General features: G+C 72.9%; 88 protein-coding genes and 2 riboswitches (1 of these 90 only partly in view). Of the genes, 32 read left to right on the top strand and 56 right to left on the bottom strand.

The features are described from left to right. Positions 1-675: 675 nt before the first annotated feature. The 5 genes from glmS to ACZ7LE_RS10775 all read right to left on the bottom strand — a co-directional run bounded on the left by glmS (position 676) and on the right by ACZ7LE_RS10775 (position 5601). Positions 676-2499, bottom strand: coding sequence for a glutamine--fructose-6-phosphate transaminase (isomerizing) (gene glmS / locus ACZ7LE_RS10795; protein ID WP_470403257.1), 1824 nt, complete (start codon positions 2497-2499; stop codon positions 676-678). 62 nt (positions 2500-2561) lie between these two features. Further along, positions 2562-2825 (bottom strand): hypothetical protein, encoded by a 264-nt coding sequence (locus ACZ7LE_RS10790; protein WP_470403256.1) that lies wholly within the window; start codon positions 2823-2825, stop codon positions 2562-2564. Between the two features lie 197 nt (positions 2826-3022). Next, complete coding sequence (gene tyrS, locus ACZ7LE_RS10785; protein WP_470403255.1) at positions 3023-4282, bottom strand: tyrosine--tRNA ligase; 1260 nt, start codon at positions 4280-4282, stop codon at positions 3023-3025. Positions 4283-4403: 121 nt separating this feature from the next. Next, entirely contained in the window at positions 4404-4811 is a 408-nt protein-coding gene (locus ACZ7LE_RS10780; protein WP_470403254.1) for a VOC family protein, read from the bottom strand. A gap of 88 nt (positions 4812-4899) precedes the next feature. Beyond that, positions 4900-5601 (bottom strand): helix-turn-helix transcriptional regulator, encoded by a 702-nt coding sequence (locus tag ACZ7LE_RS10775; protein ID WP_470403253.1) that lies wholly within the window; start codon positions 5599-5601, stop codon positions 4900-4902. 161 nt (positions 5602-5762) lie between these two features. Here ACZ7LE_RS10775 and ACZ7LE_RS10770 point away from each other — a divergent pair, with 161 nt between their 5' ends. The 7 genes from ACZ7LE_RS10770 to ACZ7LE_RS10740 are packed head-to-tail and all read left to right on the top strand — an operon-like array spanning position 5763 to position 13515. Further along, on the top strand, positions 5763-7022 hold the full coding sequence (locus tag ACZ7LE_RS10770; protein WP_470403252.1) for an ABC transporter substrate-binding protein: 1260 nt from the start codon (positions 5763-5765) through the stop codon (positions 7020-7022). Positions 7023-7041: 19 nt separating this feature from the next. Continuing rightward, positions 7042-7968 carry a carbohydrate ABC transporter permease gene (locus ACZ7LE_RS10765; protein ID WP_470403302.1) on the top strand — a complete coding sequence of 309 codons (927 nt, stop codon included), beginning with the start codon at positions 7042-7044 and terminating at the stop codon, positions 7966-7968. After that, positions 7968-8837: a carbohydrate ABC transporter permease gene (locus tag ACZ7LE_RS10760; RefSeq protein WP_470403251.1), complete on the top strand. Its 870-nt coding sequence runs from the start codon at positions 7968-7970 to the stop codon at positions 8835-8837. Before ACZ7LE_RS10765 ends, ACZ7LE_RS10760 begins: the two co-directional genes overlap by 1 nt. A gap of 4 nt (positions 8838-8841) precedes the next feature. Further along, on the top strand, positions 8842-10851 hold the full coding sequence (locus ACZ7LE_RS10755; RefSeq protein WP_470403250.1) for a DUF8034 domain-containing protein: 2010 nt from the start codon (positions 8842-8844) through the stop codon (positions 10849-10851). Further along, positions 10848-11678: an RraA family protein gene (locus ACZ7LE_RS10750; protein WP_470403249.1), complete on the top strand. Its 831-nt coding sequence runs from the start codon at positions 10848-10850 to the stop codon at positions 11676-11678. Before ACZ7LE_RS10755 ends, ACZ7LE_RS10750 begins: the two co-directional genes overlap by 4 nt. After that, complete coding sequence (locus ACZ7LE_RS10745) at positions 11648-12646, top strand: aldo/keto reductase (protein WP_470403248.1); 999 nt, start codon at positions 11648-11650, stop codon at positions 12644-12646. Before ACZ7LE_RS10750 ends, ACZ7LE_RS10745 begins: the two co-directional genes overlap by 31 nt. Then, entirely contained in the window at positions 12643-13515 is an 873-nt protein-coding gene (locus ACZ7LE_RS10740; protein WP_470403247.1) for an amidohydrolase family protein, read from the top strand. Before ACZ7LE_RS10745 ends, ACZ7LE_RS10740 begins: the two co-directional genes overlap by 4 nt. Here the strand turns inward: ACZ7LE_RS10740 and ACZ7LE_RS10735 are convergent. The 3 genes from ACZ7LE_RS10735 to ACZ7LE_RS10725 form a co-directional block, all read right to left on the bottom strand. Beyond that, positions 13497-15239 (bottom strand): PP2C family protein-serine/threonine phosphatase, encoded by a 1743-nt coding sequence (locus ACZ7LE_RS10735; protein ID WP_470403246.1) that lies wholly within the window; start codon positions 15237-15239, stop codon positions 13497-13499. The genes ACZ7LE_RS10740 and ACZ7LE_RS10735 overlap by 19 nt on opposite strands. 84 nt (positions 15240-15323) lie before the next feature. Next, the gene (locus ACZ7LE_RS10730) at positions 15324-16025 is read right to left on the bottom strand and encodes a GntR family transcriptional regulator (protein WP_470403245.1); all 702 of its coding nucleotides are present in this window, start codon (positions 16023-16025) and stop codon (positions 15324-15326) included. Next, a complete protein-coding gene (locus ACZ7LE_RS10725; protein ID WP_470403244.1) occupies positions 16022-16696 on the bottom strand; it encodes a GDSL-type esterase/lipase family protein in 675 nt (224 codons plus the stop codon). Before ACZ7LE_RS10725 ends, ACZ7LE_RS10730 begins: the two co-directional genes overlap by 4 nt. Before the next feature lie 175 nt (positions 16697-16871). Here ACZ7LE_RS10725 and ACZ7LE_RS10720 point away from each other — a divergent pair, with 175 nt between their 5' ends. Beyond that, positions 16872-20819 (top strand): Ig-like domain-containing protein, encoded by a 3948-nt coding sequence (locus tag ACZ7LE_RS10720; RefSeq protein ID WP_470403243.1) that lies wholly within the window; start codon positions 16872-16874, stop codon positions 20817-20819. Between the two features lie 80 nt (positions 20820-20899). On the opposite strand, the gene ACZ7LE_RS10715 is transcribed toward ACZ7LE_RS10720, so the two are convergent. Continuing rightward, positions 20900-21751, bottom strand: coding sequence for a fumarylacetoacetate hydrolase family protein (locus tag ACZ7LE_RS10715; protein WP_470403242.1), 852 nt, complete (start codon positions 21749-21751; stop codon positions 20900-20902). Between the two features lie 36 nt (positions 21752-21787). Beyond that, complete coding sequence (locus tag ACZ7LE_RS10710; RefSeq protein ID WP_470403241.1) at positions 21788-22594, bottom strand: SDR family NAD(P)-dependent oxidoreductase; 807 nt, start codon at positions 22592-22594, stop codon at positions 21788-21790. 137 nt (positions 22595-22731) lie between these two features. Between ACZ7LE_RS10710 and ACZ7LE_RS10705 the strand changes: the two genes are divergently transcribed. The 3 genes from ACZ7LE_RS10705 to ACZ7LE_RS10695 all read left to right on the top strand — a co-directional run bounded on the left by ACZ7LE_RS10705 (position 22732) and on the right by ACZ7LE_RS10695 (position 26482). Further along, positions 22732-24054, top strand: coding sequence for an alpha-L-fucosidase (locus ACZ7LE_RS10705; RefSeq protein WP_470403240.1), 1323 nt, complete (start codon positions 22732-22734; stop codon positions 24052-24054). 83 nt (positions 24055-24137) lie between these two features. Continuing rightward, on the top strand, positions 24138-25448 hold the full coding sequence (locus tag ACZ7LE_RS10700) for an MFS transporter (protein ID WP_470403239.1): 1311 nt from the start codon (positions 24138-24140) through the stop codon (positions 25446-25448). Positions 25449-25504: 56 nt separating this feature from the next. Then, positions 25505-26482 (top strand): ATP-grasp domain-containing protein, encoded by a 978-nt coding sequence (locus ACZ7LE_RS10695; protein WP_470403238.1) that lies wholly within the window; start codon positions 25505-25507, stop codon positions 26480-26482. Between the two features lie 915 nt (positions 26483-27397). Here the strand turns inward: ACZ7LE_RS10695 and ACZ7LE_RS10690 are convergent. The 14 genes from ACZ7LE_RS10690 to argC all read right to left on the bottom strand — a co-directional run bounded on the left by ACZ7LE_RS10690 (position 27398) and on the right by argC (position 40463). After that, the gene (locus ACZ7LE_RS10690) at positions 27398-28807 is read right to left on the bottom strand and encodes a permease prefix domain 1-containing protein (protein ID WP_470403237.1); all 1410 of its coding nucleotides are present in this window, start codon (positions 28805-28807) and stop codon (positions 27398-27400) included. Beyond that, positions 28807-29169 (bottom strand): PadR family transcriptional regulator, encoded by a 363-nt coding sequence (locus ACZ7LE_RS10685; protein WP_470403236.1) that lies wholly within the window; start codon positions 29167-29169, stop codon positions 28807-28809. The genes ACZ7LE_RS10690 and ACZ7LE_RS10685 overlap by 1 nt, the downstream gene beginning before the upstream one ends. Positions 29170-29231: 62 nt before the next feature. Then, on the bottom strand, positions 29232-29906 hold the full coding sequence (locus tag ACZ7LE_RS10680; RefSeq protein WP_470403235.1) for a DNA-3-methyladenine glycosylase: 675 nt from the start codon (positions 29904-29906) through the stop codon (positions 29232-29234). Positions 29907-29936: 30 nt separating this feature from the next. Next, complete coding sequence (locus tag ACZ7LE_RS10675; RefSeq protein WP_470403234.1) at positions 29937-30269, bottom strand: hypothetical protein; 333 nt, start codon at positions 30267-30269, stop codon at positions 29937-29939. After that, a complete protein-coding gene (locus ACZ7LE_RS10670) occupies positions 30266-30943 on the bottom strand; it encodes a hypothetical protein (RefSeq protein WP_470403233.1) in 678 nt (225 codons plus the stop codon). Before ACZ7LE_RS10670 ends, ACZ7LE_RS10675 begins: the two co-directional genes overlap by 4 nt. A 149-nt stretch (positions 30944-31092) precedes the next feature. Further along, a complete protein-coding gene (locus tag ACZ7LE_RS10665; protein WP_470403232.1) occupies positions 31093-31644 on the bottom strand; it encodes a uridine kinase family protein in 552 nt (183 codons plus the stop codon). A gap of 124 nt (positions 31645-31768) precedes the next feature. Then, complete coding sequence (gene argH, locus ACZ7LE_RS10660) at positions 31769-33247, bottom strand: argininosuccinate lyase (protein WP_470403231.1); 1479 nt, start codon at positions 33245-33247, stop codon at positions 31769-31771. Continuing rightward, entirely contained in the window at positions 33244-34491 is a 1248-nt protein-coding gene (locus tag ACZ7LE_RS10655; protein WP_470403230.1) for an argininosuccinate synthase, read from the bottom strand. The genes argH and ACZ7LE_RS10655 overlap by 4 nt, the downstream gene beginning before the upstream one ends. 52 nt (positions 34492-34543) lie before the next feature. Further along, positions 34544-35053 (bottom strand): arginine repressor, encoded by a 510-nt coding sequence (locus ACZ7LE_RS10650; RefSeq protein WP_470403229.1) that lies wholly within the window; start codon positions 35051-35053, stop codon positions 34544-34546. Further along, on the bottom strand, positions 35053-35982 hold the full coding sequence (gene argF / locus ACZ7LE_RS10645) for an ornithine carbamoyltransferase (RefSeq protein ID WP_470403228.1): 930 nt from the start codon (positions 35980-35982) through the stop codon (positions 35053-35055). The genes ACZ7LE_RS10650 and argF overlap by 1 nt, the downstream gene beginning before the upstream one ends. Then, positions 35979-37277, bottom strand: coding sequence for an acetylornithine transaminase (locus tag ACZ7LE_RS10640; RefSeq protein ID WP_470403227.1), 1299 nt, complete (start codon positions 37275-37277; stop codon positions 35979-35981). Before ACZ7LE_RS10640 ends, argF begins: the two co-directional genes overlap by 4 nt. After that, positions 37274-38191, bottom strand: coding sequence for an acetylglutamate kinase (gene argB, locus ACZ7LE_RS10635; protein WP_470403226.1), 918 nt, complete (start codon positions 38189-38191; stop codon positions 37274-37276). Before argB ends, ACZ7LE_RS10640 begins: the two co-directional genes overlap by 4 nt. Beyond that, positions 38188-39369, bottom strand: a complete 1182-nt coding sequence (gene argJ, locus ACZ7LE_RS10630; RefSeq protein ID WP_470403225.1) for a bifunctional glutamate N-acetyltransferase/amino-acid acetyltransferase ArgJ — start codon at positions 39367-39369, stop codon at positions 38188-38190. Before argJ ends, argB begins: the two co-directional genes overlap by 4 nt. Beyond that, positions 39366-40463 (bottom strand): N-acetyl-gamma-glutamyl-phosphate reductase, encoded by a 1098-nt coding sequence (gene argC, locus ACZ7LE_RS10625; protein WP_470403224.1) that lies wholly within the window; start codon positions 40461-40463, stop codon positions 39366-39368. Before argC ends, argJ begins: the two co-directional genes overlap by 4 nt. A gap of 102 nt (positions 40464-40565) precedes the next feature. Here argC and ACZ7LE_RS10620 point away from each other — a divergent pair, with 102 nt between their 5' ends. The 3 genes from ACZ7LE_RS10620 to ACZ7LE_RS10610 all read left to right on the top strand — a co-directional run bounded on the left by ACZ7LE_RS10620 (position 40566) and on the right by ACZ7LE_RS10610 (position 44457). Continuing rightward, on the top strand, positions 40566-41549 hold the full coding sequence (locus ACZ7LE_RS10620; protein WP_470403223.1) for a quinone oxidoreductase family protein: 984 nt from the start codon (positions 40566-40568) through the stop codon (positions 41547-41549). A 548-nt stretch (positions 41550-42097) separates the two neighbouring features. Then, positions 42098-43552 (top strand): family 43 glycosylhydrolase, encoded by a 1455-nt coding sequence (locus ACZ7LE_RS10615; protein WP_470403222.1) that lies wholly within the window; start codon positions 42098-42100, stop codon positions 43550-43552. Positions 43553-43698: 146 nt separating this feature from the next. Continuing rightward, positions 43699-44457: a methyltransferase domain-containing protein gene (locus ACZ7LE_RS10610; RefSeq protein ID WP_470403221.1), complete on the top strand. Its 759-nt coding sequence runs from the start codon at positions 43699-43701 to the stop codon at positions 44455-44457. Positions 44458-44496: 39 nt separating this feature from the next. On the opposite strand, the gene ACZ7LE_RS10605 is transcribed toward ACZ7LE_RS10610, so the two are convergent. Next, positions 44497-44928, bottom strand: a complete 432-nt coding sequence (locus ACZ7LE_RS10605; protein ID WP_470403220.1) for an SRPBCC family protein — start codon at positions 44926-44928, stop codon at positions 44497-44499. 106 nt (positions 44929-45034) lie between these two features. Continuing rightward, positions 45035-45787 (bottom strand): TenA family protein, encoded by a 753-nt coding sequence (locus ACZ7LE_RS10600; RefSeq protein WP_470403219.1) that lies wholly within the window; start codon positions 45785-45787, stop codon positions 45035-45037. Continuing rightward, a riboswitch (TPP riboswitch) is annotated at positions 45779-45871 on the bottom strand. (Overlaps the previous gene by 9 nt.) A gap of 64 nt (positions 45872-45935) precedes the next feature. Between ACZ7LE_RS10600 and ACZ7LE_RS10595 the strand changes: the two genes are divergently transcribed. Beyond that, positions 45936-46715, top strand: coding sequence for an LLM class F420-dependent oxidoreductase (locus ACZ7LE_RS10595; RefSeq protein WP_470403218.1), 780 nt, complete (start codon positions 45936-45938; stop codon positions 46713-46715). On the opposite strand, the gene ACZ7LE_RS10590 is transcribed toward ACZ7LE_RS10595, so the two are convergent. Beyond that, positions 46661-48487 carry a glycoside hydrolase family 15 protein gene (locus ACZ7LE_RS10590; protein WP_470403217.1) on the bottom strand — a complete coding sequence of 609 codons (1827 nt, stop codon included), beginning with the start codon at positions 48485-48487 and terminating at the stop codon, positions 46661-46663. The two genes, ACZ7LE_RS10595 and ACZ7LE_RS10590, sit on opposite strands and share 55 nt — an antisense overlap. A gap of 136 nt (positions 48488-48623) precedes the next feature. After that, on the bottom strand, positions 48624-49940 hold the full coding sequence (locus tag ACZ7LE_RS10585) for a hypothetical protein (RefSeq protein WP_470403216.1): 1317 nt from the start codon (positions 49938-49940) through the stop codon (positions 48624-48626). Positions 49941-50185: 245 nt separating this feature from the next. Between ACZ7LE_RS10585 and ACZ7LE_RS10580 the strand changes: the two genes are divergently transcribed. Further along, positions 50186-51427 (top strand): GDSL-type esterase/lipase family protein, encoded by a 1242-nt coding sequence (locus ACZ7LE_RS10580; protein ID WP_470403215.1) that lies wholly within the window; start codon positions 50186-50188, stop codon positions 51425-51427. A 206-nt stretch (positions 51428-51633) separates the two neighbouring features. Here the strand turns inward: ACZ7LE_RS10580 and ACZ7LE_RS10575 are convergent, their stop codons facing one another. The 10 genes from ACZ7LE_RS10575 to infC form a co-directional block, all read right to left on the bottom strand. Next, positions 51634-52551, bottom strand: a complete 918-nt coding sequence (locus tag ACZ7LE_RS10575; RefSeq protein WP_470403214.1) for an SDR family NAD(P)-dependent oxidoreductase — start codon at positions 52549-52551, stop codon at positions 51634-51636. Continuing rightward, positions 52544-55096, bottom strand: a complete 2553-nt coding sequence (gene pheT, locus ACZ7LE_RS10570) for a phenylalanine--tRNA ligase subunit beta (RefSeq protein ID WP_470403213.1) — start codon at positions 55094-55096, stop codon at positions 52544-52546. Before pheT ends, ACZ7LE_RS10575 begins: the two co-directional genes overlap by 8 nt. Position 55097: 1 nt before the next feature. After that, positions 55098-56165, bottom strand: coding sequence for a phenylalanine--tRNA ligase subunit alpha (gene pheS, locus ACZ7LE_RS10565; protein WP_470403212.1), 1068 nt, complete (start codon positions 56163-56165; stop codon positions 55098-55100). A 577-nt stretch (positions 56166-56742) separates the two neighbouring features. Beyond that, positions 56743-57339, bottom strand: coding sequence for an RNA 2',3'-cyclic phosphodiesterase (thpR, locus tag ACZ7LE_RS10560; RefSeq protein WP_470403211.1), 597 nt, complete (start codon positions 57337-57339; stop codon positions 56743-56745). Positions 57340-57383: 44 nt separating this feature from the next. Next, positions 57384-57830, bottom strand: a complete 447-nt coding sequence (locus tag ACZ7LE_RS10555) for a hypothetical protein (protein ID WP_470403210.1) — start codon at positions 57828-57830, stop codon at positions 57384-57386. Between the two features lie 79 nt (positions 57831-57909). Next, positions 57910-58530, bottom strand: coding sequence for a VanZ family protein (locus ACZ7LE_RS10550; protein ID WP_470403209.1), 621 nt, complete (start codon positions 58528-58530; stop codon positions 57910-57912). A gap of 44 nt (positions 58531-58574) precedes the next feature. Continuing rightward, positions 58575-59423: a TrmH family RNA methyltransferase gene (locus ACZ7LE_RS10545; RefSeq protein ID WP_470403208.1), complete on the bottom strand. Its 849-nt coding sequence runs from the start codon at positions 59421-59423 to the stop codon at positions 58575-58577. Between the two features lie 50 nt (positions 59424-59473). Continuing rightward, positions 59474-59857, bottom strand: coding sequence for a 50S ribosomal protein L20 (rplT, locus tag ACZ7LE_RS10540; RefSeq protein WP_285101606.1), 384 nt, complete (start codon positions 59855-59857; stop codon positions 59474-59476). Positions 59858-59926: 69 nt separating this feature from the next. After that, the gene (gene rpmI, locus ACZ7LE_RS10535; RefSeq protein ID WP_020016628.1) at positions 59927-60121 is read right to left on the bottom strand and encodes a 50S ribosomal protein L35; all 195 of its coding nucleotides are present in this window, start codon (positions 60119-60121) and stop codon (positions 59927-59929) included. Between the two features lie 103 nt (positions 60122-60224). Next, positions 60225-61262, bottom strand: coding sequence for a translation initiation factor IF-3 (infC, locus tag ACZ7LE_RS10530; RefSeq protein WP_470403301.1), 1038 nt, complete (start codon positions 61260-61262; stop codon positions 60225-60227). A gap of 288 nt (positions 61263-61550) precedes the next feature. Here infC and ACZ7LE_RS10525 point away from each other — a divergent pair, with 288 nt between their 5' ends. The 5 genes from ACZ7LE_RS10525 (at position 61551) to ACZ7LE_RS10505 (ending at position 66228) form a co-directional block, all read left to right on the top strand. After that, the gene (locus tag ACZ7LE_RS10525; RefSeq protein ID WP_470403207.1) at positions 61551-62012 is read left to right on the top strand and encodes a Fur family transcriptional regulator; all 462 of its coding nucleotides are present in this window, start codon (positions 61551-61553) and stop codon (positions 62010-62012) included. A gap of 74 nt (positions 62013-62086) precedes the next feature. Then, the gene (locus ACZ7LE_RS10520) at positions 62087-63535 is read left to right on the top strand and encodes a catalase (protein ID WP_470403206.1); all 1449 of its coding nucleotides are present in this window, start codon (positions 62087-62089) and stop codon (positions 63533-63535) included. A 212-nt stretch (positions 63536-63747) separates the two neighbouring features. Further along, positions 63748-64713, top strand: a complete 966-nt coding sequence (locus ACZ7LE_RS10515; RefSeq protein WP_470403205.1) for a glycosyl hydrolase family 18 protein — start codon at positions 63748-63750, stop codon at positions 64711-64713. 310 nt (positions 64714-65023) lie between these two features. Then, positions 65024-65668: an NAD(P)H-dependent oxidoreductase gene (locus ACZ7LE_RS10510; RefSeq protein ID WP_470403204.1), complete on the top strand. Its 645-nt coding sequence runs from the start codon at positions 65024-65026 to the stop codon at positions 65666-65668. Then, a complete protein-coding gene (locus ACZ7LE_RS10505) occupies positions 65665-66228 on the top strand; it encodes a flavin reductase family protein (protein ID WP_470403203.1) in 564 nt (187 codons plus the stop codon). The genes ACZ7LE_RS10510 and ACZ7LE_RS10505 overlap by 4 nt, the downstream gene beginning before the upstream one ends. Before the next feature lie 42 nt (positions 66229-66270). On the opposite strand, the gene ACZ7LE_RS10500 is transcribed toward ACZ7LE_RS10505, so the two are convergent. Continuing rightward, positions 66271-67290 carry an aldo/keto reductase gene (locus ACZ7LE_RS10500; protein ID WP_470403202.1) on the bottom strand — a complete coding sequence of 340 codons (1020 nt, stop codon included), beginning with the start codon at positions 67288-67290 and terminating at the stop codon, positions 66271-66273. Between the two features lie 142 nt (positions 67291-67432). Beyond that, positions 67433-68488, bottom strand: coding sequence for an NADPH-dependent oxidoreductase (locus ACZ7LE_RS10495; RefSeq protein ID WP_470403201.1), 1056 nt, complete (start codon positions 68486-68488; stop codon positions 67433-67435). Positions 68489-68742: 254 nt separating this feature from the next. Here ACZ7LE_RS10495 and ACZ7LE_RS10490 point away from each other — a divergent pair, with 254 nt between their 5' ends. From ACZ7LE_RS10490 to ACZ7LE_RS10455, 8 genes are all read left to right on the top strand, one after another. Next, the gene (locus tag ACZ7LE_RS10490; protein WP_470403200.1) at positions 68743-70377 is read left to right on the top strand and encodes an ABC transporter substrate-binding protein; all 1635 of its coding nucleotides are present in this window, start codon (positions 68743-68745) and stop codon (positions 70375-70377) included. 1 nt (position 70378) lies between these two features. Continuing rightward, positions 70379-71326 carry an ABC transporter permease gene (locus tag ACZ7LE_RS10485; protein WP_470403199.1) on the top strand — a complete coding sequence of 316 codons (948 nt, stop codon included), beginning with the start codon at positions 70379-70381 and terminating at the stop codon, positions 71324-71326. Next, complete coding sequence (locus tag ACZ7LE_RS10480) at positions 71326-72249, top strand: ABC transporter permease (RefSeq protein ID WP_470403198.1); 924 nt, start codon at positions 71326-71328, stop codon at positions 72247-72249. Before ACZ7LE_RS10485 ends, ACZ7LE_RS10480 begins: the two co-directional genes overlap by 1 nt. Then, complete coding sequence (locus ACZ7LE_RS10475; protein ID WP_470403197.1) at positions 72236-73915, top strand: dipeptide ABC transporter ATP-binding protein; 1680 nt, start codon at positions 72236-72238, stop codon at positions 73913-73915. The genes ACZ7LE_RS10480 and ACZ7LE_RS10475 overlap by 14 nt, the downstream gene beginning before the upstream one ends. Positions 73916-73999: 84 nt before the next feature. After that, entirely contained in the window at positions 74000-75493 is a 1494-nt protein-coding gene (locus tag ACZ7LE_RS10470) for an LLM class flavin-dependent oxidoreductase (protein ID WP_470403196.1), read from the top strand. After that, a complete protein-coding gene (locus ACZ7LE_RS10465) occupies positions 75490-76485 on the top strand; it encodes an aldo/keto reductase (RefSeq protein WP_470403195.1) in 996 nt (331 codons plus the stop codon). The genes ACZ7LE_RS10470 and ACZ7LE_RS10465 overlap by 4 nt, the downstream gene beginning before the upstream one ends. 280 nt (positions 76486-76765) lie before the next feature. Then, positions 76766-77932: an LLM class flavin-dependent oxidoreductase gene (locus ACZ7LE_RS10460; protein ID WP_470403194.1), complete on the top strand. Its 1167-nt coding sequence runs from the start codon at positions 76766-76768 to the stop codon at positions 77930-77932. Positions 77933-77942: 10 nt separating this feature from the next. Next, positions 77943-79325 carry an NtaA/DmoA family FMN-dependent monooxygenase gene (locus ACZ7LE_RS10455; RefSeq protein ID WP_470403193.1) on the top strand — a complete coding sequence of 461 codons (1383 nt, stop codon included), beginning with the start codon at positions 77943-77945 and terminating at the stop codon, positions 79323-79325. Between the two features lie 71 nt (positions 79326-79396). Here the strand turns inward: ACZ7LE_RS10455 and ACZ7LE_RS10450 are convergent, their stop codons facing one another. The 8 genes from ACZ7LE_RS10450 to ACZ7LE_RS10415 form a co-directional block, all read right to left on the bottom strand. Beyond that, positions 79397-79903, bottom strand: a complete 507-nt coding sequence (locus ACZ7LE_RS10450) for an RDD family protein (RefSeq protein ID WP_470403192.1) — start codon at positions 79901-79903, stop codon at positions 79397-79399. Positions 79904-79990: 87 nt separating this feature from the next. Beyond that, a complete protein-coding gene (locus ACZ7LE_RS10445) occupies positions 79991-81343 on the bottom strand; it encodes an LLM class flavin-dependent oxidoreductase (RefSeq protein WP_470403191.1) in 1353 nt (450 codons plus the stop codon). Further along, positions 81340-82731: an O-acetylhomoserine aminocarboxypropyltransferase/cysteine synthase family protein gene (locus ACZ7LE_RS10440; protein ID WP_470403190.1), complete on the bottom strand. Its 1392-nt coding sequence runs from the start codon at positions 82729-82731 to the stop codon at positions 81340-81342. The genes ACZ7LE_RS10445 and ACZ7LE_RS10440 overlap by 4 nt, the downstream gene beginning before the upstream one ends. Continuing rightward, positions 82728-83081, bottom strand: coding sequence for a rhodanese-like domain-containing protein (locus ACZ7LE_RS10435; protein ID WP_470403189.1), 354 nt, complete (start codon positions 83079-83081; stop codon positions 82728-82730). Before ACZ7LE_RS10435 ends, ACZ7LE_RS10440 begins: the two co-directional genes overlap by 4 nt. Positions 83082-83119: 38 nt before the next feature. Continuing rightward, a complete protein-coding gene (locus ACZ7LE_RS10430; protein WP_470403188.1) occupies positions 83120-84295 on the bottom strand; it encodes an LLM class flavin-dependent oxidoreductase in 1176 nt (391 codons plus the stop codon). A gap of 382 nt (positions 84296-84677) precedes the next feature. After that, positions 84678-84789, bottom strand: a riboswitch (SAM riboswitch). Between the two features lie 374 nt (positions 84790-85163). Continuing rightward, positions 85164-88403, bottom strand: coding sequence for a GH92 family glycosyl hydrolase (locus tag ACZ7LE_RS10425; protein ID WP_470403187.1), 3240 nt, complete (start codon positions 88401-88403; stop codon positions 85164-85166). Positions 88404-88509: 106 nt separating this feature from the next. Beyond that, positions 88510-89787, bottom strand: a complete 1278-nt coding sequence (locus ACZ7LE_RS10420) for an extracellular solute-binding protein (protein ID WP_470403186.1) — start codon at positions 89785-89787, stop codon at positions 88510-88512. Between the two features lie 136 nt (positions 89788-89923). After that, positions 89924-92983 (bottom strand): alpha-mannosidase, encoded by a 3060-nt coding sequence (locus ACZ7LE_RS10415; protein ID WP_470403185.1) that lies wholly within the window; start codon positions 92981-92983, stop codon positions 89924-89926. A gap of 152 nt (positions 92984-93135) precedes the next feature. Between ACZ7LE_RS10415 and ACZ7LE_RS10410 the strand changes: the two genes are divergently transcribed. From ACZ7LE_RS10410 to ACZ7LE_RS10400, 3 genes are read left to right on the top strand one after another with little or no spacing between them, the layout of a single operon-like run. Beyond that, the gene (locus ACZ7LE_RS10410; protein WP_470403184.1) at positions 93136-93513 is read left to right on the top strand and encodes a DUF1844 domain-containing protein; all 378 of its coding nucleotides are present in this window, start codon (positions 93136-93138) and stop codon (positions 93511-93513) included. Next, positions 93513-94064, top strand: coding sequence for a hypothetical protein (locus ACZ7LE_RS10405; protein ID WP_470403183.1), 552 nt, complete (start codon positions 93513-93515; stop codon positions 94062-94064). Before ACZ7LE_RS10410 ends, ACZ7LE_RS10405 begins: the two co-directional genes overlap by 1 nt. After that, positions 94061-94798 carry a S1C family serine protease gene (locus ACZ7LE_RS10400; RefSeq protein WP_470403182.1) on the top strand — a complete coding sequence of 246 codons (738 nt, stop codon included), beginning with the start codon at positions 94061-94063 and terminating at the stop codon, positions 94796-94798. Before ACZ7LE_RS10405 ends, ACZ7LE_RS10400 begins: the two co-directional genes overlap by 4 nt. 151 nt (positions 94799-94949) lie before the next feature. Here the strand turns inward: ACZ7LE_RS10400 and ACZ7LE_RS10395 are convergent, their stop codons facing one another. From ACZ7LE_RS10395 to ACZ7LE_RS10360, 8 genes are all read right to left on the bottom strand, one after another. Beyond that, positions 94950-95144, bottom strand: coding sequence for a hypothetical protein (locus tag ACZ7LE_RS10395; protein ID WP_470403181.1), 195 nt, complete (start codon positions 95142-95144; stop codon positions 94950-94952). Positions 95145-95603: 459 nt separating this feature from the next. Next, the gene (locus tag ACZ7LE_RS10390) at positions 95604-96332 is read right to left on the bottom strand and encodes an SseB family protein (protein WP_470403180.1); all 729 of its coding nucleotides are present in this window, start codon (positions 96330-96332) and stop codon (positions 95604-95606) included. Continuing rightward, positions 96329-97084: a bifunctional 1-(5-phosphoribosyl)-5-((5-phosphoribosylamino)methylideneamino)imidazole-4-carboxamide isomerase/phosphoribosylanthranilate isomerase PriA gene (gene priA / locus ACZ7LE_RS10385; protein ID WP_470403179.1), complete on the bottom strand. Its 756-nt coding sequence runs from the start codon at positions 97082-97084 to the stop codon at positions 96329-96331. Before priA ends, ACZ7LE_RS10390 begins: the two co-directional genes overlap by 4 nt. 90 nt (positions 97085-97174) lie before the next feature. After that, the gene (gene hisH / locus ACZ7LE_RS10380) at positions 97175-97819 is read right to left on the bottom strand and encodes an imidazole glycerol phosphate synthase subunit HisH (protein WP_470403178.1); all 645 of its coding nucleotides are present in this window, start codon (positions 97817-97819) and stop codon (positions 97175-97177) included. Positions 97820-97821: 2 nt separating this feature from the next. Beyond that, positions 97822-98424, bottom strand: coding sequence for a hypothetical protein (locus tag ACZ7LE_RS10375; RefSeq protein ID WP_470403177.1), 603 nt, complete (start codon positions 98422-98424; stop codon positions 97822-97824). Between the two features lie 5 nt (positions 98425-98429). After that, a complete protein-coding gene (gene hisB, locus ACZ7LE_RS10370) occupies positions 98430-99029 on the bottom strand; it encodes an imidazoleglycerol-phosphate dehydratase HisB (RefSeq protein WP_470403176.1) in 600 nt (199 codons plus the stop codon). Beyond that, positions 99026-100219, bottom strand: coding sequence for a histidinol-phosphate transaminase (locus tag ACZ7LE_RS10365; protein WP_470403300.1), 1194 nt, complete (start codon positions 100217-100219; stop codon positions 99026-99028). The genes hisB and ACZ7LE_RS10365 overlap by 4 nt, the downstream gene beginning before the upstream one ends. An 81-nt stretch (positions 100220-100300) precedes the next feature. Next, positions 100301-102338: the 3' portion of a RecQ family ATP-dependent DNA helicase gene (locus ACZ7LE_RS10360; RefSeq protein WP_470403175.1), read on the bottom strand. Its footprint extends 488 nt past the window's final position; the window shows 2038 of its 2526 coding nt (coding positions 489-2526); its start codon lies beyond the right edge, outside the window; it ends in the stop codon at positions 100301-100303.

The raw sequence follows: 102338 nt of genomic DNA, 5'->3' as shown, positions 1-102338 counted from the left end.
GCGGCACGACCCGAAACGCTGAGAGTCAAATAATTGGCATTGACTATCAAGCACACTGTTGAGTTCTCAAACAACCGACGCACACCGTCAGAGCCGCGATCTTCGTGACCGTTTCCCTGTCCGGGGCAGTTCCTTAAACTTACCAGGCCCTTTCGGACTTTTCCAAATCCCCGCCCGGCCCGAAGACCGGAGAGAATTCTTCAAGAACCCGAAGGAATCCTGATCCCATTTTTCGCCGACCAAACAAAGTCAGAAACTATGCTGATCTGCAGAGGAAGGGAACCATCCGTGGAGAGCGTGACCGCTGGTCTCGCTCCTCCGTTCGGAGGCAACCTCTGTAACTTACCCTACCACGCCCCCCAGCGCAAGCATCCTGTTCAGGATCCATGCATCGGGGTGCCTGTCCGGCAAGCCCACCCTCGTTCTAGAGCGCACTAAGCCCTCTGAAGTCTTGAGGTGGTTTCCGCCCCGGGACCGGCCAGTCACGCTCTCAGCGCTTCCTGTCCGTACCTCCCTGCCGGGCGAACAACCGGAACAGTACACAGCGATCGCGGCCCACGCAAAACGAGGGTGCGTGCGACCTGCGCGGCGGTGCGCGGGGCCGATCTCGCCGCCGTCACCAGCAGCGAGATCGGGCGGCGACGTCAGGCGGCGACATCGGCACCCGCGCGCCGGTCACTCCACGGTGACGGACTTCGCCAGGTTCCGCGGCTTGTCCACGTCGTGCCCCAGGGAGAGCGCCGCGTGATACGCCAGCAGCTGCAGCGGCACGGTCAGGAGCAGCGGGTCGAGCTCCCGCTCGTTGCGCGGCACGTCGATCCGCTCCGCCTTCAGCTCGCCCAGGTCCACGCCGGGGTGCGTGACGACCACCAGGGGGCCACCGCGCGCGTCGATCTCGTGCAGGGCGGCCACGTTCCGGTCGGTCAGCTCGTCGTCCGGCACGATCGCGACCGTCGGCACCTCGGGCGAGATGAGCGCCAGCGGGCCGTGCTTCAGCTCGGACATCTGGTACGCCTCGGCGTGCCGGTAGCTGATCTCCTTGAACTTCTGCGCGCCTTCCCGTGCCACCGGGTATCCCCGCACCCGGCCCACGAAGAACAGGCTCTCGGCCGCGGCCAGCGACTTGGCCGCCTGCGCGATCCGCTCCTCGCCGTCGAGCACCTGCTCGATCTGGGCCGGCAGGGCCTGCAGCCCGGCCACGAGCCGCCGTCCGTCCGCGACGGAGAGGTCGCGCACCCGGCCGAGCTGGAGGGCCAGGAGGGCGAAGCCCACGAACATCGTGGTGAGCGCCTTGGTGGAGGCGACCGCGATCTCGGGCCCCGCGTGCAGGTAGATCCCGCCGTCGCAAGCCCGGGCGATGGCGGAGCCGACCACGTTGACCAGGCCGATCACGCGGCCGCCCTTGCGCTTGATCTCCTCGACCGCCAGCAGCGTGTCGATCGTCTCGCCGGACTGGCTCACCGCCACGTAGAGGGTGTCGGGCTCGATGACGGGGTCGCGGTAGCGGAACTCGCTCGCGGCCTCGGCGTCGGCGGGGACGCGGGCCAGCTCCTCGACCAGCGACGCGCCCATCTGCCCCACGTAGTACGCCGAGCCACAGCCGAGGATCTTGACGCGGCGCACGGCGCGCAGCGCGCGGGCGTCCATCTCGAGCCCACCCAGGTGCGCGGTGGCGAACCGTTCGTCCAGCCGGCCGCGCAGGGCGCGCTCCACGCTGGCCGGCTGCTCCAGCATCTCCGTGTACATGCGCGGGCGGCCGTCGATCTGGCCGTGCTCGTAGGCGCTGGGGTCGACGTCGACCTCGCGCGCCGTGGTCTGGGTGCGCGTCAGGTCCCGGCGGAACGTGGTGAAGCCCGCCGCCGTGACGGTGGCCAGCTCGCCGTCGGCCAGGTGCGCCACCGTGGTGGTGTGGCGCACGAGCGCGGCGAGGTCCGAGGCCACGAACATCTCCTTCTCCCCCACGCCGACCAGCAGCGGGCTGCCGTTGCGCGCCACCACCACCCGGTCCGGGAAGTCCGCGTGCACGACGGCGAGGCCGTAGGTGCCCTCGACGGCGTCCAGCGCGTCGACGACCTTGCCCTCCAGCGTGTCCGCGGCGGACAGCGCGACGAGGTGGGCGAACACCTCCGTGTCGGTGTCGCTCGCGAGCTCCACGCCCTGGCCGGTGAGCCGGGCGCGCAGCGCGGCGGCGTTGTCGATGATGCCGTTGTGCACCACCGCGACCGTGCCGGTCGCGTCCGTGTGCGGGTGGGCGTTCACGTCGGTCGCGGGGCCGTGGGTCGCCCACCGGGTGTGGCCGATGCCCACGCGCCCGGACATCCGCCGGGGCAGCACCTCGGCCAGGTCGCGAACCCGGCCGGCGCGCTTGGTGACCTTGAGCTGCGAGCCGACGACGGCGACACCGGCCGAGTCGTACCCCCGGTGCTCCAGCCGGCCGAGGGCCTCGACGAGCAGGGGGGCGGCGTTCTGGCCGCCGATATAACCGACGATTCCACACATGATGGTGCTCCTTCAGGAAGGGACGGAGGGGGCGGGCGGTGCGGCCCACGGGAGGCGCCGGCTCAGCCGTAGATCATCCGGCGCAGCTGCCGCTCGCTGAGCCGGGGCGCGGCGACGACCCGCTGCTCCAGCTCGGCGGCGATGAGCGCGAAGATCTCGGGATTCTTCGCACCGTGGGTCTTGAGCTCGGTGTGCCGGCGCCGGACGACGTCCTCCACCGGTTCGGCGAAGTACGCGACGACGTCGCCCACGACGCGCGCCGCCTCGGCGGGCGTGAGCCCGGTGGTCGCCGCCACCTGGGCGACGAGATCAGGTGACGTCGTCATGCCGCCGAGCATCGCCCATCCCAGCGGTGAACGACAACTTCTTGCCCGAAATCGGGCAAGACCTGGCTCCGCGGCAGGGCAGTTGGGCGAAAAAGTGTCCGGGCAGACGAACGGCGGCCGCCCGCTGGTGTGCGGGCGGCCGCCGTCGAGCTCCGGCAGGGCCGGTGGCGAGGCCGGGTGGGCCGTCGGTCAGGAGGTCACTCCGAGGCGGCGACCGCCAGGGTCTTCTTGCCCCGGCGCAGCACCGCGTACCGCCCGTGGAGCAGGTCCTCGCCGGCGAGCGCGGCGTCGTCCGACGTCACCTTCACGTTGTTCACGTAGGCGCCGCCCTCGGCGATCGCACGGCGCGCGGCGCCCTTGGACGCCACGAGCCCCGAGCCCACCAGCAGGTCGGCGACCAGGTCGCCGGCCTTGGCCGTCACGCGCGGCAGCTCGGCCACCGCGCCCGCGAGCGTCCGGGCGTCGAGGTCGTCGAGCGAGCCGCGGCCGAACAGCGCCTGGCTCGCCGCGATGACCGCCTCCGTCGCCCCGGCGCCGTGGACCAGCGTGGTCACGTCGCCCGCGAGCGCCTTCTGGGCCTCGCGCGCGAACGGCCGCTCGGCCACCTCGCGCTCGAGCTCGGCGATCTCCTCACGGGAGCGGAACGTGAACACCCTGAGGTAGTTCACGACGTCGGCGTCGGCCTGGTTGAGCCAGAACTGGTAGAAGGCGTAGGGGCTCGTCATCTCCGGGTCGAGCCAGATGGAGCCGCCCTCGGACTTGCCGAACTTGGTCCCGTCCGCCTTGGTGATGAGCGGCGTCGTCAGCGCATGGGCGCTCACCCCCTCGGCCTTGCGGATCAGCTCGACGCCGGCCAGCAGGTTGCCCCACTGGTCGTTGCCGCCGAGCTGCAGGGTGATGCCGTGCCGCCGGTAGAGCTCGCGGTAGTCCATGCCCTGCAGCACCTGGTAGCTGAACTCGGTGAAGCTGATGCCCTCGTCCGAGGCGAGCCGCCGGGCCACGATGTCCTTGGACAGCATGGTGCCCATCCGGAAGTGCTTGCCGATGTCGCGCAGGAACTCGATCGCGGACATCGGGGCGGTCCAGTCGAGGTTGTTCACCATGCGCGCGGCGTTCTCGCCCTCGAAGGACAGGTGCGGCTCGATCTGGGCGCGGATGCGCTCCACCCAGCTCGCCACGATCTCGGGCGAGTTGAGCGTGCGCTCGCCGGAGTCGCGAGGGTCGCCGATGAGGCCCGTCGCGCCGCCGACCAGCAGGTAGGGCCGGTGGCCGGCGTCCTGCAGCCGGCGGGCCGTGAGGATCTGGACGAGGTTGCCGATGTGCAGCGACGGGGCCGTGGGGTCGAAGCCCACGTAATAGTCCACGGTGCCCTCCGACAGTGCAGAACGCAGCGCGGCCTCGTCGGTGGACTGTGCCACCAGGCCTCGCCATTGCAGCTCGTCGAGGATGTCGGTCACCGTGGGTGCTCCTTGCTGTCGTGGGACTGCTTCGTGGGGCGCGGCCCGGGCGGGCCCGCGCTCCGGGCTCGTCGTGGGCCCGCACGTCATAGTCTGCCCGACGGCGGCGCGGGGCTCGCCCTCATTCCACGCCGGCACGCGCCCGCGCCTCCGGGCTCACGGGTGTGAACAGGTTGACCAGGGTGCCGTCGGGGTCGCGGACGAGCAGCGAGCGGTTGCCCCACGGCAGGGTGGTCGGTGGGGTCACGGTCTCGACCGTGTCGCCGAGGCCGGCGAACAGGGCGTCGACGTCGTCGACGAGGAACTCCACGATCGCCGTGCGGTTGGCCGCAGGGGCCGCGGAGCCCGGGCCGAAGAGCTGGACGGTCCGGGTGCTGCCGACGGCCAGGTTGCCGCGGCCCGTGCGCAGCTCGGCGAACTCGGGCGACGGTCGGTCCGCGGTCACGCCGGTGACGCGTTCGTAGAACGCCGTCAGCCGCTCGACGTCGTCGGTGATCAGGCGCACGGAGGCGAGGGTCGTGGGGTTCATGGCGGGGGCCCTTCCGGTCCTGGCCGCGGTCGGTCCGCGGCTCAGGACCAGCGTGCTGCCGCTCCGCGACACCCCTGTGTCGGTGATTTCAGCCGAGCAGCGTCAGGGTGCGCAGGTCGCCGTCGGGCACCTGGACGTCCTCCGGCCGGACCACGCGGCGGGGTGCGCGCTCGCTGGTGGCCGTGACCACGTCGACGCGGTCGAGGCGGAAGGCACGGATCCCGTCGCGCAGCCGGCACCAGGCCAGCAGGTACCAGCCCGTGGACGACCCGACGAAGCCGAGCGGCTCGACGTCGCGCGTGGTCGGCGTCCCTGACTTGTCGGTGTAGCGCAGGCGCAGGACGCGGCGCGCGGAGATCGCGTCGGTGAGGACGGCGGGGACCGGCGGCACCTGCGGCGGAGCCCCGAGGAGGTGGACGCGGGCGGCGAGCTCGTGGGCGGCGATCGCGTCGTCGTCGCGCATGGCCGCGAGGATCTTGCGGAGCGCCGTCGAGCCCGCGCCCGCGAAGGGCGTGCCGGCCAACCCGCCCAGCGCGACGGCGACGGCGACCGCCTCGTCGGGACTGAAGTTCACCGGCGGCAGCGTCCTGGCGCGGTCGAGGCAGTAGCCCCCGGTGCGGCCCGGCTCGGCCCAGACAGGCACGCCGGTCTGCTGCAGCGCACTGATGTCGCGCTCGATGGTCCGCCGGCTGACCTCGAACCGATCCGCCAGCCACGCCCCGCTCCGCGGACGCGGGGCGACGGCCCGCAGCTCCTCCACGATCGCGTACAGACGGTCGGTCCGGTTCACCCCGCGAGCCTATGCGGCACGGGGGCCCGGACCCACCTTCTTCCCAATCCAACGATTATCGATTACTCTCCCCGAGACGTCACTCCACAGTCGTAGGCCGTACGCCGCAGGCCCACGCACAGCACCCCCTGGAACGCTGCGGCAACCCGAGAGGATCAACGATGATCAAGCACCGCACCCTGGCGAGCGTGGGCACGCTCACGGCGGCCGCCCTCACCCTCGCCGGCTGTGCCGGCGACGGCGGCGACGCCGGTGGTGGCACCACCGAGCTGAGTCTGCTCGTCAACGTCACCCCCAACCTCACCGAGGAGTTCTGGAACGAGCTCGTCGCGCCGTTCGAGGAGGCCAACCCCGGCATCGACGTCGTCGTGCAGAACCCGGGGGCCGAGGGCGTGGCCGCCGCTCTGCCCCGGCTGCTGACCGCGGGCGACGCGCCCGACGTCGTGCAGTCGATGCCGCCCACGGTCGACCTGGCCCCCGAGCTGGTCGACCTCTCCCAGTACGACTGGGCCACGGGCGGCCCTCTGGCCGACCAGTACTCGATCGACGGCAAGTACTACATGGCCGGCATCGGCTTCCAGCTGCAGAGCCTGTGGTTCTACAACAAGACCGCCTTCGAGGAGGCGGGCATCACCCAGGCGCCGGCCACGGTGGAGGAGCTCACCGCCGCGCTCGGCAAGCTCAAGGACGCCGGCTGGACCCCGATCCAGACGGGCGGCGACTGGATGACCAGCCACTCCCTGCAGGCGCTGGGCCTGCCGACGATCGTGGCGCAGGACCCGGACTGGTTCGCCGCGATGAGCGCGGGCGAGACCACGTTCGCCGAGACGTACGGGCAGACGGTCGAGACGTACGCCGGGTGGGTGGCCGAGGGCTACGTGCCCAAGGACGCGCTGGGCATCAAGTACCCCGACGCGGAGCAGGCGTTCCTGTCCGGCAAGAGCGCGATCTACCCCATGGGCAGCTGGTTCGCGGGCACCGAGGCCAAGGCCGAGAAGAAGGCCGAGATCGGCGTCTTCCGGGCCCCCGCCGTCGACGGCGTCGACGCACCGGCGATGGGCGCGAACATCGCGAGCCCGTACTCGATCCTCAAGTCCAGCGAGGACCAGGACGCCGCCGCCAAGCTCGTCGAGTTCCTCGTGACCGACCAGCAGGCGGTGGCCGACCAGCTCGAGGTGGACGGCAACTTCCGCGACGGCTACGAGTACGAGATGGACGCGCTGGGCCAGGAGCTGCAGCAGATCGTGGCCGACACGCCCGCCGAGTCGTACACCCCGACCGGCCAGGGCTACGGCGAGCGCACGCTGCCCACCGGCTACTCGGACGAGATCAACGCCCAGACCCAGGCCCTGATCGGCGGCACCCCGGCCGCCGACGTCGAGTCGGCCATGGACGACTGGTTCGCCTCCAGCATCGGCTGAGGCAGCACCGGTGACCCACATGGCAGACACGCTCGCCGTCGTGCCACGCCCCCGCCGCCGTTCGGCGGCGCGGGTGTGGCGCCACCGCCTCCCCGGGATCGTCATGGGCGGCCCCGCCGTCCTGGTGTTCCTGGCGATGTTCATCGTCCCGATGGTCCTCGCGTTCGTGCTGAGCCTGACCGACTGGAACGGCTACAGCCTGAACTTCACGTTCATCGGGCTCGACAACTACGCCGAGGCCTTCCGCAACCCGCGCACGGTGGACGCCGCGATCTTCACCGGCGTGGTCGCGTTCTTCGGCACCGTGCTGTGCAACGGCGTCGGGCTCACGATCGCGGCCCTCATCTCGGGCTCCGGCCGGGCGAACACGCTGATGCGCACCATCTTCTTCTACCCGTACATCATCAGCGCGCTGATCATCGGGTTCCTCTGGTCGGCCATGCTCGCGCCGGAAGGCGCCGTCAACGGCCTGCTCGGGCACCTCGGCGTGCCGCCGGTCCCGTTCCTCACGGAGGTGGCGTTCGCCAAGGCGAGCGTGATCCTGACGATCGTGTGGTCGCACTTCGGCTTCAACATGATCCTGTTCCTGGCCGGCATCAAGTCCGTGCCGACCGAGTACTACGAGGCCGCCACGGTGGACGGCGCCTCGAAGTGGCAGCAGTTCCGCAACGTGACGCTGCCGCTGATCGCCCCCGTGTTCACCGTGAACCTCGTGCTCACGCTCGTGGGGCTGCTCAAGGTCTACGACATCGTGCTGGCCCTGACCGACGGCGGTCCCGCCGGGTCCACCCAGACGATCGTCTACCAGGTGCTGCGGGACTCGTTCGCGCAGTCCGAGCTCGGGTTCGGCGCGGCGCAGTCCGTGATCCTGCTGCTCGTCACGGCCGTGCTGGGCCTCGCGGTGACGTTCGCCCGACGTGGCGCGGAGCAGAAGGTGGCCGACTGATGCGCAGATACCCGACCCCCCGGCGCCGGCTGCGCGCCCCCGGCGTGGGCAGCGTGCTCAAGTGGGCGCTGCTCGGCGCCGGCGCGCTCGTCATGCTCGTGCCGCTGTACATCATGGTGATCAACGCCTTCAAGCCGCAGGAGGCGATCATCGCCTCGCCCCTGGCGATCACCCCCGACACGTTCAGCCTGGAGTACCTCCGGGCGGCGCTGACGAGCGAGAAGTTCAACGTGGTGCGCGCCTACGGCGTCACGCTGCTGTTCGTCGCGCTGGTCAACGTGTTCGGCATCGCGCTGGCCGCGCCGGTCGCGTACGTCATCGCGCGCGGCCGGTCGAGGTGGCACCTGGGACTGCTGCTCCTGTTCGTCTCCGGGCTGTTCATCCCGGGCCAGGTGACGCTGATCCCCGTCGTCTTCGTGCTGCGGGTGCTGGGGCTGATCAACACGATCCCCGGCTTCATCCTGTTCGAGACGGCGGCCACGCTGCCGGTCACGATCTTCCTGTTCGCCGCCTACCTGCGCACCGTGCCGCGAGACATCGACGAGGCCGCCGCGCTGGACGGCGCGGGCAAGATCCGGGCGTTCTGGGCCTGCATCTTCCCGATCATGCGGCCCGTCGTGGCCACGATCGTGGTGCTCAACTCGATCAGCGTCTGGAACGACTTCGTGAGCCCGCAGATCATCCTCGGCCCCGGCTCCGGCATCTACACGGTGACCACCGGCGTGTACGCGGCCGTGGGCGAGTTCTCGACGGACTACACCACGGTCTTCCCCACGCTGCTGCTCGCGGTGACCCCCGCGATCCTCTTCTTCGTGCTCATGCAGCGGCACATCATCGGCGGCCTGGTCGCCGGGGCGACGAAGGGCTGAGGCGATGACCGACCCCACCGCACACCCGCGGATCCCCACCACCCCGATGTCCGAGATACCCGCCTGGGCGGTGCTCGAACGCCGCCTGTTCGATGCGACCGAGGAGGCGTGGCGCCTGTTCGAGTCGCGCTACTGCGGCCCCGACGGCCGCCTCCTGCACGTGGGCGGGTTCGAGCACCGCGACGGCGTCGACGACCTCTACGAGCCGTTCTTCAACTGGCCGGCCTTCTACGCCCTGGGCGGCAGCGACGACGTGCTCGACGCCGCCAAGCACCACTTCGAGGGCGTGACGGCGCAGCTCACCGAGGCGGGCATGCTCACCGGCGAGTACGAGAACGGGTACGACTGGTTCCACCAGGGCGAGTCGCTGCTGTTCTTCTACGGCCTGTGCGCCGCGGACCCGGGTGACGAGCGGTTCGCCGAGCGTGCCCGGCGGTTCGCGGGCCTGTACACCGACCCCGCCCGCGGCAACTACGACCCCGCGCGCAACATCGTCACCGCGCCGCACAACGGCGCGCTCGGCCCGCTGCCCGGGCTGGGCACCGAGTGGCTCACCTACCCGGCGTCGCTCGACTACATGGCGGCCTACGGCCTGCCGCTGCACGGGCTGCCGGGGATCACGCGGTGGTCCGACCTGGCGGATCCGGCCAACGCGCAGCTCATGGGCGACGAGCTGCAGCGGCGCGCGGCCGGCGACACGGCGGTGAACCTCGCGGCCACGTCCCTGGTGACCAACGCCTGGCTGTACGACGGCGACGCCGCGTCGGCCGCTTGGGTCACTCGGTACGTCGACGGCTGGCGCGGGCGCGCCGCCACCGCGGGCGGGCTCATGCCGGACAACGTGGCGCCGGACGGCGTCGTCGGCGGGCTGCACGACGGCGCCTGGTACGGCGGGCACTACGGCTGGACCTGGCCCCACGGCCTGCACTCGGTGGGCATGAGCACCCTGATCGGCGCGATCAACGCGTCGTTCGTCGCGGGCGCTGCTCCCGGCGGCGCCGGGGTGCGGGACGACGGCCCGCTGGACCTGGTGCGCACCATGCTCGACACGGTGCTGGAGCATGCGATCACCGCGCCCGTCACCGAGACGCCGTTCAGCCTGCGCGGGAGCTGGCTGGAACGCCTCGGCCCGCACGCCGCCGAGCCCGCGCTGCTCGTGCCCTACCGGTACGGCACCGAGGGCTGGTTCGACTTCGGCCCGTTGCAGCTCGACCTGCCCACGTGGCTGTGGTGGTGGACCCGTGACCCGCGCGACCGCGAGCGCCTGGACCGAGTGCTGGACGGCACGCCCGGTGCCCGGGAGGTGCGCCCCTTCCGGGACAAGGTCGAGGCGGGGCACGAGGGTCCGTGGCTCACGTTCCTCGACGGTGCGCTGCCCGACTACCCGGAGCGTGCCCTGTCGATGGCGCTCGGGCAGCTCGCCCGCCGGGTCGCGGTGATGGACGCCGAGCCCGTGGACCCGGACACCGTGCACCTGCACTTCTGGCAGCGCGCCAACCCCGTGGTCACGGAGGTGCTGGGGCAGCTCGTCACGGGTACGCCGCAGACGCTCTACAACGGGGGCCTGCCGTTCGCCGCCGTGAGCTACACGGACGCCGACCGGTCGCGGCCGGGCCTGCCGCCCGATGTCGCGGCCCTGGTCACGCGGCTGGACGGCGACCCCCAGGAAGGGCGCGTCGAGCTGACTCTGGTCAACTTGTCCCCCACCCGCACCCGGCGGGTGCGGGTGCGGCCGGGCCGGTTCGGGGAGCAGCGCCTGACCGGCGTCGTCGCCCACGGTGAGTCCGGCGGCGTCTACCCGGGGCCGTCGACGGCGTCGGCCGGGCGGGCGGGGACGCCGTCCTCGGTGCGCCTGCCCGCGGACGGCGGCGACGTGCTCGTCGAGCTGGCGCCCGCCCACCGCGCGGACCTGGTTCTGCTGACCGCCCCCGCCACGACGGCGCCGCGGCACGCGGGCGCCGCACCCGCCCGTCCCGAGTTCCACGCCCAGCCCCGAGAAGGAGCCTCCTCATGACCGAAGCCCTCACCCAGACCGGCTCCGACGGCCTGCCCACCGACCCCGCCGCGGGCCTCGTCCGCCCGGACCTCACGCTCCCCGTGCGGGGCGGGTCGTTCGAGCGGGCCGACGCCGGCACGCTGGCCCGGCTCGGCGAGGTGTCCTCGGCCACGGCCTGCGCCAAGCTGCACGGGCTGGGCATCCGCCGCTCGTTCGTGGAGGGGCCACGGCCCCTGTCGCCGGGGTACCAGGTGGTCGGCTCCGCCCTGACGCTGCAGTTCATGCCGCAGCGCGAGGATCTCGCCGCCGGCGACGAGCAGGAGTACGTGGAGCGGCACACCGCCCTGTGGCATGTCCTGGAGACCGTGCAGCCCGGCGACGTGCTGGTGGTCCAGGCGTTCGGCAGCCGGTTCTCCGGGTGCGTGGGCGACATCCTGGCCCGCTACTTCCAGCGCAAGGGGGGCGCCGGCATGGTCGTCGACGGCCGCATCCGCGACTCCGGGAAGATCCGCGACCTGGGCCTGCCGGTGTGGTCCACCGGCGTCACGCCGCACTACGCCTCGCAGTCGGAGCTGTTCCCCTGGGCGTTCGACGTGCCCGTCGCCGTGGGCGGCGTGCTCTGCATGCCCGGCGATCTCGTCGTCGCCGACGACGACGGCCCCGTCATCGTGCCGCGTGCCATGGCCGACCAGGTGATCGAGTCGGCGCGGGACCACGAGGAGTGGGAGGTGTTCAGCCGCGGCCGGCTCGACGAGGGCGCCCGGCTGAGCGACTACTACCCGCTGACCCCCGACACCCGAGGGGAGTTCGAGGCATGGCGTTCCGCGCAGCCCTCCGCCCGCTGAGCGCCGCCGGGCGCGAGCCCGGCCCCGAGGCGGCGGTCACGACCACGTTCGGCCTGGGCTGTGCGCCCATCGGCAACCTGTTCACGCCCGTGGCCGCGGACGCCGCCGAGGCGACCGTCGGCCGCGCCCTGGAGCGCGGCGTGCGGTTCTTCGACACCGCGCCGCACTACGGCGAGGGCGTCAGCGAGCTCCGCCTCGGCGCCGCCCTGTCAGGGGTCGACCGCGACACGGTGGTGATCGCCACCAAGGTGGGGCGCACGATCGTCGACGCCGACGGCGCGCCGGTCCCGACCGGCGGCACCGGGGTCAACACGGTCGGCGACCTCAGCCGCGACGGCGTGCTGCGCTCCCTGGAGGGCAGCCTCGCGCGGCTGGGCACCGACCGCGTGGACCTGCTCTACCTGCACGACCCGGCCGACGTCGACGCCGCCCTGCGTGGAGCCCTGCCGGCGCTGCTGGAGCTGCGCGACCAGAACGTGGTCCGGGCCGTGGGCGTCGGCATGGGGCACAACGCGCCGGTCGCTCGCCTGGTGCGCGAGGCCGCGGACGCGCTCGACGTCGTCATGCCCGCGGGGCGGGTCACGCTGCTGGACCGCACGGCCGAGGCCGACCTGCTCCCCGCCGCCCGCGAGCGGGGCGTGGGAGTGATCGCCGCGGGCGTGTACAACTCCGGGGTGCTCGCCGACCCCGTGGCCGCACCGTACTTCGACTACCACCCCGCGACGCCGGAGCAGGTGGACGGGGCGATGCGGATGGCGGCCGCGTGCGCCGCGGCCGGGCTGCCCCTGGCGGCGGTGGCCGCGCGGTACCCGCTGCGCGTGGCGGGCGTCGAGGCGGTCGTGGTCGGAGCGCGCACCCCGGCCGAGGTCGACGTCTTCGCCGACGCCGCAGCGGCCGACCTGCCCGAGGACCTGTGGGCCGCGCTCGACGCCACGCGGTCCCCGCGGTCCGCGCCGTCGCCGGCATGAGCGCGGGCCTCTCCTCGGGCGACGCGGTCCCGGACGGGCTCGTCGACGCCCACGTGCACCTCTGGGACACCGGGGCCATGCGGATCTCCTGGTTCGCCGAGCGCCTGGGCCTGCCCCGGCGCGTCGGCCCGGACGACCTGGCGCGCGCCACGGCGACGGCCCCGGTACCGGTGCGCGCCGCCGTCGCCGTCCAGGCCGCGGACACCGAGGGTGAGGCACGCTGGCTCGCCGCCCGGGCCGCCGCGCACGGCCCCCTGCCCGGGCCGGTCGTGCTCCAGTACGACGCGCGCCCCGGCGACCCCGCCGCCTGGGCCGGCATGGCGCAGCCGTTGCTCGACGACGGCGTACCCGTCGCCGGCCTCCGGCTCGCCGTCCCCGGCGGCGCGGCCGACCTGTCCGACGTCCCGGGGCTCGACGCCCTGTGCGACGGGCTGGCCGCGACCGGGCGCGTGCTGGAGACCCTCGTGCGCCCCGAACAGCTCGCCGCCGTCGCGGCGCTCGCCGACCGGCACCCGGCGCTCGACGTCGTCGTCTGCCACCTGGGTCTCGGCACCGGGGCGCCCGATCAGCCGTGGCGCGCCGCGCTCGCGGCGCTCGGCGCGCGACCGCGGGTGCACGCGAAGCTCTCCGGCCTCCACACGGCAGGCCCGGACGACGCCGGCCGGGTCGCCCTGATCGCCCGCACCGCCGTCGACCTGCTCGGCGCGGAGCGCCTGCTGTTCGGCAGCGACTGGCCGATGTCCGCCCGGGTCGCATCGTATGCGCAGGTCGTCCGGCGCACGGCCCGCGCGCTGCCGGAGCTCGACGACGACGCGACGACAGCGCTGTGGTCCCGGACCGCGGCGCGCCTCTACGGCGCCGTCGTCTGAGGTCCGGGAGCCTCGGGCCGCGTCCCGGCCCGGACCGCCACGATCGCGACGTCGTCGTCGACCGCGGAGTCGGCGGTGAGGTCGCCCGTGGCGGACAGCATGCCGGTCAGGGCGGTCTCGACGACGGTGCCCAGGTCCGCCCCGTGGGTGCCCTCGAGCACCTTGGCGAGCTTGTCCAGGCGGGTGCGCAGGCCGCTGTCCCTCCGTTCGACGAGTCCGTCGGTGTACAGCAGCAGGGTGTCGCCGGGGCGGAGGTCGATCGAGTGGTCCCGGCGTACCGCCCCCGAGTCCATGCCGAGCAGCAGGTCGTTGCGCACCCGGAGGATCTCGCTCATGCCGTCGGTCCGGACCAGGATGGGCGGGAGGTGGCCGGCACTGGACCACCGCACGGTGCGCGTGTCGTCACCGCCCCGCCCAGCCGGCTGCTCGACGCACGCCACGAGCGCGGTGGCCGTCGCGGAGCTCCCGAGGGCGAGGCCGTCGATGGCCGAATCGACGCGCTCCAGCACCCGCGCGGGCGTCTCCTGGCTGTCGTAGCCGATGGCACGCACCAGGGAACGGATCTGCCCCATCGCCACGGCGGCGTCGAGGTCGTGCCCGATCACGTCGCCGATGACCACGGTGGTCGCGCCGTCCCGCCGCGTGAACGCGTCGTACCAGTCGCCCCCGATGTCCCGCTCGACGGCGGCCGGCTGGTAGTGCACGACCACCTCCAGGTCGTCGATCCGCGGCGGGTCGGTCAGCGCGGCCTGCTGCAGCGCCAGGGACACCTCGGTGGCCCGGGCCCGCTCCTCCTCCGAGTGCACGGCCCGCAGCCGCAGGGCGTCGTCGTGCACCCGGCGCCGGACGACGTCGCGCAGCGCGGAGGCGACCGTCGTCGACAGGACCACCATGAAGCGGGCGTAGTCCGCGTCCCAGGGCCGCACCTCGGTGCCGCACAGGACGAGCGCGGCGATGACGCCGCTCCCCTGACCGGACCGCACGGGCGTGACCACCATCCCCGGGACGACCTGGCGCCGGCCGGAGGCGAGCGCACGGACGACGAGGCGCAGCTCGCCCTGGTCCGCGGCGTCGCCGGACTCCAGGACCACGTCGGGGCCGCTCGCGGCGTAGACCGCGACCCGGGCGACGTCCGCGCTGGCAGCCAGCACGGCGATCACCGGCAGGGCGAAGGTCCGCAGGTCGGTGAACGTCGCCGGGAGGGCGCCGTGCACCTCGCCGAGCACGGCCAGCCGCCGCTGGTTCACGACCTCGCGCGTGGTCTCGGTCGCGATGTCGAGCACGCCCACGACCTGGCCGTCGTCGCCCGTCAACGGGCTGTAGGAGAAGGTGAAGTAGGTCTCCTCGGCGTACCCCGACCGGTTCATCAGCAGGTACATGTCGTGGCTGAGGGTCGGCTCCCCCGTGGTCAGCACGGTGTCGAACAGGGGGCCGATGTCGTCCCAGATCTCCGCCCAGACGACCTTCGCGGGCGCGCCCAGGGCCGCAGGGTGCTTGTCGGTGCCCAGCATGTCCCGGTAGCCGTCGTTGTAGATCAGCGTGAGGTCCGGGCCCCAGACCATCATCACCGGGAACCGCGTGGAGTAGCACAGCCGCACGGCGTGGCGCAGCGACTCCGGCCACGCACTGGGCGGACCGAGCGGGGTGGCCTCCCACGCGACGGTCCGGGCCTCGCGGCCGACGGCGCTGCGTGCCGTCGCCTCCTCGAACCACCCCGATTTCACATGCGAATCGTAGCGAGGATGCCTCGCCTGGCTAGCCTTTGGAGGGGGTGAGCCTGGCTTGTCCTGTTTTGTTCTGGCTTTCCCTCAGCCGGCGGCGCTGCTGTCGGCTGAGTCGGGGGCGACGGCCCCGTCGACGTCGAGCAGGGTCCCCGCGGCGTGCGCCTCGAAGAGGGCCGAGGCCGCGTCGGCGTCGCCGCCGTCGAGGACGTCGAGGAGGCTGCGGTGCCAGTCGGCCACCTGGTGCCAGTCGCCGGTGAACTCGGGGTCGCCCAGCAGGTGCATGGAGCGCAGGCTCGGCTCGATGATGTCCCACATGCGCGGCAGGTAGGTGTTGCCGCTGGCCTCGATGACGGCGCGGTGGAACCCGAAGTCGAGCTCGCGGAAGGCGGGCAGGTCCTGCGCGTCGACCGTGCCGTGCATGGCGACGATGACCTCCTCGAGCCGCGCCCGGGTCTCGGCCGTGAGCCGCCCGCAGGCGAGCCGGCCCGCGAGCGCCTCCAGCGCCACGCGGGCCTGCTTGGCCTGCTGGGCCTCCTCGTCGGAGTGCTTGGTCACGAAGTTGCCCTGGTGCCGCACGTGCGTCACCAGGCCCTCGTGCGCGAGCTGCTTGAGCGCGTCGCGCACGGGGGCCTGGCTCACGCGCAGGCGGCGGGCCAGCTGGGACTCCACGAGCTGCTCGCCCGGGGCCAGCTGCGACGACTTGATCATCGACTTGACCAGGTCGTAGATCTGGTCGGACAGCAGCCCGCGCTCGAGGCCCGAGATCCCGCTCAACGCATCAGTCATCCGCCCAGCCTAGCGGCATTATCGACAATCGTTTGTGCACCGGAGCGGTAGGCCGCGAGCCAGGCGTCCGCGATGATCCGCGACCCCGCGGGCGTGGGGTGCACGCCGTCGGGAGCGAGGGCGACGGCGCCCTCCACCCCGCCGGGGCCCTCCGCGGCCGCCGCGGTGAGCAGGGTGTGCAGCGGCACCAGCGCGGCCCCGGCCGCCGCGGCGAGGCGGGCGACGACCTCTTGCTTGCCCGCGAGGTCGTCGAGCCAGTCGTGCTGCTCCGGCCGCACCGGCAGGAGGAACGGCTCCACGAGGACCAGGCGCGGGCTGCCGGGCACCCGGTCCAGCAGCCGCAGGTAGGTGGCCTCGAAGTCCGCGGCGCTCGTCGGATCGTCGTTGTCGAAGCGGCGCCAGGTGTCGTTGACCCCCACGTACACGCTGAGCACGTCGGGCGCGGTGCCCGCGACGTCGCGGTCCCAGCGGGCCTCCAGGTCGACGGCGCGGTCGCCGCCGATGCCGACGTTGCGCACCTGGGCGCCGGGCAGGTCGCCCGCGACGAGGCTGACGTAGCCGTCGCCGAGCGACGCGGCGTCCGCACGGTCGCGGCCGGCGTCGGTGATCGAGTCCCCGACGAAGACGAGTCGTTCGGCGGCCTGTCCGCCGGTGATTCCGCTGCTGGTCATGAACCACTCCCTCGTGTGATGAACGGGTCCGACGGTACCGGGCGCGGCGACGCCGGGACGCCTCCCGTTCGTTGTCAGCGATTATCGATTAATGTAGCATCGCTCCCGCTGCCAGCCGCGGGTCGAGGACGACCCGCAGTCCATGACCATCACCGAAGAGGTCGGAGCACTCGCAATGAAGCGACATCTGTCAGCCCTGCTCGCCGCCGCCGTCGCCACGTGCGTCGTCGGCGCGACTGCCACCAGCGCGGCCGCCACGGCCGCCCCGCAGCAGACCGGGGCCCAGCACGCGTCAGCCACCACGACCACCACCGACAGGGGGCCGGACCAGAGGCCCGGCACCGGCCCCGGGAAGGGCCACGACAGGCCGGGCAAGCCCAAGCCCGGCAAGCCCGGCAAGGGCCCGCACGCCCCCGGCGCGCGCGGCACGATCTACCTCGCGCCGGACGGCGACGACGGCGCCGCCGGCACCGAGGCGGCCCCGCTGGCCACGCTGGAGGCGGCGCGCGACGCCATCCGCGCGCTCCGCGCGGCGGGCAACCTCCCGGCCGACGGCGTGACCGTCTACCTGCGGGAGGGCACGTACGAGCGCTCGGCGTCGTTCACCCTCGGCGCCGAGGACTCGGGTACCGCCGCGGCGCCCGTCACCTACCGCTCCTACCCGGGCGAGACCGCCACGATCTCGGGCGGCAAGGAGCTGCCCTACGACGGCTTCTCCCCCGTGACCGACCAGGCCGTGCTCGACCGCGTCATCGAGACGTCGGCGCGCGACGACATCCTGCAGATCGACCTGGGCGAGCTCGGCATCGACGACTACGGACAGCTCAGCCGACACGGCTACTGGAAGGCCAACGACGTCAGCACCACCCCGCCCATGGAGCTGTACGTCGACGGCGAGGACATGACGCTCGCCCGCTGGCCCAACGCCGGTGCGGTGCAGGACACCGTCCAGATGAACAAGATCGTCGACGTGGGCCCCACCAAGGACGACGCCGACCTGCAGGACCGCGGCGGCACGTTCAGCTACTCCTACGACCGGCCGCAGCACTGGGGCGAGGCCGACGACATCTGGCTCGACGGCATCTTCGGCCAGAGCTGGGAGTGGTCGTACAACAAGGTCGAGTCGATCGACACCGACGCGCGCACCATCACGCTGCGCTACGGCGAGATGTCCGGCCTGATGAAGACCTGGTACCCCGACTTCCACTTCGCCCAGAACCTGCTGGAGGAGCTCGACGCCCCCGGCGAGTACTTCATCGACCGCGGCACCGGCGTCCTGTACCTGGTGCCCAACGCGTCGTTCCTCGCGGAGCGGGGCGCGCCCGTCGTCACCACCCTCGACGAGCCGATGATCCGCACGGACGGCACGTCGTACGTGACGTTCGACGACCTGGTGCTCGACTACGGGCGCGCGAACGCCGCCGTCATTCTCGGCGGCAGCCACGTGACGATCTCGAACAGCGACGTCCAGAACTTCACCGACGGCGGGGTGCTCATCAACTCCCCCGGCCGGTACACGTACGACGGCATCCCGGTGAACCGCGGCGGCACGGACCACGCCGTCGTCTCGAACGACATCCGCCACGTGGGCGGCGTCGGCGTGGTGCTGCAGGGCGGGAACAAGACCACCCTGGCGCCCGGCAACAACCGGGTCGAGGACTCCCACATCCACGACTTCGCCTACTACCACAAGGCCTACAACCCGGGCGTGATGTTCGACGGCGTGGGCAACGTGGCGCGCGGGAACGAGATCAACGACGCCCCGCACCCGGGCATCATCGTGCACGGCAACGACCACCTGTTCGAGCAGAACGAGGTCTACGACGTCTGCAAGACGTTCCAGGACCTCGGCGCGATCTACATGAACTCGGGCGAGACGCCGCAGCAGCGCGGCCACGTGTTCCGGCAGAACTACTTCCACGACGTGGGTCTGACCAAGCACGGCGTCGAGGGCATCTACGCGGACAACTTCACGTGGGACCTGAACATCGAGCAGAACGTGTTCGTGAACATGGGCAACGACGCGATCAAGTCCGGCTCGGCCGACTACATCGACGCCGTGAACAACGTGTTCGTCGACACCACCGTGCCCTACGACAACTACACGCAGTGGATGGGCGACGGCGAGGGCAACACCGTCGACCGGGTGTACCTGCCGAAGTGGGAGAAGGTCTTCGCGGACAACGGCGACTTCGTCGGCACGCCGTACCTGACGAAGTACCCGGAGCTGGGGCACTTCTTCGAGGACAACCACTACTTCCCGGACCACAGCTCGTTCGACCGGAACGTGATCTGGAACCCGAACCGCACCCGCAACCCGGACGTCAACGCCGAGGGCGCCCTGGACACGAAGAACCTGCTCAACTACGGGGACAACTGGGTGACGGACGCCGACCCCGGCTTCGTCGACGCCGCGAACGGCGACTACTCGTTCACCGCCGACGCCGCCGTGTTCGACCAGATCCCCGGCTTCGAGGCCATCCCGTTCGACGAGATCGGCACCGACGGGCACGTGGGTCAGTCGCAGTCCCCGGACGAGGTGGCGCTGGAGTCCCTGGCGCTGCCCGGCGACCAGCTCACGATCACGCTCGGCGACGAGCTCTCCGTGGCGGCGCAGGCCGTGCCGTGGAACGCGACGAACCAGGCCGTCGCCTACGCCTCCAGCGACCCGGAGGTCGCGACGGTCAGCGCCACCGGCGTGCTCACCGCCATCGGGCCGGGCGAGCTGGTCGTGACGGTCGAGTCGAAGGCCGACCCCGGCATCCGCGACGAGATGACGGTCACCGTGGCCGCCGGCGACGGCGTGCTGCACCGGACCGACTTCGAGTCGGGCGCGAACGGCTGGCCCACCGACGCCAACCGTGCGATCGTCGACGACGGCACGGGCGACCACGTGCTGCGCATCAAGGGCGGCGCCAACACCCAGCTCGACCGGCAGTTCTCGGCCTACGCGCTCGACTTCACGGTCACCACGCCGGCCGACGTGCCCGAGGGCGGGCAGCTGCTCGTCTACGACCGCACGGGCGCGACGCCGGGGGGCTACGTCCGGTACCGGCACGCGGCGGCCGGGTCCACGTGGACGATCTTCGACTCCGCGTGGGGCACCGTGAAGCAGGTGACCCTGCCCGCGGGCGAGGGGCTGGCGCCGGGCACGCAGTACGCCGTGCGCGTGGTGGTCACGCCGGACGGCGTCCGGGTGCTGCTCGACGGCGAGGTGGTCGTGGAGGGCGCCAACCCGGCGCCCGCGGCGGCCGGCAAGGTCGGCTTCTACGTCCAGGGCTTCACGGCGCTGGACATCGACGACGTGACGTTCTCGCTGGTGGGGGTGGACCCCACGAGCGTGACACTCGCACCGGCGGCCGCGACCGTCGAACCCGGGGAGACCCGGGAGCTCGACGCCACGTTCACGCCGGCGGACGCGACCCGCACCGGCCTGGAGTGGGCCTCCAGCGACGAGGCGGTGGCCACCGTGGCGGACGACGGCACGGTCCGCGGCGTCGCGGCCGGCACCGCGACCATCACGGCGACGTCGACGGCCGTACCCGGCCTGGCGGCGTCGTCCACGGTGACCGTGCAGGCGGCCCACCATCCCGTGACCGACCTGGGCGCCGAGATCCTCGACGCGGCGGCGTGGGCGCCGTCCGGCGGGATGACCGTCTCGGACGGGGCGGCCCACCTCGCGCCGCGCAGTGCGTCCGGGTTCACGCCGGCGACGTTCGGCGACGAGCTGCTGCGGTTCGACACGTCGTTCGGCGACTTCAACGGCGGCTGGTTCGGGTTCTCGGTGCGCTCGAAGACCGCGGGCAACCCGGTGTGGACCAACAGCAACTCGGGGTACCTCGTGGTGATCAAGGAGGACGTCATCGAGATGCAGCGGTGGAAGCCCGACGTCTTCATGATCGACGTGTTCCCCAACACGGTGATCGAGCCGGGCTCGACGCACGAGATCACGTTCGGCGCCGTCGACGTCGAGGGCGGCATCCGCGTGGTGCTCCGCGTGGACGGCGAGCCGGTGTGGAGCTACCTCGACGACACGGCGAACAACACGCTGGCGACGGACGGGTACTTCACGGCCTACCGCCAGGGCCCGGCGGGCGAGATGAGCATCTCCCCGCTCGACTGACCACCCGGTCCGTTGAGTGCGGGCTATGTGTTGCACCAACGCGTGCTGCGCAACACATAGCCCGCACTCAACGAGCGGTGTCAGGTGAGGGAGGTGAAGGTGTGGGTCTGGCGGCCCAGGTTCTCGATCTCCAGGGTGACCTCGTCGCCGTCGGCCAGGTACGGGAAGCGTCCCGACAGGGCCACGCCCTCGGGCGTGCCCGTGCAGATCAGGTCGCCCGGCTCCAGCGCCATGTACTGCGACAGGTGGTGCACGATCGCGGCGACGTCGAAGATCATGTCCGCCGTCGACGAGTCCTGTCGCGGCTCGCCGTTGACGAAGGAGCGCAGCCGCAGGGCGCCCGGGTCCACCTCGTCGGCCGGCACGAGGGCCGGGCCGGTGGGCAGGAACCCCGGACCGCACTTGCCCTTGGACCACTGGCCCAGGGAGTCGTCGAGCTGCCACGCGCGCTCGCTGACGTCGTCCACCACGGTGTATCCCGCGACGTGCTCGCGCGCCGCCTCGACGGACGGCAGGTAGCTCGCGCGCCGGCCGATCACGACCGCGAGCTCCACCTCCCAGTCGACCTTCTCGGCGCCGGGTGGCAGGGGCACGGCGTCGTCCGGCCCGGCGACGGTGTTGGGGTGCTTGAAGAAGATGATCGGCAGCCGCGGCGGCTCCGCGCCGGACTCCCGCGCGTGCGCGGCGTAGTTCTGCCCGATGCAGACGACGGCGGTGGGTCGCGCGATCGGCGCCCCGCGACGCAGGGCGTCCGCGCCGTCGAGCACGGGCAGCTCCCCCGCGGCCAGGGCGGCCCGGGTACGCGCCACGCCGTCGGCGGCAAGGAAGGCGCCGTCGACGTCGGCGGTCAGCGGGCGCAGGTCGTAGGTGACGCCGTCGGAGGTGACGGCGGGGATCTCCTGGCCGACGGGGCCCAGGCGGAGCAGGTGCATCGTGTCCTCGTTCTCGGATCGGGTGTGGGGTTGAGCTCAGGACTGCTCGGGCGGACGGACGCGCAGCTCGTGCATGCCGCCGTCGACCGCGAGCGCCGTGCCCGTGGTCGCCGTGGCGAGCGGGCTGGCGAGGTAGCAGACGGCGTGCGCGACGGCCTCGGGGCTGACCAGCCGGCCCGTGGGCTGGCGCGCCTCCAGGGCGGCGCGCTCGGCCTCGGGGTCGGCGGCGGCGTCGAGCAGGCGGCCCACCCAGGGCGTGTCGACGGTGCCGGGGTTCACGCAGGTCACGCGGATGCCCTCGCGGACGTGGTCGGCGGCCATGGCGAGCGTGAGCGCCTGCACGGCGCCCTTGCTGGCGGAGTACAGGGCGCGCTGCGGCAGCCCGGTCCACGAGGCGATCGACGCGGTGTTGACCACGGCAGCGTGCTCCGAGGCGCGCAGGTACGGCAGGGCGGCGCGGGTGACGCGCACGATGCCGAGCACGTTCACGTCGAGCACGCGCAGCCACTCGGCGTCGTCGTTGTCGGCGACGGTGCCCTGGGCGCCGATGCCGGCGTTGTTGACGACGACGTCGATGCCGCCCAGGCGCTGGGCGGCGGCCTCCACCGCGCGGCGGACGGCGGCGGCGTCGGTCACGTCGGCGACCTCGCCGGACGCGCCGTCGGGCACGCCGTCCGGCGAGCGGTCGATCGCGACGACCTGGGCGCCGCGCTGCAGCAGGGCGGTCACGACGGCGGCGCCGATGCCGGACGCCCCTCCCGTGACGATGGCGCGGACGCCGTCGAACTCAAGGGCTGTGGTCACGGGTGTTCCTCCTGAGAAGCGGCTTCGATGGCGATTCATCCAATCTATAGCACCGATCCGTCGGGAACCGAAGGGGCAGATCACCCATCGGACCCGATAGGATCGACCCGCTCGGAGCGATACGTCATACCTCTCCCCCGCTCCGGAACCATCCGCTCGACGAGGAGTGCCCGCCCATGTCCCAGCCGGTCCACCCTGCCCCACCGTCGCACCCGGACCGGGCCTGGTTCACCGGGGCCAGGTTCGGCCTGTTCGTGCACTTCGGGCTCTACTCGGCCGCCGCCCGGCACGAGTGGGTGCTGAGCAACGAGCGGCAGACCGCCGAGCAGTACGGGCGCTACGCCGAGGTGTTCGACCCCGACCTGTTCGACGCCCGCGCGATCGCCCGCGCCGCCAAGGACGCCGGGATGCGCTACGTGGTGCTGACCACGAAGCACCACGACGGCTTCGCCCTGTGGGACTCCGCCGTGAGCGACTACTCCGTCGCGCGCACGCGCGGGCGCGACCTGGTCGCGGAGCTCGCCGAGGCCGTCCGCGCCGAGGGGCTGCGCCTGGGGCTGTACCACTCGCTCATCGACTGGCACCACCCCGACTTCACCGTGGACTACCTGCACCCGCGCCGGGACGACCCGGATGCCCACGCCCTCAACGAGGGCCGCGACATGACCCGGTACCGCGCGTACCTGCACGCGCAGGTGCGCGAGCTGCTCACCCGGTACGGCGCCGTCGACTACGTCTTCTTCGACTACACGTACGCGCACGACCGGGACGGGTGGCGCGGCAAGTACCCCGAGGACTGGGACGCGAAGGGGCTGCTCGCCCTGGTCCGCGAGCTGCAGCCGCAGGCCGTGGTCAACGACCGCCTGGGCATCCCGGGCGACCTGGTCACCCCGGAGCAGTACCAGCCGGACCAGCCGATGCGGGACGACGACGGCGCTCTGCTGACCTGGGAGGCCTGCCAGACGCTCAACGGGAGCTGGGGCTACGACCGGGACAACACCCGGTTCAAGGACCCGGACCTGCTGGTCCGCATGCTCGTGGACACGGTGTCCAAGGGTGGCAACCTGCTGCTCAACATCGGCCCCGACGGGCGCGGCGCGATCCCGGCCCGCGACGCCGCCACGCTCGCCGCACTCGGCGCGTGGACCCGGCTGCACGGCCGGTCGGTCCACGGGGCAGGCCCCGCGGATCCCGCGCTGGCCGAGGCCCTCGCGCCCGGCCTGCCGCCCGGCGTCGTGCTCACGCAGCGCGCCGACCGCCTGTACCTGCACCTGTTCACGTGGCCGTTCGCGCACGTGCACCTGCGCGGGCTGGCCGACCGGATCCGGTACGCGCAGCTCCTGCACGACGGCTCCGAGCTGCGCACCACCCGCACCGACCCGGACCAGAAGGCGTGGAACACCACGCCCGGCGGGCAGCCGCCCGGCACCCTCACGCTGCACCTGCCCACGGCGCGGCCCGACGTCGCCGTGCCGGTGGTCGAGCTGTTCCTGCGATGAGTTCGGGGGCGCGCCGTCGTCGGACAGGGCATGAACCTGAAAAAGCATCGGCGGCCCACCCCCTCGTCAGGCAGGGTTGAGCCATGAGCGACGTCGACATGTCCCGCTGGAAGCGCAACGTCGGGCTGTTCCTCGCCGGCCAGACCATCTCCCTGTTCGGGTCCATGGTGGTCATGTACGCGGTGATGTGGCACCTGACCATCGAGACCCGGTCCGGGTCGGTGCTCATGCTGAGCATCGTGTTCGGCATGCTGCCGCAGGCGTTCGTGTCGATCTTCGGCGGCGTCTGGGCGGACCGGCACCACCGCAAGTTCCTCATCATGGGCTCGGACACCGTCATCGCCCTGGCGACCCTCGGGCTCGCGCTGCTCATGGTCAGCGGCGTCGACTCGCTCTGGGTCATCTACGCGGCGCTGGCCGTGCGCTCGGTCTTCGCCGGCATCCAGACGCCGGCCGTGAGCGCGATGATCCCGCAGATCACGCCGACCGACCAGCTCATGCGCGTCAACGGCCTGTTCCAGTCGATCCAGTCGGGCATGATGCTGCTCGCGCCCGCCCTGGCGGCCGTCATCTACGCCTCGTTCGACATCGTCACCGTCTTCTTCGTGGACGTGGTGACCGCCCTGCTCGGTGTCGGGATGCTCGCGCTGGTCGCGGTGCCGCGCCTGGTGCGGTCCGACGCCGGCGAGCCGGTCAGCTACTTCGGCGACCTCGCGGCCGGCGTGCGGTACATCCGGGCGAACGCCCCGGTGCGCTGGCTCATCACGCTATTCGCGCTGGTGATGTTCCTGGTGGGCGCCCCGAGCTACCTCACGCCGCTCATGGTCACCCGCACGTTCGGCGACGAGGTGTGGAAGCTGACCGCCAACGAGCTGTTCTGGGGCGGCGGCATGCTGCTCGGCGGCATCATCATGGCGTCGGTCGGGCCCCGGATCACGCGCCGGGTGCGCCTGATGGTCGGGTCGGTGCTCGCCACCGGCGTGCTGGTCGCCGGGCTGGGCGTGTCCACGAACATGTGGGTGTTCTTCACCATCGGCCTGGTCATCGGCATCATGTTCGCGGCGCTCAACACCCCGGCGCTGACGATCATCCAGGAGCGCGTCGAACCCGAGATGCAGGGCCGGGTCTTCGGCTTCGTCGGGATCGTCATGACCGTCGCGATGCCGCTGTCCATGGTGGTGTTCGGCCCGCTGGCCGACCAGTTCTCCGTGGAGGCGCTGCTGATCCTGGCCGGTGTGCTGCTGGTGGCGGTGCTGGGCGCGATCCTCGCGTTCCCCGGGGCGCGACGTTCGCTCGCGCAGGTCGACGCGGCGCCGGAGGCACCGGCCGCGGCGTCGGAGGAGACGGAGGAGCCCACGCCTGCTGTGCCGCAGGACACAGCCGACCTGCGCTGACGGCGTGACAGTATTGCTGGGTCCCCAGCCGTCGGCCATGTGTGCGGAAGGTTCCTGTGAGCGCCCCGAAGATCTATGCCCTGCACGAGAACCCCGAGTGGTTCCCCCCGTTCGCCGAGGCCTTCGCGGCCGAGGGCGTGGACTACGTCGAGTGGGTGCTGACCGACGGCGTCCTGGACCTGGACGAGGCGCCGCCCGAGGGCATCTTCTGGTCGCGCATCTCGGCGAGCAGCCACACGCGTGACCACGGCCTGACCAAGGACTATTCGCGCGCGGTGCTGTCCTGGCTGGAGGCGTACGGACGCCGCACGGTCAACGGCCGGCGCGTGCTGGAGCTCGAGGTCAGCAAGGTGGACCAGCTCACAGCCCTGCGCGCCGCGGGGATCGACACGCCGCGCACCGTGGCCGCCGTCGGGCGTGACCAGGTGCTCAAGGCCGCCCAGGGCTTCCCCACGCCGTTCGTCACCAAGCACAACCAGGGCGGCAAGGGGCTGGGTGTCCGCAAGTTCGACTCGTTCGAGGACCTGGTCGACTACGTCGGTTCCGACGAGTACGAGGAGCCCGTGGACGGCATCACGCTGATCCAGGAGTACGTCGTGGCGGCCGACGGCGGCATCACGCGCGTCGAGATCGTGGGCGGCGAGATGGTCTACGCCGTCCGCGGCGACACGGAGCGCGGCGGGTTCCAGCTCTGCCCCGCCGACGCGTGCGTCATCGACCCGGAGACGGGCCGCCCGATCCCGCCGGTCGGCGCGACCATCTCCATGGCGCCCGACGACGACTGGGGGCTGTTCTCCGAGCGAGCCGGCTACGACGACCCCGTGGTGGCCAAGTACCTCGCTTTCACCGAGCGGCACGGCATCGAGGTGGCCGGGATCGAGAACATCCGGACGGCGGACGGCCGGGTGCTGACGTACGACGTGAACACCAACACGAATTACAACAGCGACGTCGAGCAGGGCACGGCGAAGTCGGGGCCGCGCGAGATCGTCCGGCACCTGGCGCGGGTGCTGCGGGAGACCTACCCGGCCTGACGGCCGCCGTCGCCCGAATCACGTTGGCGCGATCCCGAGGTCGAACGTAGTCTTGTTCTGCCGCCCCTGGCTCAGGGGAGAGGAAGTGAGGCCGGGACCCCCCGCCGGACGACGGGAGCCCGGCCTTCGCGCTGTCTACGCAAGCCTGACGTCGATGATCTCGACCGCACCCAGCTCCTCCGCAGTCTCGACGTCGTAGCCGAATCGGGCGCCGCTAACGGCGCCGGCCACAGCATCAGGTGCCCACAGCATCGGCTCGTCCCGAGGCAGAGCAAAGTCCACCACGATCGCGCCAGAGATCGACCCGCGGAGTCGGAGGACGTCGACGAGCCGAATGTGTCGCGCCTGTTCAGCGAGCTGTGGCGGCTCTCCAGATGGACCTCACGCACACCAAGCTGATCAAGCTCGAAGAGCAGGCGCTCCATACAGATGGCCCGTGCGCGTTCCTGGCGACGATGATCGATCGGCGCGCCGACCACCGCGACGTGCGCCACGTCGAGCGCTCCGAGTGCGGCTGCAATCTTCCGGCGTCGCTCACCGGTCTCGTCCCGCCAGTGCAGCCGCCGGGCCCCACGAAGCAACAGCGTCCGCAATGTCTCTCGCACTGCTTCACAGGCTCCCGGATCCGCGATCACCGCGGCCAGCAGATACAGCCCCTCCCGCCCGTCCCGCGCGGCGCGCATCGACTCGTCCACCCATGCGTGCAGCGCGAACGCCTCGCCTCCTCGTTCCTGATCCACCGAAGGATCATCCCCGAGCATCCGTCATCACGCGCGCCCAGACGCCGTTGCATATACGCAAGGGTGTTCGGAATCCCACCCACAAAACCAAGCCGCCCTCGTACCCGTTGAGTGCTGGACTTTTGCGCTGTTCCGGACCAGAACAGCGCAAAAGTCCAGCACTCAACGAAGCGGGCTAGGCGAAACCGAAGATCGGGCCGAACGTCACCACGACGATCGCGGCCCAGACGGCATAGACCGGCAGGTACTGCGTCTGCCAGCGCTCGATCGCGCCGAACGTGCGCTGCCCGCGCACGAAGCCGGTCGCCAGCCACGCCGCCCATGCGAGGTGCACCAGCAGCACCAGGTTGAGCCCGAGTGCCGCGACCTTGTTGGCGGTGAAGCCGAACTCGGCGATCCGGGTGAGCATCGCGGTCAGCGCCACGGCGTCCACCGCGAGCGCCGCGCCGACCAGCACGAGCTGCAGCCAGTCGAAGATCCCGGGCGGCGCGAGCGGGTCGCGGGCCGAGATCGAGTACAGCAGCAGGAACAGGACCAGCACGAGGATCGCGTCCATGAGGATGAGCAGGTCACGGTCGACGTCGGTGAGCGGCCCGTTGACGAGCAGCACCACGAAGATCGCGACCAGCATGACGATCGTCAGCGGCGTGAAGACCCGCGTGAGCACGGGGGCGATGTTCTCGACGACGTTCTTCTTGGCCTCGACGAGCCAGGCGCCGACCAGCAGTGCGCCCGGGATCGCGAACGGGAGGAGCCAGTCGCCGAGGAACGGCTCGAAGTCGACCCCGACCAGGCTGAGCGAGCCGAAGGTGAGCCCGATGAGCAGCCCGCCGCCGAGCTGGATCAGTGCGAGGTAGATGATGAGCTCGCCGGTGAACCGAACGAAGTCCATGCGCCGCGCGCTCGACCGCCAGGCCCCGCCGGCGTACACGACGCCCAGGAGGAGCCAGAGCACCACGGGCGTGTGGGTGATCGCGAGGAACTCGGTCATGCCGGGTCCGTCGAACTCCCCCGGCTCGAACGGGTACAGGTTGACCACGAGCGCGAGCGCCGTCGTGATCGCGACCAGCAGGACGCTGATCCGCCACGGGACGTGCCGCTTCCACACGAAGTACCCGGCCAGGAACGGCAGGACGGCGAAGACGGCGTTGCGTACGAGCACCAGCTCGTTGTCGGTCGTGGCGGCGAGCAGCACCTTGAGCACGATCCCCGCGCCGACCGCGAGCGCCAGGACCACGGCCAGCTCACGCCAGCGCCCGCCGTCGCTCGGTTCCTCGGGGACCAGCACGAGCTGCTTCCAGAGCCGGTCGGAGTGCTCGCGCGCGAACTCGCGGGACACCTCGTCGAGGTTGCCCATGCGCTTGACCGCGACGAGGAAGGCCTCCTCGTCCTCCAGCCCGCTCGCGGTCAGGTCGCTGACCTGGCCGCGCAGGTGGTCCTCCATCTCGTCGACGTCGGCGGCCGAGATCGCCCGACGGCGCTGGACGTAGCCGCGCCACAGGTCGATCTGCTCCTCGAGCACGACGTGCTCGGCGGGCTCGATCCGCTGGGCGGGACCGGCGTCGTTCCCGTTCTGGTCGCTCATCAGGCCCACCCCTCCGCGACGACGGGGCCGGGCTGGACGTCCTGCCACACCTGCTTGAGCGCGTCGGAGACGACCGCCCACTGCTGACGGCGCTCCGCGAGCGCTTCCTTGCCGGACGCGGTGATCGCGTAGTGCTTCCGCCGCCGCCCGACGTCGGACGTGCCCCACGTCGCCTTGACGTACTCCAGGCGCTCCAGCCGGTGGAGCAGGGGGTAGAGCATGCCGTCGGTCCATTCCATGCGGCCGCCGGAGAGCTCGTTGACGCGCTTGAGGATCGCGTAGCCGTACGACTCGCCGTCGGACAGGATGCCGAGGACGAGCGGCGTCGCGGACGCCGCGACCAGATCCTTGTCGATGTGCACCTGCACTCCTATGCCTAGTGCTGCTAGGGATGCCTACCCTAGCAGCACTAGGCATAGGAGAACTAGGTTCGTGCGGGACGTCGCGCCGCGGGCCGCTTGGTCCCCGCGCGATAGACCGACACCGTCGGCTCGCCGTCGAGCCAGAAGCGCCACGGGTACAGGTCGGCGCGGCCGCCGTCGCCGCTCACGCCCACGCGCGGCCCGGACAGCACGGCGCCCGACGGCGCCTCGGGGACCTCCAGCACCACCGCGCCCTCCGGGTCGGTCACGTCGGCGCCGTCGTCGGACAGGTCGAGGCCGAGCGCCACGGTGAGGCGCGCGGGACCGCGCGCGAGGTCGCGTTCGGCGCGCACGACGCCGGAGGCGAGGCGCCTGGCCGTGGCCAGCGCGACGCCGTCGGGCACCGGCCCGGTCACCTCGCCGGCGCGCAGGAGCACCGCGGACGCCGTCCCGTCCGGGCCGCAGACCACGTTGGCGCAGTAGTGCAGGCCCAGGTGCCGGTACACGTACAGCCGCCCGGGCTCGCCGAACATCGTCTCGTTGCGCCGGCTCGGACCACGGAAGGCATGGGAGCCGGGGTCGTTGGTCCCGTCGTAGGCCTCGACCTCGGTGAGCCGCAGGGTCACGGCGCCCTGGGGCGTGCGGCGGGTCAGGGTGGCGCCGAGCAGGTCGCGCGCGACCGCGACCACGGGTCGGTCGAAGAACTGGCGGGCGGGGACCGATCGTGTCGCTGTCACGACCACCGATTCTCCCCCGCGGCCCGGGTTCTACCAGTCCTCGGGCGCCGGGACCGGCGGCGGCGGCGCGAGGTCGCGCTCCATCCGGTCGATCTCCTCCTGCCACTGCTCCATCGGGGCCGGGTCGACCTGCTCGACCACCGGCTGGTCCACCGACGGCGTGGCGGCCTGGTCCTCCTGACACGCGGCGAAGAGGGCGAGGACGACAAACCCGACGACCACGAAGCCCCAGATCCCGCCGCCGTCGCCCGGGGGATCCTTGGGCGGGCGGTAGTCGTCACCACCTCCGCCGCCCCCGCCGTAGCTGCTGCTCCCACCTCCACCCGAGGGGTAGCCGTAGTCGCCGCCGTCGTCGTCGCTCATGATGCCCGGGCTGCGAGAGTGGCGACGACCTGCGTGAGCACCCGGTCGCTCCAGTTCTGCTCGGACTCGGGGTACTCGCCCATGCCGTCCGCGGTCGAGGTGCCGTTCACCTCGAACCGGTAGGCGCCCTGGTAGCAGTCCAGGCCGCCGTAGAGCGTGTCCTCGAAGCACCCGGCCGCGCCGAGCGAGTCGCCGAGGTCCTCCAGGTCGCCGGAGTCGTCGTCCGCCAGGTCCTCCCGGTAGGACTGCTCGATCAGGGCAGGGTCAGCGATGGACGCGAGGAGGATCTCGATGCTGCTGTTGCCCTCCGGCGAGTGCTCCGAGGGCAGCGTGAACCGGTACTCGCAGCCGCCCGCGGCGATGTCTCCCGTGGCGCCCGGGTCGCTCTCCTGGAGCGGGTTGAAGTTCATGATCGTGAGCTGCTGCGGTGTGCGGTCGATGTCCGCCGCCTGCGGGAGCATCGCCCGGATCTCGGCGTCGCTCAACGTCTGGCACGCGTCGGGCCAGTCGGCGACGAGCAGCTGGCCGCCCGACGGCGGGGCGGCGGAGATCTGCTCGCCCGACGGCGCAGGGGAACCCACCTGGAGCTCGGGGACCGGTTCGGTGCAGCCTGCGAGCAGCAGTAGCGACACCGCCGTGCCGACCGGCATCCACGTCGCACGCGTCCTCGCCATGGTCCGCAACTCCTCGCCGCCGCCTCCACCCGGGCGCCCCGCACGAGACACCATGCGAAACGTTAGAGGGTCTATCGAACGGTGACAAGCACCAGTGTGATGCGACTGAGTCGTAGCCCGCTCAGGTCAGGCACGCCGTGCCCGTGCGGTCAGATCAGCGCGCCGACCCCGTCCAGGTGCAGGTCGGCCCGCTCGCGGGTGCGCTCGCGCGCGTAGTGCTCCGCCTCGTCGGCCATCCAGCGCCGCCAGTGCTCGCGGGCGTCCTCGCCGTCGCGGGCAAGGCCGCGGCGCAGCCGCTCGGCGTCGTCCGCCTGGACCCAGATGCGGAACGCACCCAGCGCGTCCACCTGGCGCGCGCCCGCGCCGCAGCCCTCCACCACCAGGTGGGCCGACGGCGGGACGTCGTGCCACTCGGCCCAGTCGCCCTCGACCCAGTCGTAGCGCCGGTAGCGCACCTGCTCCCCCGCGGCCAGTGGGTCCAGCACCCAGCGGCGGAGGTTCTCGGCGCCGCCGTCGGGCCCGGCCGCCCAGCCCTCGTAGAGGTCGTCCATGTGGATCACCGGTGCCTCCAGCGCGTCCGCGAGCTGCGCGGCCAGCGTCGTCTTGCCCGACCCGGCGGGCCCGTCGACGCAGATCAGTCGCGCGTCGACCACCCGGATGCGCCCCAGCACCTCACCCAGCACCCCTGGCGTGACGGTCATCCCGCTCCCCTCATAGGTCTACCCAGCAATAGGTCTACCCAGCGATTGTGCCCGCCGACCGACGTGTCAGACACACAGGTCACCCGAGGGATCTGTGTGTCTGACACGTCGGGGAGGTGCAGCGTCAGGACTCCGGCTGGGCCCAGAAGCGGAACTCCGTGGAGCGCTCCTTGGCGGCCTCGATCTGCTCCGCGACCCGCGCCGGGGCGGTGCCGCCCACGTTGTCGCGCGAGGCGAGGGAGCCCTCGACCGACAGCACGGAGCGCACCTCGGGGGTGAGGTGCTCCGAGATCTTGGCCAGGTCCTCGTCGGACAGGTCCCACAGCTCGATGTCGCGTGCCTCGCACTCCTGCACGCAGGAGCCGGCCACCTCGTGCGCCACGCGGAACGGCACACCCTGCTTGACGAGCCACTCGGCGATGTCGGTCGCGAGCGAGAAGCCCTGCGGCGCGAGCTCGGCCATGCGGTCAGTGTCAAAGACCATGGTGCGCACCATGCCCGTGAACGCGGGCAGCACCGCCGTGAGCGTCGCCACCTGGTCGAACACCGGCTCCTTGTCCTCCTGCAGGTCGCGGTTGTACGCGAGCGGGAGGCCCTTGAGCGTGGTGAGCAGGCCGGTGAGGTCGCCGATCACGCGCCCGGCCTTGCCGCGCGCGAGCTCGGCGATGTCCGGGTTCTTCTTCTGCGGCATGATCGAGGAGCCCGTGGAGTACGCGTCGTCCAGGCGGACGAAGCCGAACTCCTTGGTGTTCCAGAGGATGATCTCCTCCGAGATCCGCGACAGGTCCACGCCGATCATCGCCGCGACGAAGGCGAACTCCGCCGTCACGTCGCGCGAGGCCGTGCCGTCGATCGAGTTCTCGACGGGCCCGCCCTCCAGGCCCAGGTCGGCGGCCACGGCCGCCGGGTCCAGACCGAGCGACGAGCCCGCGAGCGCACCCGAGCCGTAGGGCGACTTCGAGGCGCGCACGTCCCAGTCGAGGAACCGGTCCACGTCGCGCAGCAGCGGCCACGCGTGCGCCAGCAGGTGGTGCGCCAGCAGCACGGGCTGGGCGTGCTGCAGGTGGGTGCGCCCCGGCATGGGGGCGTTCCCGGCGGCGGCCGCCTGGACGATGAGCTCGTCCACGAGGTCGAGCACCTGCGTGCCGATCGTGCGGGCCTGGTCGCGCAGGTACAGCCGCACGAGCGTGGCGATCTGGTCGTTGCGGGACCGGCCGGCGCGCAGCTTGCCGCCCAGCTCGTCCCCGGCGCGCTCCAGCAGGCCACGCTCCAGCGCGGTGTGCACGTCCTCGTCGTCGAGCACCGGCAGGAAGGCACCCGAGACGACGTCCTGCTCCAGCACGTCCAGGGCGTCGATCATCCGGGCCAGCTCCGGCTCGGTGAGCAGGCCGGCGGCCGCCAGGGCGCGGGCGTGCGCCCGCGACCCGGCGATGTCGTACTGCGCGAGCCGCCAGTCGAAGTGCGTCGACTGCGACAGGGCGGACAGCTCCGGCGACGGCCCACCGGCGAACCGGCCGCCCCAGAGGGCGACCTTCGGGCCGGTGTGCTCCCCGACGGTCCGCGGGGTCGCGTGGCCGACGTCCTTGCCGTCGTGCTCGCTCACCGCGCGCCCGCCGTCAGGTTCGCCGTGGCGCCGAGGTCCACGCCGTTGCCGAACTTCTCGTCGCGCGCGGCGGCGAGCTTGGCGGTGAGGCCGTAGATCTCGATGAAGCCGCGGGCCTGCGACTGGTCGAACGCGTCGCCCTCGTCGTAGGTGGCGAGGTTGAAGTCGTACAGCGACTGCTCCGAGCGGCGCCCGGTCACGGTGGCCCGGCCGCCGTGCAGCACCATGCGGATGTCGCCCGAGACGTACTTCTGGGTGTCGTCGACGAAGACGTCCAGCGACTTCTTCAGCGGCGAGAACCACATGCCGTCGTAGACCAGCTCGCTCCAGCGCTGCTCGACCTGGCGCTTGAACCGGGCCTGCTCGCGCTCGAGCGTGACGTTCTCCAGCTCCTGGTGGGCCGCGATCAGCGCGATCGCCCCGGGGGCCTCGTAGATCTCGCGGGACTTGATGCCCACGAGCCGGTCCTCGACGATGTCGATGCGGCCGACGCCCTGGGCGCCCGCGCGGCGGTTCATCTCCTGGATGGCCTGCAGCGGGGTGACGGGCACGCCGTCGATCGCCACGGGGATGCCCTGCTCGAAGGTGAGGATGACCTCGTCGGCCACCGGCGGGAACGTCGGGTCGTCCGTGTAGGAGTAGACGTCCTTGGTCGGCTCGTTCCAGATGTCCTCGAGGAAGCCCGTCTCGACGGCGCGGCCCCACACGTTCTGGTCGATCGAGAACGGGTTCTTCTTCGTGGTCGCGATCGGCAGGTCGTGCTTCTCGGCGTAGTCGATGGCCTTCTCGCGGGTCAGCGCGAGGTCACGCACCGGCGCGATCGACTTGAGGTCGGGCGCGAGCGAGGTGGTGGCCACCTCGAACCGGACCTGGTCGTTGCCCTTGCCCGTGCAGCCGTGGGCCACGGTCGAGGCACCGAACTCGCGGGCGGCGCGCACCATGTGCTTGACGATCACGGGGCGCGAGATGGCGGAGACCAGCGGGTAGCGGTCGAGGTACATGCCGTTGGCCCGCAGCGCGGGCATGCAGTACTCGGCGGCGAACTCGTCGCGCGCGTCGGCGACGTACGCCTCGACGGCGCCGCAGTCCAGCGCGCGCTGGCGGATGACGTTCATGTCCTCGCCGCCCTGGCCGACGTCGACGGCCACGGCGACCACCTCGGCCCCGGTGGCCTCGGCGATCCAGCCGATGGCGACGGAGGTGTCCAGGCCGCCCGAGTAGGCGAGCACGACGCGTTCAGTCATGATTGACGTTCTCTTTCCGGTGGTGGTGTTCAGGTGCAATTCTTGTGGGTTCTCAGGCGCTGAGCGCGAGGAAGCGGTTGGCGAGGGCGGCGCCGTCGGCGTCGCGCGCGATCACGAGGATCGTGTCGTCCCCCGCGATCGTCCCCAGCATCCCGGGGAAGACGGAGTGGTCGATGGCCGAGGCCAGCAGGTTCGCCGCCCCCGGCGGGGTGCGCAGCACCACGAGGTTGCCCGACGACTCGGCCGAGACCAGCAGCTCCTTGGCGAGCCGGGCCAGCCGCGCGGACAGGTACTCCTCGCTCGCGTCGGACTGCGCGCTGCGGTCCCCGCCCTCACCGGGGACCGCGTAGACGAGCGTGCCGTCCGAGCCGCGCACCTTCTCGGCCTGCAGCTCGATCAGGTCCCGCGACAGCGTGCCCTGCGTGACGCTCACGCCGTCCGCGGCCAGGGCGTCGGCGAGCTCGGCCTGGGAGTGGATGGCGTTGCGGGTCACGATGGCGGTGATCCGGGCGTGTCGGGCGGCCTTGGTCGTCGCCGTCGTCGCGGTCTGCCGGGCGACCATCAGCCCTGCTCCAGCAGCCAGGCCAGCAGCGCCTTCTGCGCGTGCAGGCGGTTCTCGGCCTCGTCGAAGACCACGGACTGCGGCCCGTCGATGACGTCGGCGGTGATCTCCTTGCCGCGGTAGGCCGGCAGGCAGTGCAGCACGAGCGCGTCCGGGGCGGCGCCCGCGAGCAGCTCCGCGTTGACCTGGTAGTCCCAGAACGGCTTGGACCGCGCCTCGGCCTCGGCCTCGTCGCCCATCGACACCCAGGTGTCGGTGGCTACGACGTCCGCCCCGGCCACGGCCTCCTTGGCGGACGTCGTCACGGTCACCGAGCCGCCCGTGGTCGCGGCGATCTCGGTCGCCCGGGCGACCATGGCTGCGTCGGGCAGGTAGCCCTCCGGGCCGGCGATCCGCACGTGCAGGCCGGCCGTCGCGCCGCCCAGCAGGTAGGAGTTGCCCATGTTGTTCGCGGCGTCGCCCACGTACGCGAACGTGGTGCCGGGCAGGCTCGCCAGCCCCCGGTGCTGCGCCACCGTGAGCAGGTCCGCGAGGATCTGACAGGGGTGGAAGTCGTCGGTCAGGGCGTTGACCACCGGCACGCGCGAGACGGACGCCATCTCCTCGATGCGGTCCTGCCCGAAGGTGCGCCACGCGATGGCCGAGACCTGCCGGTCGAGCACGCGCGTGGTGTCCACGACGGACTCGCGCACGCCGATCTGGGCCAGCCGGCCGTCCACGACGAGCGGGAACCCGCCGAGCTCGGCGATCCCGACCGCGAACGACACCTGCGTGCGCAGCGTCGGCTTGTCCGTGATGAACGCGACGGCCCGCGGGCCCTCCAGCGGGCGCTTCGCGTACCGGTCCGCGCGCAGGGCGAGGCCGAGCTCGAGGACGGCCTTCTGCTCGGCGGGCGTCAGGTCGTCGTCGCGCAGGAAGTGGCGGGTCATGCGGGGGTCTCCTCGGTCTCGACAGGCTCGACCAGCGTGGCGAAGAAGCGGGCGGCCTCCGTGGCCTGCTCCGCGGTCAGGATCAGGGGCGGGGCGAGGCGGATCGCGTCCGGCGCCACCGCGTTGACGATCAGTCCGGCCTCCAGGGCGGCAGCGGCCACCTGGGGCGCCACCGGCTCGTTGAGCACGACGGCGAGCAGCAGCCCGCGGCCGCGGACCTCCTTGACGAGCGGGCTGCCGCACATCTCGATCTCCTGGCGCAGCAGGGCCCCGACCTCGCGCACGTTGGTCAGCAGGCCGTCGCGCTCGATCACGCCCAGCGTCGCGAGCGCGGCGGCCGAGGCCACGGGGTTGCCGCCGAACGTGCTGCCGTGCTGGCCGCGGCCCAGCAGCCGCGCGGCGTCGCCGTACGCGATCACCGCGCCCACGGGGAAGCCGCCGCCGAGGCCCTTGGCGACCGTGACGACGTCGGGCACGATGCCGCCGCCGATCTCCGGCTGCTGGTAGGCGAACCACGAACCGCACCGGCCGACGCCCGTCTGGACCTCGTCCAGCACGAGCAGCGCGCCGTGCGCCCGGGTCAGGCGGCGGGCGGCCGCGAGGTAGCCCGGGGGCAGCGGGCGCACGCCGGCCTCGCCCTGCACGGGCTCGACGACCAGGGCCGCGACCTCGCCGTGCTCGGCGACGGACTGCGGCGTGAACGCGGCCTCCAGGGCCGCGAGGTCACCGAACGGCAGGTGCTCGACGCCGCCCGGGAGCGGCTCGAACGGCTCGCGGTACGCGGCCTTCGCGGTCAGCGCGAGCGCGCCCATCGACCGGCCGTGGAAGCCGCCCTCCAGGGCGAGCACGCGCGTGCGCGTGCCCACGCCGGACGACGTCGCGACCCGGCGCGTCATCTTGAACGCCGCCTCGACCGCCTCGGTGCCCGAGTTGGTGAGGAACACGCGCGAGCCCTCCGGCGCCTCGGCCACGCGCAGCAGCGTCTCGGCCAGCGCGATCTGGGCCGGCGTGCCGAAGAAGTTGGAGACGTGCCCGAGCGTGCCGAGCTGCGCGCTGATCGCCGCCGTCAGCGTCGGGTGCGCGTGGCCCAGCGCGTTCACCGCGATGCCCGCGAGCAGGTCGAGGTAGCGCTTGCCGTCGGCGTCCCACACGTAGGCGCCCTCGCCGCGCACCAGCACGCGCTGCGGCGGGCCGAACGTGTCCATCACCGCGCCCGTGTACCGCTGGGTCCATGCGGCCACGGAGCCGTCGGCCGTCAGCGCCGCGCTCTCGTCGGCCGGGATCACCGTGCTCATGCGTCCGTTCCTTCCTCGGGTCCCGCGACCACCATCGTGCCGTTGCCCCGCGTGGTGAAGACCTCCAGCAGCGCGCTGTGCGGCTGCCGTCCGTCGATGACCGTCGCCGCACCCACGCCGCCCTCGACGGCCCGCAGGCATGCCTCCATCTTGGGCACCATCCCCGCCTGCAGGGTGGGCAGCAGCTCGGCCAGCTCGGGCGCCGTGATCCGCTCGACGAGCGAGCCCTTGTCGGGCCAGTTCGTGTAGAGGCCCTCGACGTCGGTCAGCACGATGAGCTTCTTGGCGCCGAGCGCCACCGCGAGCGCGGAGGCGGCGGTGTCCGCGTTGACGTTGAGCACCTGGGTGGGGTCGTCCTTGTCGGGCGCGATCGTGGAGACCACGGGGATGCGCCCGGCCTCCAGCAGGTCCTCGACGGCGCGCGGGTCCACCTGCACGACGTCGCCCACGAGGCCGACGTCGACGGGCACGCCCTCGACGACCGCGTGCCGGCGCTGGGCGCCGAGCAGGCCGCCGTCCTCCCCGGACAGGCCGACGGCGACGGGACCGTGGGCGTTGATCAAACCCACGAGCTCCCGGCTGACCTGGCCGGTCAGGACCATGCGCACGATCTCCATGGCCTCCGGCGTGGTGACGCGCAGGCCGCCCTTGAACTCCGACTCGATGCCGAGGCGGTCGAGCATCGCGTTGATCTGGGGTCCCCCGCCGTGCACGACGACGGGCCGCAGCCCCACCTGCCGCAGGAACACCATGTCCTGCGCGAAGGCGGCCTTGAGCTCGGCGTCGATCATGGCGTTGCCGCCGTACTTGACCACGACGAGCGCGCCGGAAAACTCCTGCAACCAGGGCAGGGCCTCGATGAGCACCTCGGCCTTCTGGTCGGGCCGCAGCCCGTTCACGATGTCGCTGCTCATGTGCTGTACGCGCTGTTCTCGTGGACGTAGTCGTGCGTGAGGTCGTTGGTCCACAGCGTGATCTCGGCGTCGCCGGCGTGCAGGTCGACGGTGAAGGTGACCTCGCGGGCCGCGGCCATGTCGACCTTCTCGGGGGGCTCATGGGCGCCGCCCGCCTTGCAGACCATGACGCCGTTGACGCTCACGTCGAGCTGCTCCGGGTCGAACGGCGCGACGTCCTCGGGCACGGTGCCGACCTGGGACAGGATGCGGCCCCAGTTCGGGTCGTTGCCGAAGACCGCGGCCTTGACCAGGTTGGACCGGCTCACGGCGCGGGCCACGGCCAGCGCGGCGTCCTCGGTGGTCGCGTTCGTGACGGTGATCGCGATGTCGTGGGACGCACCCTCGGCGTCGGCGACGAGCTGCCGCGCGAGGTCCGCGCAGATCGCCGTGACGGCCTCGGTGAGCACCGCCAGGTCAGCGGGCACGCCCGAGGCGCCCGACGCCATGAGCACCACCGTGTCCGAGGTGGACATGGCGCCGTCGGAGTCGACGCGGTCGAAGGTGACGCGCGTGGCGGCCCGCAGGGCGGCGTCCGCGTCCGCGGCGGGGACGACGGCGTCCGTGGTCACCACGCAGAGCATCGTCGCCAGGGCGGGGGCGAGCATGCCCGCGCCCTTGGCCATGCCGCCCACGGTGAAGGTGCCCGACGGCGTCTCGACGGTGCGCACCGCCGTCTTGGCGACGGTGTCGGTGGTCATGATGGCGGTGGCGGCGGCCTGCCCGGCGGCGTCGTCGGCCGCGAGCTCGCCGACGGCCACGGGGATGCCCGCCAGCAGCTTGTCGGCGGCGAGCCGCACTCCGATCAGTCCGGTCGAGGCCACCAGCACGTCGATCGCGCCGATGCCGAGCTCGTCGGCGACCTTCTCCGCGGTGGCGTGCGCGTCCTGGAACCCGCCCGGCCCGGTGCACACGTTGGCCCCGCCGGAGTTGAGCACGACGGCGTGGGCGGCGCCGCCCTTCACCGCCTGTCGCGACCACATGACCGGCGCGCCGACCACGCGGTTGCTCGTGAACACCGCGGCGGCGGCGAACTCGGGACCGTCGTTGACCACGAGGGCCAGGTCGGGGTTGCCGGACGCCTTGAGGCCGGCGGTGACGCCGGCAGCCCGGAATCCTTGTGCCGCGGTGACGCTCACGGGGCGACTCCTTCGGTGATGAGGCCGGCGGTCTCGCGCAGGCCGAGGGCGAGGTTCATGGACTGGACCGCGGCACCCGCGGTCCCCTTGACCAGGTTGTCGATGGCCGTGACCGTGACCACCCGGCGGGCGGCGGCGTCCACGGCGACCTGGACCAGGGCGGTGTTGGCGCCGAGCGTCATCGCGGTGCTCGGCCACTGCCCCTCGGGCAGCAGGTGCACGAACGGCTCGTCGGCGTAGGCGGCCTCCCACGCGGCGCGGACCTGCTCCGGGTCGGCCCCCTGGGCCAGCCGGGCAGTCGCGGTCGCGAGGATGCCGCGCGCCATCGGCACCAGGGTGGGTGTGAAGCTGATGCCCACCTCGGGCGCGCCGGCGGCCCGCAGGTTCTGCTGGATCTCCGGGATGTGGCGGTGCGTGCCGCCCACGCCGTACGGTTGGGCCGAACCGAGCGCCTCGCTCGCCAGGAGGTGCGGCTTGAGCGCCTTGCCCGCGCCCGAGTAGCCGTTGGCCAGCACCGCGACGATGTCGGTGGCCTCGACCACCCCCGCCGCGACACCGGGCTGCAGGCCCAGGGTCACCGCGGTGACGTTGCAGCCGGGCACGGCGATGCGGCGCGCTCCGGGCAGCTTGTCGCGCTGGCGGGCCGCGGACGCCAGGTCGGCCGCGGTCCCATCGGCAGCAGACGCCTCGGCGTGGATCAGCTCGGGCATCCCGTAGGGCCAGGTCCCCGCGTGCGTCGAGCCGTAGAACTGCTCCCAGTCGGCCCCCGACTCCAGCCGGTGGTCGGCGCCCAGGTCGATGACCAGGACGTCGTCCGGGAGCTGGGCGGCGACCTGGCCCGACGCGCCGTGCGGCAGGCCGAGCACCACGACGTCGTGGCCGGCGAGCGTGTCGGGCGTGGTGGGCTCCAGGATGCGGTGCGCGAGGCCGCGCAGGTGCGGCTGGACCTCGCCGAGGCTCGAACCGGCGCTCGCGTGCGCGGTGAGGGTGCCGATCTCGACGAAGGGATGGGCCGCGAGGAGGCGCAGGACCTCCCCGCCCGCATAGCCGGAAGCGCCCGCGACGGCGACTCGGATGAGCTGGCTGCTGGACATATTCGGTAGTGTACATAGTTATGCAGCGGGGCGAAACCCGTCCCGGACCGCGGACAGGCGGCGCGCCCTCGGGCTCCGCCGCGCGCGACGTAGGCTCGGCTCATGCGTGCAGTCGTAGCCCGCGAGGCGGGCGGCCCCGAGGTCCTGTCGTACACCGAGCTCCCCGACCCGGAACCCGGACCGGGGCAGCTCCTGCTCCGCGTCGCCGCGGCCGGCGTCAACTTCATCGACACCTACCGCCGTGCGGGCGTGTACCCGATGGAGTACCCGCACGTGGTGGGCGCCGAGGGCGCGGGCACCGTGGAGGCGGTGGGCGAGGGCGTCACCGGCTTCGCCGTCGGCGACCGCGTGGCCTGGCACGACGGGCGCGGCTCGTACGCGGAGCTGGTCGCTGTCAACGCCGCCGGTGTGGTGCACGTGCCCGAGGGCCTCGACCTGACCACCGCCGCCGCGCTCCCCCTGCAGGGCATCACGGCGCACTACCTCGTGCGGTCCACGTTCGAGGTGCAGCCCGGGCACGACGTGCTGCTGCACGCGGGCGCGGGCGGCGTCGGGCTGCTGGCCACCCAGCTCGCCGTCGCGCGCGGCGGCCGGGTGGTGACCACGGTCTCGACGCCGGAGAAGGCGGCACTGTCCGCCGCGGCCGGCGCGTCCCACACCATCGACTACGCCGCGATGGACGACATCACCGCCGAACTGCCTGCGGTCGTGCGCGAGCTGACCGACGGCCAGGGCATGCACGTGGTGTACGACGGCGTCGGTCGGACCACCTTCGAGGCGTCGCTGGCCTCGCTGCGCCCGCGCGGGATGCTCGTGCTGTTCGGCGGGTCGTCGGGCCAGGTGCCGCCGTTCGACCCGCAGCGGCTGAACAGGGGCGGCTCGCTGTACCTCACCCGACCGACGATCGCGCACTACGCCCTCACCCGCGCGGAGCTGGAGTGGCGCACGTCGGAGGTGCTGTCGTCCGCGGCGTCGGGCGACCTGGACGTCCGCATCGGTGCCACCTACCCACTCGCCGACGCGGGCGAGGCGCACCAGGCCCTGGAGTCCCGGGCGACGACGGGCAAGGTGCTGCTGGTGCCATGAGGCCGCGCGGCCGTTGGGCCGTTTGCGCTGAGATCGGTCGGTTGCGTCGAGATCGGTCCGTCGATGGACCGGTCTCAAGGCACCCGACCGATCTCATGGGGCGGCCACGGCCGGCAGCACGGAGTGCGGCCGACTGTGCGGGGCGCGGTCGGCAGCGTAGGGCTGTCGGCAGCATGGGGCGGTCGGCAGCATGGGGCGGTCGGCACGTTGCTTCGAGGTCGGCACAGGGCTGTGCCGACCTCGAAGCAAAGTGCCGAGTCTGCGGTGCAAACTGCCGACAGCGCCGCAAACTGCCGACGGCGCGGCTACCCACAGCCCGCCGCCGGCAGCCGGCAGCCGGCAGCATCAGCACCCGACCTCCGCGCCCGCGCCCGCGCCTGCGCCCGCGCGGAATCGCCGCGGACGGTCGAGCCCGGCCTAGACCCGGCCGGCGTCGAACCGATCCAACGTTGGACCTGTTGAGCCCTCGCGCACCCCCAGGGCTTTACAGCGATCCGCACACTGGCGACAATTCACCCGTCCGGTTCGTTCCAGCTCGGAGGTTCAACGTGGTACTTCCCCGCTTCAGCCCGCTCAAGCTTGTCGCCGGTGCGGCGGCCGCCGCCCTCGCCACCGGCGTCCTCGCGGTCGCTCCCGCGGTCGCGGCACCGGCCGCCGACGTCGCCCCCGCCGTCGCCACCCCCGCGGAGTTCGCACCCGTCGCCGACGCACCCGTCGCCGCCTCCGCGACCGCCCCCGACGGCGACGCCTCCGTCCAGACGACCGTCCGCCCGAACCTCGTGCTCGACCGCGACTTCCCCGACCCCGACGTGTCGAAGTTCGGGAACACCTACTACGCGTACGCCACCAACCAGGGCAAGAACCTGCCCTGGGCCACCGCGCCCGACCCGGACGGTCCGTGGACGTTCCAGTCCACCGACGCCCTGCCGACCCTCGGCGCGTGGGCCAAGACCGGGCGCACCTGGGCGCCGGACGTCTCGCAGCGCGCCGACGGCAAGTACCTCCTCTACTACACGGCGTGGCACACCGCGTCGGGGCGGCAGTGCATCGGCGCGGCCCTGGCCGACTCCCCCGGCGGCCCCTTCGCCCCGGTCGGCAGCGAGCCGCTCATCTGCCCGCTCGCCGACGGCGGCGCCATCGACGCGTCCAGCTTCGTCGACACCGACGGCACCCGGTACATCCTGTGGAAGAACGACGGCAACGCCATCGGCGCCACCACCTGGATCCACGTGCAGCGCGTGGCCGCGGACGGCATCACCTTCCAGGGCGGCGCCACCCAGGTGCTGCGCAACGACCGGGCCGACGAGGCGGGCATCATCGAGGCGCCCGTCGTGACCAAGGTGGGCGGCAAGTACGTGCTCTTCTACTCGGCGGGCCCGTACAGCACCAACTCGTACGGCACGAACTACGCGGTGGCCAGCTCCCTCACCGGCCCGTACACCAAGGCGTTCCGGTTCCTCATGACCACGGACTCGCTCGACGGGGCGGTGTCCGGGCCGGGAGGCGCCGACGTGCTGCGGGACGCCGGGGGCGACAAGCTCGTCTTCCACGGGCACCGGGACGCGGGCGGGCGCGGCATGTACGTCGCCGACCTCGGCTGGGCGAACGGAAACCCCGTGGTGCGCGGCAGCCGGGTGCGCTACGAGGCCGAGCGCGGCACCCTGAACAACTGCACGGTCCGTGAGAACGCGGCCGGTGCGTCCGACGGCAAGGTCGCCGCGTACATCGACCACGCCGACAGCTGGGTCGACGTCGGCTCGATCTACGTGCCGACGTCCGGCAGCTACACGCTGCACGTGGGCTACGCCAACGGCTCGGCCGTGACTGCGTCGCACACGGTCACGGTCAACGGGGCGTCGGCCGGATCCATCAGCTACCCGATCACCGGCTGGGACAACTGGCAGCAGTCCAGCAAGGACATCACGCTGCAGGCCGGCTGGAACACCATCCGGCTGGGCAAGGGGACGGCGTTCACGGAGCTGGACTACATCGAGGTCGCCTAGCCGACGCCGGCCACCGCAGCCCGGCGATCGTGCCCGAAACCATCACCGTTCCGGGCGCAATCGCTGGGCTGCGGCGCACGCCGGCGTCCCGCCCGGCCCGCCGTGATGTATCTTGACGTCAAGATACTCGACGGCGAGGAGTTGTGATGGCCGACTGGAACCCCGGCGCCTACCTGCAGTACACGGACGAGCGGTCGCGGCCGTTCACGGAGCTGGTCGCCCGCGTGCCGGGCACGCCCGCCACGATCGTCGACCTCGGGTGCGGCCCGGGTCATCTCACCCCCGTGCTCCGCGCGCGCTGGCCCGAGGCCCGCGTCACCGGGGTGGACGCCTCCCCCGCCATGATCGCCGAGGCCCGCGCCGCCGACCCGGCCACCGAGTACGTGCTGGCCGACCTGAGCAGCGACGGGCACACGGCCGACCTCGTGATCAGCAACGCCGCGCTGCAGTGGGTCCCGGGGCACCGCGAGCTCCTCACGACGCTTGCCGACCGCGCCGCGCAGACCTTCGCGTTCCAGGTGCCGGGCAACCACGACGCGCCCAGCCACCGGCTCCTGCGGGAGGTCGCCGCCCGCGCGCCGTTCGCCGACGTCGTCGGGCCGGTCGAGCGGCGGGCCACCGCCGACCCGGGCGAGTACCTGGCGATCCTGGCCCGGCCGGGCTGGACCGTCGACGCATGGGAGACCACCTACACGCACGTGCTGCAAGGGCCGGACCCGGTGCTGCGCTGGATCTCGGCGACCGGTGCCCAGCCCACCCTCCAGGCGCTGGAGGCGAAGGACGCGGCCCTGCGCGCCCGGTTCGAGGCGGAGTTCGGCGCGGCGCTCCGGGAGGCGTACCCCGAGCACCCGCACGGCACGCCGCTGGCGTTCCGCCGGGTGTTCGCGGTGGCCACGCGGGTCTGAGGCGGCGCCCACCCAGCTGGCGGCTGACGGCGCGCGCCGTCAGCCCTGCTGGGTGACCCGGGCCTCGAGCCCGGCGAGCTCGGTGTTGACGTACCGCCGCGTGCGCCGCCGCACCAGGTTGCCGAGCAGCCAGGCCAGCGAGCCGGTTTGCGTGATCGCGAGCGTCACGCGGGAGCGGCCGTCGGGCAGGGGCTCGACCAGGTGCTCCGCCTGCGTGGTCAGGCCCGGCGCCTCGCTGATCCACGCGAAGTGGCGCGGCGGGTCCCACTCGTCCATCAGCCAGATCGCGAGCGGCAGCTTGGGCTGCTCGATCCGCACCTGCGAGCCGACGTCCGGCGGGTTGGGCCCGTCGATGATCTCGACCGACGTCATGGACGACGTCCAGTCGGGCATGTGCTCGACGTCGGACAAGACCGCCCAGACGGCCTCGGGCGAGGCGTCGATCACGGCGGTGGTGCTGTAGCTCGGCATCGGTGCTCCTGTCCTGAAGGGTGACGCCGGCGGCCGGCGTCACCCCCTAGTCTCGACCTCGGGGCGCGATCTCGCGCCCGGCCGACACGCTCGAGGCCGACGAGCCTCAGGCCCGGACGGGCGGCGTCGGCCAGGTGGGGGCGGACAGGCCCTGCTCGAAGAAGAGGTACTCGTGCACCGACGAGATCTCGAACGCCCGCAGCATGCGCGCGCGCTCGTCCGGGGAGACCCAGCGGGCCGCGTCGTCGGCCAGCCGGCGGGCCTGCCGGGTCGACTCCTGGAAGGCCTCGGCGCCGTAGGTGCCGATCCAGGTCGCGTACGGGTGGCCCGCCAGGCCGCCGGGGCGGCGTCCGGCCAGGTCCACGAGCACGCTCCCGACGTGCGCGTAGAGCCAGTAGCAGGGCAGGAGCGCGGCGACGGTCTCGGCGTAGCCGCCCGACGCCGCGGCGTGCAGGTGGCCCGTGTAGGCCGCGGTCACGGGCGACGGTTCGACCGCGGCGACGTCGCCCGCCGCCAGCCCGGCGTGCGCGCCCAGCCAGTCGCGGTGGAGCGCCGTCTCGACCTCCAGCGCCGTCACGGACGACCGCGCGAAGAAGCCCTGCGCGGCCGGGTCGGGCGCCACCTGCGCGGCGCGCGCCAGGACGCGCGAGTACTCGCGCAGGTAGGCGGCGTCCTGGGCGAGGTAGAACGCGAAGGACTCGGCGGGCAGCGAGCCGTCCGCGAGCGCCTTGACGAACGGCATGTGCTCGACGGCGTCGCGCCAGCCCGCGATGCGTTCCCACGCCTCCTCGGTGAACGGGCGGACGGCGGCGGGGCCGGACGGGGTCTGGGTGGAAACGGGGACAACAGAAGAAGTCACGGTGGACATCCCTTCGCCAGCATGATCTGGATCAGGTTCGACGGGTGTGGTCTCAGCCCTGGCAGGGCACCCCGTGTCACGTGCGGCAGACGCTACCGGATCGAGCGGGCCGCGGGCTGCCCGGCCTGGCGGGTCGTAGGCTGCCGCCATGACAGACCGCCCGATCCGCATCGGTGTCCAGCTCCAGCCGCAGCACGCCGACTACTCCGCCCTGCGTGACGCGGTGCTCCGCGCCGAGGACGCGGGTGTCGACATCATCTTCAACTGGGATCACTTCTTCCCGCTGCGGGGCAACCCCGACGGCAAGCACTTCGAGTGCTGGACCATGCTCGGCGCGTGGGCCGAGCAGACCGAGCGCGTGGAGATCGGCGCCCTCGTGAGCGGCATCGGCTACCGCAACCCCGACCTGCTGGCGGACATGGCCCGCACGGTCGACCACATCTCCGGCGGGCGGTTGATCCTGGGGCTGGGCGCGGGCTGGTTCGAGAAGGACTACGACCAGTTCGGCTACGAGTTCGGCACGGCCGGTTCGCGCATCGCGAGCCTGGCCGACGCGATGCCGCGTATCAAGGCCCGACTGGCGGCCGGCAACCCGGCGCCGTCGCGCGAGATCCCGGTCCTGATCGGCGGCGGCGGCGTGCGCAAGACGCTGCGGATCGTGGCCGAGCACGCCGACATCTGGCACTCGTTCGGCGACCTGCCGACCCTGACGAGCAAGTCGGCGATCCTCGACGAGCACGGAGCCGCCGTCGGGCGCGACACCGCTGCACTGGTCGAGCGCTCGGTGCAGGCGCAGGGCTCGCCCGCTCAGGAGGGTGCGGCCCTCGTGGCGGCCGGGGTCAGCCTGTTCACCGTCGGGGTGACCGGCCCGGACTACGACCTGTCGACCGTCACGGACTGGGTCGCCTGGCGCGACGCGCGGGGCTGACCCAGGCGCAGCGCGCTGTTGACCAGGCCCAGGTGGCTGAACGCCTGGGGTGTGTTGCCGAGGTGCCGGCCGGTGGCCGGGTCGTACTCCTCGCTGAGCAGGCCCAGGTCGTTGCGCACGGCGAGCAGTCGTTCGAACAGGGCGACGGACTCGTCGACCCGGCCGATGCCGTGCAGCGCGTCGACCAGCCAGAAGTTGCACACCAGGAACGTCGCCTCGGCGCCGGGCAGGCCGTCCACCCGGTCGTCGGCCTCGTTGTGGTACCGCCGCAGCAGCCCGTCCTGACCCAGCTCGCGCTGCACGGCGTCCACGGTGCCGACCACGCGGGGGTCGTCCCAGGGCAGGAAGCCGACCTGGCCGATCAGCAACAGCGCCGCGTCGAGCCCGTCCGAGCCGTAGAACTGCGTGAACGTGTTCCGCTCGGCGTCGAACCCGTGGGTGCAGACGTCGTCGTGGATCCGGTCGCGCACGGCGCGCCAGCGTTCGACGGGTTCGTCCGGCAGGCCGTACTTCTCGACGGCGCGGACGGCCCGGTCGAAGCCCGCCCAGGCCATGACGCGCGAGTGCACGAACGCGCGGCGCGGGCCCCGCACCTCCCAGAGCCCGTTGTCGAGGTCGTCCCAGTGCTCCTCGAGGTGCTCCAGCAGCGCCCGCTGCAGCCGCCACACGTCCTGGTCCTGCTCCAGCCCCGCCTCGCGCGCCTGGTGCAGGGCATCCAGCGTCTCGCCCCACACGTCGATCTGGAGCTGGCTCGCCGCGTCGTTGCCGATCCGCACCGGTGCGGAACCCTCGAAACCGGGCAGCCAGTCGAGCGTGTACTCCGGCAGCCGCCGCCGGCCGTCGAGCCCGTACATGATCTGCAGGTCCGCCGGGTCCCCCGCCACCGCGCGCAGCAGCCACGCCCGCCACTCGCGCGCCTCGTCGATGAAGCCCGTGCCGATCAGCGCCTGCAGGGTCAGCCCGGCGTCGCGCAGCCAGCAGTACCGGTAGTCCCAGTTCCGGGTGCCGCCGAGCTGTTCGGGCAGCGACGTCGTGGCCGCCGCCGCGATCGCCCCCGTCGGGGCGTAGGTGAGGGCCTTCAGCGTGATGAGCGAGCGGTGCACGGCGTCGGGCCACTGCCCGGTGTAGCTGCAGCCCTCGAGCCAGGACTGCCAGAAGTCCTCGGTGTCGCGCAACGCAGCGTACGGCTCCACCGGGTCCTGGGTCTCCAGGTGGGACGCGTGGTAGTTCAGGACGAACGGCACCCGGTCGCCGGGCCCCACGGTGAACTCGGCGCGCAGCACCGCCCCGTCGGTCGACCCCTCGTGCGCCATCGGGACCACCGAGTCGATGCGCACGGAGTCCGGGCCCGCGACGGCCCGCAGCGCGTCCCCGTCCTGGGTGATCCAGGGCACGATGTTCCCGTAGTCGAACCGGAGCCGCAGCTCGGTGGTCATGGGGACGTGGCCGCTGACGCCCTCGACGATCCGGACCAGATCGGCCTCGTCACCGCGCGGCGGCATCAGGTCGACCACCCGGACCCGGCCCTCGGGCAGGTCCCACTCCGTCTCCAGGATCAGCGTGCCGTCCCGGTAGCGCCGGCTCGTGCAGTCGCCGCCCGACGTCGGGCCCAGGCGCCACGACCCGTGCCGCTCGTCCCCGAGCAGCGCGGCGAAGCACGCCGGCGAGTCGAAACGCGGCAGGCACATCCAGTCGACCGATCCGTCCCGGCCGATCAGTGCGGCGGTCTGGAGGTCACCGACCATCCCGTAGTCCTCGATGCGACGCGTCACGGGACCACCCTAGGTTCGGCCCGACCCGCTGAACAGCACACGACACGCGCCCGCCCACCCTCACTCACGTGTCAGACGTACAGGTCACGCGGGTGACCTGTACGTCTGACACGTGCGCGGGTGGCGGCGTCGAGGCTCAGAACGACGAGGCGTCCGCTGCGTACACCCACCGGTAGCCCGGGTACTCACCGAGCGACCACAGATAGTCCCGCGTCGGGTCGTAGGACAGGTCCTCCGCCCCCACGGTCAGCGCGTTCCCGTGCCGCACGATCGAACCCGACGGCGCCACGAACGTGTGCAGGTCACCGTCCGAGTTCGGGTCCGAGTGGTCGGAGCCGTCGCTCTGCGAGAAGAAGAACTCACCGTTGATCGCCGTCGAACCCTGCACGCTCTCCAGGTCCGTCCGGTAGGCCTCGGTCGCCTTGATGATCCCGTCCGACGCCGGCTTCAGGAACCGGTTCGTGTAGTCGATCGGCACCCGGATCGTCCGGACCTGCGCGCCCGCGTCGACGTCGGCCGCACTGCGGTACTCGCTGACGACCACCGAGTCCGGCGTGCTCGTCCGGTCCAGCGAGACCGAGGAGTGCTGGAGCTGCGCGTACCCGCCCGCCGTCGAGTCAGTGAACTTCGCCGTCTGCGGCAGCACGTACTTGTAGTCGAAGGCCTGGTACGAGCCGTCCGACTGCCGCCCGATCGCCGACGAGTCGCCCGTCGAGACCTGCCACAGGTGGTCCAGGTCGAACACCCGGAAACCGCCGCTCGTGTCCGCCACGTACAGCAGGTTCCCGTACCACATGATGCCGCCCGCATGGACGTTCACAGCCTTGAACGACGGCGCGCTCGCCGTCCCGCTCGGCTCGACCAGCAGGATGTGCCGGTACGGCGGGGCGGAGGCGCTCGCCGACAGGTTCGACACGCTGACGCGGACGCCCTTGTCGATCCCGTCCTCGGCGTGGTCGTACCAGCTCACCAGGTTGATCCGCTTGCCGTCGTACGTGCCCTCGGCGTACGCGTCCGAGCTGGTGGTGATGCCCTGCGGGTACCAGGCGTCCGTGTCCTGGTCACCCGCGTTCCAGCAGTAGTAGGCGGTGCGGTTCGTGACCGACGGGGCGCTGCCGCAGCTCGGGGTGCGGTTCGCGTCGTCGGCCACCGCACCCATGGACACGTTCGGCAGCGCCGAGTCGAGCGCGCTGACCAGGGAGGACGACGTCTGCGACAGCGTGTAGCGGAAGTTGCTCGCGGTGAGCGGGGTCGCGGCGGCCGCGAGCGCGGCCTGCGACTGCCCGGCCTGGTCGGACTGCCCGGCCTGGTCGGACTGCCCGGCCTGCCCGGCCTGGGCGGACGGGGTCTGGTTCGCGATGGCCTGACTTGCCGTGGCCTGACCCGCGGTGGCGAGCAGGGCGGCCAGCCCGAGGCTCGCGACGGCGAGTGCGGAGCGGCGACGACGGCGCATGATGGTCTCCTTGCACGAGGGGACGGTTGCCTGCACACCGTAGGAGCGGGCACGCCCGCCCGCCAGCAAAAAGTCACCCGATCGGGCGATGACAGCGTTGACAGTCGGATGCCCGGGTCATACGTTCCGTCTGGCGGGCGTTCCGCCTGGCGGGGCGCACGGTGCGCCGCGCCACGTACTCGATCAGTGACGACTCGAGCAACGGAGCGGGTGGACCGATGGTGTTCCGAGACCTTGCACGTACCTTGATCACGCTCGTCACGGCGGCCGGGGTCGCCGTCGGCGGGAGTGTCACAGCCGGCGCGTCCGCGCCCGATGCCGACGAGTGGTCGACGTCGTGGACGCAGTCACAGCAGCGCAGCTCCGGGCTGAGCCCGGAGACGTTCCAGAACCGGTCGGTCCGGGTCGTGACCCGGCTGACGCAGGGCGGCTCCGCGCTGCGCGTGCGGCTGCAGAACCAGTTCGGCACGGCTCCCCTGGTGGTGAACGCGACCACCGCGGGGCTGAGCGCCGGGGGCGCGGCCGTGCGGCCGGAGACCCTGCGCACCGTCACCTTCGGCGGATCGCCCACGGTGTCGGTCCCGGCGGGCGGCGAGGTCTGGAGCGACCCGGTGAACCTGGCCACGTCCGCCCTGGACGACCTGGCCGTGAGCTTCTACCTCGCGAACCCGACCCGGATGATGCTCCACGACCTGGCCGGCCGCACCAACTACTTCTCGGCCGCGGGCGGCGGCAACACGACTGCCGACACCTCGGGCGCCGGCTTCCCCGACACGCACGGCTGGACCTACCTGGTCAGCGCCGTGGACGTGCTCGGCCCCGACGTCACTGGGACCGTGGTCGCCTACGGCAGCTCGGTGGTCGACGGCGTGGGCGCGGACAACTGCGGTACCGGCTGCCCGCCGCCGGCCGTGTTCCAGCGCTGGACCGACACGCTCGCGCAGCGGGTGGTGGACGAGCTGCCCGCCTCCCGTCAGGTCGCCGTCGTCAACGAGGGGATCGCCGGGACCACGGCGGCGCCAGCGTGCGGAGCCGGCGGCCTGGACGGCGTCTCGCGCCTGGACCGCGACGTGCTCGCGCTGCACCGCGTCCGGGCGGTGATCTACTACTACGGCACCAACGACCTCGCGAACAACTGCAGCGCCGAGACGATCCTCGCGGCCTACCGGGACACGTTCGCCCGCCTGCGGGCGGCCGGGATCAAGGTCTTCGTCACGCCGATCACGCCGCGTCCCGGCTACACGGCCGAGCAGAACGCGCGGCGCGCCGTCGTGAACGACTTCGTCCGGGCCGGCGGCAACTGCTCGGGAACCTGCGACGGGGTGTTCGACTTCGACGCCGTGCTGCGCGACCCGGTCAACCCGAACTCCATCTACCCGCCCTACGACAGCGGGGACGGGGTGCACGCGAACATCGCGGGCCAGACGGCGATCGCCCGGTCGGTGCCGCTGGAACGTCTCGCGCGCGCGGTGCGCTCGGCACACTGACGTCGCGGTCACCCTCATCACCTTTGAGGCCCGGGTTTCTTCGCTTTGAGTCGGCTCAAAGCGAAGAAACCCGGGCCTCGAAAGAGAGGGTGCGACCGGGTTGGCCGGGACGGGCCGGGTCAGTGAGGACGGGCCGGGTCAGCCGGGGTGTCAGGGCTCACGTCAGCGGGCCCTGAGGGCCCGCTTCAGCAAGTCATGAGGGCTGGTCAGCGGCCCGTGAGGGCGCGCTCCAGCGGGTCGCTGCTGCCGGCCGGGAGCACGCGCAGGCGGCGCGCGGTGCCCTCGGCGCCCTGCTCGGCGGCCTCGGCTGCCCGAGTCCGCAGGGACTCGGGCGTGTCGTCCGAGACCCGCAGGAACCAGCCCGAGCACATGTCGAGCTCGCCGGCCGCGATCGCGTTGACCACGTCGGTCACGCGCTCGACGGGGGTCCACTCGGTACGGCCCTCGTGGAGCGTCATGCCCGTGGACATGTCGGTCTTCACGACGCCGGGGGCCAGCTCGAAGACCCTGATCCCGTGGCGGAACCCGTCGTCGTGCAGGTTGGCGCCCATCCGCAGCAGCGCGGTCTTGCTCGCGTTGTACGCCGAGCTGCCGCCGCGCATCTCGTGCGAGCTGGCGCCCGAGGCCAGGTCGACGACCCGGCCCCCGCCGCGCGCGATCATGCCCGGCACCGTCCAGCGGCTGAACAGGAACGGCCCGCGCACATTGGTCTCGAAGACCGACCACCACTCGTCGGGGTCGGCCTCCCACAGCGGGTGCTCGGACTCGATGGCGCCCGCGTTGTTGACCAGCAGGTCGATCGAGCCGAACGCGTCCTGCGCCTGCTCGACGGCGGTACGTACCGCCGCCGGGTCGGACACGTCGGAGGTGAGCACCACGGCGTCGACCCCGGCGGCCCGGACCTCCGCGGCCACGGACTCGAGCCGCGCCGCGTCCCGCGCGAGCAGGGCGACGTGCACCCCTGCTCGCGCGAGACCCAGTGCGATCTCCCGGCCGATGCCGCGCGAGGCGCCCGTGACGAGCGCCGTCCGTGCGGGCGGGACGGCGGCGGACGCCCCCGCAGGGGTGCCCGCCGCCGGAGCGGCGCCCGCCACGGACCCGCCAACCACGGACCCGTCAGCCACGCAGCACCGCGCCGACCTCGGCCGACGCCGACTCCACGACGGCGTCGCGCACCGCGCGGACCTCCTTGGCGGACAGGGTGCGGTCCGCCGCGCGCAGGCGCAGCGAGTACGCGAGCGACTTCTTGCCCTCGCCCACCTGCTCCCCGGTGAAGACGTCGAACAGGGCGATCTCCTCCAGGAGGTCGCCGGCCCCGGCCACGATCGCCGACCGCACGGCCTCGGCGGGCACGTCGCCGTCGACCACGAAGGCGAAATCCTCCTTGGCCGCGGGGAACGCGGACACCGGCGTGGCGACGACGGGCTCGCCCGACGCCGCGCCGACCAGGACCGTCAGGTCCACCTCGAACGCAGCCGCCCGCGCGGGCAGCCCGAGCGCCTCGACGACCTTGGGGTGCAGCTCACCGGCGTGGCCGACGAGCGTCCCGTCCGCGAGCTCGAGACGCGCGCAGCGTCCCGGGTGCCACGGCATCCGGTCGGGATCGCCCGAGACGACGACGTCGACCCCCGCGCGCTCCGCCACGAGGCGCGCGGCCTCCAGGGCGTCCTCCCAGCCGGCGGCACGGCCAGGGCCCCACCAGCCGGCGAGCTCACGCTTGCCGGTCAGCACACCGGCGACCCGGCGCGGCTGGGCGGGCACCGCCGCCGCGAGGGCCGCGAGCTGCTCGTCGGTGGGCCGCACACCACCGGGCAGCGTCGGCGCCACGGGGGCACCCTCCGTCGGGGTGGTGACCAGCCCGATCTCGTAGACGGCGAGGTCGGTGAGCCCGCGCGACACGTTGCGCCGCACGGTCTCCAGCAGCGTGACCAGCAGGTTGGACCGCATGAGCGGCTTGTCGTCCGCCATCGGGTTGACGAGGCGGAGCGAGACACGGCGCTGGTCGTCGGCCGGCAGCCCGAGGGCGTCGTACTCGGGCGTGCCCACGAACGGGTAGCTGAGGGTCTCGACGAAACCGGCCTCGGCCAGGGCGCGCGCGACCGAGCGCCGCGTGCGCTGCTCGGCGGTGAGCCCGCGGCCGCCCGTGGCCGCCGGGAGCACCGACGGGATCTCGCCGTAGCCCTGGATGCGCACGACCTCCTCGACCAGGTCGGCGGGCTCGGTCAGGTCGGGCCGCCAGGACGGCGGCGTGACCGTGAGCACCCCCTCGCCTGCGGTCCCGACGACGGCGCCGATCTCCTCGAGCGTGCTGCGCACCTGCTCCGGGGTGTACTCGACACCCGACAGCCGGGTGGGCTCGGTGACCTTGAGCGCGATCGAGGCGGGCGTCCCGGTCTCGTCGAGGTCGCTCACCGCGGCGTCGGCCGTGCCGCCGCCGAGCTCGACCAGCAGATCGACCACGCGCTGCGCCGCGACGGCGGGCAGCAGCGGGTCGACACCACGCTCGAACCGCTTGGCGGCCTCGCTCGGGAGCTTGTGCCGGCGGGCGGTCCGAGCGACCGTGATCTGGTCGAAGTGCGCCGCCTCGACGAGCACGTCGGTGGTGGTCGCGCTGACCTCGGACGAGGCTCCGCCCATGACGCCGGCCAGGCCGAGCACGCGGCTGCCCGCGCCGTCGGGCGAGTCGGTGATCAGCAGGTCCTCGGTGTCCAGGGCCCGGTCGACGTCGTCCAGCGTGGTGAGGCGCTCGCCGGCAGTCGCCCGGCGGACCACGATCGGCGCCGAGACCTGCGCCAGGTCGTAGGCGTGCAGCGGCTGCCCGAGGTCGAGCATCACGTAGTTCGTGATGTCGACCGCCAGGGAGATGGACCGCATGCCGGAGCCTTCGAGCCGGTGCTTCATCCAGGCGGGCGAGGGCGCGGACGGGTCGATGCCCCGCACGACGCGCGTCACGAAGCGGTCGCAACCCACGACGCCGTTGATCGGCGCGTCGTCGTGCACCCGCACCTCGAACCCGTCGGGTGTGGCCGCAGGCTCGGCGCCGGTGGCCAGGCCGTGGTCGGTGAACTTGGCGCCCGTGGAGTGGGCGTACTCGCGCGCCACGCCGCGGTAGCTGAACGCGTAGCCGCGGTCCGGGGTCACGTTGATCTCGAGGACCTCCTCCCCGAGGCCCAGGAGCGCGATCGCGTCCTGGCCCGGGGTGAGGTCCTCCTCGGCGAACCCGTGCCGCGTCAGCACCAGGATGCCGTCGTGGTCCTCGCCGATCCCGAGCTCCCGGACCGAGCAGATCATGCCGTCGGACACGTGCCCGTAGGTCTTGCGGGCGGCGATCGGGAACGGGCCGGGCAGGACCGTGCCGGGCAGCGAGACCGCGACGTAGTCACCCACGCCGAAGTTGTGCGCGCCGCAGACGATGCCGCGCGCGCCCTCGTCGTCGTTGTGCTCGGGCCCGACGTCGACCCGGCACCAGTTGATGGTCTTGCCGTTCTTCTGCGGCTCGGGGGTCATCTCGAGGACGCGACCCACCACCAGGGGGCCGGTCACGGCCGCCCCGTGGATCGCCTCTTCCTCCAGGCCCACCTTCACCAGGTCGGCCGCGAGCTGCTCGGCGGTGAGGTCCGCGGGCAGCTCGACGTGGTCCGCGAGCCAGTCCTTCACGATGAGGGGCACTTCAGATCTCCGTCCCGAACTGGGTGGAGAAGCGCACGTCGCCCTCCACGATGTCGTGCATGTCCGCGATCGAGTGGCGCAGCATGAGCGTGCGCTCGATGCCCATGCCGAACGCGAAGCCCGTGTACTCGTCCGGGTCCACGCCCGCGGCGCGCAGCACGTTCGGGTTGACCATGCCGCAGCCGCCCCACTCGATCCAGCCGGCGCCACCCTTCTTCTGCGGGAACCACAGGTCCATCTCGGCGGACGGCTCGGTGAACGGGAAGAACGCCGGGCGCAGGCGCGTCCTGGCCTCCGGCCCGAACATCGCCCGGGCGAACGCGTCCAGGGTGCCCACGAGGTTGGCCATGGTGAGCCCCTTGTCGACGGCGAGGCCCTCGACCTGGTGGAACACCGGCGTGTGGGTCTGGTCGAGGGCATCGGTGCGGAACGTCTTGCCCGGGCACGCGATGTACAGGGGCACGCCACGCTCCAGCAGGGAGCGCGCCTGGACCGGCGAGGTGTGCGTGCGCAGCACGAGGTTCGAGTCGGCGCCGTCCTGCCCCGTCACGTAGAACGTGTCCTGCATCTGGCGGGCAGGGTGGTCCGGGCCGAAGTTCAGGGCGTCGAAGTTGAACCACTCGGCCTCGACCTCGGGGCCGTCGGCGATCTCCCAGCCGAGACCCACGAAGAAGTCGGCGATGCGCTCCTGGACCAGCTCGATCGGGTGCCGGGCGCCGGTCGTCGCACGCCGCACCGGGAGGGTGACGTCGACCGTCTCCTCCAGCAGCACGTGCGCGTCGCGCTCGGCTTCGAGCTCCGACTGGCGGGCGGCGATCGCCTGGTTGATCCGGCCGCGACGCGGGCCCACGAGCTTGCCGGCCTTCGCCTTGTCGGGTCCCGGTAGTGCGCCGATCCCCCGGTTGGCGAGGGCCAGGGCGCTGCGGTCCCCCGTGTGCTGCGTGCGGACGACCTTCAGCGCGTCGAGGTCACCGGCCTTCGCGATGTCGTCGAGAGCGGTCTTGACCGCGGCGTCGAGTGCCGCCTCGTCGAGCGGATCGATGGGTGCCTTCTCATCGGGCGTGGACATGCTTGCCTTCCTGGCGGATTCGGGAGCCGGTCCGGTCCCTGCATGGGGACCAGCACCGGCATCTGAAGTCTAGGTGCCCGCCAGGGCTCAGGACGCGTTGTCCACAGGGCAGCTCAGTGCCCGCGCGCAGCGCTCGCCGCACGGCCCGTGGCGGGCCGCATAAATCGGCGGGTCAGTGGCTGCATGGCGCCATCATTCCATGCCCCGTCGCGACCGGGCAACGCGATTCGTGGGGTCCACCCTCGGGCGCTTGGCACACTTTTTCTCCGTGTCGGTGAGCGGGCATAGCCTCAAACCACACGGCGAGCGATCCTGCCTTTTTAGGGTGTTTGCTCTCGAATCACCGGTCGCCGACGTTCTTGATCATGGTCGGTGGCGTATCGCGAACCGGTGCGTTAGTGTGGAACACACGTTCGAGTCCAGATGCAGGATGAGCGGGACGCGCGGGCCGTTGCCACGGCCTCTTCCCTGGCGCGTCCGGTTCACCGAGCGACGGCACCTCGAACAGCCATGTCTCCACGGCCGGGGCGGCCCTGGTCCCGGCCGTGGAGACGGCCACCGACCCACCCGGGACCGGTCAACCTTCGAGCGCCCAGGTCTCCACGATCTCGTACCGCGGGCCGCCCTGGGGCCCCTCCCCCGGATGGGACTCGACGAGCGCGAACGAGTCGGCCGTCCACGCCGGTCCGGCGTACACGGAGAGCGCCTGGGCGGCGGGCTCCAGCGCCGACCGTGGCTCGGCACCGGCCCGCTTGCCCCACCGGTCCCGGCCACGCGGCGGCTTCACCTGCCCGGCGCGGGCGCGCGCCACGGTGACGTGCGCCCGGTGCGGCTTCACGTCGTCGGGCACCTCGCGCGGGGATGCGGACAGGCAGTCGGTCGCCAGGTCCTTCAGGGCATCGGTGCCGCCGTCGACGCCGATCCACAGGACCCGCGCCCCGAACGACCCGGCACCGCGCAGCCGCAGATCGACAGGCCCGTGCTTGCGCGCGACGTCGGACAGGTCGTCGCGCAGCTCAGGGACCGTCCCCTCCGGGAGGTCCGCGTAGAACGCGAGCGTGATGTGGAGGCTCTCGCGGGGCACCCACCGCGGAGAGGCCGGTACGCCGTCGATCGCGAGCCCGAGGTGGTCAAGGACGCTCTGGGGCGGGATGACCGCCGTGAACAACCGCACCTGACGATCCTAGGGGCGGGCCCATCCTGCGGGGAGCCCTTTTCTCACCGACGACGACGGCGACGCGTCACGGCCCACGCGACCACGGCGGCCGCGAGCACGAACGCGATCTGGCCTCCGAGGACGATCCGGTTCACGTCGACGGCCGGGACCCAGCGCACGCCCTGGTCGTCCACGACGATGGCGCCCGCCGGCTCGGCCCGGCGGCCGAAGCCGAACCCGCCGCCGCCACCCTCCCCGAGGGTGCCCGCTTCGCCGTCCGACTCCGCGTCTGCGTCGTCGGGGGCCGGCCCGGGCTCGCCCTCGGCGTCGCCGCCCGTGGCGTGGTGGCCACCCGGCTCGGAGCCGCCTCCGCCACCGGAGCCCCCGCCGGTCGCCACACGGGCCGCCGGGATCACGAGGGTCCCGTCCCGCTCGATCGGCTCTCCGTACACCTGCCGGACGCCGAACGCTCCGGTCAGGGCCTCGCTGATGCGGTTCAGATCAGGCATGTACCTCATCTGCCCCACGGTAGGTGACCGCGTCGCGACGCGATACGCCAGAGCGCAAGAGTCACCCGCTCGGGCGTCCTCAGCGCGTGCCGAGCGGCGCACGGTCCGCCCACCACCGACGCGAGCACAGCGCCGCGACCAGGCCGCCCGCGACGTTCACCAGCACGTCGTCCACGGAGGTCACCCGGCCGAGCCGCAGCACGTACTGGAGCACCTCCACGGTCGCGGCGACCCCGATGAGGACGACCGCGACCCGGGTGAGCACCGCAGCGGTTCGCCGAGCAGGCCCAGGCACCGTTGCGGACCGCGCGCCCGGCGGAAGCCCGGCCCTGGCGCCAGCGCGAGCACCAGTCCCGGCCCCGGCCCCGGCCCCGGCAACCAGCTCGAACCGCACCGGCAGGAAGAAGCCGAGTGCGGCGAGGACCAGCAGGTTGCCGCCCACCTGCACCACTGCCGCGGGGACCGGACCCGAGAGCTGGTCCGCGAGGTCCTGCAGCGGGACGAGCGAGAGACCGCGCTCACCGGGCCGGGGCGTGAGGATCATCCATACCCACGGCGCCGTGCCCACGACCATGCCGACCTCGGCGACGGAGTGCCGCCAGGCGCGGGCGCGCGGGACGCCCCGCAGGCGCCGGACCCGGACGAGCAGGCGGATCGCCAGGACGGCGACGACCAGCGCCAGGGCGGCGGGCCGCAGCACATGGCCCCACGCGCCCCAGACGTCGGCGGCGGCGTCGGGCAGCCTCAGCGCTGCGCCCTGCCGCTCGCGTACAGGCAGACGGTCGCCGCGGTCGCCAGGTTGAGCGACTCCGCACGGCCGCGGATCGGCACGCGCACCACGGCGTCGGCCAGGGCCCGGTCGGCCTCCGGCAGGCCCCAGGCCTCGTTGCCGAAGACCCAGGCCGTGGGCCCGGCGAGGTCGGGTGCGGTGCCGCTGCCGGCGACGTCGAGCAGGTCGTCCAGGTCGAACGGGCCGGTGCCGTCCGCGGCGAGGACCTGGCACCCGGCGGCCCGCAGCTCCGCCAGCGCGCCGTCCAGCGGCAGGCCCGTCACGACGGGCAGGTGGAACAGCGACCCCGCGGTGGAGCGCACGACCTTGGGATTGTGCACGTCCACGCTCTCCCCCGCGAGCACCACCAGGTCCGCACCCGCGGCGTCCGCCGCACGGATCACGGTGCCGGCGTTGCCGGGGTCGCGAACGGTTGCCAGCACCGCGACCAGGAGCGGCCGGTCGGCGCGCTCCGGGTCCCGCGCGTCGAGCGCCTCACGCAGCGAGGGTGCGGTCGACCGGACGACGGCGAGCACGCCCTGGGCGTCCGCGCTCATCCCGTCGAGCACCTCCGGGGTACCGACGTGCAGGAACACCCCGGCCGCACGCGCGTCGTCGACGATCTCGGCGTAGCGCGACGCGGCCGACGGCGTCAGGTAGACGTCCCGGACCGACGACGCGGCGTGCCGGACGACCTCGCGGACCCCCTGGGGGCCCTCGACCAGGTACTGACCGTGCCGGGAGCGCGCCGAACGCCCGGCCAGTGACCGCACCTGCTTGACCCGGTCGGCCCGCGGATTCGCGAGCGTCACGTCAAGCGGCACGGATGCCTCCGCGGAGGACACTGTCCGGGCGTCCGGTGAGATGCTCAACCTCAGGCAGCGGCCGGGGCGTTGACGTCCGCCGGCAGCGCGTCCTTGGCGACCTGGACGAGGGCGTTGAACGCCGCCACGTCGTTGACCGCGAGCTCGGCGAGCATGCGGCGGTCGACCTCGACACCAGCGGCCTTGAGGCCCTGGATGAGGCGGTTGTAGGTCAGGCCCTCCGCGCGGGACGCAGCGTTGATGCGCTGGATCCACAGCTTGCGGAAGTCGCCCTTGCGCGCCTTCCGGTCACGGTAGGCGTAGACGAGCGAGTGGGTGACCTGCTCCTTCGCCTTCCGGTAGAGGCGCGAGCGCTGGCCGCGGTAACCGGCGGCGCGCTCGAGGGTCGTACGGCGCTTCTTCTGGGCATTGACTGCCCGCTTCACGCGTGCCACGTGAGACTCCTTGTTACTTCGGGGCTGGAAGGGTTCCGGGCGGCGCGCGTCAGGCGCGCGCCACGGGGGTCACTTACCGAGCAGCTTCTTGATCTTCTTGACGTCGGCAGGCGCGACGACCTGGTCCACGGCCAGACGACGCGTACGGCGGCTGGACTTGTGCTCGAGGTAGTGGCGGGCGTTGGTCTGCTCACGCATGACCTTGCCGCTACCCGTGACCCGGAACCGCTTCTTGGAGCCGGAGTGCGTCTTGTTCTTCGGCATGACTGCCGTCTCTCCTCATGTCGGTCGACCGTTGCTGGAACGGCGACGTGTACCTGGGCCGGTCAGCCGGCCCGGTGTCGTGGTGGTCTTGGGGACCTCGGACTCAGCCGGCCTTGCGCGGCGCACGCGGCTTGGGGGCCACGGGCTTCGGCACCGGCTTGGGGGCCGGGGTCGGCTTGGGAGCTGCCTTGGCGGCGGGCTTCGCTGCCGGCTTGGAGGCAGTCTTCGCCGCGGGCTTGACGGCCGGCTTCGGCGCTGCCGGGGCAGGCGCCTCAACGGCAGGCTCGGGCTCGACGGCCGGCTCGGCCTCCGCGACCGGCTCCGCCTCGACGACGGGCTCCGGCTCGACGACCGGCGCCTCGACGGGCTCCGGAGCAGCCGCGACCGCGGGCTCCTCGACCACGGTCTCGACCGTCTCGTCGACCTGGTCCTCGACGGGCTCCGCGGTGCCGGCCTCGTCGACCGCACGCGCCTGGGCCTTGGCCTCGGACTTGGTCATCCGGCCCGCGTTCACCTCGGCCGCACGCTTGCGCTGCTCGACCTTGGCGTCCGCCTTCTTCTTGACCGGCCCGAGGACCATGGTCATGTTGCGGCCGTCCTGCTTGGGCATGGACTCGACGAAACCGAGATCGGCGACATCCTCCGCCAGGCGCTCCAGCAGGCGACGACCCATCTCCGGGCGCGACTGCTCGCGGCCACGGAACATGATCATGACCTTGACCTTGTCGCCGGCCGAGAGGAACCGCTCGACGTGGCCCTTCTTGGTGCCGTAGTCGTGCGGGTCGATCTTGAGGCGGAAACGGATCTCCTTGAGGACCGTGTTCGCCTGGTTGCGCCGGGCCTCACGCGCCTTCATGTCGGACTCGTACTTGAACTTGCCGAAGTCCATGAGCTTGGCGACGGGCGGGCGGGCGTCCGGCGCGACCTCGACGAGGTCGAGGTCAGCGTCCTGGGCGAGCTTCAGGGCGACCGCCGTGGCAACCACGCCGACCTGCTCCCCGCCAGGACCGATGAGTCGGACCTCGGGGACACGGATCCGGTCGTTGATGCGAGGCTCGGTGATGGTGATGCTCCTAAGAAGTCGTTGATGGACCACCAGGAACGGGAAATGGCCCCCGCCCTGAACACAGGTGGAGGCCATCACGAGGAAAGGACACGCCGACCCGGCAACAGCACCGCCAGGCCTTCGTACCCGACCAAGGACCCGGCCTCTGTCGGCACCTTGCGGTGCACGGTCGTGACTCGGGTGGGATGGAATCCACTTTGCGCACCCGGCTCACACCGGGTCGGTCGTCCCTCAACGATACCAGGAGGAGGAGAGCACCCGCCACGCGGCCGGGTGTGAGGTCGGCCGCTCTCTGTCCGGCAGGCGAAACCCGTTGCCCGACTCAACTGGAATGATTCCAGTTTAGGGCCTAGGCTGCTGACCATGACGTCCACCGCCCCCGCCACGTCGCCCGAGGAGCTCCTCCGGGGCGCCGGCCTGCGCGTGACCGCCGCCCGCGTGGCGGCGTTGCGCGCGGTGGGCGAGAACCAGCACGCCACGGCCGACGCCGTCCTGGGCTCGGTCCGTGCCGAGCTCGGCACCGTCTCGGTGCAGGCGGTCTACGACCTCCTGCACGCGCTGACCGACGCCGGGCTCCTGCGGCGCATCGAGCCCGCCGGGCACCCCGCCCGCTACGAGCGCCGCACCGGCGACAACCACCACCACATCGTCTGCCGCTCCTGCGGCGCCATCGGCGACGTGGACTGCACGGTGGGCCACGCGCCCTGCCTCACCCCGAGCGACGACCACGGGTTCGTGGTCGAGACCGCCGAGGTGACGTACTGGGGCCTGTGTCCCGACTGCCACGACCAGGGCGCCTCCGCGGATCCCGTCACGCAGCCCTGACCGCACAGACCTTCCAGCCCCGCTGGAACCCCGCAAGAACCCCCGCAAGCAGCAGCAGAGGAAGGCACGTCTGAATGACTACTCCCTACACCACCACGCAGACCGGCACCCCGGTCGCCAGTGACGCACACTCGCTGACCGTCGGCGCCGACGGCGCCACGGTCCTCCACGACCGCTACCTGGTCGAGAAGCTCGCCCAGTTCAACCGCGAGCGCATCCCGGAGCGGATCGTGCACGCCAAGGGCGGTGGCGCCTTCGGCGAGTGGGAGATCACGGGTGACGTGTCGCAGTACACGCGTGCGGCGGCCTTCCAGCCGGGTGCGAAGGGCGAGGTGGCCCTGCGCTTCTCGTCCGTCGCCGGCGAGATGGGCTCCCCCGACACCTGGCGCGACGTGCGCGGCTTCGCGCTGCGCTTCTACACGACCGAGGGCAACCTCGACATCGTCGGCAACAACACGCCGGTGTTCTTCATCCGCGACGCGATCAAGTTCCCGGACTTCATCCACTCGCAGAAGCGCCTGCCGTGGTCGGGCCTGCGCGACGCCGACATGCAGTGGGACTTCTGGACCCTGTCGCCGGAGTCGGCCCACCAGGTCACCTACCTCATGGGCGACCGCGGCCTGCCGGCCTCGTGGCGCGAGCTGAACGGCTACGGCTCGCACACCTACCTCTGGACCAACGCCGCGGGCGAGAAGTTCTGGGTCAAGTACCACTTCATCTCCCGGCAGGGCGTGAAGTTCCTCAGCCCCGAGGAGGGCGAGAAGATCGCCGGTGCGGACGCCGACTACTACCGTCGCGACCTGTACGAGGCGATCGAGCGCGGCGACAACCCGGTCTGGGACATCAAGGTCCAGGTCATGCCGTACGAGGACGCGAAGACGTACCGGTTCAACCCGTTCGACCTGACCAAGGTCTGGCCGCACGCGGACTACCCGCTGATCCACTTCGGCCACTTCACGCTGAACCGCAACCCGAAGAACCACTTCGCGGAGATCGAGCAGATCGCGCTGTCCCCGGCCAACCAGGTCCCGGGCACCGACATCTCGCCCGACAAGATGCTGATGGCCCGCGTCTTCTCCTACCCGGACGCGCAGCGCTACCGCGTGGGCACCAACTACCAGTCGGTGCCGGTGAACCAGCCGCACGCCGCGCCGGTGCACAACTACTCGCAGGACGGCTCGCAGCGCCACCACTTCAACGAGGTGGGCACGCCCAACTACGCACCGAACTCGTTCGGTGGCCCCGTCGCCGACCCGGCCCGCGGGCACGACGGCGCCTGGGAGTCGGACGGCGAGCTGGTCCGCACGGCCGCGACGCTGCACAGCGAGGACGGCGACTTCGTCCAGCCGGGCACGCTCTACCGCGAGGTCTACGACGACGGCGCCAAGGCCCGTCTGCTGGAGACCCTGACCGGCCAGGGCCAGTCGATCACGATCGACGAGATCCGCGAGCGCTTCTTCCAGTACTGGACGAACGTGGACGAGGAGCTGGGCGCCAAGCTGCGCGCCGCCGTCGCCTCCTGACGCTCCCGTACGACGCCGAGGCCGGGCTCCCCACGAGGGCCCGGCCTCTGCCGTGTCCGGGGTCTCCGGCTGAGTCCGCGGCATGAGGGATTTCCACCGCTCTGGCGGCCGGTCCTTGTCCGGCGGCACGGGCGGCAGATAGCGTCCTGACGTGCTCCAAGGCGCCGTGGCGCCGCCCGAGATGCTCCGCACCGAGAACAAGGGAGTCACCGATGTCCCGATCGCTCGTCCGGCTCGGCGCCGCACTGACGGCCGGCCTGCTGGCACTGGCCGCCGCGGCGGGCCCCGCGGCCACCGCCCTGGAGCAGGAACCAGCGCGGGAGCCGGCGGCGTCGGCCGCCGCCGACCACCGGGTCATCGCCTTCTACCAGACGATCTACGAGACAGGCTCGGACGGCGTCCGCCGCTACGTGGACCCCAAGCCGCTGCTCGGCTCGGTCACGGACGTCAACGTGGGCGCGATCCACCTGAACGCCGACGCGTCCCTCACGGTGAACGACATCCCGGCCGACCACGCCGAGCTCGGCGTCATGTGGGACGACCTCGCGACCATGCAGGACCAGGGGGTCACGGTCAGCGCGTTCCTCGGCGGCGCGGCGCCCGGCACCTACCGCTACCTGCGGGAGGACTTCGACCGGTTCTACCCGGTGCTGCGCGACTTCCTGCGCGCCTACGACCTCGACGGCGTGGACCTCGACATCGAGGAGACGTTCTCCCTGGCCGACACGATCCACCTGGTCGACGCGCTGCGGGCCGACTTCGGCCCGGACTTCGTGGTCACCCTGACACCCGTCGCCACCGACATGGCGGGCCGCAGCAGCTTCTCCGGCGGCTTCTCCTACGCGGAGCTGGAGCGGCAGGCCGGCGACCGGATCGACTGGTACAACACCCAGTTCTACTGCGGCTGGGGCGACCTGCGCACCACGACGGTGTACGACCAGATCCTCGCCAACGGTTTCACGCCGGGCCGCGTCGTGGCGGGCACCGTGACCAACCCCGGCAACTGCAGCGGGTACGTGGACCCGGCCACGTTCGACGCCACGGTCGGCACCCTGGTGGGCCGGCACCCGGACTTCGGCGGCGTCTTCGGCTGGGAGTACTTCAACTCCGTGGGGCACGACGGCGGCGGGCGGGAGTCCTGGTTCTCGCACGTGGCGGACGTGGTGGGTGGTCGGTAGGACGTCAGACGGTCGGTAGTGCGTCAGGTGGTCGGCAGCTCGAGCTGCCGACCACCTGACTTTTTGCCGACCGCTCGGTCAGCCCCGCGGCGCGGGCAGCTCGGGAATCTGTGACCGGCAGGGCGGGTTCCATCGTGATGGGAAGGGGCTGGGGCGTGCCTTCGGTCGATGCTCCGTCCAGGGAGGGGTCCGGATAGTGAGAAGTCCGGGTCTCCTCCTGGTCATCTTCCGATTCGCCGCCTATACCTCCGTCACGGTCAACCGCCCACCGCGCGACCACCGAGCTCAACCCGTTGCGAGGAGCCCTCCCATGACCTCACCGACCACATCGACCGCACCGACCACCGCCCCGGCCGCATCCACCGTCGTGGTCGTCTCCGGGAACCCCCGCCCGGGGTCGCGCACCCTGCGCGCCGCCGACGCGGCCGCGCACCGGATCGCCGCCCACCTGGGCATCGACGACGTCGCGACGATCGACCTGGCCACGTTCGCCGACCAGATCCTCGCCGCCGAGCACCCCGAGGCCGACGCCGCGAAGGAGCGCCTCGCCGGCGCCACCGTCGCCGTGATCGCCACGCCCGTCTACAAGGCGGCCTACACCGGCCTGCTCAAGGCCTTCCTCGACCTGTACGGCACCGACGGCCTGGCCGGCGTGGTCGCCGTCCCGCTCGTGGTCTCCGGCAACCCCGCGCACGCCCTGGCCGGGGAGGTGCACCTACGGCCCGTGCTCGTCGAGCTGGGCGCCGTGGTGCCGGCCCGCTCGCTGACCGTCACGGAGAGCCAGCTCGCCGACCTCGACGGCGTGATCGGGGCGTGGCTCAGCCGGGCCGGCGAGCCGCTGCGGCGGGCGACCGGCCCCGGCGTCGTCGTCCCGGCGCGGGTTCCGGCCGGGGTGGCTGCCGGCGTCCCGGCTGGTGCCGGTGCCGCTGCCGGTGTCGAGGAGGTCGCACGATGACCGCCGAGAACATCGACCTGTCCGCCCTGGAGGAGCTCTTGGCCCAGCAGGACGAGCCCCAGCTCAGCCCCGACGAGTTCAAGACGGTCTTCCGCAACCACCCCGCCGGCGTCGCCGTCGTCGCGCTGCTGCACGAGGACCGGCCCGTCGGGTTCACCGCCACGTCCGTCATCTCGGTCTCCGCGGCGCCCCCGCTGCTCGCGTTCTCCCTCGCCTCGACCTCGTCGTCGTGGCCCGCGATCTCCGAGGCCAGCACGCTGGCGGTCAGCTTCCTCGCCGACCACCAGGACGACGTCTCCGCCCGCTTCGCCACCAGCGGCATCGACCGGTTCGCCGACGGCGGCTGGACGCCGCTGCCCACGGGCGAGCCGGTCATCGACGGCGCCGTGTCCTGGTTCCGGGCCCGGGTGGTGCAGCGCACGCCGATCGGCGACAGCTACCTCGTCTCGCTGCGAGCGCTGGCGTCCAGCCTCACCGAGACCGGCGGCGAGCCCGCCGCGTCTCCCCTGGTGTACAAGGACCGCGCTTACCACCGCATCGGCGACGACACGACGATCTGACGCCGGGCTGCGCCACGGCGGCCGGCCGTGGCGCAGCCTCGCTCATGCCTCCAGGAGGTCCGGGCGGGGATGGCGGACGCCTTGGACGGCGTCGCGCGGGATGACGGCGCCGATCGCCGCGACGTCGTCCGCCGACAGGGCCAGCGATGCCGCCGCGACGTTCTGCTCCAAGTACTGCAGCCGCTTGGTGCCGGGGATGGGCACCACGTCGTCACCCTGCGCGAGCAGCCACGCGAGGGCGAGCTGGGCCGTGGTCACGCCGCGCTCGGCGGCCAGCGACTCCAGGGAACGGACCAGCGCGCGGTTGTGCTCGAACGCCTCGCGGGCGTAGCGGGCGTGGCTGCGGCGGACGTCGTCGGCGGCGAGGGTGTCGGTCGAGTCGACGGTGCCGGTGAGGATGCCGCGGCCCAGCGGGGAGAACGGCACGAACCCGATGCCGAGCTCGCGCAGCGCGGGCAGGACGGCGTCCTCCGGGTCGCGGGTCCACAACGAGTACTCGCTCTGCACGGCGGTGATCGGGTGCACGGCGTGCGCGCGGCGCACCGTCTCGGCGCCGGCCTCCGACAGCCCGACCGCCCGCACCTTGCCCGCCGTGACGAGCTCGGCCAGCGCGCCGACGGTCTCCTCGACCGGCACCTGCGGGTCCACCCGGTGCAGGTAGTACAGGTCGAGGTGGTCGGTGCCCAGGCGGGTCAGCGACCGGTCGATCGCGCGGCGCACGTACTCGGGGCGGCCGTCGACGGGCCGGCCGTCGGGGTGGCCGCCCGCCGGCGGCAGCCCGAGCTTGCTCGCCAGCACGATCCGGTCGCGCTGCGGGCCCAGCACGCGGCCGATCAGCTCCTCGTTGCGGCCGTGGCCGTAGACGTCGGCGGTGTCGATCAGGGTGACGCCGAGGTCGAGCGCGCGCAGCAGCACCGCCTCGGCCTCGGCGGCGTCGGCCGGACCGTACGAGTCGGCGACGGACATGCCGCCGAACCCGACCGCCGAGACGGTCAGGGCGTGCGGGCCGGAGCCCAGGGTGCGGGTGGGGACGGACGGGGTGGGGCTGCTGGCAGTGGTCATGCCCGCAGCCGACCACCCCGCCCCGCCGTCGGCAAGGTCCGCCCGCAGGCTCTCGCATGGCGAGACGCCCCAGGACGGGACGACCCGGGACCAGACAGCCCCGGACGAGACCGCCGCCCCACCGGTGCGGCGCGGCGGCCGGTCACCAGGACGGCATCCCCAGCGCGGTCAGCGCCGACCGCAGCCGATCCCGCCCGCGCAGGGCTCCGGGCCCGCGCAGCCGGGTCAGAGCGCGCCCGATCCAGCCGCCGTCGAGCCCCTCCTCGCGGTAGAAGTCGGTCATGCGTTTCTCGTAGGCCGCCAGCGGACGCAGCTGCCGCGCCGTGTCGTAGGTCTCGTGGTGCAGCACCACGGCCTGCGGCAGGCGGGGCTTGACCCGACCCGGGCGGGCCGGGTCGGGGCGCCCGACGACGAGACCCACCACCGGCGCGGTGCCCCGGGGCAGCCGCAGCTCGGCCGCGAGCTCCTCGGGCCGGTCGCGGACCCCGCCGAGGTAGACGGTGCCGAGCCCGAGCGACTCGGCCGCCACCATGGCGTTCTGGGCGGCAAGCGCCGTGTCGAGGTACGCGGTGACCGTGGTCTCCAGGTACCCCGTCGCGTGCACGGCCGTGTTCCGCCGCTCGGCGAGGGTGCGGACGCGGGCGACGTCGGCCACCCACACCAGCAGGAGGGGTGCGTCCCGGACGTGCTCCTGCTCGCCGGACAGGCCGGCCACGCGGGCGAGGCGCGCCGGGTCGGTGACGGCCACGACGCTCCAGAGCTGGAGGTTCGACGTCGTGGGCGCGGACTGTGCGGCCGCCACCAGGGTGGGCAGCACGGAGGGCGGCAGCGGTCCGGACAGGAACCGCCGGACCGAGCGGTGCGCGAGCTGGACGTCCAGCACGGACCGCGGAAGGTCCGCCGCGGCGGCGACGGTCGCGGACACCTGCGGGGCCGCGGTGTCGGCGCGGCGCGGGGTCACGCCGTAACGGGCGGCGACCTGGACGCGGGCGGCGGCGAGCCGACCAGCGTGCTCGGGCGACTCGGGGTGCTGGGCGGAGTCGCGCGAGGAGTCGTGCGCTTCGTCGCGCGCGATCTCGGGCGGGGTAGCGAGCTGATGCGCCCGCGGTGTGCGGGTGATCCGGGCCGACCGGCGGGCCGACGGTGCGGGAGCTGTCTCGGTCGGGGTGGTGACCAGAAAGGCGTCGATGGCTGTCATGAGTGCTCCGTGGGGTGGACGGAAGGCCAGACACTCACGTTGCGAGCCCTTCGTCAATGCCCCAGTTCACCGTCTCACTTCCCGGACAGGAGGCACGCGACCCTGGCGCGCCCGGTGACAGGGCTGCGAGCGCCGTCCGCCCACTATATGGACTCTTTGCCGGATTGGTTGACTCGTCGGATTTTTTCCCGTCTCATTCCCGCCGCACTGCAAGGGGCGGTGTCACCTACGTTCCCGATCCGAGGAGGAAGACCGTGGCCACGACGAGAAGGCCCGCCACGACGAGGCACGGACGGTGGCGCCTCGCCGCCACCGCGGCCGTGCTGGTGTCCCTGGTGGTGTCCGCGTGCAGCACCGGCTCCGGCACCGCGTCCGCGCCGGTCCCCGCGGAGGACCGCCCCGGGGGCACCCTCAACATCGGGCTGGCCGCCGAGCCCAACGGCGTCGACGCCGCCGTCGTCAACCAGGTGTGGCGCACCGTCGCCCGCGCGCTGACGGACTCCCTGGTCTTCTTCAACCCGGAGACCAAGGAGATCGAGCCCTGGCTGGCCACCGACTGGACCGTGCAGGACGCCCGCGTCTACACCTTCACGCTGCGCGACGACGTGACGTTCCACGACGGCACCGCGCTCACGTCCGAGGTCGTCAAGCAGAACTTCGAGAGCCTCGACCGCCCCGGCATCCACTCCAGCGCCAAGACCATCGTCGAGGGCATCAAGGAGATCCGGACGCCGTCCGAGCACGTGGTCGAGGTGGAGTTCGCCAAGCCGAACGCCGCGTTCCTCGTGAGCCTGTCGCGCGCGCACGCCGGCATCGTGTCGGCGAAGACCGCCGCGCTCCCGGTCGAGGAGCGTCAGAAGTTCCTGGACGGCTCCGGGCCGTTCTACCTCGAGGAGTACACGCCCAACCAGCGCATCGTGCTGAAGAAGCGCGCGGACTACGACTGGGCGCCCGAGTACTTCGGGCGCAGCGGTCCGGCGTACCTCGACGAGGTGGTCTACAAGATCATCCCCGAGGACTCCGTGCGCAACGGCGCCGTCATCGGCGGCGAGGAACTCCAGTTCGTCTACTGGGTCAACGCGAAGTACGTGGACCAGCTCGAGGCCGCCGGCCTGACCATCACCGAGACCACCAACCCCGCGACGGGCACGGAGTGGCCGGTCAACACCTCGTCGAAGGTCCTGCAGGACGTCCGGGTGCGCCAGGCCCTCCAGCACGGCATCGACCGCGCGGAGTTCACGAAGCTGGTCTCCGGCGGCTACGACCAGGCCGCGACGGGCCCGCTCAGCAAGGCCAACCCCTTCTACTCCGACCAGAGCGAGTACCTCACCTACGACCCGGAGCTGTCGGAGCGGCTCCTGGACGAGGCCGGCTGGTCCGAGACCGGGTCCGACGGGATCCGGGTCGACGCCGACGGCGACCGCCTCTCCTTCCGCTTCCCGCGGGACGGCGCGGCCGAGCAGGTGGTCCAGGCGCAGTGGAAGGAGCTCGGCATCGAGCTGGTCCTCGACCCGCCGCTGGACGCCGAGGCGAACGAGAAGCTGCTCTCGGGCGAGTACGACATCGCCTACTGGTACCACTCCACCCCGGACCCCGACGTGCTGCGCGCCAACTACGGCATCGAGACGGGCTCGAACCGCTCGTTCATCGCGGACGACGACGAGACCGGCCAGCGGCTCGACGACCTGCTCCAGGAGCAGAACACCGTGATCGAGCCGGAGGCGCGGCAGAAGATCGTCGACGAGGCCGCGCGGCTCCTGGTCGAGGACGCCTACGTGCTGCCCATCGTGAACGACACCGACATCTGGGCCTTCCAGCCGACGGTGCACGACATCCAGCCGGTGGGCCTGGACCAGTACCTCTACAACGCCTGGCTCTCGGAGAAGTGAGGTGCTGAGGTCCGGGCTCCTGAGATACGCCCTGCGGCGGCTCGCCTACGCCGCGATCGTGGTGTGGGGCGCGTTCACCGGGGCGTACTTCCTGCTCTACATCGTGCCCGGGGACGCGGCGGGCGGCCTGACGATGGGCGCCTCCGGCGGCGACGTCGAGCAGCTCCTGGCCGAGCAGCGCGAGCTGCTCGGCCTGGACCGGCCGGTCCTCGTGCAGTACGGGGACGCGCTGTCGGGCGCCGTCCTCGGGGACTTCGGGGACAGCCTCTACCAGCGCCGGCCCGCCGTCGAGGTGTTCTTCGAGGCGTTCCCGGCCACGCTGCAGCTCGCGTTCCTGGGCCTCGCGCTGGCCGTCGTGCTCGGGGTCGCGCTGTCCGTGATCATCGAGCTGACCGACTGGCGGTGGCTGCGCGAGCTGCTCGTCTCGCTGCCGCCGGTCGCCGTCTCGCTCCCGCCGTTCCTGGTGGCGCTCGTGCTGGTGCAGCTCGTCGCGTTCCGGCTCGGCTGGATCGACGCCTTCGGTGACCGCACGTTCCTCGGCCTGCTGGTGGCCTCGCTGTCGATCGCCGTGGCCGGCGGCGGGACCATCTCCCAGCTCCTGACGGCCAACCTGCGCGGCGCGCTGACCTCGCCGTACATCGAGACGGCGCGGAGCTGGGGGCTCAGCCGGTTCGACGTCGTGGTGCGGCACGCCCTCCGCAACGCCTCACTGCCCGTGATCACCGCCCTCGGGACGCTCATCGGCGTCATGGTCGGCGGCACCGTGCTCACGGAGACCGTGTTCTCGCGGCCCGGCATCGGCCGGCTCGTCGTCGACTCCGTCAACGGCCGCGACATGCCGGTGGTGCTGGTCGCCGTCACCGTGAGCGCGCTGATCTTCGTGACCGTCAACTTCGTCGTCGACCTGGTCTACCCCCTGGTCGACAAGCGCATCCGGCTGGAGGGCTGATGAGCGTCACCGAGACCGCGGCGGCGGCCGCCGTGAGGCCTGCGGGTCCGGCCGCGCCGTCCCCGGCGCGGCCGGGTGCGGGACGACGCCGCAGGTGGCTCGGCCGGCTGCAGGACGTCGCGCGCACGCCCAGCCTGCTGGTGTCCTACGTGTGGCTCGTGCTCATCGTGACGGCGGCGCTCGCCCCGGCGCTGTTCGCGCCGGGCGACCCGCTGGCGCAGAGCGGCGACGCGATGCTGCTCCCGCCCGGACCCGACCACCTGTTCGGCACCGACGACCTGGGCCGCGACCAGTTCACGCGCACCGTGCACGGCACCCGGCTGTCCCTGCAGGCCGCGGTGATCGCGGTGCTGATCGGACTGGTGAGCGGGTCGGTGATCGGGCTCGTCGCGGGCGCCGTGCGCGGCTGGCTCGACAGCGTGCTGATGCGCGTCGTCGACGTCATGCTCGCGGTGCCGAGCCTCATCGTGTCGCTGGCGATCATCTCGGCGCTGGGCCACGGCACCCTCAACATCGCCGTGGCCATCGGGATCAACAGCACCGCGACCTTCTCCCGCCTCATGCGGTCGGAGGTGCTGAAGGTCGCGGGCGCCCGGTACGTCGAGGCGTCGGTGTTCGCCGGCCACGGCTACGCCTACCGGCTGCTGCGGCACGTGGTGCCGAACGCCACCCGGTCGGTGCTGGCCTACGCGACCATGGAGATCGGCAGCGCCATCCTCACCGTCGCCTCGCTGAGCTTCCTCGGCCTCGGCGCCCCGCCGCCCACGCCCGAGTGGGGCCTGCTCGTGGCCGAGGGCCGCACCTTCATCGCCGGCCAGTGGTGGCTCAGCCTGCTGCCCGGCCTCGTGATCGTCGTCTCCGTGCTGGCCGTGTACCGCATCGGCCGGTCGATCGACCGAGGGAGAACCCGTGTCGTCGCCTGAACCCCTGCTCACCCTCGACGGCGTCAGCGCCCAGTTCGCGCTGCCCGGCCGTCCCCCGGTCCGCGTGCTCGACGACGTGAGCCTCTCGCTGCGTCCCGGCCAGGTGCTGGCACTGGTCGGCGAGTCCGGCTCGGGCAAGTCGACCCTTGGCCGCACCGTCACGGGCACCCTGCCCGAGAACGGCAGCGTGACCGCCGGACGCGTGACCTTCTCCGGCCGGGAGCTGACCGGCCTGGCGGAGCGCGAGCGCCGCGCGGTCCGCGGCAAGGACATCGGGTACATCCCCCAGGACGCCCTGCTCGGCCTCAACCCGCTGCTGCCCGTCGGGGTCCAGGCGGGCGAGCCGCTACGTGCCCACCGCCTGGCCGGCCGGGCGGAGCGCCGCGAGCGCGTGCTCGAGCTGTTCGGCAAGGTGGGGCTGCGGGATCCCGAGAAGGTCTACGGCGCCTATCCGCACGAGCTGTCGGGCGGCATGTGCCAGCGTGTGCTCATCGCCGCGGCGATGAGCACGGGGCCGCGGCTGCTCGTCGCCGACGAGCCGACCACCGCCCTGGACGTCACCGTCCAGAAGACGATCCTGGACCTGCTGGGCGGCCTGGTCGCGGAGGACGGCCTCGCCGTGCTGCTCGTCACGCACGACCTCGGGGTCGCGGCCGAGCGCGCGGACGAGATCGCCGTGCTCAAGGACGGCGTCCTGGTGCGCTCCGGCCGCACGCGCGAGGTCGTGGCCGACCCCGGGGACGGCTACACCGAGCAGCTCCTGCGGTCGTCCTCGCTCGGCTTCTCCGGGGCCGACGCCGCCGCGGCCCGACACGAGCGCACCGCCGCCCGCGTCCCAGCCGACGCCCCGGTGGTGGTCCGGGCCTGCGACGTCGCCAAGACGTTCCGCGCCCACCGGGGCCGCACGGCGGTCACCGCCGTGGCCGGGGCGAGCTTCGAGGTACGGCGGGGCACCACGCTGGGCATCGTGGGCGAGTCCGGGTCGGGCAAGACCACGCTGGTGCGGCTGCTGGCGGGCCTGACGCCGCCGAGCGCGGGCAGCGTCACGGTGGACGGCGAGCCCGTGGTCCACCACCGCCGGGGTGCCGGCCAGGCCGCGCTGTACCGCACGGTGCAGATGGTCTACCAGGACCCGTTCGCCTCGCTGAACCCGCGCACCACCGTGCGGTCGATCCTGGAGGAGCCGCTGACGGGCCACCGGATCGGCGGGTCAGGCCGGCGCGGCGCCGCCGCGCGCGCCCGGCGGGTCGACGAGCTGCTGGAGCAGACAGGCCTGCCGGCGTCGGTCGCCGACCGCTACACGGCCGAGCTCTCCGGCGGTCAGCGGCAGCGCGTCGCCATCGCCCGCGCGCTCGCGCCGCACCCCGAGGTGCTGGTGCTCGACGAGCCCGTCTCCGCGCTCGACGTGACGGTGCGGCGGCAGATCCTCGACCTGCTGCTCGACCTCCAGGACCGGCTCTCCCTGACGTACCTGTTCGTGTCGCACGACCTGGGCGTCGTCGCGGAGCTCTCCGACGAGATCCTCGTGCTCCGGCACGGCGACGTCGTCGAGCACGGCCCGGCGTCCGACGTCATCTCCCGACCCCGGACGGAGTACGTCCGCCGGCTGCTGGCCGCCATCCCGGGGGCGGCCCCCGCTTCCGCCCCGGCGACGAGCACGCCGTGAACTCCGCGCCGTGACCCCCACGCAGTGACCAGCACGACGCACCACCGAACGACGCACCACCGCACCGACCGAAAGGACACCGCCATGGGCGAGCCGGCACAGCGCCAGCTGCACCTCGGATACATGTACTGGCTGAACGGGACCCACTGGGGCGGCTGGCGGCTGCCGGAGTCGGCCACGCCCGACCCCTTCGGCCTGGCCTACCCCGCCCGCGTGCTCAAGCTGGTCGAGGACGCGAAGTTCGACTTCTTCTTCCTCGGCGACACCCTGCCCGGCGACGTCTACCGCGAGCACTACGGGACCACCCACAACGCCGGCCGGCTCGAACCGTTCACGCTGGCCTCCCAGCTCGCCCTGCAGTCGTCGAGGATCGGGCTCGCGGTGACCGCGCACCCGACGTTCTACGAGCCGTACCTCCTGGCGCGGCTGACGGCGTCGCTGGACCACCTCAGCGGCGGACGCCTGGCCTGGAACGTGGTGCTCGGCGCGAACGACCTCGCGGCCAAGAACTTCAGCCTGCCCGACCTGGGCGGCGAGAGCCGCTACCGGCGGGCGGCGGAGTTCATCGACGTCATCCGCAAGCTCTGGGACAGCGTCGAGGACGGCGCCTACCTCCAGGACAAGGAGTCGGGCCAGTACCTCGACCCGGGCAAGATCCACCGGCTGGAGCACCAGGGCGAGTTCTTCTCCGTGGCCGGGACGCTGCCGATGCTGCGCCCGCCGCAGGGCCACGTGCCGCTCCTGTACGCGGGCGGCTCCGAGCTGTCGCGCGAGCTGACGGCGCAGTACTGCGACATCAACTTCACCGGCCCGCCCACCCGGGAGGTCTCGGCGGAGTTCAACGCCGACGTCCGTGCGCGGGCGCTGCGCCTGCGCGGCCGAGAGGAGCCCATCTTCTTCCTGCCCGGCATCACTCCCGTCATCGGCGACACGCGCGAGGAGGCGATCGACCTCTTCGACCGGCTGAACGCGGGCCTCCCCGTCGACGACGACCCCGTGGCCGGGGACCAGGGCGACGACTACTACACGAGCGAGGCGTTCCAGGCGACGCAGCGGGGGCGGGCGCCGCTGCCGATGGGCGCGCGCAGCCTGCGGTCGATCGGCGAGCGCACCGGCGTCGACCTGCGCCCGCTGGGTCTGGACGGCGTGCTGACGCCGTCGCTCGCCGCCGAGCTGAACGACGTCGGGCAGAGGCTGCTGCGCACGATCGCCGACCGCACGGGCCGCACCGTCGAGGCCGGCACCGTGCGGGGGCGGGACCTGCTGCACAACTCCATCGGGGGCGGCTTCCCGCTCGCGATCGGCACGGCGGACGACGTCGCGGGCACGCTCATCGAGTGGTTCGAGCAGGGCGCCGCGGACGGCTTCAACATCCAGTCGCCGGCCATGCTCGACCAGCTCGAGCGGTTCATCTCGCAGGTGGTGCCGATCCTGCAGGACAAGGGCGTGTTCCGCACCGAGTACGAGGCGGACACGTTCCGCGGGCACTTCGGGCTGCCGGTGCCGCCGAACCAGTTCGCGGCGGGTGCCGCCGCGGGCGCGCCGTCGGCACCCGCCGGGCAGGAGGCGCGAGCATGACGCTCCCCGCCGGGTACCGGGCGCTCGGCAGCTCCGGCCTGGTCCTGTCCGAGCTCGGCGTGGGCGCCAGCACGTTCGGCCGCAGCGGCATGCGCGCCGTCGGGCAGGAACAGGTCAACCGGATCGTGGACCGCGCGATCGACCTGGGCGTGACCTACTTCGACGTCGCCGAGGGCTACGGCGACCGCACCGGCCTGTCCGAGGAGCTGCTCGGCACGGCGCTCACCGGGCGGCGCGACCAGGTCGTGATCGGCACCAAGTTCGGCCGGTCGCTGGCGGCGGACCGCGGCCCCTCGTACAGCCGGACCGGGGCGCGCAAGTACGTCCTGGCCGCGGTCGAGGACAGCCTGCGCCGGCTCGGCACCGACTACATCGACCTGTACCAGATCCACTTCCCGGACCCGTTCACGCCGATCGAGGAGACCCTCTCTGCGCTCGACACGCTGGTGCGCGACGGCAAGGTGCGGTACGTGGGCGCGTCCAACTTCAAGGCCTGGCAGCTCGCCGACGCCGACCACGTGGCCGCGGCCCGCGGCTACGGCCGGTTCGTCTCCACGACCGACGAGTACAGCCTGCTGTGGCGCAAGCCCGAGGAGGAGCTGATCGGCGCGCTGGAGCACTTCGGCCTGGGGTTCCTGCCGTACTTCCCGCTCCAGAACGGGCTGCTGACCGGCAAGTACTCGCGGGGCAACGCGCCGGAGGGCGCCAAGATCACCAACCTCAAGACCTACCTGCTCGGCGAGGCGCCGTGGGACGCGCTGGAGAGGTTCGAGCGGTTCGCCGCCGACCGGGGCGTGCCGCCGAGCGCGCTCGCCCTGGGCTGGCTCCTGGCGCAGCCCACGGTGACCAGCGTGATCACCGGCATCACCGTGCCGGAGCAGCTCGACGAGAACCTGCTGGCCACCCGCTGGGTTCCCACCCCGGAGGAGGAGCGGGAGCTCCGCGCCCTGCTCCCCGGCACCCTCACGGGCGGCCCGGGCCGCGTCGGCTGACGCGGCGGCCCAGGCCGGCTCCGCCAGCCGCCATCCGCCAGCCACCGATCGCCGTCACCCGCCGGTGTTGAGCACAGCAGTTGCTGCCAGAGAGGGGCGTTCTCTGGCAGCAACTGCTGTGGTCAACACCGCCCGTGGGTGAGCGGGCGGTGTGGTCGTGACCGGATGGCGAGACGATCCCGCGGGGGCATTGCGTCCTGGTGGGGCGGGGCTATGTTGCGCGCGGTCGGCGTCCGCGGCAGGTCCGCGGGGGTGCGCCGCGACGACATCGGAGGTTCTCTTGTCCGCTCCACAGTCCCCTTCGCCCTTCTTCGTCGGGCTCGATGCCGACGGCGCGGGCGCGCACCCGGCGGCCGCCGTCGTCGCGCGCCTCGCGGGCGCCGACCTCGTGTCCGGCGCCCGGCTGGCCCGCACGGTCCGGCAGGCCGAGCACGCCGGCCTCACCTTCGTCTCCTTCACGGACGCGCTGCTCCCGGCGGTACCCGGTTCGCCGGCGTCGGCCCGCCTGGAGTCCGTCACCCGCGCCGCCTTCGTGTCCCGCACGACGACGGCGATCGGCCTGGTGCCGCAGGTGCCGACCACCTACCCGGAGCCCTTCCACGTCGCGGCGCAGCTCGCGTCGCTGGACATCGCGGCGGCCGGCCGCGCCGGCTGGATCGCTGCGGTGACCCGGGACGCCGCGACCGCCGACGCCTACGGCCGCCCCGTGGTGGGCGACGTGACCCGCGAGGCGCGCGACGTCGTGCGGGTGGTCCGGGACCTGTGGGACTCGTGGGAGGACGACGCCGTGATCCGCGACGTCGCCACCGGCCGGTACATCGACCGCGAACGGATCCACCACGTCGACTTCGTCGGCGAGACCTTCTCGGTCAAGGGGCCGCTCATCACGCCCCGGCCGCCCCAGGGGCAGCTCGTGGTGCTGGCCGCAGACGGCGACGTGCCGCCGCCGGTGGACGGCGCCGAGCGGCTCGTCGACGTCGCGCTGGTCGGCGGGGCCGGCGTGGGCGCCGCCCGCGGCAACGCGACCGCCGCACGCGAGCACTCACCGCTGGCCGGCGTCGACGTCGAGGTCGTGCTCGACGCCGGCGGCCGCGCCGGCGCGGACCGGCTCGCGGTGCTGGACGCCAGCACGCCCGCCGGCGTCCGCTCGCCGTGGGACACGCGCGCCCTGCGCTATGCGGGCGACGCCACCGGGCTGGTCGCCCTGCTCACCGAGCTCGCCACCCCGGGCCCGGACGGACGGCGGCCGGTCGACGGCGTGCGGCTGCTGCCCGCCGTGCTCGACGTCGACCTGCCCGTGCTCGCGCGCGACGTCCTGCCCGCCCTGCGCGCCGCCCGGCTCACCGCGGCGCCGCGCGCCGGCGCCACGCTGCGCGAGTCCCTCGGGCTGCCGCGCCCCGCCAACCGCTACGACACCCGCGTCCCGGCGGACGCCGCGAACGCCTGAGGAGACCACCATGCCCGACCTGTCCGTGACCGACCTCCCCGTGACCCGTCCCGACGCCCAGGTGCACTTCGGCGTCTTCTTCCAGGGCGTCAACCACACCACGATCTGGTCCGACCCGGAGTCCGGGTCGCAGACCGACTTCGCCACGTTCGAGCGCGTGATCCGGACGGCCGAGCGCGGGCTGTTCGACGCGTTCTTCCTCGGTGAGGGCCTGCGGCTGCGCGAGTCGCGCGGCGCCCTGCACGACCTCGACGTCGTGGGCCGCCCGGACGCGATCACGCAGCTCGCCGCGCTGGCCGCGATCACGACGCACATCGGCCTGGTCGCCACCCAGAACACCACGTACAACGATCCGGCCGACCTGGCCCGGCGCCTGCAGAGCCTCGACGTGCTGTCCGGCGGCCGGGCCGCCTGGAACGTCGTGACCACGGACAACGCCTGGACCGGGGCCAACTTCCGCCGGGGCGGCTATCTCGACCACGCCCTGCGCTACGAGCGGGCGCAGGGGCAGCTCGACGTCGCCCGCCAGATCTGGGACGCCTTCCCGGACACGGGCGGCAGCGACGCGTTCAGCGGGGCGGTCGCGCACGTGTCCGAGCACAGCGCGCTGTTCGACGTCGAGCTCGACCCGACCACGCCGCGCAGCCCGCAGGGGCACCCGATCATCTTCCAGGCGGGCGACTCGCCGCAGGGCCGGGACTTCGCGGCCGCCAACGCGGACGTGATCTTCTCGCGCCACGGCTCGGTGCTGGCCGAGGCGCTGGAGTTCGCCGCCGACATCCGCCGCCGGGCCGTGGCCGCGGGCCGCCCCGAGGACGACGTCAAGATCTTCCCGGGCACGGGCGTCATCGTCGGCGACACGCCCGCCGACGCCGAGGACAAGGCTCGCTGGGTGCGCTGGAACCAGGTCACCCCGGCCACGGCGCTCTCGATCGTCGGCACCATCTGGGGCGAGGACCTGTCGGGCTACGACCCGGACGGCCCGCTGCCCGCGCACGACCCGGTGGTCGAGGAGCTCGGCGGCGAGCGCGGCTCCGCCACGACGGGCGCGCGGACCCGCGAGATCGCGGCGCGGTGGCGGGCGCTGGCGGAGGCCGAGCACCTGTCGATCCGCGAGCTCGTGGTCCGCGACAGCAGCGAGCGCGGGTTCCAGGGGACGCCGTCCGCCGTGGCCGAGGACCTGATCCGCTGGGTGCGCACCGGCGCCGTCGACGGGTTCAACATCAGCCCGTGGATCGTGCCGTCGGGCCTGGACGACATCGTCGACCGGGTGGTGCCCGAGCTGCAGGAGCGGGGCGCCTACCCGACGTCGTACACGGGGACCACCCTGCGCGAGCACCTGGGCCTGCGCGCCCCGCTCACCCGACGCGCGGCCGCCGTCGGCGCGGCGTGACCTCCGCACGTGTCAGACGTACAGATCCCCCGAGGCACCTGTACGTCTGACACGTGCAATGGGGGCTGACCTCAGACGCGCACGACCGTGGCTCCCCCGGCGCGGTCGTACGGCGTGCGGCCCTGCCCGACGAACAGGGTGACGACGTACGTGACCGGCAGGATGTAGGCGGCCGCCGTGAGGATCGCGAGGCCCGGGCCGACCGTCGTCGACCCGACGAGGCCGATCGCCGCGGCGTGCCCGATCGTCCAGGGCACCGCGACCTTGAGTGCGTTCCGGAGCAGCGCTCGGGGGAACGTGAGCCGCCCGCCGTCGCGGGCGCCCACCACCTGGAGCCCCAGCGCGCGCTTGCCGATCGTCGCCTGCCGCGGGCCTGACTCGAGGACGGCGAGGAAGACGGTCAGCGGCACCGCCGTCAGCAGCGCGGAGACCACGTTCGTGGTCACCGCGGACCACCCCGTCGTCACGCCGGCGAGGTACAGCGGGATGCCGATCGCCGCGAGCACCACGACCCACACCAGGAAGCAGAGCCAGTCGACGAGCCACGCCACGATGCGCCGCCAGGCCTCGGAGTTCACGGCGCCGACGCTACCGCGCCCCACGTGTCAGACCTACAGGTCACCCGGGTGACCTGTAGGTCTGACACGTGTGGTGAGCGGTGCGGCTCAGAACGCCCGGAGGTTGGCCCGCAGGCCGCCGTCGGCCCACTCCGTGCGCAGGATGCCACGACGGCGCAGGATCGGGACCAGCTCGTCGAGCGTGCGGTGCACGGTGACAGGGTGCAGGTCGCCCCACAGCAGCACGCCGTCGTTGCCCCACTCCCCCAGCTCCTCGACAAGGTCGGCGAGCTCGCCGGCGGTACCCACCCAGCCCGAGCGGTCGGCGATGCGGCCCAGGCGGGCGAGCCCGCCGAGCAGCACGCGCAGCGGCGTGGTGGCGAGGTCGTGGTCGCCGACCAGGCGCTTGATCGAACCGTGCGAGACGTGGTCGCCGAACAGGCCCGTGGGCAGCGGCTTGTCGAGGTCGAGCGCCGTCAGGTCGGCCTCCAGGTCGCTCGACTGCTGCTCGGCGATGCGCAGCAGCGTGCCGTCGTCCGGGTTCGCCGACGCCGCGACCAGCCGGTCGGCCTCCTGCGGGCTGGACACGAGCACCGGCTTGATCGCGAACAGCACCTTGACGTGCTCCAGCGCCCGGCCCGAAGCGCGGGCGGCGGCGTGCACCTTGGCCCGGTAGTCGCGCACACTCCGCTCCGTCAGGGGCGCGAGCGCGAGCTGGACGTCGCTGTTCGCGCCGGCGAACGCCAGCCCCCGGCCCGAACCGCCAGGTGAGACGATCACGGGCTCGCCGTCGGCCCCGCCGCCGAACGGGAGGGCGTTGAGCGGGCCGTCGAACGCGTAGTGCTCGCCGCGGTGCCGCACCGGGCGCAGGAGCCGCCCGTCGGCGTAACGGCCCCCGGTCCGCACGCCGCCCGGCCCGACGGCGCCCGGGTCGGCGACCAGCGCGCCGTCGTCCCAGGACCGCCACAGCGAGCGGACGCCGTCGAGCCACTCCTCGGCGCGGTCGTACGCGGCGTCGTGCCCGAGCGGCGGCGCGGCGGAGAAGTGGCGCGCGCTGCCGGTGTCGGTGACGAGGTTGAGCCCGAACCGCCCGCCCGACAGGTGCTGGAGCGTCGCGAGCTGCCGCGCCCCGGTGTAGGGCAGCACCGCGGCGGGGTTCACGGTCGGCACGATGCCGAGGTGCTGGGTCGCGGCGAACAGGTACGGGGCCAGCAGCAGCGGGTCGTGCTTCGGACCGCCGAACGCCTGCCGCACGCGCAGGTCGATGGTCTCCGGGCTGCCGAGCGAGGGGGCGTCCTCGATGATCAGCAGGTCCACGCCCGCCTGCTCCAGAGCGCGGGCGGACTCGACGTAGAGGTCCGGCCGGGTCCAGTCGTAGTTCCAGTCCAGGTAGTCGTGGCCCCAGCCGTGCGGCCCGAAACCGCGGGCCAGGAACCAGCCGAGGTGCTGCTGGCGGGTCATGGTGTCTCCTTGCGTGTGGTGCCGCTCGCGTCAGGGGTGCCGACGGCGTCGGCGGCGCGCCGGGCGGCTTCGTCCGCCGATCTGAGGCCGCGGTCGAGGTCCGCGAGCAGGTCGGGCAGGTCCTCGATGCCGACGGACAGACGCAACGTCCCGGGGTGGATGCCGGAAGCGGCCCGCTCGGCGGGGGTGCGCAGCACGTGGCTGGTGCTCTCCGGGTGCAGCACCAGGGAGCGGACGTCGCCGATGTGGGTCATGTGCGTGAAGACCTGGACGGCCTCGACCAGCGCCCGCGCCGCGGGGGCGCCGCCGTGCGGCGTGAAGGTGAACACGGAACCCTGGCCGTCCGGCAGGTACCGCTTCGCCAGCGCGTGCGACGGGCTGGAGTCCAGCCCCGAGTAGTCCACCGACGCCACCTCCGGGCGGAACGCCAGCCAGCGCGCGACCTCCAGCGCCGCGGCGCTCTGCCGCGCCACCCGCAGCGACAGGGTCTCGATGCCCTGGCCCACGAGGAACGCGTTCAGCGGCGACGGCGTCGGGCCGAAGCGCGGCGCCACCGTCTCGCGCAGGTACGCGAGACGCGCGTTGCCGCCGTGCCGGTCGGCCACGCTCGGCCCGTCCGTGCGGCCCGGCGCCACGAGGTGCGGGTAGAGCGCGCCCGCGGCGCGCGGATCGAACGTCCCGGAGTCGACGACGACGCCGCCCAGCACCGAGCCGTGCCCCGCCAGGAACTTGCTGGCGGAGTGCACCACGACGTCGGCGCCGTGCTCGATCGGCCGCAGCAGGTACGGCGTGGCCAGCGTGTTGTCCACGACGAGCACCAGCCCGTGGGCGTGGGCGACGTCGGCCACGGCCGCGAGGTCGGGCAGGTCGTTGCGCGCGTTCGGGATCGACTCCAGGAACAGCACGCGCGTCTCGGGGCGGATCGCGCGCTCCCAGGCGGCGGGGTCGGCGGCGTCGTCCACGAAGTCGGCCTCGATGCCGAGCCGCGGCAGGTTCTCCAGGAGCAGCCCGCGGGTGCCCTCGTAGATGCTGGACGCGGCGAGCACCCGCTGCCCGGCCTCGACCAGGCCGAGCAGGGCGACCGTGACGGCCGCCTGCCCGCTGGCCAGGAACAGCGCGTCGGTGCCGCCCTCCAGGGCCGCGATCCGCTGCTCGACGGCGGCCGTGGTCGGGTTGCCGGTGCGCGTGTAGGCGAAGCCCTCGCCCGCGCCGAAGTGCCCGGCGGCCTGATCCCACTCCTCGAACTCGAACCCCGCGGTGAGGTAGACGGGCGTGGCCCGCGGGACGACGCGGGCCGACGGCGCGGTGTCGGGCGCACCGGTGGCACGCCCGGCGTCGTCCCGCCCCGTGCTGCGCGCGTGCACCTGCCGGGTGGCGAAGCCGGTCATGGCGCCGCGCTCGGCTCGGCCTCCGTCGCGGGCAGCCCGGCCTCCTTCCAGGCGGGGAACCCGCCGTCGACGTGCGAGACGTCGGTGTAGCCGCGGGCCGCGAGCGCCTCGGCGACGGGGCCGGAGCCGTTGATCGAACCGCACACGACCACGACGGGTGTGTCGAGGGTGATCGCCGGGTTGTCGGACGGCCCGAACAGCGCGTCCAGGTTGGTGCGGTCCGCGAGCGTGGCGCCCGGGATCTCGCCCGCCGAGGCACGGCCCGCGGCGGAGCGGACGTCGATCAGCAGGGCGCCGCCGGCGACCTTGGCGCCCGCGGCGGCGGGGGTCTGCAGCTCAGGAGTGGTCATGGTGGTCTCCTCCAGGTGGTTCGTGGTTCGTCGGGTGGTCAGGCGCTCAGGAGCCGGCCCGTGGGCAGCGCCCGCCCGGCGGCCTCGGCGTCCGACAGCCCGAGCGAGCCGCGCAGCGTGGTCGCCGTCCGCTCGGTGCGGAACAGGCCCGCCTGCTGGAGCACGGGCACCAGGTGGTCGGTGATCGTGTCGAGGTCCGAGCTGAGCGACGACGGCCGCAGCAGGAACCCGTCGACGGCGCCGACGGTGGTCCAGTCGGCGATCAGGGTGGCGAGCTCGTCGGGCGTGTCGGCGACGACCAGCCCGTCGCCCATGGCCGCGGTGCCCTCCAGCGCCTCGACGAGCTCGAGGCGAGCCCGGGCGCTGGCCCGCTCCTGCGCGAGCACCACGTAGACCTCGGCGAGCACGCGCAGCTCCTCGGGGTCGCGCCCCGCGGACAGCGCGGCGTCCCGCACGAGCCGGCGCAGCCGCACCGCGTGCGCGGCATCCGTGACGGTGATCCGCGCGACGTCGGCGGTGCGGCCGGCGAGCGCCGCGCTGGCCTCGGAGCGCACGCGGACGACGACGGGCGGGGGTGTCTGCGGCAGGGCGTCGTCCGTGCCGGCGGCCGGGCGGCCGCGGACGGCGAACCGGATGCCGTCGTGGTCCACGCGGAACCGGCCCTCGGCGTCGAGCTCGACCGCGCCCGCCCCGCTGCCGGGACGGCCCGTCCACACCTGCGTCACGGACCGGATGCCCAGCTCGACCCGGCCGGCCCACGCGTCGTCGGCCTCGGGGAGCTTGCTCTGCCGCACGGCCTGCCAGCCGGCCCGCCCGCTGCTCGCGCGGTCGATGCTGCTCAGCGCGACCGCGGCGTGGGCCGCCTCGACGTGCACCGTGTCGACGGCGGCGACCAGCCCGATGCCGGCCGTGACCCGCGCGGCCCGGGCCGCGGCGACGGCCGTGTCCAGCCGCCCGGTGACCTGGCTGCGGCCCGGGTGGAGCAGAAAGCCCTCGTCGAGGCTGACGAAGTCGAGGAGGCCGCGGTCGGCGGTCCGCACGAGGTGCAGGAACCGCTCGCCGTCGAACGGGCGCGGTGCGACCGGGCCGCGTGCGCGGTGGGCGCCCGGACGGGCGCCGGCGGAGGTGAGGTCCACGCCGAGCACGACGGGACGGGCAGAGGTGGAGGCGAGGGACGTGGGGGCGAGGGACGTGGGCTGCGACGGGTACGGCACGGCGGGGCTCCGTTCGGGCTGCGGCTGCGCGACGGCGCCCGGAGGACCCGGCCGACACACAGGATGTGCGACGGCGTCCAGGGGTCACCCGGGAGCGTGGCTGCCAGAGGGCAGGAGGGAGACGTCCGGTCAGGGACGTGGGGGGCCGGATACGGCCGGGGCTCGGCGTGCGACGCCGAGAGGAGGTCCGGGCGGCGGACCGGTGGCGCCTGTGGCGGCCGGTCAGCGCGTCGGGGCTGTCGCGGTCAGCGACAACACATGTCCTCGCGCGGGGCAGCACCAGCCCGCACGGTGACGTTCCGGGTCGGCAGGGACACGTGGACGGCGGGGGCAGCGCTCCGGGTCATCGTCGTTCTCCTCACCTGCTCGCCCAGCGGCGAGCGACGCGTGTTGTCATCCGCCGGCGGCGGTGGACCTGGTCCTCACCCGGGGCACCCACCCGCGCGGGGGGTTGCCGTCCGACCAGCCGGGGCTTCGCGTCGGAACTCATGACCTGTCGAGGCTTTCTACATCTCTCCGATCGGATAAGTGCGGTTGGTCTCGATGTCACAGAAGATACGAATGGAACCCATAGAAGTCAATGATCCTTGCCCAGATCTCACATCCCGGGACCTGGGCCTTGTCGGTGAGATCGGTCGGTGGCATTGAGCTCGGTCCATCGACGGACCGAGCTCAATGCCACCGACCGATCTCGGAACGGCCTCAGCAACCAGTGGATCTCGCTGCGCGCAGCCGCACCCCCGGGGGCGCCGGCGTCGGCGGCCGGAACGCAGAAGTGCGCTTCTACCCAGTCGTCGGGCCCGGAATCACGTGGTTTCCGGGCCAGATGACTGGGTAGAAGCGCATTTTCGTGCCGGCTCCCGTGCGGCTACGTCGTCAGGAGCTCGATCTGGGCGAGGGCGCCGGGCTCGGCCAGCTCGAGGCGGAAGGCCGTGAGCGGCACGGGCTCGTCGAGCACGAAGGGCCGGAGCTGGTTCGGCCAACGCCACTCCTCGCCCGACCGCTCGTCGAGCACCCGGCCGTCGGGCGCGACCAGTCGCCACGCCGACGGCGCAGTGTCAGGGGACGGGCCGGAGGTCAGCGTGTAGGCGCGCAGCATCGCACCTGCCGGGGCGTCTGCCGCGGGCGCCCACGTGAGAGTGCCGCCCACCTCCGCCGACGCCGCGAGGTCGCCGTCGGTCAGGTGCGGCAGCGCGCCGCCCCCGACACCGTGCCAACCGCCGTCGGCACGCCGCCACGGCCGGTCGGATGCCGGGCGGAGAGCACCGGCGCCGGCATCCCCGTCGGCCGGCGCGCCGCCGTCGTCGGGCACACCCCAGCCCGTCGGCACGTCCGACAGCGCGAAGCGGAGGGTCGCTCCCCCGACCAGGTCGGCGTTGTCGACCGACGGCTCGAGCACGGCCCGGCCAGCACCAGCACCAGCACCAGCACCAGCACCAGCACCAGCGCCAGCCGACACCTCGAGTCCCGCCACGTACTGCCGCCCGGCCGCCCCCGGGGCCTCGATCACGAGGTCGCCGTCGGGCCGGTGCACCACCGCCCGGTCGAACAGCGGGGACGTGACGGCCCAGCGCGGCGACCCGATGTCCAGCGGGTACAGCCCGAGCGCGGCCAGCACGTACCAGGCCGACATCTCGCCGTTGTCCTCGTCGCCGTGGTAGCCCTGCCCGATGTCGTTACCGGTCCACAGCCGCGTCAGGATCTCGCGCACGACCTCCTGGGTGCGGTCCGGCCGCCCGGCGACCGACCACGTCCACGCGATGTGGTGCGACACCTGGTTCGACTGCCCGAGCTGGCCCAGTCGCACGTCGCGCGCCTCGAACATCTCGTGGATCGGGTTGCCGTACGAGCCGGGCTTGTCCGCTCGCTCCGGCGCGGCGAAGAACCGCTCCAGCAGCCGCTCCAGCCCGGCGCGCCCGCCGTGCAGGGCGGCCAGCCCCGCGCCGTCGTGCACGGGGTGGAACAGGAAGTTCCAGGCGTCGGACTCGGTGTAGTCGCCGCCCCACGCGTCCGGGTCGAACGGCGCCGGGTCGAACGCGCCGTCCCGGCCGCGTCCGCGGAAGAACCCGGTCGCGGCGTCGAAGAGGTGCACGTACCCGGCGGCGCTCTGCCGCAGGTAGGCGGCCTCGTCCCGCAGCGCGCGCCGGCGGTCCTCCGGGGTGCCCGGCGCGTCCGCGAGCGCCTGCGCCATCTTGGCGAGCCCGGCGTCGTTGATGTAGCCCTCGAGGCTCCACGACACCGACTCCTCGACGTCGCGCGGCACCCAGCCGTTGGTCAGCGCGAACTCCTGGCCCTTGCGGCCGACGCCGGAGCGGGTGGGCAGCGCCGTCGCGTTGCGCAGCCCGGCGTCGTAGGTCGCGAGCGGGTCGGGCAGGTCCACGCCGCGCAGGTACAGGTCGGCGAAGGCGACGTCGGACGACGTGCCCGTCATCAGGTCCGCGTAGCCCGGCGACGACCAGCGGGCGACCCAGCCGCCCTCGCGGTACTGCTGCACGAACCCGTCGGCGAGCCGGGCCGCGACCTGCGGGTACAGCAGGGCGTACGCCGGCCAGCAGGTGCGGTAGGTGTCCCAGAACCCGTGGTTGACGAACATCTCGCCGGGCACCACCGGGGCGCCGTCGAGCACGGGCGAGGCGTGCACGGGCGCGCCGTCGGCCCCGACCTCCGTGTACGACGACGGGTACAGGTTCAGCCGGTACAGGTTCGAGCAGAGCGTGACCTGCTGCTCCTCGGAGGCGCCCTCGACGTCGAGCACACCGAGGCGCTCCTCCCACAGTGCGCGGGCGGCGTCGGCGACCTCGCCGAACGTGCCGGACACCTCGCGCTCCAGCGCGAGCCAGGCCAGCTCCTCGCTGATGTACGACGTCGCCACGCGCACCTCGGCCGTGCGGCCCGCCCCGGCGTCGGCCGCTCCCGCCCCGGCGGCCGGGTCGAGCGCGACCGTCGCGTACGTCGCGTGGTCCCGCCCGCGGGCGCGGCCCGTGCGCAGGACCGGCCGGGAGATGCGCCCCACGACGTACATGCGGCTGCGGCCCACCGACAGGGGGCTGCCGTGGTCGCTCCAGCCGGTGAGCGTGCCGTCGTCGTGCACCGTGACCGAGACGGGCGGGCCGTCCGCGCCGGAGTCGCCCACGGCGTCGATCAGCAGGTGCCCCGCCGTGGCGCCGGGCGGGAACGTGAACCGGAGCACGCCGCCGTGGTCGGACGCCGCGACGGCCACGCGCGCGCCGCCGTCCAGGCCGACGTCGTACCGGTGCGGGCGGGCGGTCTCGTCGTCGTGCGAGAAGCCGATCGAGCGGGCGTCGAGGCCGGCGTCGGGCACGTCGTCGCCGTCGGCGCCCTCCGGCCCCGCGGGCACGAGGTGGAACGCGAGCTGGTCGCGGTCCCCCATCCACGGGCTCGGCTCGTGCGAGATGCCCACGCCCTGCAGGCGCGGCCGGTTGTCCGGGCCGTTGTGCGCGGCCCAGGAGTACAGCCAGCGCTCGGAGGCGGCGTCGGTGAGCGGGACCCACATCGTGAAGCCGTTCGGCACCGCGGCCGCGGGCACGTTGTTGCCCCGCGAGTAGGCGCCCGAGGAGTGGGTGCCACGCCGGGTGTCCACGAGGTCGGTGCGGCCGGTGACCGTGCGCGGCGCGCGCGGCCCGACCGACACCGTGTCGAACCACGCCTCGGTGCGCCCACGGTCGGGCCCCGCGGTCACGGCGGCGGCCGCGCGCACGCGGCGGCCCGGGAGCGCCCGGGCCACGGAGCCCAGGTCCACACGGACCAGGTTCCAGTGGTCGGGCACCAGGATGCGGGCCTCCCCCTGCCCAACGGCGGTCGCGGACATCCCGTGCTGGTCCAGCAGGGCGCGCCCGGGGTCGGTCGCGGAGAGCCACGTGCCGTCGTCGAGCAGCAGGTCGAGCCCCACGTAGGTGGAGCGGTAGGTGAGCTTCTCGTCGAGCACCGGCAGGACGGCGTAGCGCAGCTCGGTGCCGGCCTCGACCGGCACGTCCAGCCCGTCGAGCAGCACGGTGCGGCTCTCGCCGCGGTGCCGCACGCGGATGGCGTGCTCGCTGGTCAGACCGGCGCCGGGGCGGCCGGCGGGGACGTGTGCGGGCCCGGTCATGCGCGAACCCCTGACAGCGCTGTCGTCGCAGCGTGCGCGGCGACGTCGGAGTCGTAGACGATTGCAGTTGGCCTTTCGTCGCGGGCGGGAAGCGCCCTGGTTGGTCTCACTGGTCGGCGAGCAGCTTGTTGCACTCGGCGACGGCGGCGTCGAGGGCCTCCGGCGACGTCTTGTCGCCCGTGATCGCCGCCGCGAGCTGCTGGTTGATGACGGTGGTCATCGCCTCGCTGATCTCGACGGGCTGCAGCACCCGCGCCGTGGTCAGGTTGCTGAACGCGATCGCCTTGGCGTCGCCCTGCGGCGTGCCGTCGCTCTGCGCGAGGTCCGGGTTCTCCTGCGAGGCCGCCGTGGACGGGAACACGCCCGGCACCTCGGCCGAGAACGCCTCCTGGTTGACGGCGTTCGTGACGAACCGGGCCAGCGCCACCGCTGCGGGCAGGTTCGTGGACGCGCTCGACACCGACAGGCCCTGGACGTACAGCGGCGTGGCGCCCATGTACGGCGAGGAGGCGATCTTGCCCTCCAGCGCCGGGTTGCTCTCCAGCACGCTGTTGATGAAGTTGCCGCCGCCCGTCGACCAGGCCACCTTGCCCTCGGCGAAGAGCTGGCTGTTGCCCAGGTAGGCGTCCGTGAGCACGTCGTCGGGCATGAGGCCCTCGGCGTAGGCGTCCCGGTAGACGTCGAGCAGCTCGGCCGCCTCGGGCGTGTTGAACGTGAACTCCGTGCCGTCGTCGGACAGCACGGGGATGCCGGCCGCGGCGAAGTCGCCCACGCCGGGCTTCCTGCTCATGAGGTACGCGCCGGTGGCGTCGTGCATGATCCGCGCCTGGGTGACGAGCTCGTCGAGGCTGGTCGGCGGCGCGGCCGCGTCGAGCCCTGCCTCCTGGAACATCGCGCTGTTCCAGTAGTTCAGGTCCGTGGTCAGGTACCACGGGAAGCCGAACGTGCCCTCCAGGCCCGCGTACCGGTAGGCGGCCAGCGCACCGGGCACATAGGTGTCCTCGAGCGTGTCGTCGACCGTCGCCAGGTCGGTGAGCAGGCCCTCCCGGGCCAGCGCGAGCGCGAAGTCGGGCGGCAGGTTCGTGACGTCGGGCAGCTCGCCCGCGGCCGCCTGCGCGAGCACCGTCTCCGAGTAGCCGTCGCCGGGCTGGTCGAGCCACAGCACCTCGGTGCCCGGGTACTCCCGCTCGAAGTCGGCGATGACGCCCTGGACGTACTCGGTGAAGCGAGGCTTGAGCGACCAGGTCTGCAGCGTGACCTCGCCCGTCACGTCCTGCGCGCCCCCGTCCGGATCCGCGCCGCCCCCGCCGTCGAGGGTGCAGCCGCCCAGGACGGCCAGGACGGCCAGGGCCGCCCCGGCGGCCCCGAACCTCGTGATGATCATGGACAGTTCCTTCCGGCAGAGGCTTCGTCGCGTCTGGGGTCGATGTCGCCGCCGCCGAGCCTACGGGTGTCAGGGTGCCCGGACCGGCCGGGCCGGCAGCTCACCCGGGTGAACTGCCGGCCCGACCAGGCGGGTGCTACGCCGGCGCGAAACGCAGCGTGCGCACCTCGAACGGGCTCAGCTCGACCCGCACGGCGCCGTCCGCTGTGACGTCGACGGCCCCGCCGTCCATGTCGTCCTCGATGAGGCTGACGGTCCGGGCCCCGCCCACCGGCGCCGCCACCGTCACGGTGCCCGACGCGCGGCGGCCGTGCGCCTCGTAGACGCGCACCACGAGGTCGCCCGACCGGTCGTCGGCGAGCTTGACCGCCGACAGCGTCACGCCGGCAGACACGCTGACCAGCGGCTCGACGCCGTTCGCCCCGCGCAGCTCGCGCGGCCGTGCGCCGAAGGTCGCACCCGCCTGAGTCGCCGCGGCGGTGTCCGCACCGACGACCAGGCCGTACCGGTGCGTCTGGAGGCCCTGGTCGGTCTCCGGGTCGGGGAAGCGCGGCGCCCGCAGCAACGAGAGCCGCACGGTCGTCGTCACCTCCGGCGCGCCCGGGGACGGGGCCACGCCCTGCTCGGACACCTCGCGCGTCACGTCGTAGGCGTAGGACGAGTCGTTGACGAGCCCGACGCCGAAGCCCGGCTCCTGGACGAGCAGCCACTTGTGCATGGAGGTCTCGAACTTGGCGGCCTCCCAGCTCGTGTTGGTGTGCGTGACCCGCTTGTGGAAGCCGAACTGGGTCTCGGCGGCCACGTGCTCGGCCCGCACGTCGAGCGGGAAGGCGACCTTGAGGAACTTCTCGGTCTCGTGCCAGTCGGTCCGCAGCTCCACCTCGAGGGTCCGGCTGCCCGGCGCGAGCGTGATCACCTGGTCCAGGCTGGACGCCGAGAACTCCCGGTGCACCGTCACCACGGCCACGCCGTTCTCCACGGCGGCGGTGACCTTCTCCGCCTCGCGCAGGTCGGTCACGGAGTTGCGGTAGAAGCGGTCCACGTCCCAGGCGTCCCACTTGTTGGGGAAGTCCTGGTGCAGCTGCAGCACGTTCGCGTCGCGGCCGGGTGCCACCGCCTCGCGGCCGGAGGACAGGGCGACGGCGGACGTCACGTGCCCGGCGGCGTCCAACGTGATCCGGACCTCCCCGTTAGCCAGCACGTACCCGCCGTCGGGCAGCTCCTGAAGGGTGCTCGGCGCCGCGGCCGGGGCGGACGCCGGGGCCACGCCGAGTGCACGCACGCCCGCCTGCGCGAACACCGCGGGGTTGGCCCGCAGGGCCACCTCGCCCTCGCCGACCAGGGCCCGCAGGGAGCGCTCGATGATCGCCTGCACGCCCTCGGTGATCGCCGCGTGCTGCGCCACCGCCTCGCGGTGCACCCAGGCGATGGACGTGCCCGGCAGGATGTCGTGGAACTGGAGCAGCAGGACCTGCTGCCACAGCGAGTCGAGCTCCTCGTAGGGGTAGTCCGCCCCGGTCCGGGCCGACGCCGTGGCCGCCCAGGCCTCGGCCTCGACCAGGAGCTGCTCGTTGCGGCGGTTGCCCTGCTTGGTCTTGTGCTGCGACGTCAGCGTGGCACGGTGCAGCTCCAGGTAGAGCTCGCCCACCCAGACAGCGCTGTCATCCGTCCCGGACGCGAGCAGCTCCCCGCGGGCGCGCTCGAAGAACGCGTCCGGGTGCTCCCAGCGCACCTTGGCGCTGCCCTCCAGGCTCGCGAGCCGCTTGGCGCGGCCGGTCATCTCGCGGGTGGTGCCGCCACCGCCGTCGCCGTAGCCGACGGGCGCGATCGAGCCCGTGGCGCGCCGCGACTCGCGGAACTGGCGGGTCGCCTTGGCGAGCTCGTCGCCCGAGAGCTGCGAGTTGTAGGTGTCCATCGGCGGGAAGTGCGTCAGCACGCGCGACCCGTCGATGCCCTCCCACCAGAACGTGTGGTGCGGGAAGACGTTGACCTGGTTCCAGGAGATCTTCTGCGTGAAGAACCAGTCGAAACCGGCGCGGCGGACGAGTTGCGGCAGGGCCGGCGAGTAGCCGAACGAGTCCGGCAGCCACACGCCGTGCGACCGCTGGCCGAACTCCCGCTCGAAGAACCGCTGCCCCTGCGAGAACTGGCGCACGAGCGCCTCGCCCGACGGCATCACCGTGTCGGACTCGACCCACATGCCGCCCAGCGGCAGGAACCGGCCGGACGCGACGGCCTCCTTGACCTTGACCCACACCTCGGGCCGGTGCTCCTTGACCCACGCGTACTGCTGCGCGGACGACATGCCGTAGACGAAGTCGTCGGTGCGGCCGATGAGGTCGGCCATGGACGATGTCGTGCGCGCGACCTTGCGGATCGTCTCGCGCACCGGCCACAGCCAGGCGGAGTCGATGTGGGCGTGGCCGACGGCGGAGATCTCGTGGGCGCTGTGCTCGGCGGGGCTGGCGAGCACGTCCGCGAGCGCCGCCCGGGCCGCGGCGGCGGTCTCGGGGATGCGCTGGAGGTCGAGCACGTCGAGGGCGTCGTCGAGCGCCTGCAGGATCCGCATCCGGCGCGGGCCGGTGGGCAGCTCGGCCTGCAGCTCCAGCAGCACCTCGACGTCGAGGGCGAGGTCGTGCACCTCGGACTCGAAGATCGCGAGGTCGATGCGCCGGGTCGTGTACAGGGGGTGCGGGGACGAGGTGGTGGTGTCGCCCTCCGTCGTCCGCTCGAAGACGTTGTGCCCCAGCAGCACGGGGTTGGACGCCGCCTCCAGGTAGAGCTCGACCCGCTCGCCGCCGGCCGCGGCGTCGGCCACGGGCACGTGCTGGTTGCGGGGGTTGATCGACTTCACCGGGCTGCCGTCCGGCGTGTAGACCAGCGCCTCGGCCTGGAACCCGGTCCGGTCGACGTCGAAGCCGAGGTCCACCACGGCCTCGACGGTGCGCCCGGCCCACTCGGCGGGCACGGTGCCCGTCAGCCGGAACCAGGTGGTGCCCCAGGCGGGGCCCCACGGGGTGCCCACCTCGTACGGCTGCATCGCGAGGGCCAGGCCCTCGGCCGGCGGGATCGGCTCCCCCGGCAGGGCATGCCACTCGACCTCGAGCGGGACCGACGTCTCGTGGACCGCGGGCCAGATCCGTTCGGTCAGCACCCGGTGTGCGCGCCCGGTGGTCAGTGTGATGTCGTCGTGCATCGAAAGGGCCTCCCCTGTTTCACCGTTGAACGCACGCAGGCTAACCCAGAGTCACGTCGTCGTCCGGAGGGCGTTCGGCAGGTGTCGGACGGGGCCCCCGGCGGGGGTCCGGTGGGCGTCCGCACCCCCGGGGGGATGAAAGGATGGTGCCCATGAGCACGAGCGACGAGACACCCACCGGCATCGAGGCTCCGGTGGGCCCTGACCAGGCCACGCGGGACATCGCGGAGGTCGCAGCGGTCGAGGTCATCACCACGGCCGCCGTCCACCTGATGAGCGCCGCGGCGGTCAAGTGCGGCCTGGCCGAGGGCGACGACGCCGAGGAGCTCAAGGACCTGGACGAGGCGCGCAAGCTGATCACGGCGCTGGCCGCGCTCGTGGTCGCGAGCGCGCCCGACATCGGCAACCAGCACGCCCGCTCGCTGCGCGACGGCCTGCGCAGCCTCCAGCTCGCGTTCCGGGAGGCGTCGGTGATCCCCGACGCGCCGGGCGAGGGGCCGGGCGAGAAGTTCACGGGTTCCGTCGTCTGATGACCGAGGCTCCCGTCGAGGCGGTACCGGAACCGGGGCGGGCGCCGCGGCCCCGTCGGGGTGGTTCTCGGGTGCTCGCCATCGTGCTGGTGGCGACGATCGCCGTCGGCGCCTATCTGTGGCTGACGACGGTCCGCTGGCAGCGCACGGCCTCCGACTGGGAGGCCGAGGCGCACGGCTACGCCGACGAGGTCGCGTCGCTGCGGATGCAGCTCGACGGGGCGAACTCCGAGCTGAAGGCCGCGCGGGACCAGCTCTCCACGGCGACGTCGCGGATCACGGACCTCGCGAACGAGAAGGCGCAGCTCGGTGACGAGAACGTCGCCTCGCAGCAGTACCTCGACTACCAGACGCAGGTCAGCGCGGCGGCCGCCACGGTGGCCTCGGCGCTGGGGCAGTGCGTGTCGGGTCAGGAGCAGCTCGTCGGTTACCTCAAGGAGGCCGACCAGTACGAGCCGGCCGACCTGGCCCGCTACGAGCGGGAGGTCAACGCGCTGTGCGCCGACGCGGAGGACGCCAACGAGGCCCTGCAGCGGGAGCTGCGCCAGTGAGGTGGAGCGCCCGTACGCGCGCCGTCCTCGCGGGACTCGTCCTGACCGGGACGCTCGGCGGGTGCGGCGTGCTGCCGCCCCTGCCGGACCCGGTGCCGAGCGACATCGTGCCGTCCACGCCGGTGGACCTGTCCCCCGCGGCCGGAGGGGACGCACTGAGCCCGGACGGGTTCGACGCCGTCGAGCGGATGGCCGTCCGGATCCGCAACGTGGGGTGCGAGGAGCTGTCGACGGGTTCGGGCTTCGCGATCGACGAGCACACGCTGATCACCAACAAGCACGTGGTCGCGGACTCGAAGGACCTCGAGGTCAGCACCTACGACGGGCACGACATCACCGTCGGCACCACGTCGACCGCCGGCCTCGCGGACCTCGCGGTGGTCCGCACGACCGACCCGCTGCCGTCGCACCCGGAGCTGGCGAAGGCCGACCCGGAGCGCGGCGACCATGTCACCGTCGTGGGCTACCCCGCGGGCGGCGAGCTCACCGTCACCGAGGGCGAGGTCATGGGCACCACCCGGGACCCGCTGAACGCCAACCTCGGCGAGGTGCTGCTCACGGACGCGCCCGTCGAGCCCGGGTCGTCCGGGTCGGCCGCGCTGGACGACCAGGGCCGGGTGATCGGCGTCGTCTATGCCAAGACGGCCGACGACAACAGCCTGCTGGTGCCGCTGTCGACCCTCCAGGACATGCTGGCCGACGACACGGCGTTCACGCCGGCGAAGGGCTGCTGAGCGGGCGGGCCCGGCCGGGTGCGATAGACCTCTCGTCGGGCACCGTGTAACCTGGACAGCGCGACGGGCAATAGCCCCGAGAAGTGGACCCGAGACCCATCCGGACGGTTGTGGCGCTCGGGTTTCGCGCTGTCTGGACCTGAACGACGGCTTAGACGTCGATGACCGTCTCGACCAACGGCAGCGCTCGCCGACGCCAGTCGCCGCTTCGCGCCCATGACCAGCCGACCACGTCGGGGATCGCCAGCAGCGGTTCCTGCGCGGCGCGCTCGTGCAGGTAGACCAGGTCCGAAGAGGGGCTCGCCCTGGTCAGCCGGGCCAGGTCACGCCGGTCCCGTTCGTCCATCGTCTCGTCGGACTCCAGGCAGAGCTTGGCGTGTCCAGCTGTCGTGATATCGGCGACCAGCGATTCCAGGCATGCGCGGCGACGATCGATGTGCTCTTGTAGCCGGTGCCCGCGCGATAGATCGTCGCCGTCTCACCCTCCTCGCACAACGCCGAGAGGATCTGGCGTCGTCGGGAGCTGCTCTCGGACTTCATGTGCAGGCGCCGCTGCCCCGGCAGGACAAGAGATCGGATCCGCTTCCGTACGGTCGCGAGCCGTGCGGGCTCGATCGCGGCAGCGATCAGCAGGTAGTCGCCGCTCTTGGACTCGTCGACGAATACGTGGGCAGGCAGGACTCTCTCACTTTCGCGTCAATGTGCGGCGGAAGAGCCCATGGTGTCACTGTTCATCAGAGATAGCGCGAGAAGATGCAAGATGTTGCTTATACGCAAGAGAGACGCATTTTGCCGCCCGCCAGGCTCAGCGGGCCGCGCCGATGCGGAGCTCCAGGGAGTCCACGCGCGCGGAGATCACCTCGGACGCCGCCAGGCGCGCGTTGACCTGCCCCAGCACGGCGTCGAGCCCGGCCCGGTCCAGGCCCGGGTCCAGGGCGAGCACCACGGCGACCTCGGCCTTGCGGCCGGGCTCGGCGTGCGCCCGCACGACGTGCTGCACGGGTGCGGCGGCGACCGCCACCTCGGACGCGACCTCGGGGTCGACGGCGAGCCCGTCCTCGTGCGGCACCAGAGCGGGCTGCCAGGGCTTGCCCTGCGCCAGCGCCCACACGGCCGGGCGCGGGACCAGTGCCGTCACCGGCCCGGCAGGGTCCACGACGATCAGCGCCCAGTTCTCGTTGACGGCCGACAGGGCGGCGCGGGTCGCCTCGACCGGGACGGGACGGGCGTCGGCACGCCACGCCTGCATGGTCGCCACGGAGGTGAACACCGGCAGCGCACGGCGGCCGTCCGGGGCCTCCAGGGCCACGACGCCGGAGGACGCCTCCTTGTCGACGGCCAGCCCGTCCGGGTTCTGCTCGACGGCGCCGGCCTCGGCCAGCACCGGCACGAGCACGCGGGTCTCGGCCAGCCGGGCGACGACGTCGCGCAGCGGGACCGTCCCGGTCGAGTGGCCCTCCAGCAGGCGGGTCAGCTCGGCGTCGGCCGAGCCGTCGTCGCCCGCGAACTGACTGGACGGCTGGATGGACTTCACTCGGCGGCCCCGTCCTGCCCCGCGTCGCCCGGGCGTCCCGCGACGTCGAGCGCCTCGGGGAGCGTGAACGCGCCCGCGTACAGGGCCTTGCCGACCACGGCGCCCTCGATGGTGCCGAGGGCGCGCAGCGCCCGCAGGTCGTCGAGCGAGGAGATGCCGCCCGAGGCGACGACGTGCGCGGGGGTGCGCGCGGCGACGTCGGACAGGAGGTCGACGTTGGGGCCGCGCAGCGTGCCGTCCTTGGTCACGTCGGTGACGACGTAGCGGACGCAGCCGGCCTCGTCGAGGCGGCCGAGGACCTCCCAGAGGTCGCCGCCCTCCTTGGTCCAGCCGCGGGCGGCGAGCGTGGTGCCGCGCACGTCGAGGCCGACGGCGACGCGGTCGCCGTGCTCGGCGATGACCTTGGCCGTCCAGGCCGGGTCCTCCAGGGCAGCGGTGCCGAGGTTGACGCGGCGGGCGCCGGTCGCCAGGGCACGCTCCAGCGACTCGTCGTCGCGGATGCCGCCCGACAGCTCGACCTGCACGTCCAGCTCACCGACCACGCGCGCCAGCAGCTCCGCGTTGGACCCGCGCCCGAAGGCCGCGTCGAGGTCCACGAGGTGGACCCACTCGGCGCCGCCGGACTGCCAGTCCAGGGCGGCGGTCAGCGGGTCCCCGTACGAGGTCTCCGAGCCGGCCTCCCCCTGGACGAGGCGGACGGCCTGGCCGTCGGCCACGTCGACGGCGGGCAGGAGCACGAGTCGGTCGGTCATGTCTCTCCAAGTTCTGTCTGTCGAAGTGTTGAGTGCTGGGTATTTGTCGGCTGAGCGGCGTCTGCGCGACAAATACCCAGCACTCAACGGTCAAGAAAGGGTGCGGAGCCAGTTCTCCAGGAGCTGGGCCCCCGCGTCGCCGGACTTCTCGGGGTGGAACTGGGTCGCCGCCAGGGGGCCGTCCTCGACCGCCGCGACGAACCGGCCGCCGTGGTCGGCCCAGGTGACCTTCGGGGGCGTGAACCGGCCCACCGCGTTCTCGTCGTACCCCTTGGTGAACGTCTGGGCGGCGTACGAGTGCACGAAGTAGAAGCGCTCGTCGGCGATCCCGGCGAAGAGGGCCGAGCCCTCCGGCGCCTCGACCGGCGACCAGCCCATGTGGGGCACCACGTCGGCGTGCAGCCGCTCGACGACGCCGGGCCACTCGCCGATGCCGTCGGTGCGCTCACCGTGCTCCACCCCGGCGTCGAACATGACCTGCATGCCCACGCAGATGCCCAGGACGGGGCGGTTGCCGGCCAGCCGGCGGCCCACGACCTCGTGGCCGCGCACCGCCGTCAGGCCTGCCATGCAGGCGGCGAAGGCGCCGACGCCGGGCACGACGAGGCCGTCCGCGTCCTGCGCGAGGGCCCGGTCAGCGGTCAGGGTCACGTCGGCACCCACCCGCTCCAGGGCCCGGACGGCGGACCGGACGTTGCCGAAGCCGTAGTCGAGGACGACGACGCGCGCACCCACGGTCAGATCCCGTCCTTGCTGTCCGGGCCGGTCTCGCCCTTGCCCATGCTCCTGCGGGCCTTGCGCGCGGCGGAGGTCAGCATCCGCATCGCCTTGAACTTGCTGATCGAGTCCGAGCCGACGACGCCCTCGATGTCCCCGACAGCGGTAGCGCCGGTCAGCAGGTCGACGACGTTCTCGGGCGCGCCGCCCAGCACGAGGCCCGGCGCGAGCTCGTCGCCACGGACGCCGTCGGCGAACCGGACCGCCGTCATCTGCTCGCCCGTGCGGGTGACCAGGACGAGCGGGACACCCCGCACGAGCTGGGAGATCGCCGCGGCGGCCCGCTCGGGCGCGTCGCCCGACCGGTCCCGCAGCACGCCGACCGCACCGACCGAGGTCGGCACCGCGTCCAGGTCGAGCTGGGCGAGAGAGCTGGCCGCAGCGAGCGGCTCGGCGCCGGCGATCTGGGTGATGATCGCGGCGAACTCGGGCTCCCCCGTGCCGGTCAGGGAGGACAGGTCGTCGGGGATCTCGAGGTTGTCGAGGTCAAAGTCGGGCAGGTCGTCGCCGGCCGGCGTGCTGCTGTCGGACCCGTCGTTCGCGGGCCTGGGGCTGTCGGACATGGCTGCTAGAGCGCACCCTTCGTGGACGGGATGCCGTCGACCCGGGGGTCGAGGGCCACGGCGGCGCGTAGCGCACGCGCCAGCGCCTTGAACTGAGCTTCGACGATGTGGTGGGGGTCGCGTCCGGACAGCACCCGCACGTGCAGGCAGATGCCCGCGTGGTGCGCGATGGACTCCAGCACGTGCCGCGTCAGCGACCCCGTGAAGTGACCGCCGATGAGGTGGTACTCCTGGCCCGCGGGCTCGCCCTCGTGCACCAGGTACGGCCGGCCCGAGACGTCCACGACCGCCTGCGCGAGCGCCTCGTCGAGCGGCACGAGCGCGTCGCCGAACCGGGAGATGCCGGCCTTGTCGCCGAGCGCCAGGCGCAGCGCTTCGCCGATGCTGATCGCGACGTCCTCGACCGTGTGGTGGGCGTCGATGTGGGTGTCGCCGGTCGCCTGCACGGTGAGGTCGATCAGCGAGTGCTTGCCGAGCGCCGTGAGCATGTGGTCGTAGAACGGCACGCTCGTGCTGATCTCGGTGCGGCCGGTGCCATCGAGGTCGAGCTCGACCAGCACCTTCGACTCGGACGTGGCGCGCTCCACGCGGGCTGTCCTGCTCATGCCTGTTCCTCCCCCTGCTCCCGCAGTACCTCGGTGAGCGCCGCGCGGAACGCGGCCATCTCGGCGGACGTGCCGATGGAGACCCGCAGCCAGCCGTCCGGGCCGGTCTCGCGGATCAGGACCCCGCGGTCCAGCAGACCCTGCCACACGGCGTGCCGGTCGTTGAACGTGCCGAACAGCACGAAGTTGGCGTCGGTGTCCGCGACGTCGAACGGGAGACCGTCGGGGAGCCGCTGCTCGCGCAGCCAGGCGACCGTGGCGTCCCGCTCGGCGCGCAGCGTGGCGACCTGCGCCATGAGCGACTCGCGGTGGCGCAGCGCGGCGCCGGCCGCAGCCTGGGTGATCGCGCTCAGGTGGTACGGCAGGCGCACGATCCGCAGGGCGTTCACGAAGTCGGGCGACGCGACCAGGTAGCCGAGCCGCGCACCGGCCGCGGCGAACGCCTTGGACATGGTGCGCGAGACGGCCAGGTTCGGGTACCGCTCCAGCAGCGCGACCGCCGACGGCGTGCCGGGGCGCCGGAACTCCGCGTACGCCTCGTCGACCACGACGACCGGGCGCGCGCCGTCGAGGTCGACGCCGAGCGCCGCCTCGCAGACCGCCTCGACGGTGGCCGTCGGCAGCGCCGTGCCGGTCGGGTTGTTCGGGCTGGCCAGCAGGATCACCGACGGGCGGACCTCGCGGATCGTCGCGGCGGCGCGCTCCGGGTCGAGCGTGAAGTCGTCCTCGCGGCGGCCGACCACCCAGGTGGTGTGCGTGTCCCGCGCGTACTCGGGGTACATCGAGTAGGTGGGGGCGAACGACAGGGCGGTGCGGCCCGGGCCGCCGAAGGCCTGCAGCACGTGCAGCATGACCTCGTTGGACCCGTTCGCGGCCCAGATGTCGCAGTGGTCGAGGCGCACCCCCGTCTCCAGGGTGAGGTAGTCCGCCAGGTCCTGGCGCAGGACCGTGGCGTCCCGGTCCGGGTAGCGGTTCATGCCGCGGGCGGCGCGGGCCACGTCCTCGGCGATGGTCGCGACCACGTCCTCGCTGGGCGGGTACGGGTTCTCGTTGACGTTCAGCAGCACCGGGACGTCGAGCTGCGGCGCGCCGTACGGCTCCTCGTCCGCCAGCTCCGGGCGCAGAGGCAGCCGCACCGCGGACGCCGTGGCGCTGTCTTCCGCGCCGTGCTGGTCGACGGTGTTGGTCATCACCGCACCATTCTACGAACCGCGCGGCGCGGACCCGGCACCCGTCCGCCCACCGGGCGGGTGGCGATGGTCACCCGCGGGTCACCGCACGCCCAGCACGAACGGGTACACCGCTGCCGCGCCGGCCTGGCGCAGCAGCCGGGACGCGACCGTGAGGGTCCAGCCCGAGTCGGTGTAGTCGTCCACGAGCAGCACGGACCGGCCCGGCAGACCCCGCAGCGCGCCCTCGCCGAGCTGGAGCTGCAGGCGCCGGGCCACACCGGCGAGCCGCATCGCGGAGTTCACGTCGTGCCGGCCGGGCTCCTCCTGCCCCGCGACCGGGCCGACCGCACCGATCATCGGCACGCCCAGGTACTTGGCCAACCCCGTGGCCAGGTGGAAGGAGAGCTGGGGCCGGCGGATCGAGCGGACCGCCACGACCGCCTCGATCACGAGCGGGCCGGGCTCGGCCCCGCCCGGGACGTCGCCGCCGCCGGCTCCCTCACCCGCCGCCGCGCCGTCCTCCACCGTCGGGCGCAGCGCGGGCCACTCGTCCAGCACCCGAGCCGCCGCCCGGCGCAGCGGCACAGGCAGCTCGCCGTCGTTCGCGTTCGGGGCGAGCAGGTCGCGCAGCGGTCCGGACCAGCCGAGGCCGTCGAGCCGCGCGACGGCCCGGCCCGGCTCGGCGAGCTCGGCGGGCGGGATCTTGCCCTTGAGGTCCAGGCCGATCGAGGCCAGGCCCGTGGGCCACATCTTGCGGGGCTCGACCTCCATGCCCGGCCGGTCCATCTCGGCCCGCGCGGCGGCGACGGCCTCGGCGTCGGGCGCCTCGGGCAGGGCCATGGTGCCGCAGCGGTCGCAGCGACCACACTCCCAGCCCGGGGTCAGGTCGGGGTCGTCGAGCTGGGCGCGCAGGTAGGCCATGCGGCAGCCCGGGGTGTTCACGTAGTCGACCATCGCCTGCTGCTCGGCGGCGCGGGTGGCGGCGACGCGCGCGTACCGCTCGGCGTCGTACGACCAGGGCTGCCCGGTGGCCTCCCAGCCGCCCTTCACGCGCCGGACGGCGCCGTCGACGTCCAGCACCTTCAGCATGGTCTCCAGGCGCGAGCGACGCAGGTCCACCTGCGTCTCCAGCACGGCCGTGGACATGGTGCCGCCGCCGGCCAGGGCATCGAGCGTGGCCCGCACCTGCCCCTCGGCGGGGAACGCCTGCTCACCGAACCACTCCCAGATCGCCTTGTCCTCGGTGCCGGGCAGCAGCACCACCAGCGCCTGGTCGACACCGCGGCCCGCGCGACCCACCTGCTGGTAGTACGCGATGGGCGACGACGGCGCGCCCAGGTGCACCACGAACGCCAGGTCCGGCTTGTCGAAGCCCATGCCCAGGGCGGACGTCGCGACGAGCGCCTTGACGTCGTCGTTCTTGAGGTCGGCCTCGAGCTGCTCGCGCTGCGCCGGCTCGGTGCGGCCGGTGTACGCGGCCACCGCCAGGCCGTAGCCGCGCAGCTGCTCGGCCACCTGCTCCGCGGCCGAGACCGTGAGGCAGTAGACGATGCCCGACCCCTCGATGTCCTGGAGCGCCTCGGCCAGCCAGGCCACGCGGGTGGGCTGGTCGCCGAGCTCAAGGACCGCCAGGTGCAGCGACTCCCGGTCGAGCCCGCCGCGGAGCACCAGCACGTCCTCGCCGGCGTCCGCGTCGCCGTGCACGGCGAGCTGCTCGGCCACGTCGGCCGTGACGCGCTCGTTGGCTGTCGCCGTGGTGGCCAGCACCGGGATGCCCGCGGGCAGGTCGGCCAGGAGCGTGCGGATCCGCCGGTAGTCGGGACGGAAGTCGTGGCCCCAGTCCGAGATGCAGTGCGCCTCGTCGATGACCACCAGGCCGGCGTCGGCCGCCAGGCGCGGCAGCACCTCGTCGCGGAAACCCGGGTTGTTCAGGCGCTCCGGCGAGCACAGCAGCACGTCGACCTCGCCGCGCGCGATCGACTCGTGCACCTCGTCCCACTCGGTCATGTTGGCCGAGTTGATCGTCACGGCCCGGATGCCCGCACGCGAGGCGGCGGCGATCTGGTCGCGCATGAGCGCCAGCAGCGGCGAGACGATCACCGTGGGGCCGGCGCCCCGGGCCCGCAGCAGGCGGGTC

The sequence above is a fragment of the Promicromonospora sp. NPDC110617 genome (assembly GCF_055598465.1).
Note: the sequence above shows the minus strand (reverse complement) of the source record. Positions and strands in the feature narration are given on the sequence as shown.

Excerpts from the sequence above, each read along its gene's own strand:
- ACZ7LE_RS10375 (WP_470403177.1), bottom strand. The coding sequence starts at position 98,424 with ATGTCCGACAGCCCCAGGCCCGCGAACGACGGGTCCGACAGCAGCACG.
- ACZ7LE_RS10670 (WP_470403233.1), bottom strand. The coding sequence starts at position 30,943 with ATGGCGAGGACGCGTGCGACGTGGATGCCGGTCGGCACGGCGGTGTCG.
- ACZ7LE_RS10655 (WP_470403230.1), bottom strand. The coding sequence starts at position 34,491 with ATGACTGAACGCGTCGTGCTCGCCTACTCGGGCGGCCTGGACACCTCC.
- ACZ7LE_RS10640 (WP_470403227.1), bottom strand. The coding sequence starts at position 37,277 with ATGAGCACGGTGATCCCGGCCGACGAGAGCGCGGCGCTGACGGCCGAC.
- ACZ7LE_RS10725 (WP_470403244.1), bottom strand. The coding sequence starts at position 16,696 with ATGACCAGCAGCGGAATCACCGGCGGACAGGCCGCCGAACGACTCGTC.
- rpmI (WP_020016628.1), bottom strand. The coding sequence starts at position 60,121 with ATGCCGAAGAACAAGACGCACTCCGGCTCCAAGAAGCGGTTCCGGGTC.
- glmS (WP_470403257.1), bottom strand. The coding sequence starts at position 2,499 with ATGTGTGGAATCGTCGGTTATATCGGCGGCCAGAACGCCGCCCCCCTG.
- ACZ7LE_RS10740 (WP_470403247.1), top strand. The coding sequence starts at position 12,643 with ATGAGCGCGGGCCTCTCCTCGGGCGACGCGGTCCCGGACGGGCTCGTC.
- ACZ7LE_RS10495 (WP_470403201.1), bottom strand. The coding sequence starts at position 68,488 with ATGACAGCCATCGACGCCTTTCTGGTCACCACCCCGACCGAGACAGCT.
- ACZ7LE_RS10665 (WP_470403232.1), bottom strand. The coding sequence starts at position 31,644 with ATGACCGTCACGCCAGGGGTGCTGGGTGAGGTGCTGGGGCGCATCCGG.
- ACZ7LE_RS10520 (WP_470403206.1), top strand. The coding sequence starts at position 62,087 with ATGACTACTCCCTACACCACCACGCAGACCGGCACCCCGGTCGCCAGT.
- ACZ7LE_RS10555 (WP_470403210.1), bottom strand. The coding sequence starts at position 57,830 with ATGCCTGATCTGAACCGCATCAGCGAGGCCCTGACCGGAGCGTTCGGC.
- ACZ7LE_RS10595 (WP_470403218.1), top strand. The coding sequence starts at position 45,936 with ATGACAGACCGCCCGATCCGCATCGGTGTCCAGCTCCAGCCGCAGCAC.
- ACZ7LE_RS10620 (WP_470403223.1), top strand. The coding sequence starts at position 40,566 with ATGCGTGCAGTCGTAGCCCGCGAGGCGGGCGGCCCCGAGGTCCTGTCG.
- ACZ7LE_RS10425 (WP_470403187.1), bottom strand. The coding sequence starts at position 88,403 with ATGACCGGGCCCGCACACGTCCCCGCCGGCCGCCCCGGCGCCGGTCTG.
- ACZ7LE_RS10510 (WP_470403204.1), top strand. The coding sequence starts at position 65,024 with ATGACCTCACCGACCACATCGACCGCACCGACCACCGCCCCGGCCGCA.
- ACZ7LE_RS10500 (WP_470403202.1), bottom strand. The coding sequence starts at position 67,290 with ATGACCACTGCCAGCAGCCCCACCCCGTCCGTCCCCACCCGCACCCTG.
- ACZ7LE_RS10440 (WP_470403190.1), bottom strand. The coding sequence starts at position 82,731 with ATGACCGGCTTCGCCACCCGGCAGGTGCACGCGCGCAGCACGGGGCGG.
- ACZ7LE_RS10705 (WP_470403240.1), top strand. The coding sequence starts at position 22,732 with ATGTCCCAGCCGGTCCACCCTGCCCCACCGTCGCACCCGGACCGGGCC.
- ACZ7LE_RS10410 (WP_470403184.1), top strand. The coding sequence starts at position 93,136 with ATGAGCACGAGCGACGAGACACCCACCGGCATCGAGGCTCCGGTGGGC.
- ACZ7LE_RS10420 (WP_470403186.1), bottom strand. The coding sequence starts at position 89,787 with ATGATCATCACGAGGTTCGGGGCCGCCGGGGCGGCCCTGGCCGTCCTG.
- ACZ7LE_RS10480 (WP_470403198.1), top strand. The coding sequence starts at position 71,326 with ATGAGCGTCACCGAGACCGCGGCGGCGGCCGCCGTGAGGCCTGCGGGT.
- ACZ7LE_RS10445 (WP_470403191.1), bottom strand. The coding sequence starts at position 81,343 with ATGACCCGCCAGCAGCACCTCGGCTGGTTCCTGGCCCGCGGTTTCGGG.
- argB (WP_470403226.1), bottom strand. The coding sequence starts at position 38,191 with ATGAGCAGCGACATCGTGAACGGGCTGCGGCCCGACCAGAAGGCCGAG.
- ACZ7LE_RS10405 (WP_470403183.1), top strand. The coding sequence starts at position 93,513 with ATGACCGAGGCTCCCGTCGAGGCGGTACCGGAACCGGGGCGGGCGCCG.
- hisB (WP_470403176.1), bottom strand. The coding sequence starts at position 99,029 with ATGAGCAGGACAGCCCGCGTGGAGCGCGCCACGTCCGAGTCGAAGGTG.
- ACZ7LE_RS10745 (WP_470403248.1), top strand. The coding sequence starts at position 11,648 with ATGGCGTTCCGCGCAGCCCTCCGCCCGCTGAGCGCCGCCGGGCGCGAG.
- ACZ7LE_RS10455 (WP_470403193.1), top strand. The coding sequence starts at position 77,943 with ATGCCCGACCTGTCCGTGACCGACCTCCCCGTGACCCGTCCCGACGCC.
- ACZ7LE_RS10585 (WP_470403216.1), bottom strand. The coding sequence starts at position 49,940 with ATGCGCCGTCGTCGCCGCTCCGCACTCGCCGTCGCGAGCCTCGGGCTG.
- ACZ7LE_RS10605 (WP_470403220.1), bottom strand. The coding sequence starts at position 44,928 with ATGCCGAGCTACAGCACCACCGCCGTGATCGACGCCTCGCCCGAGGCC.
- ACZ7LE_RS10395 (WP_470403181.1), bottom strand. The coding sequence starts at position 95,144 with ATGGACGAACGGGACCGGCGTGACCTGGCCCGGCTGACCAGGGCGAGC.
- ACZ7LE_RS10700 (WP_470403239.1), top strand. The coding sequence starts at position 24,138 with ATGAGCGACGTCGACATGTCCCGCTGGAAGCGCAACGTCGGGCTGTTC.
- infC (WP_470403301.1), bottom strand. The coding sequence starts at position 61,262 with ATGGCCTCCACCTGTGTTCAGGGCGGGGGCCATTTCCCGTTCCTGGTG.
- ACZ7LE_RS10650 (WP_470403229.1), bottom strand. The coding sequence starts at position 35,053 with ATGGTCGCCCGGCAGACCGCGACGACGGCGACGACCAAGGCCGCCCGA.
- ACZ7LE_RS10780 (WP_470403254.1), bottom strand. The coding sequence starts at position 4,811 with ATGAACCCCACGACCCTCGCCTCCGTGCGCCTGATCACCGACGACGTC.
- ACZ7LE_RS10415 (WP_470403185.1), bottom strand. The coding sequence starts at position 92,983 with ATGCACGACGACATCACACTGACCACCGGGCGCGCACACCGGGTGCTG.
- argF (WP_470403228.1), bottom strand. The coding sequence starts at position 35,982 with ATGACCCGCCACTTCCTGCGCGACGACGACCTGACGCCCGCCGAGCAG.
- ACZ7LE_RS10715 (WP_470403242.1), bottom strand. The coding sequence starts at position 21,751 with ATGCACCTGCTCCGCCTGGGCCCCGTCGGCCAGGAGATCCCCGCCGTC.
- priA (WP_470403179.1), bottom strand. The coding sequence starts at position 97,084 with ATGACCGACCGACTCGTGCTCCTGCCCGCCGTCGACGTGGCCGACGGC.
- ACZ7LE_RS10730 (WP_470403245.1), bottom strand. The coding sequence starts at position 16,025 with ATGACTGATGCGTTGAGCGGGATCTCGGGCCTCGAGCGCGGGCTGCTG.
- ACZ7LE_RS10750 (WP_470403249.1), top strand. The coding sequence starts at position 10,848 with ATGACCGAAGCCCTCACCCAGACCGGCTCCGACGGCCTGCCCACCGAC.
- pheS (WP_470403212.1), bottom strand. The coding sequence starts at position 56,165 with ATGTCCACGCCCGATGAGAAGGCACCCATCGATCCGCTCGACGAGGCG.
- ACZ7LE_RS10720 (WP_470403243.1), top strand. The coding sequence starts at position 16,872 with ATGAAGCGACATCTGTCAGCCCTGCTCGCCGCCGCCGTCGCCACGTGC.
- ACZ7LE_RS10465 (WP_470403195.1), top strand. The coding sequence starts at position 75,490 with ATGACGCTCCCCGCCGGGTACCGGGCGCTCGGCAGCTCCGGCCTGGTC.
- ACZ7LE_RS10755 (WP_470403250.1), top strand. The coding sequence starts at position 8,842 with ATGACCGACCCCACCGCACACCCGCGGATCCCCACCACCCCGATGTCC.
- ACZ7LE_RS10770 (WP_470403252.1), top strand. The coding sequence starts at position 5,763 with ATGATCAAGCACCGCACCCTGGCGAGCGTGGGCACGCTCACGGCGGCC.
- ACZ7LE_RS10760 (WP_470403251.1), top strand. The coding sequence starts at position 7,968 with ATGCGCAGATACCCGACCCCCCGGCGCCGGCTGCGCGCCCCCGGCGTG.
- ACZ7LE_RS10675 (WP_470403234.1), bottom strand. The coding sequence starts at position 30,269 with ATGAGCGACGACGACGGCGGCGACTACGGCTACCCCTCGGGTGGAGGT.
- ACZ7LE_RS10610 (WP_470403221.1), top strand. The coding sequence starts at position 43,699 with ATGGCCGACTGGAACCCCGGCGCCTACCTGCAGTACACGGACGAGCGG.
- ACZ7LE_RS10365 (WP_470403300.1), bottom strand. The coding sequence starts at position 100,219 with ATGACCAACACCGTCGACCAGCACGGCGCGGAAGACAGCGCCACGGCG.
- ACZ7LE_RS10515 (WP_470403205.1), top strand. The coding sequence starts at position 63,748 with ATGTCCCGATCGCTCGTCCGGCTCGGCGCCGCACTGACGGCCGGCCTG.
- ACZ7LE_RS10435 (WP_470403189.1), bottom strand. The coding sequence starts at position 83,081 with ATGACCACTCCTGAGCTGCAGACCCCCGCCGCCGCGGGCGCCAAGGTC.
- ACZ7LE_RS10470 (WP_470403196.1), top strand. The coding sequence starts at position 74,000 with ATGGGCGAGCCGGCACAGCGCCAGCTGCACCTCGGATACATGTACTGG.
- ACZ7LE_RS10765 (WP_470403302.1), top strand. The coding sequence starts at position 7,042 with ATGGCAGACACGCTCGCCGTCGTGCCACGCCCCCGCCGCCGTTCGGCG.
- ACZ7LE_RS10690 (WP_470403237.1), bottom strand. The coding sequence starts at position 28,807 with ATGAGCGACCAGAACGGGAACGACGCCGGTCCCGCCCAGCGGATCGAG.
- argC (WP_470403224.1), bottom strand. The coding sequence starts at position 40,463 with ATGTCCAGCAGCCAGCTCATCCGAGTCGCCGTCGCGGGCGCTTCCGGC.
- ACZ7LE_RS10710 (WP_470403241.1), bottom strand. The coding sequence starts at position 22,594 with ATGAATCGCCATCGAAGCCGCTTCTCAGGAGGAACACCCGTGACCACA.
- ACZ7LE_RS10790 (WP_470403256.1), bottom strand. The coding sequence starts at position 2,825 with ATGACGACGTCACCTGATCTCGTCGCCCAGGTGGCGGCGACCACCGGG.
- ACZ7LE_RS10505 (WP_470403203.1), top strand. The coding sequence starts at position 65,665 with ATGACCGCCGAGAACATCGACCTGTCCGCCCTGGAGGAGCTCTTGGCC.
- ACZ7LE_RS10525 (WP_470403207.1), top strand. The coding sequence starts at position 61,551 with ATGACGTCCACCGCCCCCGCCACGTCGCCCGAGGAGCTCCTCCGGGGC.